The organism is Halorussus marinus (genome assembly GCF_004765795.1).
GTDB lineage: Archaea > Halobacteriota > Halobacteria > Halobacteriales > Haladaptataceae > Halorussus > Halorussus marinus.
Genome location: NZ_SBIV01000002.1, coordinates 323,302 through 436,179, shown reverse-complemented (window position 1 = coordinate 436,179; position 112,878 = coordinate 323,302). Strand labels below are relative to the sequence as shown.

At 69.1% G+C, this 112,878-nt stretch carries 105 protein-coding genes and 3 tRNA genes (1 of these 108 only partly in view); 76 read left to right on the top strand and 32 right to left on the bottom strand.

The window, feature by feature from the left end; genetic code table 11:
• The first annotated feature begins 32 nt into the window (after positions 1–32).
• Positions 33–236, top strand: a complete 204-nt coding sequence (locus tag EPY72_RS06140) for a DUF7470 family protein (RefSeq protein ID WP_134671060.1) — start codon at positions 33–35, stop codon at positions 234–236.
• A gap of 4 nt (positions 237–240) precedes the next feature.
• On the opposite strand, the gene EPY72_RS06135 is transcribed toward EPY72_RS06140, so the two are convergent.
• The 6 genes from EPY72_RS06135 to rnz all read right to left on the bottom strand — a co-directional run bounded on the left by EPY72_RS06135 (position 241) and on the right by rnz (position 7,361).
• Positions 241–1,668, bottom strand: coding sequence for an alpha/beta hydrolase (locus EPY72_RS06135; protein WP_135805865.1), 1,428 nt, complete (start codon positions 1,666–1,668; stop codon positions 241–243).
• Between the two features lie 149 nt (positions 1,669–1,817).
• Complete coding sequence (locus EPY72_RS06130; RefSeq protein WP_134671058.1) at positions 1,818–2,798, bottom strand: tyrosine--tRNA ligase; 981 nt, start codon at positions 2,796–2,798, stop codon at positions 1,818–1,820.
• A gap of 82 nt (positions 2,799–2,880) precedes the next feature.
• Complete coding sequence (locus EPY72_RS06125) at positions 2,881–4,878, bottom strand: DUF460 domain-containing protein (protein WP_134671057.1); 1,998 nt, start codon at positions 4,876–4,878, stop codon at positions 2,881–2,883.
• A gap of 72 nt (positions 4,879–4,950) precedes the next feature.
• Entirely contained in the window at positions 4,951–5,727 is a 777-nt protein-coding gene (locus tag EPY72_RS06120) for a nucleoside phosphorylase (protein WP_135805864.1), read from the bottom strand.
• 113 nt (positions 5,728–5,840) lie between these two features.
• Positions 5,841–6,398 carry a hypothetical protein gene (locus tag EPY72_RS06115; RefSeq protein ID WP_135805863.1) on the bottom strand — a complete coding sequence of 186 codons (558 nt, stop codon included), beginning with the start codon at positions 6,396–6,398 and terminating at the stop codon, positions 5,841–5,843.
• A gap of 36 nt (positions 6,399–6,434) precedes the next feature.
• Positions 6,435–7,361 carry a ribonuclease Z gene (rnz, locus tag EPY72_RS06110; protein WP_134671054.1) on the bottom strand — a complete coding sequence of 309 codons (927 nt, stop codon included), beginning with the start codon at positions 7,359–7,361 and terminating at the stop codon, positions 6,435–6,437.
• 330 nt (positions 7,362–7,691) lie between these two features.
• Here rnz and EPY72_RS06105 point away from each other — a divergent pair, with 330 nt between their 5' ends.
• The 4 genes from EPY72_RS06105 (at position 7,692) to EPY72_RS06090 (ending at position 12,438) form a co-directional block, all read left to right on the top strand.
• Positions 7,692–9,665 (top strand): DUF7282 domain-containing protein, encoded by a 1,974-nt coding sequence (locus tag EPY72_RS06105; RefSeq protein WP_135805862.1) that lies wholly within the window; start codon positions 7,692–7,694, stop codon positions 9,663–9,665.
• Between the two features lie 73 nt (positions 9,666–9,738).
• Positions 9,739–10,758 (top strand): AAA family ATPase, encoded by a 1,020-nt coding sequence (locus tag EPY72_RS06100; protein ID WP_134671052.1) that lies wholly within the window; start codon positions 9,739–9,741, stop codon positions 10,756–10,758.
• A gap of 133 nt (positions 10,759–10,891) precedes the next feature.
• The gene (locus tag EPY72_RS06095) at positions 10,892–11,788 is read left to right on the top strand and encodes a GAF domain-containing protein (RefSeq protein ID WP_134671051.1); all 897 of its coding nucleotides are present in this window, start codon (positions 10,892–10,894) and stop codon (positions 11,786–11,788) included.
• Positions 11,785–12,438: a DUF7504 family protein gene (locus EPY72_RS06090; RefSeq protein WP_134671050.1), complete on the top strand. Its 654-nt coding sequence runs from the start codon at positions 11,785–11,787 to the stop codon at positions 12,436–12,438. Before EPY72_RS06095 ends, EPY72_RS06090 begins: the two co-directional genes overlap by 4 nt.
• A 7-nt stretch (positions 12,439–12,445) precedes the next feature.
• Here EPY72_RS06090 and EPY72_RS06085 read toward each other — a convergent pair whose 3' ends face one another.
• Entirely contained in the window at positions 12,446–13,444 is a 999-nt protein-coding gene (locus EPY72_RS06085) for a methyltransferase domain-containing protein (RefSeq protein ID WP_134671049.1), read from the bottom strand.
• 133 nt (positions 13,445–13,577) lie between these two features.
• On the opposite strand from EPY72_RS06085, the gene EPY72_RS06080 reads away from it, so the two are divergent.
• Complete coding sequence (locus EPY72_RS06080; RefSeq protein ID WP_134671048.1) at positions 13,578–14,138, top strand: TATA-box-binding protein; 561 nt, start codon at positions 13,578–13,580, stop codon at positions 14,136–14,138.
• 116 nt (positions 14,139–14,254) lie between these two features.
• Entirely contained in the window at positions 14,255–14,602 is a 348-nt protein-coding gene (locus tag EPY72_RS06075; protein ID WP_134671047.1) for a DUF7473 family protein, read from the top strand.
• 15 nt (positions 14,603–14,617) lie between these two features.
• Here EPY72_RS06075 and hisG read toward each other — a convergent pair whose 3' ends face one another.
• The gene (gene hisG, locus EPY72_RS06070) at positions 14,618–15,478 is read right to left on the bottom strand and encodes an ATP phosphoribosyltransferase (protein WP_134671046.1); all 861 of its coding nucleotides are present in this window, start codon (positions 15,476–15,478) and stop codon (positions 14,618–14,620) included.
• A gap of 118 nt (positions 15,479–15,596) precedes the next feature.
• Here hisG and EPY72_RS06065 point away from each other — a divergent pair, with 118 nt between their 5' ends.
• The 5 genes from EPY72_RS06065 (at position 15,597) to hjc (ending at position 21,177) form a co-directional block, all read left to right on the top strand.
• Positions 15,597–16,742 (top strand): M48 family metalloprotease, encoded by a 1,146-nt coding sequence (locus EPY72_RS06065; protein ID WP_135805861.1) that lies wholly within the window; start codon positions 15,597–15,599, stop codon positions 16,740–16,742.
• Between the two features lie 57 nt (positions 16,743–16,799).
• Positions 16,800–18,098, top strand: a complete 1,299-nt coding sequence (locus EPY72_RS06060) for an amidohydrolase (protein WP_135805860.1) — start codon at positions 16,800–16,802, stop codon at positions 18,096–18,098.
• A 177-nt stretch (positions 18,099–18,275) separates the two neighbouring features.
• Positions 18,276–19,169, top strand: a complete 894-nt coding sequence (locus tag EPY72_RS06055; protein WP_135805859.1) for a hypothetical protein — start codon at positions 18,276–18,278, stop codon at positions 19,167–19,169.
• Between the two features lie 83 nt (positions 19,170–19,252).
• A complete protein-coding gene (locus tag EPY72_RS06050; protein WP_135805858.1) occupies positions 19,253–20,563 on the top strand; it encodes an adenosylhomocysteinase in 1,311 nt (436 codons plus the stop codon).
• Between the two features lie 98 nt (positions 20,564–20,661).
• On the top strand, positions 20,662–21,177 hold the full coding sequence (gene hjc / locus EPY72_RS06045) for a Holliday junction resolvase Hjc (protein WP_134671041.1): 516 nt from the start codon (positions 20,662–20,664) through the stop codon (positions 21,175–21,177).
• 31 nt (positions 21,178–21,208) lie between these two features.
• Here hjc and EPY72_RS06040 read toward each other — a convergent pair whose 3' ends face one another.
• Positions 21,209–21,910, bottom strand: coding sequence for an SWIM zinc finger family protein (locus EPY72_RS06040; RefSeq protein WP_210423497.1), 702 nt, complete (start codon positions 21,908–21,910; stop codon positions 21,209–21,211).
• A 460-nt stretch (positions 21,911–22,370) separates the two neighbouring features.
• Here EPY72_RS06040 and EPY72_RS06035 point away from each other — a divergent pair, with 460 nt between their 5' ends.
• Positions 22,371–22,574, top strand: a complete 204-nt coding sequence (locus EPY72_RS06035) for a DUF7472 family protein (RefSeq protein WP_134671040.1) — start codon at positions 22,371–22,373, stop codon at positions 22,572–22,574.
• 19 nt (positions 22,575–22,593) lie between these two features.
• On the opposite strand, the gene EPY72_RS06030 is transcribed toward EPY72_RS06035, so the two are convergent.
• The gene (locus EPY72_RS06030; RefSeq protein ID WP_134671039.1) at positions 22,594–23,688 is read right to left on the bottom strand and encodes a DNA primase large subunit PriL; all 1,095 of its coding nucleotides are present in this window, start codon (positions 23,686–23,688) and stop codon (positions 22,594–22,596) included.
• An 80-nt stretch (positions 23,689–23,768) separates the two neighbouring features.
• Between EPY72_RS06030 and EPY72_RS06025 the strand changes: the two genes are divergently transcribed.
• Entirely contained in the window at positions 23,769–24,122 is a 354-nt protein-coding gene (locus EPY72_RS06025; RefSeq protein ID WP_135805857.1) for a nuclear transport factor 2 family protein, read from the top strand.
• A 73-nt stretch (positions 24,123–24,195) separates the two neighbouring features.
• Positions 24,196–24,609 carry an EamA family transporter gene (locus EPY72_RS06020; RefSeq protein WP_134671037.1) on the top strand — a complete coding sequence of 138 codons (414 nt, stop codon included), beginning with the start codon at positions 24,196–24,198 and terminating at the stop codon, positions 24,607–24,609.
• 37 nt (positions 24,610–24,646) lie between these two features.
• Here EPY72_RS06020 and serS read toward each other — a convergent pair whose 3' ends face one another.
• Positions 24,647–26,005: a serine--tRNA ligase gene (gene serS / locus EPY72_RS06015; protein WP_135805945.1), complete on the bottom strand. Its 1,359-nt coding sequence runs from the start codon at positions 26,003–26,005 to the stop codon at positions 24,647–24,649.
• Positions 26,006–26,139: 134 nt separating this feature from the next.
• Here serS and EPY72_RS06010 point away from each other — a divergent pair, with 134 nt between their 5' ends.
• The 6 genes from EPY72_RS06010 to EPY72_RS05985 all read left to right on the top strand — a co-directional run bounded on the left by EPY72_RS06010 (position 26,140) and on the right by EPY72_RS05985 (position 33,796).
• Positions 26,140–27,054, top strand: a complete 915-nt coding sequence (locus EPY72_RS06010) for an MBL fold metallo-hydrolase (RefSeq protein WP_135805856.1) — start codon at positions 26,140–26,142, stop codon at positions 27,052–27,054.
• Positions 27,055–27,186: 132 nt separating this feature from the next.
• Complete coding sequence (locus tag EPY72_RS06005; RefSeq protein WP_135805855.1) at positions 27,187–29,196, top strand: AMP-dependent synthetase/ligase; 2,010 nt, start codon at positions 27,187–27,189, stop codon at positions 29,194–29,196.
• Between the two features lie 114 nt (positions 29,197–29,310).
• On the top strand, positions 29,311–31,194 hold the full coding sequence (locus tag EPY72_RS06000) for a cation:proton antiporter domain-containing protein (RefSeq protein WP_134671034.1): 1,884 nt from the start codon (positions 29,311–29,313) through the stop codon (positions 31,192–31,194).
• Positions 31,195–31,375: 181 nt separating this feature from the next.
• Positions 31,376–33,058, top strand: coding sequence for an aldehyde ferredoxin oxidoreductase family protein (locus EPY72_RS05995; protein WP_135805854.1), 1,683 nt, complete (start codon positions 31,376–31,378; stop codon positions 33,056–33,058).
• A gap of 148 nt (positions 33,059–33,206) precedes the next feature.
• Positions 33,207–33,605: a DUF2178 domain-containing protein gene (locus EPY72_RS05990; RefSeq protein WP_135805853.1), complete on the top strand. Its 399-nt coding sequence runs from the start codon at positions 33,207–33,209 to the stop codon at positions 33,603–33,605.
• A complete protein-coding gene (locus EPY72_RS05985; RefSeq protein ID WP_135805852.1) occupies positions 33,602–33,796 on the top strand; it encodes a helix-turn-helix transcriptional regulator in 195 nt (64 codons plus the stop codon). Before EPY72_RS05990 ends, EPY72_RS05985 begins: the two co-directional genes overlap by 4 nt.
• Positions 33,797–33,820: 24 nt before the next feature.
• On the opposite strand, the gene EPY72_RS05980 is transcribed toward EPY72_RS05985, so the two are convergent.
• Positions 33,821–34,963 carry a thiolase family protein gene (locus EPY72_RS05980; RefSeq protein WP_134671030.1) on the bottom strand — a complete coding sequence of 381 codons (1,143 nt, stop codon included), beginning with the start codon at positions 34,961–34,963 and terminating at the stop codon, positions 33,821–33,823.
• Positions 34,964–35,127: 164 nt separating this feature from the next.
• On the opposite strand from EPY72_RS05980, the gene EPY72_RS05975 reads away from it, so the two are divergent.
• The 3 genes from EPY72_RS05975 (at position 35,128) to EPY72_RS05965 (ending at position 39,320) form a co-directional block, all read left to right on the top strand.
• Positions 35,128–36,906, top strand: coding sequence for a flippase activity-associated protein Agl23 (locus tag EPY72_RS05975; protein WP_134671029.1), 1,779 nt, complete (start codon positions 35,128–35,130; stop codon positions 36,904–36,906).
• Positions 36,907–36,982: 76 nt separating this feature from the next.
• Positions 36,983–38,365 (top strand): ATP-binding protein, encoded by a 1,383-nt coding sequence (locus EPY72_RS05970; protein ID WP_134671028.1) that lies wholly within the window; start codon positions 36,983–36,985, stop codon positions 38,363–38,365.
• A gap of 79 nt (positions 38,366–38,444) precedes the next feature.
• Positions 38,445–39,320, top strand: a complete 876-nt coding sequence (locus tag EPY72_RS05965) for an MBL fold metallo-hydrolase (protein WP_135805851.1) — start codon at positions 38,445–38,447, stop codon at positions 39,318–39,320.
• A gap of 19 nt (positions 39,321–39,339) precedes the next feature.
• On the opposite strand, the gene EPY72_RS05960 is transcribed toward EPY72_RS05965, so the two are convergent.
• The 5 genes from EPY72_RS05960 to EPY72_RS05940 all read right to left on the bottom strand — a co-directional run bounded on the left by EPY72_RS05960 (position 39,340) and on the right by EPY72_RS05940 (position 44,145).
• Complete coding sequence (locus tag EPY72_RS05960; RefSeq protein ID WP_135805850.1) at positions 39,340–40,767, bottom strand: PGF-CTERM sorting domain-containing protein; 1,428 nt, start codon at positions 40,765–40,767, stop codon at positions 39,340–39,342.
• Between the two features lie 54 nt (positions 40,768–40,821).
• On the bottom strand, positions 40,822–41,427 hold the full coding sequence (gene mobA / locus EPY72_RS05955; RefSeq protein WP_135805849.1) for a molybdenum cofactor guanylyltransferase: 606 nt from the start codon (positions 41,425–41,427) through the stop codon (positions 40,822–40,824).
• Between the two features lie 55 nt (positions 41,428–41,482).
• The gene (locus EPY72_RS05950; protein WP_135805848.1) at positions 41,483–42,127 is read right to left on the bottom strand and encodes a universal stress protein; all 645 of its coding nucleotides are present in this window, start codon (positions 42,125–42,127) and stop codon (positions 41,483–41,485) included.
• Between the two features lie 44 nt (positions 42,128–42,171).
• Entirely contained in the window at positions 42,172–43,134 is a 963-nt protein-coding gene (locus EPY72_RS05945; RefSeq protein ID WP_135805847.1) for a DUF5787 family protein, read from the bottom strand.
• 84 nt (positions 43,135–43,218) lie between these two features.
• The gene (locus EPY72_RS05940; RefSeq protein WP_135805846.1) at positions 43,219–44,145 is read right to left on the bottom strand and encodes an ArsR/SmtB family transcription factor; all 927 of its coding nucleotides are present in this window, start codon (positions 44,143–44,145) and stop codon (positions 43,219–43,221) included.
• Between the two features lie 219 nt (positions 44,146–44,364).
• Between EPY72_RS05940 and EPY72_RS05935 the strand changes: the two genes are divergently transcribed.
• The 12 genes from EPY72_RS05935 (at position 44,365) to EPY72_RS05880 (ending at position 53,362) form a co-directional block, all read left to right on the top strand.
• Positions 44,365–45,597: a translation initiation factor IF-2 subunit gamma gene (locus EPY72_RS05935; protein ID WP_134671021.1), complete on the top strand. Its 1,233-nt coding sequence runs from the start codon at positions 44,365–44,367 to the stop codon at positions 45,595–45,597.
• The gene (locus EPY72_RS05930; protein ID WP_135805845.1) at positions 45,598–45,978 is read left to right on the top strand and encodes a type II toxin-antitoxin system VapC family toxin; all 381 of its coding nucleotides are present in this window, start codon (positions 45,598–45,600) and stop codon (positions 45,976–45,978) included.
• A 1-nt stretch (position 45,979) separates the two neighbouring features.
• On the top strand, positions 45,980–46,552 hold the full coding sequence (locus EPY72_RS05925) for a DNA-directed RNA polymerase (protein WP_134671019.1): 573 nt from the start codon (positions 45,980–45,982) through the stop codon (positions 46,550–46,552).
• A 2-nt stretch (positions 46,553–46,554) separates the two neighbouring features.
• Positions 46,555–46,752, top strand: coding sequence for a transcription elongation factor subunit Spt4 (gene spt4 / locus EPY72_RS05920; RefSeq protein ID WP_134671018.1), 198 nt, complete (start codon positions 46,555–46,557; stop codon positions 46,750–46,752).
• Positions 46,753–46,756: 4 nt separating this feature from the next.
• Positions 46,757–47,308, top strand: coding sequence for a GTP-dependent dephospho-CoA kinase family protein (locus EPY72_RS05915; protein WP_134671017.1), 552 nt, complete (start codon positions 46,757–46,759; stop codon positions 47,306–47,308).
• A gap of 333 nt (positions 47,309–47,641) precedes the next feature.
• Positions 47,642–47,959 carry a 30S ribosomal protein S24e gene (locus EPY72_RS05910; RefSeq protein WP_134671016.1) on the top strand — a complete coding sequence of 106 codons (318 nt, stop codon included), beginning with the start codon at positions 47,642–47,644 and terminating at the stop codon, positions 47,957–47,959.
• Positions 47,959–48,093 carry a 30S ribosomal protein S27ae gene (locus EPY72_RS05905; RefSeq protein WP_134671015.1) on the top strand — a complete coding sequence of 45 codons (135 nt, stop codon included), beginning with the start codon at positions 47,959–47,961 and terminating at the stop codon, positions 48,091–48,093. The genes EPY72_RS05910 and EPY72_RS05905 overlap by 1 nt, the downstream gene beginning before the upstream one ends.
• Positions 48,094–48,165: 72 nt before the next feature.
• Positions 48,166–49,788 (top strand): bifunctional N(6)-L-threonylcarbamoyladenine synthase/serine/threonine protein kinase, encoded by a 1,623-nt coding sequence (locus EPY72_RS05900; protein ID WP_135805944.1) that lies wholly within the window; start codon positions 48,166–48,168, stop codon positions 49,786–49,788.
• A gap of 62 nt (positions 49,789–49,850) precedes the next feature.
• Positions 49,851–50,636 carry a molybdopterin synthase gene (locus EPY72_RS05895; protein WP_134671013.1) on the top strand — a complete coding sequence of 262 codons (786 nt, stop codon included), beginning with the start codon at positions 49,851–49,853 and terminating at the stop codon, positions 50,634–50,636.
• 237 nt (positions 50,637–50,873) lie between these two features.
• On the top strand, positions 50,874–51,125 hold the full coding sequence (locus tag EPY72_RS05890) for a DUF7123 family protein (RefSeq protein WP_134671012.1): 252 nt from the start codon (positions 50,874–50,876) through the stop codon (positions 51,123–51,125).
• 114 nt (positions 51,126–51,239) lie between these two features.
• Positions 51,240–52,193 carry an AEC family transporter gene (locus EPY72_RS05885; protein WP_135805844.1) on the top strand — a complete coding sequence of 318 codons (954 nt, stop codon included), beginning with the start codon at positions 51,240–51,242 and terminating at the stop codon, positions 52,191–52,193.
• A gap of 50 nt (positions 52,194–52,243) precedes the next feature.
• The gene (locus EPY72_RS05880) at positions 52,244–53,362 is read left to right on the top strand and encodes a site-2 protease family protein (RefSeq protein ID WP_134671010.1); all 1,119 of its coding nucleotides are present in this window, start codon (positions 52,244–52,246) and stop codon (positions 53,360–53,362) included.
• A gap of 19 nt (positions 53,363–53,381) precedes the next feature.
• Here EPY72_RS05880 and thiL read toward each other — a convergent pair whose 3' ends face one another.
• Positions 53,382–54,257: a thiamine-phosphate kinase gene (gene thiL / locus EPY72_RS05875; protein ID WP_135805843.1), complete on the bottom strand. Its 876-nt coding sequence runs from the start codon at positions 54,255–54,257 to the stop codon at positions 53,382–53,384.
• A 92-nt stretch (positions 54,258–54,349) separates the two neighbouring features.
• Between thiL and EPY72_RS05870 the strand changes: the two genes are divergently transcribed.
• The 7 genes from EPY72_RS05870 to truA all read left to right on the top strand — a co-directional run bounded on the left by EPY72_RS05870 (position 54,350) and on the right by truA (position 59,784).
• A complete protein-coding gene (locus EPY72_RS05870) occupies positions 54,350–55,390 on the top strand; it encodes a lysylphosphatidylglycerol synthase transmembrane domain-containing protein (protein ID WP_135805842.1) in 1,041 nt (346 codons plus the stop codon).
• 48 nt (positions 55,391–55,438) lie between these two features.
• A complete protein-coding gene (locus tag EPY72_RS05865) occupies positions 55,439–55,894 on the top strand; it encodes a 30S ribosomal protein S19e (protein ID WP_134671007.1) in 456 nt (151 codons plus the stop codon).
• Positions 55,895–56,020: 126 nt separating this feature from the next.
• A complete protein-coding gene (locus EPY72_RS05860) occupies positions 56,021–56,362 on the top strand; it encodes a DNA-binding protein (protein ID WP_134671006.1) in 342 nt (113 codons plus the stop codon).
• Between the two features lies 1 nt (position 56,363).
• On the top strand, positions 56,364–56,990 hold the full coding sequence (locus tag EPY72_RS05855) for a DUF7411 family protein (protein WP_134671005.1): 627 nt from the start codon (positions 56,364–56,366) through the stop codon (positions 56,988–56,990).
• A 35-nt stretch (positions 56,991–57,025) separates the two neighbouring features.
• Positions 57,026–58,333: a histidine--tRNA ligase gene (gene hisS / locus EPY72_RS05850; RefSeq protein ID WP_135805841.1), complete on the top strand. Its 1,308-nt coding sequence runs from the start codon at positions 57,026–57,028 to the stop codon at positions 58,331–58,333.
• A gap of 43 nt (positions 58,334–58,376) precedes the next feature.
• On the top strand, positions 58,377–58,751 hold the full coding sequence (locus EPY72_RS05845; protein ID WP_134671003.1) for an SHOCT domain-containing protein: 375 nt from the start codon (positions 58,377–58,379) through the stop codon (positions 58,749–58,751).
• A gap of 235 nt (positions 58,752–58,986) precedes the next feature.
• Complete coding sequence (gene truA / locus EPY72_RS05840) at positions 58,987–59,784, top strand: tRNA pseudouridine(38-40) synthase TruA (RefSeq protein WP_135805840.1); 798 nt, start codon at positions 58,987–58,989, stop codon at positions 59,782–59,784.
• Between the two features lie 381 nt (positions 59,785–60,165).
• Here the strand turns inward: truA and EPY72_RS05835 are convergent, their stop codons facing one another.
• Positions 60,166–61,482, bottom strand: a complete 1,317-nt coding sequence (locus tag EPY72_RS05835; protein WP_135805839.1) for a M28 family peptidase — start codon at positions 61,480–61,482, stop codon at positions 60,166–60,168.
• A 143-nt stretch (positions 61,483–61,625) separates the two neighbouring features.
• On the opposite strand from EPY72_RS05835, the gene pepF reads away from it, so the two are divergent.
• From pepF to pan2, 3 genes are all read left to right on the top strand, one after another.
• On the top strand, positions 61,626–63,422 hold the full coding sequence (gene pepF, locus EPY72_RS05830; RefSeq protein ID WP_135805838.1) for an oligoendopeptidase F: 1,797 nt from the start codon (positions 61,626–61,628) through the stop codon (positions 63,420–63,422).
• 84 nt (positions 63,423–63,506) lie between these two features.
• Complete coding sequence (locus EPY72_RS05825; protein WP_210423496.1) at positions 63,507–65,201, top strand: methyl-accepting chemotaxis protein; 1,695 nt, start codon at positions 63,507–63,509, stop codon at positions 65,199–65,201.
• An 83-nt stretch (positions 65,202–65,284) separates the two neighbouring features.
• Entirely contained in the window at positions 65,285–66,520 is a 1,236-nt protein-coding gene (gene pan2 / locus EPY72_RS05820; protein WP_134670999.1) for a proteasome-activating nucleotidase Pan2, read from the top strand.
• A 131-nt stretch (positions 66,521–66,651) separates the two neighbouring features.
• Here the strand turns inward: pan2 and EPY72_RS05815 are convergent, their stop codons facing one another.
• Complete coding sequence (locus tag EPY72_RS05815) at positions 66,652–66,921, bottom strand: DUF5808 domain-containing protein (RefSeq protein ID WP_134670998.1); 270 nt, start codon at positions 66,919–66,921, stop codon at positions 66,652–66,654.
• Between the two features lie 173 nt (positions 66,922–67,094).
• Here EPY72_RS05815 and pyrH point away from each other — a divergent pair, with 173 nt between their 5' ends.
• The 4 genes from pyrH (at position 67,095) to EPY72_RS05795 (ending at position 71,865) form a co-directional block, all read left to right on the top strand.
• Complete coding sequence (pyrH, locus tag EPY72_RS05810) at positions 67,095–67,820, top strand: UMP kinase (protein ID WP_134670997.1); 726 nt, start codon at positions 67,095–67,097, stop codon at positions 67,818–67,820.
• Positions 67,817–69,595 (top strand): lysine--tRNA ligase, encoded by a 1,779-nt coding sequence (gene lysS, locus EPY72_RS05805; RefSeq protein ID WP_135805837.1) that lies wholly within the window; start codon positions 67,817–67,819, stop codon positions 69,593–69,595. The genes pyrH and lysS overlap by 4 nt, the downstream gene beginning before the upstream one ends.
• Before the next feature lie 111 nt (positions 69,596–69,706).
• Entirely contained in the window at positions 69,707–70,006 is a 300-nt protein-coding gene (locus EPY72_RS05800) for a hypothetical protein (RefSeq protein ID WP_135805836.1), read from the top strand.
• 50 nt (positions 70,007–70,056) lie between these two features.
• The gene (locus EPY72_RS05795) at positions 70,057–71,865 is read left to right on the top strand and encodes a site-2 protease family protein (RefSeq protein ID WP_135805835.1); all 1,809 of its coding nucleotides are present in this window, start codon (positions 70,057–70,059) and stop codon (positions 71,863–71,865) included.
• Positions 71,866–71,889: 24 nt separating this feature from the next.
• Here EPY72_RS05795 and EPY72_RS05790 read toward each other — a convergent pair whose 3' ends face one another.
• On the bottom strand, positions 71,890–72,408 hold the full coding sequence (locus EPY72_RS05790) for a PadR family transcriptional regulator (protein ID WP_135805834.1): 519 nt from the start codon (positions 72,406–72,408) through the stop codon (positions 71,890–71,892).
• Positions 72,409–72,528: 120 nt separating this feature from the next.
• On the opposite strand from EPY72_RS05790, the gene EPY72_RS05785 reads away from it, so the two are divergent.
• The 3 genes from EPY72_RS05785 (at position 72,529) to EPY72_RS05775 (ending at position 76,299) form a co-directional block, all read left to right on the top strand.
• Entirely contained in the window at positions 72,529–74,052 is a 1,524-nt protein-coding gene (locus tag EPY72_RS05785) for a heme-binding protein (protein ID WP_135805833.1), read from the top strand.
• A 179-nt stretch (positions 74,053–74,231) separates the two neighbouring features.
• The gene (locus EPY72_RS05780; RefSeq protein WP_135805832.1) at positions 74,232–75,128 is read left to right on the top strand and encodes an acyltransferase; all 897 of its coding nucleotides are present in this window, start codon (positions 74,232–74,234) and stop codon (positions 75,126–75,128) included.
• A 76-nt stretch (positions 75,129–75,204) separates the two neighbouring features.
• Positions 75,205–76,299 carry a PQQ-dependent sugar dehydrogenase gene (locus EPY72_RS05775; protein WP_135805831.1) on the top strand — a complete coding sequence of 365 codons (1,095 nt, stop codon included), beginning with the start codon at positions 75,205–75,207 and terminating at the stop codon, positions 76,297–76,299.
• A 51-nt stretch (positions 76,300–76,350) separates the two neighbouring features.
• Here EPY72_RS05775 and EPY72_RS05770 read toward each other — a convergent pair whose 3' ends face one another.
• Complete coding sequence (locus EPY72_RS05770; protein ID WP_134670989.1) at positions 76,351–76,929, bottom strand: 2Fe-2S iron-sulfur cluster-binding protein; 579 nt, start codon at positions 76,927–76,929, stop codon at positions 76,351–76,353.
• A gap of 149 nt (positions 76,930–77,078) precedes the next feature.
• Here EPY72_RS05770 and EPY72_RS05765 point away from each other — a divergent pair, with 149 nt between their 5' ends.
• The 3 genes from EPY72_RS05765 (at position 77,079) to EPY72_RS05755 (ending at position 79,453) form a co-directional block, all read left to right on the top strand.
• Positions 77,079–77,690: a DJ-1/PfpI family protein gene (locus tag EPY72_RS05765; RefSeq protein WP_134670988.1), complete on the top strand. Its 612-nt coding sequence runs from the start codon at positions 77,079–77,081 to the stop codon at positions 77,688–77,690.
• A gap of 118 nt (positions 77,691–77,808) precedes the next feature.
• Positions 77,809–78,384 (top strand): DoxX family membrane protein, encoded by a 576-nt coding sequence (locus tag EPY72_RS05760; protein WP_135805830.1) that lies wholly within the window; start codon positions 77,809–77,811, stop codon positions 78,382–78,384.
• 298 nt (positions 78,385–78,682) lie between these two features.
• Positions 78,683–79,453, top strand: coding sequence for a class I SAM-dependent methyltransferase (locus EPY72_RS05755; RefSeq protein WP_135805829.1), 771 nt, complete (start codon positions 78,683–78,685; stop codon positions 79,451–79,453).
• A gap of 186 nt (positions 79,454–79,639) precedes the next feature.
• Here the strand turns inward: EPY72_RS05755 and gnd are convergent, their stop codons facing one another.
• Positions 79,640–80,545 carry a phosphogluconate dehydrogenase (NAD(+)-dependent, decarboxylating) gene (gene gnd, locus EPY72_RS05750; protein WP_135805828.1) on the bottom strand — a complete coding sequence of 302 codons (906 nt, stop codon included), beginning with the start codon at positions 80,543–80,545 and terminating at the stop codon, positions 79,640–79,642.
• Positions 80,546–80,772: 227 nt separating this feature from the next.
• Here gnd and EPY72_RS05745 point away from each other — a divergent pair, with 227 nt between their 5' ends.
• From EPY72_RS05745 to EPY72_RS05735, 3 genes are all read left to right on the top strand, one after another.
• Complete coding sequence (locus EPY72_RS05745; RefSeq protein WP_135805827.1) at positions 80,773–83,400, top strand: valine--tRNA ligase; 2,628 nt, start codon at positions 80,773–80,775, stop codon at positions 83,398–83,400.
• A 118-nt stretch (positions 83,401–83,518) separates the two neighbouring features.
• Positions 83,519–84,610 carry an aminopeptidase gene (locus EPY72_RS05740; protein ID WP_135805826.1) on the top strand — a complete coding sequence of 364 codons (1,092 nt, stop codon included), beginning with the start codon at positions 83,519–83,521 and terminating at the stop codon, positions 84,608–84,610.
• Between the two features lie 63 nt (positions 84,611–84,673).
• Positions 84,674–85,219, top strand: coding sequence for a hypothetical protein (locus EPY72_RS05735; protein ID WP_135805825.1), 546 nt, complete (start codon positions 84,674–84,676; stop codon positions 85,217–85,219).
• Position 85,220: 1 nt separating this feature from the next.
• Here the strand turns inward: EPY72_RS05735 and EPY72_RS05730 are convergent, their stop codons facing one another.
• The 3 genes from EPY72_RS05730 to cca all read right to left on the bottom strand — a co-directional run bounded on the left by EPY72_RS05730 (position 85,221) and on the right by cca (position 88,271).
• Positions 85,221–86,222 (bottom strand): matrixin family metalloprotease, encoded by a 1,002-nt coding sequence (locus EPY72_RS05730; RefSeq protein ID WP_135805824.1) that lies wholly within the window; start codon positions 86,220–86,222, stop codon positions 85,221–85,223.
• 137 nt (positions 86,223–86,359) lie between these two features.
• A complete protein-coding gene (locus tag EPY72_RS05725) occupies positions 86,360–86,725 on the bottom strand; it encodes a hypothetical protein (protein WP_135805823.1) in 366 nt (121 codons plus the stop codon).
• A 148-nt stretch (positions 86,726–86,873) separates the two neighbouring features.
• Positions 86,874–88,271 (bottom strand): CCA tRNA nucleotidyltransferase, encoded by a 1,398-nt coding sequence (gene cca / locus EPY72_RS05720; RefSeq protein ID WP_135805822.1) that lies wholly within the window; start codon positions 88,269–88,271, stop codon positions 86,874–86,876.
• A gap of 108 nt (positions 88,272–88,379) precedes the next feature.
• Between cca and EPY72_RS05715 the strand changes: the two genes are divergently transcribed.
• Positions 88,380–88,452: transfer RNA gene (locus EPY72_RS05715), tRNA-Asn, on the top strand.
• 32 nt (positions 88,453–88,484) lie between these two features.
• Here EPY72_RS05715 and EPY72_RS05710 read toward each other — a convergent pair.
• The gene (locus EPY72_RS05710) at positions 88,485–89,834 is read right to left on the bottom strand and encodes a hemolysin family protein (protein WP_135805821.1); all 1,350 of its coding nucleotides are present in this window, start codon (positions 89,832–89,834) and stop codon (positions 88,485–88,487) included.
• A 129-nt stretch (positions 89,835–89,963) separates the two neighbouring features.
• Here EPY72_RS05710 and EPY72_RS05705 point away from each other — a divergent pair.
• From EPY72_RS05705 to EPY72_RS05670, 8 genes are all read left to right on the top strand, one after another.
• A tRNA-Ile gene (locus EPY72_RS05705) sits at positions 89,964–90,067 on the top strand.
• 315 nt (positions 90,068–90,382) lie between these two features.
• Positions 90,383–92,398 carry a hydantoinase/oxoprolinase family protein gene (locus EPY72_RS05700; RefSeq protein ID WP_135805820.1) on the top strand — a complete coding sequence of 672 codons (2,016 nt, stop codon included), beginning with the start codon at positions 90,383–90,385 and terminating at the stop codon, positions 92,396–92,398.
• Positions 92,395–94,011, top strand: coding sequence for a hydantoinase B/oxoprolinase family protein (locus EPY72_RS05695; protein ID WP_134670976.1), 1,617 nt, complete (start codon positions 92,395–92,397; stop codon positions 94,009–94,011). Before EPY72_RS05700 ends, EPY72_RS05695 begins: the two co-directional genes overlap by 4 nt.
• A gap of 250 nt (positions 94,012–94,261) precedes the next feature.
• A tRNA-Phe gene (locus EPY72_RS05690) sits at positions 94,262–94,335 on the top strand.
• A 171-nt stretch (positions 94,336–94,506) separates the two neighbouring features.
• Positions 94,507–95,016, top strand: coding sequence for a hypothetical protein (locus EPY72_RS19670; protein ID WP_210423495.1), 510 nt, complete (start codon positions 94,507–94,509; stop codon positions 95,014–95,016).
• Positions 95,016–95,720, top strand: a complete 705-nt coding sequence (gene fer / locus EPY72_RS05680; RefSeq protein WP_135805819.1) for a ferredoxin Fer — start codon at positions 95,016–95,018, stop codon at positions 95,718–95,720. The genes EPY72_RS19670 and fer overlap by 1 nt, the downstream gene beginning before the upstream one ends.
• A gap of 115 nt (positions 95,721–95,835) precedes the next feature.
• A complete protein-coding gene (locus EPY72_RS05675) occupies positions 95,836–97,281 on the top strand; it encodes an MATE family efflux transporter (protein WP_135805818.1) in 1,446 nt (481 codons plus the stop codon).
• Positions 97,282–97,488: 207 nt separating this feature from the next.
• The gene (locus EPY72_RS05670) at positions 97,489–97,683 is read left to right on the top strand and encodes a cold-shock protein (RefSeq protein WP_134670972.1); all 195 of its coding nucleotides are present in this window, start codon (positions 97,489–97,491) and stop codon (positions 97,681–97,683) included.
• Positions 97,684–97,802: 119 nt separating this feature from the next.
• On the opposite strand, the gene EPY72_RS05665 is transcribed toward EPY72_RS05670, so the two are convergent.
• Positions 97,803–98,633 carry an aldo/keto reductase gene (locus tag EPY72_RS05665; protein WP_135805817.1) on the bottom strand — a complete coding sequence of 277 codons (831 nt, stop codon included), beginning with the start codon at positions 98,631–98,633 and terminating at the stop codon, positions 97,803–97,805.
• A 99-nt stretch (positions 98,634–98,732) separates the two neighbouring features.
• On the opposite strand from EPY72_RS05665, the gene EPY72_RS05660 reads away from it, so the two are divergent.
• The 4 genes from EPY72_RS05660 (at position 98,733) to ygfZ (ending at position 102,407) form a co-directional block, all read left to right on the top strand.
• A complete protein-coding gene (locus tag EPY72_RS05660; RefSeq protein ID WP_135805816.1) occupies positions 98,733–99,578 on the top strand; it encodes a hypothetical protein in 846 nt (281 codons plus the stop codon).
• 101 nt (positions 99,579–99,679) lie between these two features.
• A complete protein-coding gene (locus EPY72_RS05655; RefSeq protein ID WP_134669668.1) occupies positions 99,680–100,210 on the top strand; it encodes a 50S ribosomal protein L16 in 531 nt (176 codons plus the stop codon).
• Positions 100,211–100,304: 94 nt separating this feature from the next.
• Positions 100,305–101,171 (top strand): ATP-grasp domain-containing protein, encoded by an 867-nt coding sequence (locus EPY72_RS05650; protein WP_135805815.1) that lies wholly within the window; start codon positions 100,305–100,307, stop codon positions 101,169–101,171.
• A gap of 111 nt (positions 101,172–101,282) precedes the next feature.
• Positions 101,283–102,407, top strand: coding sequence for a CAF17-like 4Fe-4S cluster assembly/insertion protein YgfZ (ygfZ, locus tag EPY72_RS05645; RefSeq protein ID WP_134669664.1), 1,125 nt, complete (start codon positions 101,283–101,285; stop codon positions 102,405–102,407).
• Here the strand turns inward: ygfZ and EPY72_RS05640 are convergent.
• Positions 102,404–103,402, bottom strand: coding sequence for an AI-2E family transporter (locus EPY72_RS05640; RefSeq protein WP_134669662.1), 999 nt, complete (start codon positions 103,400–103,402; stop codon positions 102,404–102,406). The genes ygfZ and EPY72_RS05640 overlap by 4 nt on opposite strands.
• A gap of 391 nt (positions 103,403–103,793) precedes the next feature.
• Here EPY72_RS05640 and uvrA point away from each other — a divergent pair, with 391 nt between their 5' ends.
• The 3 genes from uvrA to EPY72_RS05625 all read left to right on the top strand — a co-directional run bounded on the left by uvrA (position 103,794) and on the right by EPY72_RS05625 (position 108,671).
• Positions 103,794–106,784, top strand: coding sequence for an excinuclease ABC subunit UvrA (gene uvrA, locus EPY72_RS05635; protein ID WP_135805814.1), 2,991 nt, complete (start codon positions 103,794–103,796; stop codon positions 106,782–106,784).
• A 207-nt stretch (positions 106,785–106,991) separates the two neighbouring features.
• A complete protein-coding gene (locus tag EPY72_RS05630; RefSeq protein ID WP_134669657.1) occupies positions 106,992–107,546 on the top strand; it encodes a DUF7344 domain-containing protein in 555 nt (184 codons plus the stop codon).
• Between the two features lie 33 nt (positions 107,547–107,579).
• Positions 107,580–108,671: a geranylgeranyl reductase family protein gene (locus tag EPY72_RS05625; protein ID WP_134669655.1), complete on the top strand. Its 1,092-nt coding sequence runs from the start codon at positions 107,580–107,582 to the stop codon at positions 108,669–108,671.
• An 87-nt stretch (positions 108,672–108,758) separates the two neighbouring features.
• On the opposite strand, the gene EPY72_RS05620 is transcribed toward EPY72_RS05625, so the two are convergent.
• Positions 108,759–109,148 carry a UPF0146 family protein gene (locus EPY72_RS05620; protein ID WP_209019556.1) on the bottom strand — a complete coding sequence of 130 codons (390 nt, stop codon included), beginning with the start codon at positions 109,146–109,148 and terminating at the stop codon, positions 108,759–108,761.
• A 39-nt stretch (positions 109,149–109,187) separates the two neighbouring features.
• On the opposite strand from EPY72_RS05620, the gene EPY72_RS05615 reads away from it, so the two are divergent.
• On the top strand, positions 109,188–109,709 hold the full coding sequence (locus EPY72_RS05615) for an archaemetzincin family Zn-dependent metalloprotease (protein ID WP_134669653.1): 522 nt from the start codon (positions 109,188–109,190) through the stop codon (positions 109,707–109,709).
• Here the strand turns inward: EPY72_RS05615 and EPY72_RS05610 are convergent.
• Together EPY72_RS05610 and EPY72_RS05605 are read right to left on the bottom strand one after the other, a co-directional pair.
• A complete protein-coding gene (locus EPY72_RS05610; protein ID WP_135805813.1) occupies positions 109,691–111,013 on the bottom strand; it encodes a hypothetical protein in 1,323 nt (440 codons plus the stop codon). The two genes, EPY72_RS05615 and EPY72_RS05610, sit on opposite strands and share 19 nt — an antisense overlap.
• 73 nt (positions 111,014–111,086) lie before the next feature.
• Positions 111,087–112,878, bottom strand: partial view of a ribosome biogenesis/translation initiation ATPase RLI gene (locus tag EPY72_RS05605; protein WP_134669649.1) — the 3' portion only. Its footprint extends 23 nt past the window's final position; the window shows 1,792 of its 1,815 coding nt (coding positions 24–1,815); the start codon falls outside the window, past its right edge; it ends in the stop codon at positions 111,087–111,089.

Below are 112,878 nucleotides of genomic sequence, written 5' to 3'. Positions count from 1 at the left end.
CTTTTAAGTCGCCGCCCGGCGCAGGCCACGGTATGTTGGACAAACTCGGCGCGAAAGGCATCGTCGGGGTGCTCCTGTTGGTCGCTGGGGTCGGCGTCATCGCCCTTCAGAACCTGATCATCGCGGCCGGCATCGGGCTGGTCGTGCTCGGCTTCGTGTTGACCGCGTGGGGGCTCGTTTCGGGACTGCTGGCGAGTTTCGGGATGGGCGGGATGATGGGCGGGGGCTTCGAGTAGTCGGCTACTCGACGGTCGTCGTCCCCTCGGCGGTGACTTCGGCCGCGAACGACGCGACGTCGGTCACGACCGCTTTGGCGACGTGGTTCTCCCGGAAGTACTCTCCCCGTCCGGGCTTTCCCTCGCCCGGCATGAACAGGTGGTTGAGCCGGGGGTACGTCCGGAAGCTGACGCCCGGGTCCTCGCCGAGCGCCTCGCGCCACTCCGCGAGGTCCTCCTCGACGGTGACCTGATAGTCGCGCTCGCCCTGCAACACCAGCCGGGGGGCGTCTATCTCCGCGGCGGCCGCCACGGCGTCGTACTCCCGAAGGCTCCGCCAGTACTCGTCGCCGCCGAGGTAGACGACCTCCTCGTCCGTGATGTTCCCCGACCGAATCTGCTCGACGATGCGTTCGGCTTGGTCGAGTTGGTCGCGCTCGGCGTCGGTCACCGTGCCGTCGCGCTCGGCGAGGTACTCGCTCTGGTCGGTGATCGCCTCGGTCACGGTCCGGGCCAGCGGCGCGAGCATGACGACGCCGGCGAGGTCGCCGTCCCGGGCCGCGATCCGGGGCGCGAGCGTCGCGCCGATGCTGTGGCCCGCGACGACGACGTCGTCGGCGGCGACCGCGTCGGTCTCGCGGAGCCGTTCGATCGCGGTCAGTGCGTCGTCGGTCACCGCCTCGTCGATAGTCACGTCCGCGAAATCGACGTCGCAGGCCTGCGTGCGCTTGTCGTATCGGAGGACAGCCACCCCTCGGGAGGCCAGCCCCCACGCGAGGTCCTTGTAGGGCTTGTTCGGCCCGACGGTGCCGTCGCGGTCGCTCGGGCCCTGCCCGTGGACGAGCACGACCCCCGGCGCCTCCTCGACGCCTTCGGGCACCGTCAGGGTCCCGTCCAGCGTGCAGTCGTCGGTCGCTTCCAGCGAGACCGCACGCTCGGTGAACGCCGACTCGTCGGCGTACGACGGCGCCGACCACTCGCCCGTGACTCGCCGGATCCAGAACCCCGCGATCCCCTCCGGGCCGAACGAGATTTCGACCTCGCGGCGACCGTTCTCGAACGTCGCGATCCCGGTCACCACGTCGACGCCGTCCTGGTCGACGGTCTCGAGCTCCGACAGCGACAGAAAGTCGCCGAGTTGGTCTTCGAGCCCGGTCCAGAGCTGTGCTAACTGGTCGGGGCTGATCTGCTCGGCGGCAGTCTGGTTGAATCGGTCGTGGGCGCGCTCGTAGGCCCCCTCGTCGATCAGGCCGACGAACTCCCGGGCGCGGCGCTTCGGGTCGGCCGCGTCCGCGGTGGTCGTCGCGTCCGCGTCTCCGGCGGTCTCGGTCGGCGTCTCCGCGGTCGTCGCGGTCGTCGACCGGTCGGCGCCCCCGCCCTGACAGCCGGCGAGCACGGCGGCCAGCGTCGATCCGGCGGCGGCCAGAACCTCTCGGCGGTCGATGCGACTCATCCCCCGTCGACGGGAGCTAACTGGCGTCGAACGCCAGCTCCCGCGCGCGTCTCGGCGTGCATGGCTATCGGACCGAACGACTGACGGAAACTTGAGTGCTTGGTGAAGCGAGCTTCTATACGCGAGCTGTTAGGACCGGGACGCGGCGGCTACTCTTCGAGCTCCCGGAGTTTCTCGCGGCCGGGCGCGACGAGTTCGTTCAGGTACTCGGCCAGCGCGCCTTTCGCGTCCGCGGGGTGGAGCTCGCCGCCCTCGAGGTCCGCCGCGAGCGACTCGTAGTCGTCGTACTCTAAGTCCCCGCCGTACTCGTCGGGGCGCTCGACGACGACCGTCTCGAACCGCGGGAAGACGTGGTACCGGAAGATCTCCAGCACGGGGTTTTCGAGGTCGCCCTCCGGGTCGCGGGTCGGCGGACAGAACGCCGAGTTGACCTTCTCCGCTATGTCCTCGGGGCTGTCTTCCATCGAGATGGTGACCCCCGAACTGCTCGACATCTTCCCCTCGCCGGTCCCGAGGTCCGCGAGGATCGGCGTGTGGAGACACGGCCGGGCGTCGTAGCCGATCTCGGGCAACTCCTCGCGCATCAGCATGTGGACCTTCCGCTGGTCGAGACCGCCGACCGCGAGGTCGAGATCGAGGTACTCGATGTCGAGCGCCTGCATCAGGGGGTAGACGACGTGGCTGACCTTCGCGGTCTCGTCGCCCTGAATCTCGGCCATCGCGCGCTGGGCGCGGTTGAGCGTGGTGTCGAGTTCGAGCTTGTGGAGGTCGAGGGCGTACTCCTCGTCGAGTTGGTACTCCGAGCCGTAGACGAACTCGGTCCGCTCGGCGTCGAGGCCGTACGCGAGGAACTGCTGGCGCATCTTCTCTGCGGTCTCCTCTATCTCCTCGAAACTCCCCTTCCCGTTGAGGTAGGCGTGGACGTCGGCCAGCAGGACCACGACCTCCATGCCGGCCTCCTGGAGGTCGATGAGCTTGTTCGCGGTGAGCATGTGGCCGATGTGGAGCACGCCCGACGGCTCGTAGCCGACGTACACCCGCTTGCCCTCGGGGGCCTCGGCGAGCTCGCGCACCTCCTCGTCGGTGACGACCTCGTCGGTGTTGCGCGCGATGAGTTCGTAGGTATCCATACGCGAGGAGTGTCCCGCCCGCGGCTTTAGCGTTCCGGGACCGTGCCGCGGGCTCTCGTGGCCGGCGGTCTCGTCCGCCGGGCTACTCCGCACGCGCGCCCGACGAATCGTACTCGCGGTCGGCGCGGTGCTCGCTGATGAGCTGATCGAGCTGATCGGCCTTTCGTTCTTTCCGGCGCTGTTCGGCGCGGTCCTCCCAGTCGTCGATCACCGCCTCGATCTCGCTCTCGCGGGCGACCGCGAGCTCGTCGACCTCCTGTATCGTCACGTCGTCTGCGGGCCCGACCGGGATCTCGCGGTCGAACAGGATCTCGTCGGCGACGTCCGAGAGCCCGCCCCGTCCGATCAACACGACCTCCGGATCGACCTCCGCGAGCCGCTCGGCGGTCGATCGCCCCGCCCCGGAGGCATCACGGAGGTAGATCACGTCGTCGGTCGCCAGCCCGAAGCTCTCGTGGGCCGACTCGATCGCGCCTTTCGTGAACTTCGCGATGGGCTTGACCGGCGCGAGCCCGGCTTTCTTCTCGGAGACGTCGCTGAAGTTCGAGTGGTCGAGCTTCCAGAGCTGTTTGAGCCGGTCGAGCTTCCCCTCCAGTTGCTCGATCTCGGTCTCGCGCTCGTCGAGTTCGCGCTCCAGTCGCTCGTTCTCGCGTTCGAGTCTGGTGACGGTCCGGCGCTCGCGGGCCTCCCGGCGCTCCTCGCGTCTGGCCTCCGAGAGCTCTTGTTCTAACTCCTCGATCCGGTCGTCTTTCTCCGCGACGGTGTCGTCGAGCTCCTCGACGTGGGCTTCGAGGCGCTCGACCTGCGACTCCAGTTGCTTGATGCGCTTTTCCTCGGCGGTGAGCTCGCGGGGCGTGTGCTCGGTCGTCTCCTCCTCGGAGTCGTCGTCCTCGAGCAGGTCGGCCAGCGCGGTCTCGACGGTGTCCTCGCCCGCGACCACGCGTGCGGTCACCTCCCCGCGGTCGACGTTCGGCGGGATCTTCTCGACGATGCGGTCGAACTGGTCCTCGTGGTCGTCGAACGCGTACAGCGCCGCCGCCATCGCGTCGCGCTCGTGGTCGTTGTCGTAGTCGTGCTCGCGGGTCCGGTGTTGCTTCTCGTCGATCGGGAGGTCCGAGGTCGGCTCCCACCCGGCGGCGTCGAAGCTCCGGCGGATCTTCTCGACGGTCTCGGGCATCGGCTCGACGTCGGCGGCCACCACGATCGGCCGGCCGCGCTCGATGATCCACTCGATGACCGCGGCGGTGTCGGCGGTGCGGGTGCTGAGCACGTCCAGCACGTTCCCGTCGAGGTCGGTGATCGCGACCGCCGTGGTCGTGCCCGGGTCGATCCCGACGAGGACGTGGTCCCGGCGCTTCGCGAGGGGTTCGAACTCGATGCCGTCGCGCCGGACGCGCTCGACTTCGACCCGGACGTCGCCCGACCGGCGGTTCGAGACCGGGATGTCCTCCGGGCGGGCCTCGACGGTGAAGACCGCGTTCGAGAGCCCGCCGTACTTCTCGGTCGCGTCCCGCTCGTAGTCGAGGCCCGCGCCGTCGAGTTCGCTCTCGATCTCCCTCGCTCGTTTCCGGACCGCGCCGTGGATCCGGCGGGTGTAGCGGTCCTCGGACCACCCGCCCTTTCCGGTCGAACGCCCGCGCGAGACCTTGATCTCGGTCGTGTCGGCGAACGCCGACACCTCGTGGCCGACGTTGCCCGCCGCGAGTCGGGCGGCCGCCTCGGCCTCGGCCATCGGTTTCTTGTCGTAGGGGACCCCGTGGCGGGAGGCGACCCGCGAGAGGGGTTCGGGTCGCTCGGCGCCGGTGACCTGTACGAGCCGCGTCCCGTCGGGGAGCTCGCTCAGGAAGTGGACGAGCGCGTCCTTGTCGGGCGCGAGCTCGTACATGTTGTCGGTCGCCACGAGCGCGGGCTCCTCGCGCTCGATGAGCCGCCGGAGCTTCCGGTGGCTGACCACGTCGCGGTCGACGTTCTCGCCGTCGAACGCGACGACGGCGTACGACGGGGCGTCACCCCTCACGTCCCCGCTCTGAACGTCGACGCCGAAAACGAGCGTGTCGAGCGCACTCGTACGCGTGTTCACGCCGACGGGTAGGGTCCCGCCGAATATAAATCCGGCGCGGGGCCGGGGTTTCGACGGCGCGAACGCGGACCGTCACTCCGTGCGGTCCGCGAGTATCTCGGCGGCCGCGTCGCCGAGCCGCCGCATGTCGTCCTCGGTCAGGTGAAACTTCGGCTCCCACTCGGCGGTGCCGAGGTAGTCGCTCACGACGAACATCGCCGCGGCGTCGACCCCGCGGTGGGCGGCCACGGTGAACACCGCCGACGCCTCCATCTCCACGGTGAGGACGCCCTCGTTCGCGTACGATTCGACCTCCCGGACGGTCTCGCGGTAGATCGCGTCGGTGGTCCACGACGGGCCGACGCGGTACGGCTCGTCTCGGTCGGCCAGCGTTCGGGTGATCCGATCGAACAGCGGTTCGGTCGGGCGGGCGAACTTCGCGGACTCCGCGTAGTGATGCGAGGTGCCCTCGTCGCGGATCGCGCGATCGCAGACGATGAACTCGCCCATCTCGACGTCGTCCTGCAGACACCCCGCGAACCCGACTGAGAGGAACGCCTCGACGCCGTCGGCGGCGAGCTCCTCCACCATCATCGCCGCGGTGGGCGCGCCGATGCCGAAGTTCCCCATCACTCCGACGCGCCCGTCGAACTCGTCGAAGACGTAGAGATCGCCGTAGTAGGAGTCGACCTCGCGCCCGTCACGCGCGTCGGTCAGGTACTCCATCAACCCCCTGCTGTAGCAGAGGACGACCGCCTCGGGCACCGCCGGTGGGCCGGCGTCGGACTGGTCATCTCTGTACTCCACGCTCTTTTCGGGGGTGATGACGGCGTCCCCGCGGTGCTTGTCGGCGACGTTCGGGAAGGGCATTCTGTCAACCGACCGATTGTGCGGGCGCGATAAGTCCTTTACTCCGGTGTGAGGTGAGCTAACGTCCCGAAGCGAGGGCCCACGCTACGCCGCCAGAGAAACGACGCGGGGAGCTACGTCGCGGTCTGCCTCTCCGAGAGTCGTTCGGCGACGGCCGCCCCGACTGCGCCGCCGAGGCCGCCGAGAAGCCCGAGGACGGCGGGTGCGACCGCGCCCGCGATGGCGACGACGCCGCCGAGCGCGGGCCGAATCGTGAACGACTCGTAGATCGCGACGTAGAGCACGAGGAGCCCGCCGACGCCGCCGCCGTACGTCCCATGCCAGAGCCCGCTCGCCGGCGACGCCGTCGTCGCGCCGACGACCGCCCCGACGAGCGCACCGATACCGAGATACCCCGCGGGCGGGACGCGACCGGCAAGCGGCGGGGACGACGCGAGGACGAACAGGCCGGCGAACGCGCAGGCCGCGGCGGCGACCGGTCGGAACGCGGTGCGGTCGGGCTTCCCGACGACCGCGTCGATCGCCGAGAGGAGCGCGAGCACGACCGCACCGCCGAGGCCGAACGACAGCGCCGCGATGGCGCCGCCGTCGGGACCGACGGTCGCGTACCCCAGTCCGCCGGCGGCGAGCGCTCCGATCAGTCCGGCGCGGGCGACGGTGTCGGGGTTCACGGTCGGGTCGCTCACACCCCGTGGGCATAAAACCAGCTACGCGTCGGGGAACGGAACCTCGCGGACTTCGCCGTCCTCGGGGACGAACGCCTCGCCGTCGAACGCCTCGCGGGCCTCTCGGAGGTGGTCGGAGACGTCCCCGCCGTACCGCGAGGAGATGTGGGTGAGCGCGAGCCGGACGACGCCGGCCTCGGCGGCGAGTTCGGCGGCCTGGCGCGCGGTCGAGTGACCGGTCTTTCGCGCGCGCTCGATCCGGTCGTCGGCGAAGGTGGCCTCGTGGACCAGCATGTCGGCGCCCTCGGCGACCGCGGCGACGTCGTCGCTCGGTCGAGTGTCGCCGGTGTAGACGAACCGGCGGCCGGGCCGGGGGTCGCCGACGACCTGCTCGGGCCGAACGACGGTGCCGTCCTCGAGCTCGACCGGCTCGCCGTCGTGGAGCCGAGAGAACGCCGGGCCGACGGGGACCCCGAGCTCCTCGGCGCGCTCGCGATCGAACCGCCCCTTGCGATCGTCCTCGACGAGCGCGTAGCCGATCGAGTTGGCGTCGTGGTCGGTGCGGAACGCCCGGACCTCGTAGTCGTCGCGTCGGACCGCGACCTCCCCGGGTTCGACGCCGTAGACGTGGACCGGATACGACGGCTGGTTGCCCGCGGCGTGGACGAGCGACTCGATCTCGGCCTCGGTCCCCGCGGGCGCGTAGACGGTGAGCGGGGCCTCCCGGTCGTTGAAGTCCCACGTCTGGACGAGCCCCGGGAGCCCGAGTACGTGGTCGCCGTGGAGGTGGGTGACGAACACGTCCGAGACCGTGAACCCGGTCCCGAACCGCATCATCTGTCGCTGGGTCCCCTCGCCGGCGTCGAACAGCAACCGGTCGCCCTCCCGGTTTACCATGACGGCGCTCAGATTCCGCTCTGTCGTCGGCACTGCCCCGCCGGTTCCGAGAAAGGTCACTCGCATCGACATCCTCGGCGAAGGTACGGTGACGACGCGGAAAGCGCCTTCGAAACGGCCCCCGCATCGGACAGATTGAATCGGTGGAAACAACGCGTTACGACCGCGCGCACGCTCGCGGAACTCTCGAATACTCCCTGCCTACCCGGTCGTATCTCGCTGTTACGCGTGTGAACAGTCGTTTCCGTTTATTCGCGGTCTCGTCGTTCGCTTTCGTGCGGACTGGGGGTTACAATGACACGCGACACAAAGACTATTAGCGCTGTGTTCATGGCCGTCCTTCTCGTCCTCGCGAGCGGGACAGCGGTATCACTCGCGGCGACGGATACCGGAAGTACGGCTGTGGGGGCAACAGACGCGTTACAGGAGACGACAGAGGAACCGACGACCGAAGCAGTCGACGAAGAGACGACTGAGTCGGCCGGCGAAGAGACCACCGCGGCGGCGGAAGCCGCGGCGAGCGTCACGATCAACGATCAGGAGTCCGACGGCGAGCAGATCGTTATCGACTCCGTGACGATGGACGAGGGCGGCTTCGTCGCGATTCACGACGAGACGCTCCTTGAGGGCGACGCTCTCGGTAGCGTCGTCGGCAACTCCGTCTACCTCGAACCGGGAACCCACGAGAACGTGACCGTCACGCTCGCCCGGCCCATCGAGGAGACTCAGACGCTCATCGCCATGCCGCACTACGACACGAACGAGAACGAGGTCTACGACTTCGTGATCGCCAGCGGTGGGGCCGACGGCCCGTACGTCGCTGACGACGAGCCCGTGGTCGCGCAGGCGACGGTGAGCGTCGGTGCGGAAGAGCCCGCCGAGACCGAGACTGAGACAGAGGAGCCGGTGGAGACTGAGACAGAGGAGCCGGTGGAGACTGAGACAGAGGAGCCGGTGGAGACTGAGACAGAGGAGCCGGTGGAGACTGAGACAGAGGAGCCGGTGGAGACTGAGACTGAAGAGCCGGCCGAAACAGAGACTGAAGAGCCCGCCGAGGAGCCGAGCGAACAGCAGCAGCTCGTGTTCAAAATCGAGCAGATGAACATCGACCGCTGGTCGTTCGTCGCCGGCGACGAGGAGACTCCCGACCGGACCGAGACCGTCAGCGACATAACGATCGTCGACCGCCGCGTCGAGATCAACCTCTCCGAGCTGATGCAACAGCAGGCTCAGATGACCGACCAGCAGCAACTCACGACTCAGGACCCCGAAGAGGTCCAAGAGCAACTGCAGGAGAACCTCTCGCAGGATCTCGAAACGGTCCGGTTCGTCATCGAGGACGTGACCGTCGAGAACGTCACGTTCGTGATCACGGCGCCCGAGGACATGGAGATGCCCGCGCCGCCCGCCGAGATGGAGACCGAGACCACGACCGAAGAGGAAATCGAGGAGACAACCGAGGCAGAGGAGACGACTGAGGAAGAAGTCGAAGAGACGACCGAAGAGGAAGTCGAGGAAACGACCGAGGCAGAGGAGACGACTGAGGAAGAAGTCGAAGAGACGACCGAGGCAGAAGAGACGACTGAAGAGGAAGCTGAGGAGACAACCGAAGAGGAAGCCGAGGAGACGACTGAAGAGGAAGCAGAAGAGACAACTGAAGAGGAAGCCGAGGAAACGACCGAGGCAGAGGAGACGACTGAAGAGGAAGCCGAGGAAACGACCGAGGCAGAAGAGACGACTGAGGAAGAAGTCGAAGAGACGACCGAGGCAGAAGAGACGACTGAGGAAGAAGTCGAAGAGACGACCGAGGCAGAAGAGACGACTGAGGAAGAAGTCGAAGAGACGACCGAGGCAGAAGAGACGACTGAGGAAGAAGCTGAGGAGACGACCGAGGCAGAGGAGATGACCGAAGAGACGACCGAGGCCGATCTCGAATCGTTCGACGTCTCGGAACTCGACGCGCCAGAGAGCGCTGAGGTCGGCGACACCATCACCGTGAGCGCCGTCGTGACCAACCCGAACGACGTCGAAGCCAGTCAGGACGTGGCCTTCCGCCTCGAAGGCGACGTCGTCGAGAGTAAGGCCGTCACGATCGCGGCCGACGACGAGACGACCGTGACCTTCGAGATCGACACGTCCGAACTCGCGGCCGGCGAGTACATCCACGGCGTCTACACCGACGAGTTCGGTGAACTGGGGATCATCGCGCTGAACGAACCGACCGCCGAGGAGACGACCGAGGTCGCAGAGACCGAGACGCCGACCGAACACGAGGAGACGACCGAAGTCGTCGAGACCGAGACGCCGACTGAAACCGAGGAGACCTCTACCATCGTCGTCGAGACGATGACCGAGACGACCGAATCCGAGGCCTGACGACCGGCGCCTCTCTTTTCGCCGCCGCGAGCAACCGACCGATTCTTACCTGCTGGCTCCCTACTCGCGGGTAATGGACGCGCCGCTGTGGACCGAGACGTACGCGCCCGACCTCGCCGACCTGCCGCAGGCCGAGGTCAGGGAGTACCTCCAGAAGGCCGTCGAGGAGCCGATCAACCTCGTGCTGTACGGGCCCTCCGGCGCGGGCAAGACCGCCGCGGTCCGGGCGCTGGCCCGCGAGGCCCACGAGGACCCCGACAACGACCTCGTCGAGATCAACGTCGCGGACTTCTTCGGGATGACGAAAAAGGAGATCGCGTCGGACCCGCGGTTCGCGTCGTTCATCGACAGCAAGCGCCGGCGAAACTCCTCGAAAGCCGACCTCATCAACCACGTTCTCAAGGAGTCGGCGAGCTACTCGCCGGTCTCGGGGGCGTACAAGACCGTCGTGCTCGACAACGCCGAGGCCATCCGCGAGGACTTCCAGCAGGCGCTCCGGCGGGTGATGGAGCGCCACCACGAGGCGACCCAGTTCGTCATCACCACTCGCCAGCCCACGAAGCTCATCCCGCCGATCAAGTCCCGGTGTTTCCCGGTCGCGGTTCGGGCCCCGACTCCCGACGAGATCGTGGCGGTCCTCGAACGCATCGTCGAGGCCGAGGGCGTCGAGTACGACCGCAAGGGCCTGGAGTTCGTCGCCGGCTACGCCGAGGGCGACCTCCGGGAGGCCATCCTCGGCGCCCAGACCACCGTCGAGACAGAGGGCGAACTCACCCGGACGGCCGCCTTCGAGGTCCTCCGGGACGTCGGCGTCGAGAGCGACGTCGAGGAGATGCTCGACGCCGCGGAGGCCGGGGAGTTTCAGGACGCCCGCAAGACGCTCGACGACCTGCTGGTCGACGAGGGGTACAGCGGCGAGGAGGTGCTCCACGAGATCCTCGATCTGGCTCACTCGGGGCGATACGCCGGCGACGACCTCGCGGAGTTGACGGTGCTCGCCGGCGAGATCGACGCCGATCTCGCCGACGGGACCAGCGACCGGGTCCACGTCGGCCACCTGCTCGCGGAACTCGGGGCGGCCACCGAGGCGTGAGCGCGGCGGCGCCCGCGTTCCCTAAGTGAACGCCGGTCGTCCTACGGCTACTCTTCGGCCAACCGGCGGTTGAATCTTACTTCTGATAATTGGGAACGAAGAATTATACTAGCGGAGTCGAAGGCCTGGTTAAATGGTAGACCAGACCGTTCTCTGCATCGGCGCGGACGACGATGTCGAGGATATGGCGGCGGCGCTCGACGAAGAGGCTGATCTCGCTCCGATCGCCCGGACCTCGGTGGCCGAGGCCACCGCGTTTCTCGACACCGAGTCGGTCGCGGCGGTCGTGACCGAGTACGAACTGTCGGACGGCACGGGTCTCGACGTCGTCGACGCGATCCGCGATCACGCACCGCAGACGCCCTGCGTCCTCTACACAGACGTCTCTCCGAGCGACATCGACACCGCGTCGTTCGAGGACGCCATCGTCGAGTACCTCAACCGGGACCTCCCCGACGCGGCCGACCGACTCGGGTTCGTGGTGGACGACGTCATCGCTCACAGCGCACAGGTCGGGTTCCTCGTCCCCGACGACGAGGACTCCCGGCTCGCGGCGCTCGACTCCTACGACGTCGACGACCTCCCCATCGAGGAGAGCTTCGACCGCCTGACGGACCTCATTTCGAGCCACTTCGACACCGCGGTCGCGTTCATCGGTCTCATCGACGAGCAGGAAGAAGACATCCTCGCCTGTACGGGCGGCGACTGGGATTCGATCACCCGCGAGGAGACGATCTGCACCCACAGCATGCTCCAGGAGGACGTGATGGTCGTCGAGGACATCAGCGAGGACAAGCGCTTCGCCCAGAACCAACAGCTCCACGACCTCGGAATCGTCTCTTACGCCGGCGCGAACATGACGACCCCGGAGGGCCAGACCATCGGGCAGGTGTGTCTCATCGACCACGAGCGCCGGTCGTACTCCCCCGAACAGCGGGCACAACTCCAGCAGTTCGCCGAGACCGCGATGGAGATCCTCGAACTCCGTCAGTCGCTTCTGGAGGCCTCCGACGCGGAGGTGGCGCCATGAGCCTCACCGAGACGGCCCAGTTCGAGATCCCGAATCTCCCGCTGGCCGCGTTCGAGGACGGGACGAGCGTCCTGTTGACCGGCGACGACACCGACCTCCTCGAATCGGTCTTCTACCGGCTCGTCGCCGCCCGGGAGGACGAGCGCTCGCTCGTGCTGGCGACCGAGGCCTCCGGTCGAGCGGTCAACCGCGGTCTCGACGGCGCGGCCGACGGCGCCAGCGATCGGTCGGCGGTCCTCACCTGCGCCGGCCCCGACGCGGCCGAGAACGTCACCGGCGTCGACGATATCGCCGACCTGACGGGGCTCGGGATGCAGTTCTCGACGCTGGTGGCCGACTCTCAGGCGACGACCGGTCGGCTCCGCGCGGGTATCCTGCTGTGTTCGAGCATCTGCGCCGCGGTCGACGACACGCGGTCGGTCTACCGGTTTCTCAACTCGAATCTGCTCAGCCAACTCCGGCGCAACGAGGCGGTCGGCGTCTGCGCGCTCGACACCAGCGCCGACATCGGGACCAACGTCGACAGCTTCCTCGCCGGCATGAAAGCCTCGTTCACGGGCCGCATCGACGTCGAGGCGGACGGCCCCGGGCGGGCGATCCTCCACGTCTCGGGCCTCGGAGACGACCGATCGGTCGAGGTCTCGCTGTAACCGTCGATCACGGGGGCCCCGACTCGCCGTCGAGCACGACGACGTGTCGGTCCAGCGATCGGTGGACTCGGCGCTCGAATTCGGCTTCGACGGTCCAGCCGACGTCGCGGGCCTCGCTCGCCCACGACCGGTCGCCGACCACGACCGCGCGGTCTGCCACCCGGCGAGCCTCCGCGAGCGCGCCCGCAACGAGGTCGTCGAGGTCGAGGTTAGCGATCTTCGACTGGCGGCCGTACGGGGCGTCGAACACGACGGCGTCGATCGCGCCGTCGGGGAACGGGAGGTGGGTCGCGTCGCCCTGCACGGTCGCCCACTCGCCCGTCGCCCGGTCGTCGGCGCCGAGATACCGATCGAGGTTCCGGGCCGCGCCCCGGGCCATCTTGCGCTGGGCGTCGGCGCCGTAGGCGCTCGCGCCCGCGAGCCCGGCCTCGATGAGCACGCCGCCGGTGCCACACATCGGATCGAGCACCGTCGCGCCGGGCCGCGCGCCGGCGACGTTGACCAGTGCGCGCGCCAACAACGGGTCCATCCCGCCGGGCTGGAAGAAGGGCCGGTCGGTCGGTTTGCGGGTCCCGTAGTCGCGCACGCTCTCGGCTTCGAGCCACCCCACGACGCACGTCTCCCCGGCGAACACCGCCCGGAGCTCGTGGTCCGGGTCGTCGAGGTCGACCGCGTAGCCCCGATCGACGAGCGCCTGTCCGAGCGCGCGCTCGGCGCGCTGGGTGTCGACTTCGGCGGTGTCGCGGACGGTCCGGGCTCGGACCGCGACGGTGCCCTCGCGGTCGAGGCCGGCGGCGTCCACGAGCGTCCGGGCCGACGCCACACTGGCGTCGGTCCGCCCGACCACCTCGATCGCGCGGCGGGTGTAGGCGAGGTTCCGAACCCGGTCGGTGACCGTCGTCGCGGTCGCCACCCCCGGCGCGATCACCTCGACGCCGGTCGCTGCGCTGGCGGCCTCGGCGGCGGCGAACCGATCGTCCTCTCCGGCGAACTCCAGGGCGTACACGGGCTATCGGAGTCGGTCTCCCGACTTGGGGGTTTCGGCTTTCGTCCTCCGCGGGAGCATAAAAACCGGCAATCGACGTGTCAGCGGGGAGTACCAACCTTTATAAGCCTTAAATACGACATTTAAGTCGCATATGACCGACCCAAAGGAGACCATCAACATTGAAAACGTGGTCGCCTCCACCGGAATCGGGCAGGAACTCGACCTCCAGAGCGTGGCCATGGACCTGGAAGGCGCCGACTACGACCCGGAGCAGTTCCCCGGTCTCGTCTATCGGACCCAGAACCCCAAGTCCGCGGCGCTCATCTTCCGGTCGGGCAAGATCGTCTGTACCGGCGCCAAGAGCACCGCCGACGTCCACGAGAGCCTCGAGATCGTCTTCGACAAGCTCCGAGAGCTCCAGATCGACGTGAACGAGGACCCCGAGATCGTCGTCCAGAACATCGTGACCTCCGCGGACCTCGGTCGCAACCTCAACCTCAACGCCATCGCGATCGGCCTCGGCCTGGAGAACATCGAGTACGAGCCCGAGCAGTTCCCCGGTCTCGTCTACCGGCTCGACGAACCGGAAGTCGTCGCGCTCCTGTTCGGGTCGGGCAAGCTCGTGATCACCGGCGGCAAGAAGCCCGAGGACGCCGAGCAGGCGGTCGACAAGATCGTCTCGCGACTCGAAGACCTCGGCCTGCTCGAATAGCGCGCCCGACCGAGCGGTTCACGACTCCTTTCTGTGGCGTCGCGCTCCCCCGACGGTCGGCCGGCGCGACCGCGCCGAACCGGCAGTCACAAACCGTCCGCGTCCAAGGTCCGAACATGGCAGTCCCGGTCGTCGCACTGGTCGGTACGTTCCTGTTGACCGTGCTGTTTTACGCCGTAACCGCCCACCTCGCCGCCCGATACGTGCTCGGGGGCGTCCCGTTCGTCCGGGCGCTCGCGGTCGGAGTCGTCCCGGCGGTGATCTCGTTCGCCCTCCAGGCCTACCAGAACCCGGGCGTCATCATCGTCCTCGCGCTCGCCGCGGACTTTTTCGCCATCCGGGCGATCTACCGGCTCCGGTACCGGACTGCGGGGCTGGTCGCGGTCGCCCACTACACCCTGAGCGCGATCCTCGGCATCACGATCTTCAATCTCGTGCGACTGCTCTCGACCGCCCCGACGTGACCTCCCGACTCGGCGTCACTCCACCAGTCGCTCGATCTCGGTGACGAGGATCCCGCTCGCGCCGACCGACTTGAGATCGTTGATGGTCTCGAACACGTCGCGCTCGTCGACGACCGCGTGGACCGCGACCGTCTCGTCGCCGTCGGTCTCGCCCTCGACGTTCATCACGGTCGGGCCGCCCAGTCCCGGGATCACGTCCCGGACCTCGTCGAGGCGGTCCTCGGGCGCGTTCATCATCAGGTAGCGCTTGCCGTCGGCCGACAGCACCGACCGGAGCGCCATCACGACCTGTTCGACCTTCGGGTCGTCGACCGCGTCCTCGCGGGCGAACAGGTAGACCGAACTCGACAGCACCTCGTCGACGACCGCGAGCCGATTGACCTTGAGGGTAGTTCCCGTGGAAGTGATGTCGATGATGGCGTCGGCCATCTCGACGTGGGGCGTGAGTTCGGTCGCGCCGCTGACCTCCACGATGTCGGGGTCGACCCCCTGCTCGTCGAAGTACCGCCGGGCGACGTTGGGGAACTCGGTGGCGACGGTCTTGCCCGCCAGATCGACGACGGCCTCGATGTCGCCGTCCTCCGGGGCGGCGAGCACGAGCCGACACCGGCCGAACTCCAGGTCGAGTAGCTCCTCGACGTTGCCGGGGTCGGCCTCCCGGACCTGATCGAGCCCCGTGATCCCGGCGTCGGCCGCGCCGTCGCTGACGTACTCGGGGATGTCGGCCGCCCGGGCGAACAGCAGGCTCACCTCGGGGTCGACCGTGTCTGCGTAGAGCTTGCGGTCCGCGCCGTCGACGGCGTGGAGCCCGGCGCGTTCGAGCAGTTCCATCGACGGCTCGTGGAGTCGGCCCTTGTTCGGGACGGCGATTCGCATACGAGCACTGTCGGACTCCGGGGGCAACTACCTTTTCATCCGCGCCGTTCGGGACCGCGAGACGGGCCGAACGCGAGCGATGGAAACGAATTTGGCGGCGGGCTGACGAGACCGGCGTATGGCTTCGCTCCTCCCGTCCGTCGGTCCGCTGGCGGCGGTCGCGGCCGTCTCTGTCGCCTCGTTCGCGGCGCTCCGACTCGTCGCGTGGTGGGCGACGAAGGCCCCGCCCAAGCGCGCGATGGCCCGCATCCGCCGGGCGCTGGCCGTCGGGCTCCCGGCGACCGGACTCGCCGCGCTGTTCGCGGCGCTCGCGACCGACGCGCTCGAACTGACCGATACCGTGATCCGCGCCGCGAGCCCGTTTCTCGCGGCGTCGCCGATCGGAGCCGTGCTGACGTGGGTGCCGACGCTCGCCGGCGTCGTCGTCGCCGTGGTCGCGGGCTACCTCGGCGCGTTCCCGTCCGTCCGAGCGCTCAGGGACGCAGAGCTGTCGGCGGCCGCCGCCGCGCTCGGGCTCGGGCGGTGGCTCGCGGTCTTTCTGGGTCTCGTGGTGGCGGCCGTCGGCTCGCTGAGCCTCCTCCCGCCGGGGCTCCTGCGCGCGACCGGTCCCCTGTTGGGCGTTCTCGTCGCGGCGATCGCGGTTCTGCTCGCGGCCCAGCCGCGGCTCGTCGGCCTGTTTCGCTCGACCCGGGCCCCGACCGACGCCGAGCGCGACCGGCTCGACCGGCTCGCAGATCGCGTCGGCCTCTCGCCGCGGTCGGTCGCGATCATGGAACTCGACGGCGATCCGACCGCGACGGCGATGCTCGCGGGACTGCCCGGCCGCCGCCACCTGTTGGTCACCGACTACCTGCTCGACCGGTTCGACGACGACGTCGTCGCGGCCGTGCTCGCGAGCCGAGCCGGCCGCGCCCGGCGGTACTACCGCGAGTACAAACTCCTCGTGGTCCTGATCGGTGCCGGGGTGGCGATCGGCGCCCTCTCGGGCGACGTGAGCGCGCTGGCCGACCTCGGAACGCTCCCGTTCGTCGGGCTGTACGTCGGCCTGCTGGTCGCGCTCGCGGCCGTCGGCAAGCGACTCGTCTTCGCGGCCGACGACGACGCGGTCGACCGCGTCGGCGCCGAGACCTACGCCGAGGCGCTCGAAGCGATCGCGGACGAACACCGGCTGAGCTACGAGTCGGGCCGGCTCGCCGCGCTCGTCGCGATGCGGCCCCCGCTTGGCGACCGGCTCGATCGGCTCTGGGGACGATTCGAGGACTGACCGCCGCGCGCGACCGAACCCGATGGATTGACACGCCGCCCGCGCGAACCCCGAGCCATGACGACGCTCCGAATCGCGGGCGGACGGGTCCTCCGACCCGATCTGACCGTCGAGCGAGCCGACGTGGTGGTCGATCAGGACGACGGGACGATCGCGGCGGTCGGCGATCCCGAGTCGGTGCCGGCGGGCGACGAGCGCCTCGACGCCGGCGACTCGCTGGTGATTCCCGGCCTCGTGAACGCCCACACGCACGTCGCGATGACGCTCCTGCGGGGGTACGCAGACGACAAGGAACTCGACGCGTGGCTCCGGGAGGACATCTGGCCCGTCGAGGCCGCGCTCACCGGAGACGACGTCCGGGCCGGCACCGAACTCGGGCTCGTCGAGATGATCCGGTCGGGCACGACCGCGTTCGCGGACATGTACTTCCACGTCCCCGAGATCGCCGCGGCCGTCGAGGAGGCTGGACTGCGCGCCCGCCTCGGCCACGGCGTGGTCACGGTCGGCAAAGACGAGGCCGACGCCCGCGAGGACCTCGAAACGAGCCTCGACGTCGCGCGGGAGTTCGACGGGGCGGCCGACGGTCGGGTTCGGACCGCGTTCATGCCACACAGCCTCACCACCGTCGGCGAGGCGTTCCTCCGTGAGTACACCGCCGAGGCTCGGGCGGCCAACGTGCCGGTCCACTACCACGCCAACGAAACCGCCGACGAGGTCGAGCCGATCGTCGACGAGCGCGGCGAGCGCCCGCTCGAATACGCCCGCGACTGTGAGATGACCGGCGACTCGGCGTTCGTGGCCCACGGCGTCCACGTCGACGAGGCGGAGATCGAACTGCTCGCCGAGACCGGGACGGGCGTCGTCCACTGTCCGGCCTCGAACATGAAGCTCGCGAGCGGGATGGCGCCGGTCCAGCGGTTGCTCGACGCGGGCGTGGGCGTCGGGCTCGGGACGGACGGGGCGGCCTCGAACAACGACCTCGACCTGTTCGACGAGATGCGCGACGCCGCGATGGTCGGCAAGCTCGCCGCGAACGACGCCAGCGCGGTGCCGGCCGAGCGCGTCGTGGAGATGGCGACGCTCGGCGGCGCCGACCTGCTCGGGTTCGACGGCGGTCGGATCGAGGCGGGCGCGAACGCCGACCTCGCGGTCGTGGATCTGGCGGCCGCCCACCTCACGCCCCGCCACGACCTCGTGAGCCACCTCGTCTACGCGGCCCGCGGGTCGGACGTGCGCCACACCGTCTGTGACGGCGAGGTGCTGATGCGCGACCGGGAAGTCCTGCCCCTCGACGCCAACGCGGTTCGGGCCCGGGCCGAGGAGCGAGCGGCCGCGGCGGTCGAGCGCGCCGAGTGATCTCGCGGCACTGTCAGGTCGACGGAAACGCGCCGTTGAACGATCAAAGATAAACGATCAGAACTATTTTTAAACCGTCTCAGCGGATTTGTGGCTCTCTCGTCGTCGCGGTGAACGGTCCGAACCAATTGTACGGCAATCGGGGTTTAATCGGACGTTTCCCGTAGCACCGAGCGCATGAGATCGAAGAAACGACTGCTTTCGGTCGCGATGGCCGGCGTACTGATCCTGTCGGCGTTCGCCGCCGCGGGCGTCGTCAACGCCGCGGCCGCGAACGACGCGACGGCGAACGAGTCGCTCGTCGTCGGGATCGAGCAGGACGACGACGGCGAGGCGACCGTGAGCGTGACGCAGAACGATTCGGCTGTCGAGAACGCGAGCGTAATCGTCGACGCGACGACGGCGAACGTCACGTACGACGGCGCGGGGAACTACACCACCGACGACGACGGCGAAGTCGAACTCCCCGCGCCCGGACAGAACGTGACCGTGGCGATCACCGCCACCGCCGACGGCGCGACCGGTTCGGCGACGGCCGACCTGACCGTCGGAGAGTCCGACGACGAGGCGGGGAGCTTCGGACAGCTCGTCTCCTCGTTCGTGACCGAGATGCTCGACGCCGGGAGCAACGACGGCGGCCTCGGACAGGCGGTCTCGGAGTTCGTCACGAACAACAACCCGGGCAACGCCGGGAACGCGCCCGACGACGCGGGCCGACCCGACGACGCCGGGAAGCCCGACGATGTCGGGAACGCGTCCGAGGACGCCGGGAAGCCCGACGACGTCGGCCCCGACGGTGACGACGAGGACGACGAGCGCGGACCGCCCGAGCACGCCGGTCCCGACAGCGACGACGAGAGCAACGAGACCGCGGACGGGGACGCCGACGAAGAACGGCCTGAGGCCGCGGACGCCGACGACGAAGAAGAGACCGACGACGAGGCCGCGGACACCGACAAAGAAGAGACTGACGCCGACGAAGAAGAGACCGACGACGAGGACGAAGACGGCGACGACAATCCCGGTAACGGAAACGCGGCCGGGAACAACGGAAACGGCAACGGTAACTGATCCGACCGCCGACGCCCAGAGACCGACGATCGGTCGCGTCCGGCTTCGGTAGCGTTTTGGGCGCGGTAGCCCTCTGTTCGCGCATGGTAGACTACCCGGCGATCAGCGAGCAGTTAGACGACATCGAGTCTGCTCGCGAAGATGGCCACCGGAAGATAGACTGGGCGCGCGAACACATGCCGATCCTGACCGCGCTCCAGGCTGAGTTCGACGCCGAGAAGCCCTTCGAGGGCCAGCGCATCGGGATGGCGATGCACGTCGAGGCCAAGACCGCGGTGCTGGTCGAGACCCTCGCGGAGGCGGGTGCGGACGTCGCGGTCACGGGGTGCAACCCCCTCTCGACCCACGACGACGTGAGCGCCGCGCTCGACGAGCATCCCAAGATCACCTCCTATGCCAAGCGCGGGGTCGACGACGAGGAGTACTACGAGGCCATCGAGGCGGTCATCGCCCACGAGCCGACCGTCACGGTCGACGACGGGATGGACCTCGTCGCGGCCATCCACGAGGACTACCCCGAGCTGATCGACTCCATCATCGGCGGCTGTGAAGAGACCACCACGGGCGTCCACCGCCTGCGCGCGATGGACGACGACGGCGCGCTCGAGTACCCCGTGTTCGCGGTGAACGACACCCCGATGAAGCGACTGTTCGACAACGTTCACGGGACGGGCGAGTCCTCGCTGGCGAACATCGCGATGACCACGAACCTCTCGTGGGCGGGCAAAGACGTCGTGGTCGCGGGCTACGGCTACTGCGGGAAGGGCGTCGCGAAGAAGGCCGCGGGCCAGAACGCCAACGTCATCGTGACCGAGGTCGAGCCCCGCCGCGCGCTCGAAGCCCACATGGAGGGCTACGACGTGATGCCGATGGACGAGGCCGCCGCGGTCGGCGACGTGTTCCTGACGACCACCGGCAACCGCGACGTGATCACCGCCGACCACTTCGAGCAGATGAACGACGGCGTCCTGCTCGCGAACGCGGGCCACTTCGACATCGAGATCAACCTCGACGAGCTCGCCGAGATGGCGGTCGACGAGCGCGAGGCCCGCGAGGGCGTCCGAGAGTACGAGCTACAGGACGGCCGCCGGCTCAACGTCCTCGCGGAGGGGCGGCTGGTGAACCTCGCCAGCCCGATCGCGCTCGGCCACCCGGTCGAGGTGATGGACCAGAGCTTCGGCGTACAGGCCGTCTGCGTCCGGGAACTGGTCGAGAACGGCGCCTCGGACAGTTCGAGCGAGGAGGGCGACCAGTACGAGGCCGGCGTCCACGAGGTTCCCGACGACCTCGATCGGGAGATCGCCGAGATCAAGCTCGACGCCGAGGGCGTCGCGTACGACGATCTGTCCGACGAGCAAGAAGAGTACATGGGGAGCTGGCAGCACGGGACGTAAGGCCGCCCGATCGTCCGCCCCGGTCCCGGCGGACTTAACACCCCGAAGGAACGACGATTCGATATGACCGACGCGACCGAGCTCTCGGGGGGTGTCTGATGTCGAACGCCAAGGGGGATCGCCGCGAGCGCGAACTCGTCAACCGGCTCGACGAGGCGGGGTTCGCGGTGATGCGCGCGCCCGCGTCCGGGTCGGCGACCGAGCGCGAGCTCCCGGACGTGCTGGCCGGCGACAGCGAGGTGTTCTACGCCATCGAGGCCAAATCGAGCGCGGGCGATCCCATCTACCTCACCGGCGAGGAGGTCGAGGCGCTTGTGTACTTCAGCCGGAACTTCGGCGCCAAGCCCCGGATCGGCGTGCGGTTCGACCGGGAGGACTGGTACTTTTTCCACCCCGGCGAGCTCTACACCACCGACGGCGGCAACTACCGGGTCAAGCTCGAAACCGCGCTCGCCGACGGCACCGACTTCCCGGAGCTCGTGGGCCACTCTGAGCAGGCGACGCTCGGCGAGGCGGGCGAGGACGACCACGACGCCGCGGTGCTCGATCTCCTGTCGGCGGTGAAACGCGGCGACATCTCCGTCGAGGAGGCGGCCGCGGCGCTCGACGGGTAGCGAGAAAATCCGACCCGCACAGGTCGCCGTGCTACGCGGCCGGCTCGAAGTCCCCGAGCGCAGACTGGTCTTCGGCGTCCGAGCCGCCCCCTTCGGTGGACTCGCCCCGACGGGCGAGCCGCCCGCGCGGGAACGAGTAGTGACGGAGGTGGTGGGGCCGAAAGTCGTCGGCGTCGAGCCCGGCCGGCACCGGGTACATCGCCTCGACGACCACGTCGTCGGCCCGGTAGCCCTCGTTTGTCGAGTAGTCGGCGACGGTCACATCCCGGCCGGTCACGTCCACCTCGTCGGCCCGGCGGTCGGTCGTCTCGACGACGACGAGCAGGTCGTCGGTCTCCCGGTCGACGACGAGTTCGCCCGGGCCGAGCCGACACTCCTCACAGAGGTAGGGCCCGCGCTCGCCCTCGGGGACGAACAGCTCGTCGCCACAGTGCTCGCAGGCGACCGCCCGCTCGCCGGGCGGCGGGACCAGCCCCTCGGTGACCTCCATCGCGACCCGCCGGAGGTGCTTGCACCGGACCTGCCGGAAGGTGTGATCGGGGCAGGTACACCGGCCGCCCCGGAGGTCGACCGAGTAGGCGTTTCCCGTCTGGCTCTCGACTTCGTAGACGCCGCCGCCGAGCGGCGTGACGTTCATTCGCTCCGTGCGGGCCCGCTGGGACCTGACGTCGGTCACCTCGGGCGCGGGAGCGAGCGGTGCGCGCGTTCGTTCGGAAGCTGTTGTGTTTTCCATGGGCTTCCCACCTTGTGTGCGGCGACCGCGATCGACAGAATCGGCGTTTCGACCCCCACTCGTCGCGTCTGCGGTCGATTCCGCGTACGAATACGTAGGGTCCGAGCGCCCCTAAGTCTTACACCTATCGGAAACACTATATTGGACTTAGAGGGCTCTTTGACGCCACAGAACGCGGGGTGAGATGCACCACGTTCCGCAAGCGAGGGGCAAGCGAGCGACCCCGCGATTCCCCCGCGAACGAGGAGCGTAGTCGTTCGAAAGGCACTGCCTTTCGTGATGACGAGAGAGCGTCGCTCTCTCGGATCACGACGAGCGAGCGCCCCGAGGAACCCCCGAAGGAGGTGATGGCGGGTTTTAGTCGAGGTTTTCCCAGCCGAGAGGCGGCCGTAGCCCGCCTCGGAGCGCAGTAAAAGGTCGTTTCGAAGCGCTTTTGCGGGTGCCCCCGGAAGCCCCCGCCATGAACATCGAGCAGGAGACGCTCCGGGACATCGCCGTCTCCGTCGGGGCGGTCGGGCTGTTCGTCGCGCTGTTGGCGTTCGTCGGGACGACCTTCGGCGAGAACGGACTCACAGAGACCGGCGCGCTCGCGGTCATCGGCGTCATCGTCTTCTTCGTCCTTCTCATGACCGGGATCGGCGTCTGGATGGCGTATCAGGAGTAGCGGCCCCGTCTCTTCTGTATCAGCGCTCGCGCCAGTCTTCGACGTCGTCGACCGCCTCTAGGGCCTGCTCGTAGTACGCCAGCGGGTGGCGGATCGTCTCACACCGGGCGTCCGCGGTCGGGTCGCTCTCGTCGGCCACCGGGCAGTCGCCGTAGGCGGCCATCGTCTCGCACGACGGCGGGGCGTACTGCGCGCCGGCGTCGTCCCCGACGCGGGCCGCCCGGTAGCGGAGTCGGGTCGCGACCGTCGGGTCGTCGACCTCCCAGAGCGCCAGCATCTCGTCGGGGTCGGCCCCCGCGCTGGCGAGAAACGCGACGAGCGCGAACCGCGAATGTGCCGAGAGCTCCTCGTCGGCCCGCGCCCGATCGAGGAGACTCCGCATGCACGGCGGGAACTGGCCGGGTGCGAGCACGTCGATGTCGCGGGCCACGTCCACCTCCGAGAAGGCGTCTTCGAGTTCGGCCACCTCCTCGGTCAGTCCCTCCCGGATCTCGTCGGGAACCTCGGTCGGGAGTCCGTCGGCGACTCGCGCGCGGACCGCCTCCCGGAGCAGGTCGTGGAGCTCCGACTCGTCGATCGTGACCGCGCCGTCGGCCACCTCGCGGGTGGCGAGCCGCCACGAGTCGCCGTCGAACCCGCCCGCGAGCCGGAGGTAGGCGGGGACCGCGACCGCGAACCCGGGGTCGGCGACCTCGACGTCGCGAGCGAGATCGAACTCCCGCAGGAGGTACGCCCGGGGGACCTTCCCGTCGGTCGGGGTCCGCTGGCCCTCTCCGAGCGCCGCGAAGTCGTCGGTGAACCGCTCGTAAGCGGTCCGGGCCTCGGCGTCGGCGTACTTCTCGACCGCGCCGGGGGCGTCCAGAAGCGAGACTAACACTCGGGCGACCGGGTACGAGAGGAGTTCGGCCTGCACGCCGGGGTGGCGCTCGCCGTCGGGCACGTCGACGGTCCCGTCGAGCAGGGCGCGTTCGACCCGCTGGACCCCGCGGTCGACCGCGGGGTGGCGCCCGTCGGCGCTCGCCGAGACGATCATCTCGGCGAGGCCGACGTCCGCCTCTCGGACCGCCTCGCGCGAGGCGTCGAGAAACGGGTAGTCGGCGTGGAACGGGTCCATACTCCCCTCATTTGGACCGACCCCGATAAACGCGACGAAGACCGCCGGGGTTGATGGGCGCGGGGCCCGTCGGACCGATCATGAGCGAAGCGACCGCGCTGGCCTACTACGACGCCGTCGACGCGGGCGACTACGCGGCGCTGGCGGACCTGCTCGCGCCCGAGGCGGTCCACGATCGGCCCGACCGACGGATCGAGGGCCGCGAGGCGCTGGTGACGTTCATGCGCGACGGCCGACCGAATCGGGACACGTCCCACGAGGTGGCGACGGTGCTGACCGCGTCCGGCGACGGCGGCGATCGCGGTCGCGACGCCGGGAGCGTCGCGGTCGAGGGTCGGCTGTTCGACGCCGAGGGCAATCCCATGTTCGGGTTCGTCGACGTGTTCTCGTTCGAGGCAGGACGCATCGCGGAGATCAGAACGTACACGCGCTGACACACGGATCGCGGTTCCGGCAGTCGCCGACCGCTTTCCAAACCCATAGGTGCGCGACGGCCGAACCGACGGCATGAACTACCTCGCGTGGGCGGTCCTCGCGCTCGTCGGCTACTCCGTGTTCACGCCGCTGGCGAGCCTCGCGACCAACGAGATTCCGAGCACAGTCGTCGCGCTCGTGGCCAACAGCATGCTCGCGCTGTCGGCGGCGGCGGTCATCGCCGTCCGCGACGAGTCGGTGACCCCGTACCTGACCGGCGGGAACGCGGTGTACATGTACGCCGCCGGAGTGTTCCTCAGCGTCGGCATCCTCGCGTACTATCAGGCGCTCGGGAAGGGCCCGGTCAGCGTCGTGGTGCCGGTGTTCGGGATGTTTCTGGTCGGGAGCGCGCTGCTCGGCGTCGTCTTCCTCGGCGACCCCCTGACCGTCCGGAAAGCGGCGGGCATCGCGCTCGCGGCGACCGGCGTCTACCTCACGACGACCTGATCGGCGCGCCGGGCCGACGGTCGGCCGAACCGACCGGCTACTCCTTCTCGCCCGCGCCGACCGCGCTCTCGCCGATCGGCTCGTGGCCCTCGATGACCTCGGTGGCGCCCATGTACGGCCGGAGGGGCTCGGGCACGGTGACGGTGCCGTCGTCGTTCTGGTAGTACTCGAGGATCGCGACCATCACGCGGGGCAGGGCCAGCCCCGAACCGTTGAGCGTGTGGAGGTACTCGGTCGACTCGTGGCGCTCGGGCCGGTACCGAAGGCCCGCCCGCCGGGCCTGAAAGTCCTCGAAGTTCGACACCGACGACACTTCGAGCCACCGGCCGCCCTCCTCGGGGCCGTCGCCCATGTCGTCGCCGGGCGCCCACACCTCGATGTCGTACTTCTTGGCCTGCGTGAACCCGAGGTCGGCGGTACACATCTCCAGGATCCGGTAGGGGAGATCGAGCCGGCGGAGGACTTCTTCGGCCTCGTCGACCAGCCGGTCGAACGCCTCGTAGCTGGTCTCGGGCTCGACGAAGTTGACCATCTCGACCTTGTTGAACTGGTGGACCCGGACGATCCCCCGCGTCTCGGTGCCGTGCTCGCCCGCCTCGCGCCGGAAGTTGGGGGTGTAGGCCTGATGTTTGACCGGCAGGTCGTCCTTCAGGAGGATGTCGTCGCGGTACATGTTGGTGACCGGCACCTCCGCGGTCGGGCAGAGCCAGAGGTCCTCGCCCTCCAGCTTGTAGGCGTCCCCGGCGAACTTCGGGAGCTGGCCGGTGCCGGTCATCGACTCGCTGTTGACCGGAATCGGCGGGAACAGGTCGACGTACCCCTGCTCGCGGTGGAGATCGAGCATGAACTGGAGCAGTGCGTACTCCAACTGGGCGCCCTCGCCCTTCAGGAAGTAGAAGCCGCTCCCGGTCGTCTTGGCCGCCCGGGCCTCGTCGATGATGTCGAGGTCCTCGCCGAGTTCGTAGTGGGGCGTTATCGTCTCGGGGAGGTCGCGCAGGTCCTCGAACCCCTCACGGCGGCGCTCGACGTTGTCGTCCTCGCTGTCGCCGACCGGCACCTCCTCGTGGGGAATCTGTGGGAGTCGGAGCAGTTCGTCTTCTAGGGTCTCGGCGAGGTCGGCCGCCCGCTCCTCGACGGTTTCGATCTCGCCTTTGAGTTCCTGGGAGCGCTCGATGGCCGCCTCGGCCTGCTCGTGGTCGCCGGCCTGCTTGAGCTCGCCGATCTCGGTGCTGACCTCGTTGCGCTCGTGGCGCAGATCGTCGCCGCGGGCCTTGAGTTCGCGCCACTCCTCGTCGAGTTCGAGAATCCGGTCGAAGTCCACGTCGGCCACGCCCTTCTGTTCGAGCGCGGTCCGGACCTCGTCGGGGTTCTCGCGGATGTAGTTCCGGTCGAGCATTCCTACTCGTTTCATCCCCCTCCCGGCAAAAAACCGTATCGTTCGTGAGACACCGAGTGACGAGGCGGGCCGGGAACTCCCACTGACTGTCGGCGGGCGAACCGCTTTTGTCCCGTCCGGACCCACTCACGGCCATGGCACGAGGCGACCTCCGCGAGGTGACGACGGGTAGCTGTTCGGATCTCTACTACCTCGACACCGGCATGTACGACACCGACGAGTACGGCGCGGTCTACATCTACGACGCCGCCCGGCCCGCGATCGTGGAGACGGGGATCGGCACGCACCACGAGGTGATCCTCGACGCGCTCGACGAGCTGTCGATCGCCCGCGAGGAGGTGGCGGTCATCGCCCCGACTCACGTCCACCTCGACCACGCCGGCGGGGCGGGGTTTCTCGCGGAGGCGTGTCCGAACGCCGAGGTGTACGTCCACGAGATCGGCGCGTCCCACCTCGCCGACCCCGGGCGACTCGTCGAGGGGACCAAGGCCGCGGTCGGCGACCAGTGGGAGTTTTACGTCGAACCCGAGCCCGTGCCCGAGGACCGCCTCGTAGCGCTTCAGGCGGGCGACGAGATCCACCTCGGCGACCACCGCCTCGACGTCTATCACGCGCCGGGCCACGCGCCCCATCAGGTGATCTTCCACGATCCGGGCGACGACGCCGTCTTCACCGCCGACGCCGCCGGCATCTGGGTGCCCGAACTGGGCGAGATCCGCGAGACGTCGCCGCCGCCGAACTTCGATCTCGACGCCTGCCTCGCGGACCTCGAAACCGTCCGGGACCTCGACCCCGAGACCCTGCTGTACACTCACTTCGGTCCCCGCGAGTACCGCGAGGGCGCGATGGACGAGTACGAGGCGGTGCTGACCGAGTGGGTCGAGTCGGTCGAGCAGAAATACGACGAACTCGGCGACGGCGAGGCGACCGAGGCGTTTTTCGCCGACCGCACCGAGATGGACGCGGTGTGGGGCGAGCGCAAAGCCCGGGGCGAGACCGCGATGAACGTCCGAGGCGTGCTGACGTACCTCCGCGGTCGCGAGGACTGAGTCGGCGACGCGTCGGGGCTCGCGACGCCGGGGGTCGCCGTCGCGTCGACTCTCACGGGCGGCGAATAAACCCGAATGAACGTTCGGGACGTTCGGAGGTAGCTTAATGTCCCGGGCGTCTGAGAGGACGGTATGGAGTGGCGTGACGCGGAACGGGCGTACGAGGACGAGGTGGTCGGTCGGTCGACGCTCCCCCGGATGTTCGAGGAGAGCGCCGCCAGAAATTCGAACCGGCCGGCCCAGCAGTACAAGGGCGGCGTCTACGACCGATCGCTGGTCGGGACGGCGCTCCCCGCGGCGCCCGACGGCGAGTTCCGGGCGATCTCCTACGCGGAGATGCGGGAGATCGTCCGGTCGCTCGCGGCGGGCTTTCGCGACCTCGGCGTCGGCGCCGACGACCGGGTCGGCATCTTCTCGGCGACCCGGATGGAGTGGGCCCAGTGTGACTTCGGACTGCTCGCCGCCGGCGCGGTCGTGACCACGGTGTATCGGGGGTCGTCGCCGAGGCAGGTCGCACACCTCCTCGGGGACCCCGACGCGTCGGGCGTCGTCGTCGAGAACCCGGACCTGCTCGATCGCGTCGTCTCGGTCCAGGACGACCTCGATCTGGAGTTCGCGGTCCTGCTCGACGGCGCGGCCGGCGACGCCCCCGACGACGCGGCGTTCGACGTGCTGACGCTCGGCGACGTGTACGAGCGCGGCGAGGCGGCGTTCGACGAGGCCGACTACGAGTCGTGGCTCGACGCCCGCGACCCGGCGGACCTCGCGACGCTCATCTACACCTCCGGGACCACCGGCACCCCGAAGGGAGTCCGGCTCACTCACTGGAACTTCCGGTCGAACGTCAATCAGTGCTACAAGCGGTTCGGTCCCCGCCCCGACAAGGACGACGACGTGCCGGTCCTCGACGAGACGGCGAGCACCGTCTCGTTTCTCCCGCTGGCCCACGTCCTCGAACGGCTCGCGGGCCATTTCATGATGTTCGCGGCGGGCGCGACGGTCGCCTACGCCGAGAGCCCCGACACCCTCCGGGAGGACTTTCAGGCGGTCGGACCGACCACCGGCACCAGCGTCCCGCGGGTGTACGAGCGCATCTACGACGCCATCCGCGAGCAGGCCGAGTCCTCGCCGATCAGCGAGCGACTCTTCGAGTGGGCGACCGACGTCGGCCGGGAGTACTTCGAGACCGAGTCGCCGGGGCCGGTGTTGCGCGCGAAGCGGGCGGTCGCCGACCGGCTCGTCTTCCGGAAAGTCCGTGCGGGGCTCGGCGGGAACGTCGACTTTCTCATCAGCGGCGGGGGGAGCCTCTCGCCCGAGCTGTGTGCGCTGTATCACGGGATGGGGCTTCCGATCCTCGAAGGGTACGGGCTGACCGAGACCTCCCCGGTCATCGCGGTCAACCCGCCCGAGGAGCCGAAGGTCGGCACCATCGGCCCGCCGGTCGTCGACGCCGAGGTCCGAGTCGACGAGTCGGTGGTATCGGGCGAGACCTTCGAGGACGCCGAGGGCGAGGTCGGCGAACTCCTCGTGCGAGGACCGAACGTCACCGACGGCTACTGGCAACTCCCCGAGGAAACCGAACGGGCGTTCACGGACGGCCCGTCCGCGGGCGACGAGAGCGGCGAGTCGTCCGACCAACAGTGGTTGCGCACCGGCGACGTGGTGGAACTGCGCCCCGACGACTACATCGCGTTCCGTGAGCGCGCCAAGGAGCTGTTGGTGCTTTCGACCGGCAAGAACGTCGCGCCGGGGCCCATCGAGGACGCGTTCGCCGCGAGCGACGTCGTCGAGCAGTGCATGGTGGTCGGCGACGGCCAGAAGTTCGTCTCGGCCATCCTGGTGCCGAACGTCGAGACCCTGCGGGCCCGCGCCGACGGGGAGGGGATCGAACTCCCCGAGGAGCGCCGGGCGTTCTGTCGGGACGACCGCGTCCGGGCGTGGATCGACGAGGCGGTCGAGGAGGTCAACGAGCGGTTCGAGCCCTACGAGCAGATCAAGCAGTACCGGATCGTCCCCGAGGAGTTCACCGAGGACAACGACCTGCTCACCCCGACGATGAAGAAAAAGCGTCGGAACATCTTGGAGCGCTTCGCCGACGAGATCGACGAAATCTACGCCAGAGACTACGAGGACGCATCGTGACCCGCCCCGACCGCCGGCGGAGACGCGAGTACTCACAATCTCTGCCGGATCCATCGCAACCGACCGTTTTTAAGCCCCTCAGGACATTGGACACGGACACGGAGGTTATACAAGGTGTCAGCTGGCGGTAGCGGCGTCGGGCTCGTCCCCCTCGTGGCCGGTATTCTCGGCCTCGGAGTGGCGGCACAGGTACTGTCCGACCGATTTCAGGTGCCGAGCGTGCTGTTTCTCATCCTCGCGGGCATCTCGGTCGGTCCGACCGGATTCGGCATCGTCACCGCCGAGACGTTCGGCGAGAGCCTCTCGGCCATCGTCGGTCTGAGCGTGGCGATCATCGTCTTCGAGGGCGCGTTCCACCTCAAGCTCGACCGGCTTCGAGAGGCCCCGTCGGCGACCATCAGGCTGGTCACGCTCGGGGCTATGATCTCGCTGGTCGGGACCGCCGCCGTCATTCGGTTCGCGCTCGGCGAGACGTGGGAGCTGTCGCTGCTCATCGGCTCGCTGCTGGTCGCGACCGGCCCGACGGTCATCACGCCGATTCTGGAGGTCGTTCCGGTCCGAGACCGCGTGGCGACGGCCCTCGAAACCGAGGGCGTCGTCAACGACGTGACCGCCGCGATCCTCGCAATCGTCATCTTCCAGTTGGTCGTTCAGGAGGACCCGACCGCGACCGCGGTGCTCGCGGACTTCGCGCGACGGCTCGGCATCGGGATCGTGGTCGGCATGGTCGTCGCCGGGGTCATCTGGTACCTGCTTCGGTACGTCGACCTCTCGCCGGACAACGCCCCGCAGAACGCCCGGCTGGTCACGCTCGCCGGCGCGCTGGTCGCCTACGGTGGCGCCAACACGCTGGCGACCGAGGCGGGCATCGCGGCGGTCGCGACCGCCGGCATACTGCTCGGCAACGCCGATCTCCCCTACGAGGAGAACATCGAGTCGTTCAAGGGCGACGTGACCCTGCTGGTCCTGTCGTTCGTCTTCATCGCGCTGGCGGCGCTCCTCCAGCTCGGCGACCTCGTGTCGCTCGGGCTGGGCGGGATCGTCGTGGTGTTGGTGGTCGCGCTCGTCGTGCGGCCGCTACTCGTGTTCCTCTCGACGACGGGCGATCGGTACACGACCGCCGAGAAGCTGTTCATGAGCGTGGTCGGCCCTCGGGGTATCATCCCGGCGTCGGTCGCGACGCTGTTCGCCGTCGAGCTGAGCAACCCCGCGAACGCCTACTACGATCCGCAGGCAGCGAGCGTCCTCGTCGGGACCGTCTTTCTGGTGATCCTGACGACGGTCGTCTTCGAGGGCGGCTTCGCCCGCCACATCGCCGAATATCTGGACGTGATACCAATGCGTGTACTCATCATCGGAGGAGGCAAGGTGGGCCGTGCGCTCGCCGAACGCCTCGAAGAGCGCGGAGAGAACGTCGTCATCATCGAGCGCGAGCAAGAGATGGTGGAGATGACCCGCGAAGCGGGCTTTACCGCCCACCACGGCGACGGCACCGACACCGAGATACTCAGGAAGGCGGGCGCCGGCAACGCCAAGATCGTCGTGGCCGCGACCGGCGACGACGACGCCAACCTCCTGGTCGCACAGCTCGCCGACTCGAAGTTCGACGTCGAGACCGTCATCGCGCGGGCCAACAACCCCGACAACGTCGACGCCTTCGAGGACCTCGGCGTCCGGACGATCGACGCCTCGTCGGCGACAGCGTGGGCCATCGACAACGTGATCGAACGGCCCGCGCTGTCGAACTGGATGACCGAGATCGGTCGGTCCGGCGACGTTCAGGAGATCGAGGTCACCGCCGAGGACCTCGTTGGCAAGACCATCTCGGAGCTCGACGATCAGCTCCCCAACGGCGTCCTCATCGCCATGGTCGGCCGGGGCGGCGACAGCGAGGTCCCCACCGAGGACTTCACCCTCCAGCAGGGCGACCACATCACCTTCCTCGGCCGGAAGGAGTCGGTCCACGAGGCGATCGATCGCTGTCATCCCCACGAGTAGCGCGGCGCAGACTCGCGGGTCTCCGGTCGCGGGCGACGACGACTTCAGACCCGGCGTCCCCGCGCCGGCGTCGGCTCGCCGCCGACTACCGAACTGATTCGCCGAGGGCGCTCGAACTGACGCCGAGTCTGGCGTGTGGCCATCTTTATCACCTCCGAAGCGATACACGATACCTGAGACCATGATACACAGCAAGGGCCCGCTGCTCACGGTCGATCTGGGCGAGCGCGAAACCCGCACGGAGGACATCGACGACGTGCTCGAATCGTTCATCGGCGGTCGGGGCGTCGGGACCAAACTCGGCCACGATCGGATCCCGTTCGACGCCGACCCGCTCGGCCCCGACAACCGGCTGGTCTTTACCACCGGCCCCATGCAGATGTCGACGATGAGCTTCACGGGCCGGATGAACGCCACCGGGCTGTCGCCGCTCACCGACGGCCTGCTGTCGTCGAACGCCGGCGGGTTCATGTCGCGGAACTTCGCCGACACCGGCTACAGCGCGGTCGAGATCGTCGGCGAGAGCGACGAGACGCTCGCGATCCACGTCACCGACGAGGGCGTCGAGTTCGAACCGGTGGCCGATCTGGCGGGCGCCACGGTCCCCGAGACCTGCGAGTACATCGAGGAGACCCACGGACTCAGCAGCGAACACGTCGCCTGCATCGGGCCGGCGGGCGAGAACGAGGTCCGGTTCGCCTCCATCATGACGACCGAAGAGCGGGCGTTCGGTCGGGGCGGACTCGGCGCGGTGCTCGGCGCGAAAGGCGTCAAGGCGATCACGTTCGAGGGCGACGCCGCCCCCGAGATCGAGATCCCGGCGACCCAGATGGAGATCCACCGCGAGGCCGCGACCGAAGACCACATCATGAAACGACAGGGCACGGTCTCGGTGATGGACCTCGCCAACGAGATCGACGGCCTGCCCTCCTACTACTTCTCCGAGCAGTCGTTCGAGGGCGCCGAGGGGATCAACGGCGACGCGGTCGAGCAGAAAAAGTACAAGAAAGGGACCTGCTCGGCGTGCGCGTTCGCGTGCAAACTCCCGACCAGAGACGAGGCGGCCGGCGTCGAGACCGAGGGCCCGGAGTTCGAGACGGCGATGGCGTTCGGGTCGAACGCCGGCATCGACGACATCGTCGACGTGATGAAGTCCAACGAGCTCTGTGACCGCTACGGTCTCGACACCATCTCGACGGGCAACACCGTCTCGGCGTACCTCGCGAGCGAGGACGAGTTCGGCGACGAGGAGCTCATCCTCGACCTCGTCGAGAAGATCGCCAACCGCGAGGGCGTCGGCGACACGCTCGCGGAGGGGATCGACCGGATCCACGACGACCTCGGGGTCGGCAACTGGACCGTGAAGGGCATGGACTTTGCGGCCCACGAGGGCCGAGTCCTCCACGGGCAGGGGCTCTCGTACGCGGTCGCCAACCGCGGCGGCGATCACATGTACGCGACCTTCTACTCGGTCGAGTACCCCCTCGTGCCCAAAGAGGAGGGCATGGCGCCGAGAGGTCTGGAGGGCAAGCCCGAGCGCCTCGTGAAACGCGAGAACCTGATGGCGCTCAACGACGCCGGCGTGGTCTGTAAGTTCTCGCGGGACTTCATGAGCCCCGAGCGCTACGAGTCGCTGTTCGGCGCGGACTTCGAGGACCTGCTCGCGGTCGGCGATCGGATCGTCGAACTCGAACGCCACTTCAACAACAAGCGGGGGATCGACCGCGAGGCCGACCGACTGCCCTACGACCTGCCGGGCTTCGAGGACGCCCTCGACGAGTACTACGCGGTCCGGGGCTGGAACGACGACGGCACCGTCCCCGACGGCCACGTCTCGCCCGGCGCGGCGAGCGCCGACGACTGAGCCGGCCGGCTCTTCGAGCTCCCTTTCGTCGACGGCCGATCGCGGTTTTCTGCTCTCGGATCGCTCGATCACCCCTAGATTTATTGTCGAGTGTAAAAGAGACTTTACTGTAAAGCGAGCTTTACGACAAGCGCGCTTGACACCACCCATGACACGAACCGAAACCTTCGGAGCGACCTCGTATCGCCGGGCCTACGTCGGCCTGTGGACGCTCGCCGGCCTGCTGTTCGCCGCCCTCATCGGGTTCGGATACCGGCTGTGGGCGGTCGGGGCGTTCGCCCTGCTCGCGGGCGCGACCGTCGCCATCGAGTGGCGCGCCGACGCGACGCTGTTCGACGAGCGCGACGAGTCGATCCACCGCGTCGCGAGCGCGAAGACGGTGGGGTTCTACGGCGTGCTCTCGGCGATCGTCTTCCCCGCGCTGGTCGCGCTCGACGCGCTGGGCCGCTTCGAGTGGGGGCCGATGGCCGCCGGCGTCGCGTGGACGGTCGCGGCCCTGTACGTCACGTACGGAGCGATGGCGCTCGCGGTCGGCGCCCGCCGATGAAAAACTCGTTGCCGGACCTCCGCGAGCGACGCGGCCTGAGTCAGGCCGACCTCGCCGACGACGTCGGGGTCACGCGCCAGACCATCAACTCGATCGAGCGGGGCCGCTACGACCCGTCGCTCGAACTCGCGTTCGCGCTCGCCGATCGGTTCGAGTGCCGGATCGAGGACATCTTCGACCCCGACGGGTGAGCGGTCGCCGAGATCGCCTCCGTACTACTTGCGCTCGAAGGTGATCGCCGCGCCCTGCCCGAAGCCGACACAGAGCGTCGCGAGCCCCTTGTCGGCGTCGCGCTTCTCCATCTCGTGGACGAGGGTCACGGGCAGTCGCGCGCCCGAGGCGCCGAGCGGGTGACCGAGGGCGATCGCGCCGCCGTTGACGTTGAACTTCTCGGGGTCGATCCCGAGCTCGTCGCGCGAGTAGACACACTGGCTCGCGAACGCCTCGTTGAGCTCCACGAGGTCGAACTCTTCGATGTCCTCGCCGGTACGTTCGAGCAGGCCGCGAGTCGCGGGCACCGGACCGATCCCCATCACGGTGGGGTCGACGCCCGCGACGTTGTTGTCGCCGACGTGGGCCAGCACGTCGAGGCCGTGTTCGTCGGCGAACGCCTTGCTGGTGACCAGCGTCGCGGCCGCGCCGTCGCTGATCTGGGAGGCGTTGCCCGGCGTGACCGTGCCGTCGCCCTTGAACACCGTCGGAAGCTGGCCGAGCGCCTCCATGCTGGTGTCCCGGCGGATGCCCTCGTCTTCCTCGACGACCCCGTCGTCAGTTTCGATCGGGACGATCTCGTCGTCGAACCGCCCGGAGTCGGTGGCGTCGGCGGCGCGCTGTTGGCTCTGGAGGGCGTACTCGTCTTGGGTCTCTCGGGAGATGTCGTACTCCTCGGCGACCTTCTCGGCGGTCATCCCCATCTGGAGCTCGCCGACGTTGTAGTGCTCGGCGAGCGCCGGGTGGACGCTGCTGTACCCGTTGCTCATCGGGACGCGGCTCATGTTCTCGACCCCGCCGGCGATGATGGCGGTCCGCTGGCCCGCCCGGATCGCGTCGCTCGCGCTGATGATCGCCTGCATCGAGGAGGCACACCACCGGTTGATGGTGGTGGCCGGTACCCCCTCGCCGAGCTCCGACAGCAGGGCGATCACGCGGGCGACGTTGTTGTCCTGCTCGTCGCGCTGCTGTGCGACGCCCCACATCAGGTCGTCGATCTCCTCGCCGGTGAGGCCGGTCTCCGAGAGGATCGTGTCCACGAGCGGGACCGAGAGGTCCTCGCTTCGGGTGTCTGCGTACACGCCGTCCTCTTTGCCCTGGGGCGTTCGAACCGCCTTCGCGATGACTGGAGTGGTGTCGTCTCCCATACTACTCGTTGCGTCCCGGACGTTCATAAATGACCGTAGAACTCCGCCCGCGTCGAGAGGAGTTGGTCCAGAAACTATTTGTCCGAACCCCCGGCATTAGCGTGTAATGAGACTCCCCGCTCGCGGCGCGCGTCGACCGATCTCTCTGTCTCGCTCGCTGATCCATGGCTTCAGAGACTGAATCGCGCCCGTCGACCGCGACCGCCCGCGAGACGCTGACCGGCTACGCCTCCCGGACCGAACTCGCTGTCGTCGCGGTCGCCCTGTTCGCGGTGGCGATCCGACTCGTTGGTCTGGGCACCCGGGTCGCCCACCAGGACGAGGCCCGGGTCGCCTACTGGGCGTACCGCTACATGGAGACGGGCGTCTACTGGTATCGGCCCATCGTCCACGGGCCGTTCCTGACCATCGTCGACGCGCAGGTGTTCGAACTCCTCGGCGCCTCGGACTTCACGATGCGGCTCCCGGTCGCGCTCATCAGCGGGCTCCTGCCCCTGACCGCCCTCCTGTTTCGGGACCGACTCCGGAGCGCCGAGATGATCGCGTACGCGCTGGTGCTTGCGGCCAACCCGCTCGTGCTCTACTACTCGCGGTTCTACCGCAACGACGTGCTGCTCGCGGGGTTCATGCTCGCGGCGTTCGCCTTCTACGTCCGGGCCTACGACACCCGGAAGGCCCGCCACCTCTATCTGGGGACCGCGGCGTTCGCGCTGGCGGTCACCACCAAGGAGAACGCGCTGGTCTACCCCGTCTGCTGGCTCGGCGCGACCGCCCTGCTGTGGGACCACCGGCTGTTCACCCGGCGGGCCGGCGAGGCCGGCCTCCTCGGGACCGTCTGGGCGCAGGTCCGGACGACCGCGCGGAGCCTCGCCGACTGGTGGCACCACTTCGCGCTCGCGGCCGTGGAGTTTCTGGCCGTCGTCGTGTTCTTCTACGCGCCCCGCGGCGAAGCGGCGGTCCCGAGCCCGACGCTGGGCGAGACGCTCCGGGATCCGACGCTGGTGCCCGCGCTGGTCGAGGAGGCCACCCTCGGGTCGTGGGACGCGTTCACCGGCCAGTGGGGAAGCGGGAACACCGACTCGTACCTCGCGGCGATCCGTGACTTCATCCCGGTGCTCGAAACGGGCGCGCTCGTGCTCGTGGGGTTCGCGGTGGTCGGCTTCCTCGTCGACCGCTACTCGGGCGAGCGCCCCCGCGACGCGGTCGCGTTCGCGTCCTACTGGGGGATATTCAGCTTCCTCGGCTACCCCGTCATCGTCTCGAACCACTTCCCGTGGGAGATGGTCCACGTCGTCGTCCCGCTGGTGATTCCGGCCGCGGTCGGGCTCGCGCTGGTCGCCCGCGTCGGGTTCGAGAGCGTGACCGACGGGGACGCCGTCTCGGCCACCGCCGCCGGGCTAGTGGTGTTGCTGGTCGTCGCGCAGGTCGGCGCGACCGCCTACGGCACCTCGTTCGCCGACGCCCAGAGCGGGGACAACGAGCTGGTCCAGTACGCCCAGTCGTCGAGCGAGATGAAGCCGTTGCTCGGCGAGCTACGCCGGGTGGTCGAGGCCAACGACGGTATCGACGCGCTGTACTACGGCGACGACACCGACTTCGACGGCGACGAGTTTTACGCCCCCGATCCCGAGTCCCACGAGACGCCGCCGGCGGGCGACGGCTGGTTCGAGCGACTGCCGTTCGCGTGGTACATGGAGACATACGGCGCCGAGACCGACAGCACCGACCGCGCCGAACTGATCGCGGGGATGGACGACAAGCCCCCGATCGTCTTCGCGTTCGGCGAGTCGGCCACCTGCACCGACGAGTACGACAACGCGGGCGACATCGACCAGTACATGGACGGCTACGAGCGCCACGAGGTCCAGCGGTTCGCCCACGACAGCGGCTGTATCGTCAGTAGCGTGGTGGTGTACGTCGACGAGGACGCGCCGCGGGCCTGACGCGCCCGCGGCCGTCTCCCCCGCGTTCGGGCGGCTTCGACGCGCTTAAGCACCCGTGGCATCAAAACTCCGGGGAATGAGCGACGCGGCTCTGGACGTCGTCGAGTTCCTGCTTACCACGCGCGTCTACAACGACGACCGGGAGTTGGACGAAAACGACCTTCCCCCACGCTACCGACAGGTGTTCTGGCCAGACGGCGAGACCGACCGGGACCGGCCCGGAACCGACGGCGACTCGCCGTTGGGCATCGAGCGCCCGCTCCGGGCGACGATCGACACGGCCCGCCGGGCGACGGGCGTCGACAACCCCTGGAGCGCGATCTCCGAGCTGATGTTCACCGACCGCGACGAGTTCTCGGGATCGCTCGAACTCACCCAGCCCGAGATGGCCGAGGAGTGGTTCCTCGGGCGGGCCGACGAGCGCGTGCTCCACAACCCCGCGTTGGCGGCCGCCTTCGAGGACGAAGTCGACGGCGCCGACTACGAGGCCGCCCGCGACGCCAACCGCCCGGTCCAGGCCGACCGGGCGTGGATCGACGGCCTGCTCGCGGAGTACTTCGCCGACGAGGAAGAAGAGGAGATGCTCGATCTCGTGGACATCCGGGCGCCCGAGGAGATCGAGACCACCCTCGACGACCTCGTGCTCACCACCGATCAGGAGGCCGAGATCCACAAGATCGTCAAGGCCATCGAGCACCGCGAGTACCTCGCCCACATCGGGCTCCGGGAGATCGGCAAGCTCCTGTTCGTCGGCCCGCCGGGCACCGGCAAGACCTCGACCGCCCGCGCGCTGGCCTACGACCTCGATCTCCCCTTCGTGGAGGTCAAGCTCTCGATGATCACGAGCCAGTACCTCGGCGAGACCGCAAAGAACGTCGAGAAGGTGTTCGAGGTCGCAAAGCGGCTCTCGCCCTGTATCCTGTTCATGGACGAGTTCGACTTCGTCGCCAAGACCCGGTCGTCCGACGAGCACGCCGCGATCAAGCGCGCGGTCAACACCCTGCTCAAGTCCATCGACGACATCAGCCTGATCCAGGACGACGTGTTGCTGATCGGCGCGACCAACCACCCCGACCAGCTCGACGCCGCGGCGTGGCGGCGCTTCGACGAGATCGTCAACTTCCCCAAGCCCGACGTGGAGATGCGCGCCGACATCCTCCGGCTCATCACCCGGCCGATGGAGATCGCGGACTTCGACCCCGCGGCGCTGGCCGAGGAGACTGAGGGGCTGACCGGTAGCGACCTCCGGATGGTGCTCCGGGAGGCCGTCCTCGACGCGCTGACCGAGGAGCGGACCGAGCTCACCCAAGAGGACTTTCTCGACGCCGTCATCGACTTCGAGGAGCGAGACAACCTCAAGGACCTCGACATGATCGAGGGCGACCACGACGCGCTGGTCGCTGGCGGGGACATCTCCGGCGGCGCGAGCGCCGACGGCGGGCACAGCCACGACCACTGAACGGCCCGCCGCCGACGGACCGGACCGACGCGGCCCCGTCCCGGGAAGCTTTGTATTCGACGCTCATACCCCCGGGCAGATGGAAGTCACGCTACTCGGCACCGGCGACACGACCGGCACCCCAACGCCGGGGTGTGACTGCGACACCTGCGAGGCGGCCCGCGATCCGGGCGACGACACGCGTCGCCGACTTCGCGAGCGCGGAATCGACGCCAGCGGCGGCGTCGAGCGCTCGCGCTTCTCGGTCCACGTCCGCAACGAGCGCACCGACGAGTGCCTACTGATCGATCTGAGTCCCGACTTTCGCCACCAGTTTCTCCACCGCGACGTCGCGCTCCCCGACGAGGCGCTGATCACCCACATCCACTTCGACCACCTCGACGGGCTGGGCAACGCCTACCGGCTGTTCGAGGACCTGCCGGTCCACGCCGCCAGCGAGGTCGACCCCGTCACCGGCGAGAGCGTCGCCGACACGATCCGAGACAAGTACGACTACCTCGACCGGGTGACGGTGTCGGATCACGCGCCCCACGAGGTCTTCGCGGCCTGCGGTTTCGAGGTCCGACTGGTGCCGGTCGACCACCCGCCGCTGGTCTGCTACGGCGTCGTCGTCGAGGACCCCGAAACGGGTGCGACGCTCTCGCTGACCGGCGACACGAGCTACGGGATCCCCGAACGGTCCCGGGAGGCGCTGGCGGGCGCCGACCTCCTGCTCGCCGACGCCATCGTGCCCGCCGACCTCTGCGAGCACCACCCCGCCGGCGGCGACCACCACGGCCCCGACGGCGTCCCCCGAACGTTCGGCACCAAACACATGACCCGCGAGGGAGCGCTCGCGCTGGCCGACGAACTCGACGCCGCGGAGACGCGGCTGGTCCACCTCGCCCACTACTACCCGGTCGAGGAGGCGTTCGAGGAGCCCCTGGCGGTCGACGGCGAGCGCTATCGGCTCTGAGGGCTCGGGCCTGCGAGCGCTACCGGCCTCGACGCCGCCCGACGGCGAGCGCGAGCGCGGTCGCGACGCCCGAAAGCGCGGCGACCGGACCGAACCCGGGGACCGAGCTCGTCGCGCCCTCGGTCTCGCTCTCGGCGGTCCGGGCGTCGGCGTCGGCCTCGTCGAGCGCGCTCTCGGTGGTCCGAGCGTCGGTTTCGGTCGGCGTCTGGTCCTCGGCCCACCCGGTCACGTTTTCGAGCCGCCGGTGGCAGGCTTCGAGCGCGCTGGCGTTCTCGTGGCGCCCCTCGCCGCCGTCGATCTCGCGGGCGCCCGTCGCGTTCAGATCGGCCATCGTCGGGCCGCCGCTCTCGTTGGTCTGGCTCAGGCGCGCGGCGTCGTAGATCAGCCACGGCGCGTAGAACTCCCAGACGACCTCGCCCTCGGGGGTCACCTCCGCGACCCGGTGGCTCGCCGAGTCGGTCACGAGCGTGTCGCCGTCGGCGAGCCGGTCGGCGTCCCGCGGCCAGTTCAGGTCGCCGGTCAGGCTCCACGTCCGGGTCCAGCCGTCGCCGTCGGTCGGGTCCCGACCGCGGTTGGCGTACTCGACGATCCGGTCGTTCTCGCTGTCGCCGACCAGTAGCGTGGGCGTCCCGTTCTCGCTTTCGAGGTAGTCGGGGTTGTGCTGTTCGTCGAGCACGTCGTGGTTCTGGTCGGCGCCCAGCTTCAGCTCGATCTCGCCGGTCGAGCGGTTCACGACGATCGCCTGATCGAAGTTCCGCGGCGAGGCCAGATACAGCCCCTCGCCGACCTCGTCGACGTCGTTTACGTGGGTCCAGTCGTCGGTGTAGTTCTCCGCGACGTCGTCCCGATCGTAGTGGTCGTCGAAGTGCCACTCCCACTCGATCTCCTCGGTCGTGCGGTTGTAGACGAAGATGCGGTCCTCGTTCTCGTCGGTCGTCTCGTTGTAATTGCGCATGTTGGCGACCAGAATCTCCTCGCCGCCCTCGATCAGGTCGGCGTCGTGGGTGTCGGCGAGGTCGAATCGCTCGGTCCAGACTCGCTGTTGGGCGGCGGGGTCGAACTCGTAGACGACGGTCTCGTGGCCCCGGACGGTGGCGGTCACGAAGACGTGTCCGTTCGCCATCGGGTCGACGTCGTAGCCCCACACCGCGTCGAGCTCCTCGGCGCTCTGGTGGACCCACCGGATCTCGCCCCGCGGTCCGACGCCGACGAGCTTGGCGGGCCGCTTGCCGCCCTCGGAGCCAAAGCGCATCCCCTGGACGCTGACGACGGTCGTACCGTTCGCGGGCTCGGTGACGGTGCCGACGCAGGGGTCGTCGGGCGCGGGCTGGCCGGCCCGGGTTCCGATCTCGGCCCCGCTCCCCCCGGCGACCGCGGGCGGAATCGCGGTCGAGAGACAACACAGCACCGTGACGGTGAGGACCCACCGCCGCGAGAACGTGTGCATGGGTTCCCGTATCGACGGTGTCGCTTTTGAAGCTTCGCCCTCCGGCTCGGTCGATCACTCGACCCGTTCGGCGGCGTCGGCGAGCGCTTCTCGTGTGTTGACGTTCTCGAAGGAGTCGCCGGCGAACCGTGCGAGCTCCTCGCCCTCGACCGCGGCGATCTCGAGGTCCTCGAACGGCGCGACGATCCGGCGGTCCCCGCGTTCGAGCGCCCGATCGCAGGCGGCCGCCATCGCGTCGGCCCGGTAGACCGCGTGGATCGGCTCGAAGTAGCCGTCGAGACGCGGTACCGCCCCGTCGCGGCCCGCCGCCCGCTCGAAGAGGTGGGCGACGAGCGCGGGGTCGACGAACGGCATGTCGCAGGCGACCACCGCGGCGTACTCCGACTCGGCGGCCCGGAGCCCCGTCCGAATCCCCGCCATCGGCCCCCGATCGGGCTCCGGGTCGACCGCGAACGACACCGGGTGGTCGTAGCCCGCCAGCGCGTCGGCCAGCCCCTCGCGCTGGTCGGCCCGGCAGTTGAGCACGAGCGCGTCGATCGCGGGCGCGATGCGGTCGGCGACTCGGCGCACCATCGGGACGCCCGCGAGGTCGGCAAGCGCCTTGTCGGGCTCGCCGAATCGGGTCGAGCGCCCCCCGGCGACGACGACTCCGGCGGCCATGGTCGGCCGTTTTCGGGCCAGCGTCAAGTAGTTCGTGCTCTCTCGGTCGCGACGGTCAGTCCCGCCCGATGCTGGCGACGCGCGCCTCGCCCGAGGCGGCGTCGATGTGGACGTTGAACGTCTCGTCGTCTTCGGTTCGGGCCCGCACGATCCAGGTGTTGCTCTCCCGGTAGGGATCCTCGGGGATCTCGGCGACCTCGTGGCCCTCGTCGGCGAGCACGTCGCCGGCGCGCTCGACGGCGGCATCGGCGTCCCCGATCGCCCGGCCCTGACGCGCGAGATTGACCGTCAGCACCGGCACCTCGCTGGCCCGGACGACCTCCTCGGTCACGCTCCCGAGGACGTACCGGTCGACGCCCGACCGCCCGCGGGTCCCCATCACGATCATGTCGGCGTCGCGGTCCTCGGCGTACGCGCCGATGACGGTCTTCGGATTCCCCTCCTCGATCGCTGTGACGACGTCGACGCCGCGCTCCTCGGCCTCCTCGGCGATTCGCGCGGTCGCCTCCTCGCCCTCCTCGCGTCGGGCCTCGCGGGTCTCGGCCCGGCCCGCCTCGGAGGGCTGGTAGTTCAGCGCCTTCTCGTCGACAACGTAGAGGGCGTGGACCTCGGCGTCCGCGAGCTCGGCGACGTTGAGCGCGTGGGTCGTCACCGGGCGCTGTTCGGTACCGTCGGTCGGAACGAGGATCCTGTCGTACATGTCCGAGCGTTCGGCCCGGCGGTTGAAGTATTTCGGGTCTCCGGTCAGCAGAACCGGTCGAGTCCCGACTGTCGGCGCGCCCGCCCTTCGGGATCGGCGACCCACGGCGTCCGACCGTCGCGGGCGGCGTCGAGGTCGACGTCCGGCGGGTCGGCGGCCTCGTGGCCGGGACACGACGGTCCGCACTCGGCGGGGTTGACCACGCCGCCTTTCCACTCGCAGAACGGCAGGCCGTCGGCGCCCTCGCGGGCCGCGATCTCGGCCCGCGCGCAGGCGGGAAACTCGTAGGTCCGCCACCCCTTCCCGTAGGCCCGCTCGGCCATCCGCCGGCGCCGACGGGCCTTCTCGTCGGCCGAGACGGGCGCGACGTCGGTCCGGAGCGGGTGTTCGTCGAGCACCTCGACGCCGCCCTCCGAGGCGGGCAGGGGCTCGGGCTCGCGGACGACCTCCCGGTCGCCGGTTTCGGGGTCGAACCGCCAGACGCCGACCGGGTCGGGGAGCCGGTTGAGGTGGGCGCCGGTGACGTAGCTCTCGGTCGCGAGCACCGCTTTGTCGACCACCGCGAGGCTCGCGTCCTTCCGGAGCTGTGTCAACAGGTCGCCGGGCGCGTCGAGGTCGGGCTTGTTCTCGACGCCGACGAGCCGCCCGAACCAGTCGTCGGGGTAGCGCGCGACCTGCCGGACGCCGCCGCCGAGCGCGCGCTCGAAGAACCCGATCTCGACCGCCCGGTCGGCGACCCGTCTGGCGTGCTCGGGCGAGCAGTCGAACGCCTCGACGGGGTCGCGGGCCCGCCCGACGCTCGCGTCGCTCTCGACGGCGGCGTCGGGGATCGCCTCGGGAGTCAGCGCCGCGCGGGCGTCCATCTCCGGGCCGGGCTCGACGCAGACCACGTCGAGGATGCGGTTGCCCGGCGCGCGGACCCCGCCGCCGATCTGGCGGCCGACGACCCACTCCTCGGTCGCTTCGAGGTGAGCGCACAGCGCCAACTCGAAGGGGAACTCTCGCACACTCTCGCTCCGGACGCCGGAAACAAAAGCTAATCGCCGGTCGGGATCGGCTCGTCGCGTCCGGGCTCGGTCGCGTGCGGTCCGTCAGGTCGCCGTCGCGTCCTCGGCGGCCGACGGCGCGGTCTCGCGCTCCATCTCGAGCACGTCGAGTTCGCCGTCGAGAGTCACCGCCAGCACCTCGTCGTCGAGCGGGATCTCGATCCGGATCCGCCACGGATCCTCCGAGCGGACGGTGGTGTACTCGTCGCTGACACACCACGGCAGGTCCCAGTAGGGCTTCGTACAGAGGTCGACGCCGTGGTCGCGGTGGAACGTTACCACGTCCGACTGGTCGAGTAGCGAGAGGCCCACCGCCGAGTAGAGCCGGTGGCGACACTGCTCGCACTCGTGGTCGACCCGGACCTCCAGCCCGAGGTAGTCCTCGTCGTCGTGGGTGACTGCGGTCCGCATCCGGCCGTTACACTCGGGGCAGACCCCGTCGGCCGCCAGACAGTGGAGGTGGCGGACGCGCTGATTGAACGCGTCGAGGATCTCCTCGCGGGTCCGGTCGTTGAGTCCGCCGGGCGGGAACGGATACTCTCCGTGGTTCTTCTCGCACTCGCTACACGCGATGGCCAGCATCTCGTCGGCGTAGTAGGCGTGGAGGGCGGCCCCGCAGGCCGCGCAGGTGCTGTCGGTCTCGAACGGCCCCATCTCGGGGTGCTCGTTGAAGGTCCCGGCGAGCACCGCGCGGACGACCTTCTTGCCCGCCTGCCGGAACTCGTAGCCGTCGTCGGTGCTCGCGACGAAGTGGTCGGTGAGCTGTTTGAGGTGGTAGTTGAACTGCGCGCTGTCGCGCATGTCGACCTCCCGGCGCAACTCCGAGAAGCTCACCGGGCGCTCGGGGGCCTTCCAGAGCGCCTCCAGGATCGAGAGCCGCGTTTCGTTGGCGATGACCGAGAACGCCTCGGCGGGGGCCACGCAGTCCTCGCAGTCGTTGATGGTCGCGTTCGGCCCGCTCGTCTCGCTCATACGTCGGCCAACGACCGCTTGGGGCTAAAACGTTCGCTTTAGCTCTCTTTTGTAAAATATATTATGGGTATGGCCGCTCGATCGGGAGCGACCCCGACCGACGACGCGCGCACTTCGGTACCACTGGTCTCGCCCCGACGCGACCGGGCGAACCAGAACAGTAGGTTTATCAGTCGTTCGGGGCGAATCTTCCAGTAGAATTACTTCAGGAGGTCAACGTTGACAGGAACATACGCCCAACCGGAGGTGAATATCGGGCTGGTCGGCCACGTAGACCACGGAAAGACGACGCTCGTGCAGGCGCTTTCCGGCGAGTGGACGGACCAGCATTCCGAGGAGATGAAACGTGGTATCTCCATCCGGCTCGGGTACGCAGACGCCACGTTCCGGCAGTGTCCCGGCATGGACGCTCCGGAGTGCTACACGGTCGATGAGACCTGCCCGGATGGCAGCGAGAGCGAACCGGTCCGAACGGTGTCGTTCGTCGACGCGCCGGGCCACGAGACGCTAATGGCGACGATGCTCTCTGGCGCGGCCATCATGGACGGCGCGGTGCTCGTGGTGAGCGCGAGCGAGCCGGTCCCGCAGGCCCAGACCGAAGAACACCTGATGGCGCTCGACATCATCGGGATCGACAACATCGTCATCGCCCAGAACAAGGTCGACCTCGTCGACCGCGAGCAGGCCGAGCAGAACTACCGGGAGATCCAGGAGTTCGTCGAGGGCACCGTCGCCGAGGACGCGCCGGTCGTGCCTATCTCGGCCCAACAGGAGGTCAACATCGACCTCCTCATCGACGCCGTCGAGGAGGAGATCCCGACGCCCGACCGCGATCCGGATCGGGACGCCCGGATGTACGTCGCCCGGAGCTTCGACATCAACCGTCCCGGCACGTCGTGGGACGGGCTGGTCGGCGGCGTGCTCGGCGGCAGTCTGGTCGAAGGCCGGCTGTCGAACGGCGACGAGATCGAACTCCGGCCCGGCAGGGAAGTCGAGGAGGGCGGCCAGACCGAGTGGCAGCCCATCCAGACAGAGGTGCGCTCGCTTCAGGCGGGCGGCGACACCGTCGACGAAGTGACGCCCGGCGGCCTGCTCGGCGTCGGCACCGGCCTCGACCCCAGCCTCACCAAGGGCGACGCGCTGGCGGGCCAGCTCGCCGGCCCGCCGGGGTCGCTCCCGCCGACGTGGCGCCAGTTCACGATGGAGGTCGATCTGCTCGAACGCCTCGTTGGCGTCGACGACGAGGACGTCGAGGAGATCTCGACGGGCGAGCCGCTGATGCTCACCGTCGGCACCGCGACCACGGTCGGCTCTGTGACCAGCGCCCGCGAGGGCGAGTGCGAGGTCGCGCTGAAGCGCCCCGTCTGCGCGCCCGAGGGGGCCAAGATCGCCATCAACCGCCGGATCGGCGCACGCTGGCGGCTCATCGGCGTCGGCACCCTGCGCGGATAGATGGCCGACGCGGTCGCCTTCGACACGAGCGCACTCATGATGCCGATCGAGTGCGACGTGCGGGTCTTCGACGAACTCGACCGCCTGCTGGGCGAGTTCGAGTGCGTCGTCCCCCGCGCCGTCCGCGACGAGCTGTCGAAGCTCGCGGACGGCGCCGGACAGGAAGCCGTCGCCGCGAGCGTCGGCGCGGACCTGGCGGCCGACCGCTGTCGGACCGTCGATCACGACGAATCGTACGCCGACGACGCGCTGGTCGAACTCGCAGACGAGGTCGACTACGTCGTCACGAACGACGCCCCGTTGAAACGGCGCGTGCTCGACGCGGGCACACCGGTAATTCATATAAGGGGCCGGAACAAACTCGAAATCAGCAAACTTTAGCATGTACAAACGGGTCAGACTCAAAGATACGGTCGAGGTGCCCCCAAAGCACCTCGCGGAGGTCACGCCGAAGCTAGTGAAGCGACTGCTCCAGGACAAACTCGAAGGTCGGATGGACGAGGACGCGGGTAGCGTCGTCAGCGTCACCGAGGTCCACGACATCGGCGACGGCGCGGTGTTGCCAAACCGCCCCGGCGTCTACTACGAGGCGGAGTTCGACGCCGTCACCTACGACCCGAAGATGCAGGAGGTCGTCGACGGCGAGATCGTCGAGGTCGTCAACTTCGGCGCGTTCGTCGGCATCGGTCCGGTCGACGGACTGCTCCACGTCTCTCAGATCTCCGACGAGTACCTCGCGTACGACGAGGAGGGCCAGATGCTCGCCTCCCGCGAGTCGAACCGCACGCTCGGGGTCGGCGACTCGGTCCGGGCGCGCATCGTCACCAAGAGCATCGACGAGCGCAACCCCCGCGAGAGCAAGATCGGCCTCACCGCAAAGCAGGTCGGACTGGGCAAACACGGCTGGCTGAAAGAGGACCGCGAGAAGCGCCAGGCGACCACCGAGAGTGAGTAACGATGGCCAGTGACCGACTCGCCTGCCGCGAATGTCACGCCGTCGCCGAGCCCGATCAGGACACCTGCCCGATCTGCGGGTCGACCAGCCTCACCGAGGACTGGGCCGGATACGTCATCGTCGCCCATCCCGACGAGAGCGAGATCGCCGTCGAGATGGAAGTCACCCAGCCGGGCAAGTACGCGCTGAAAGTCCGGTAGAGCCGTGAGCGACGCCCTCCTCGTCTTGCCCGACGAGCTCCGCGGCGAGCTCAAAGCGCCGCTTGGGCGGATCTTCACCGACGCCGAGCCGCTGGTGGCCGCGGCGGGCGGCCCCCTCATCGCGGTCGGCGACGTGGTGACCGCCCACCTCGCGGCGGCCGGAGCCGCCCCGGACGTCGCGGTCGTGGACGGACTGACCGAGCGTGAGGCTGTCTCCGAGTCGGTCGGCGAGGAGGTCGCCCGCCTCCGCGAGACCGCCCGCGAAGTCCGCGTCGAGAATCCCGCGGCGACCCTGACCCGCGAGTTGCTCGTCGCGCTCCGGGACGCGCTCGCCGACTCCGAGCCGACGATCGTCGTCGTCGACGGCGAAGAAGACCTCGCGACGCTGCCCGCGATCGCCCTCGCGCCGGCCGGCGCGAGCGTGGTCTACGGCCAGCCGGGCGAGGGAATGGTCCACGCGACCGTGACCGACGAGCGCAAGGCAGAGATGCGCGACCTGTTGAGACGGATGGACGGCGACGCCGCGGCGGCGCTCGGTATCCTGGACGGCGAGTAGCGAACGCTGGACGCGGATTTCCGGCGGGTGTACGCGATGCTCGACAATTCAGTCGTCGCACCAGTTGCCGTACCGCGAGCGAGGAGCGTAGTCGTTCGAAAGGCACTGCCTTTCGTGATGACGAGAGAGCGTCGCTCTCTCGGATCACGACGAGCGAGCGGGCCGAGGAACCGTCGAACGAGCGCCTCCGGCGCTCGTGAGGCGGTGACGAAGTGCTTTTCATCGACGTTTTGCAAGGGCGGCGCGTTCAGGCGCCGCCCGCAGCAAAAGGTCGTTGGTCGTTCGAAATCCTTTTACACGCTACGAGGAGTATAAGTGAGTAACTGAGTACACATGGAAGTCGAAATCCTCTCCGAGGAGCAGAACCCGATGCTCCACCGGTCCGAAGTGCGGTTCCAGATCGTCCACGACGAAGCGACCCCCTCGCGGCTGTCGGTCCGCGACAGCCTCGCCGCGAAGCTCGACAAGGATTCGAGCGAGGTCGTGGTCCACGAGATGAACACCAAGTTCGGGATGCGCAAGACGGTCGGCTACGCCAAAGTCTACGAGAGCCCCGAGCACGCCCGCGACGTCGAGCAGGACCACATGCTCGAACGCAACAAGATCACCGCCGAAGCCGACGGCGAGGCCGACCCCGAGGAGGCCGAATAATGGCGCGACACGAACTCTACAACGACGACGGCACCACGGACCGCGAGCAGTGTACCCGGTGTGGCGACTCGTTCCTCGCCGACCACGGCGACCGCCTCCACTGCGGTCGGTGCGGGTACACCGAGTGGAAGTAAGGCGATGCTCCGGTTCGGGGCGCGGCGCACCGTGACCGACCGAGCGGTGAGCGGGGAGCCGTGAGCGAGCGACTGCGCGTCCTCGGTATCGAGGGAACCGCGTGGGCGGCCAGCGCGGCCGTCTGCGTGAGCGACCCGACCGACGGCGCGTCGGCGGTCGATCCCGACTCGGTTTTTATCGAGACCGACGCGTACCAGCCAGACAGCGGCGGCATTCACCCCCGCGAGGCGGCCGAGCACATGAGCGACGCCGTCCCGGCGGTCGTCGAGACCGCGCTCGAGGCGGCCGACGGCCCGATCGACGCGGTCGCGTTCTCGCGCGGGCCCGGGCTCGGCCCGTGTCTGCGAACCGTCGGCACGGCCGCCCGCGCGCTGGCCGGCGCCCTCGACGTGCCGCTGGTCGGGGTCAACCACATGGTGGCCCACCTCGAGATCGGCCGCCAGCAGTCCGGGTTCGACTCGCCGGTCTGTCTGAACGCCTCGGGCGCGAACGCACACGTTCTGGGCTACCGCAACGGCCGATACCGCGTCCTCGGCGAGACGATGGACACCGGCGTCGGCAACGCCCTCGATAAGTTCACCCGCCACGTCGGGTGGTCCCACCCCGGCGGCCCGAAGGTCGAGGCGGCGGCCAAAGACGGCGAGTACGTCGACCTCCCGTACGTCGTCAAGGGAATGGACTTCTCGTTTTCGGGGATCATGAGCGCCGCGAAAGACGCCTACAAACAGGGCGTCCCGGTCGAGGACGTCTGTTTCTCGCTCCAGGAGAACGTCTTCGCCATGCTGACTGAGGTCGCCGAGCGCGCGCTGTCGCTGACCGGGAGCGACGAGCTCGTCCTCGGGGGCGGCGTCGGACAGAACGACCGCCTTCGGGCGATGCTCGCGTCGATGTGCGACCAGCGCGGGGCCGACTTCTACGCGCCCGAGCCCCGATTCCTCCGGGACAACGCCGGGATGATCGCGGTGCTCGGCGCCGAGATGGCGCGGGCCGGCGACACGATCGGCGTCGAGGCGTCGGCGGTCGACCCGAATTTCCGGCCGGATCAGGTCGAGGTCTCGTGGCGCTCGGCCGACGAGTCGGTCGCGCGCCGACGCCCGGGTCGCGACGAGCGACAGGGCGCCGAGGCGACCGTCGAGATCGGTCCCGAACGGGTCACCAAGCGCCGCCTGCCCAAACGCTACCGCCATCCCGATCTCGACGCGCGGCTCCGGCGCGACCGGACGGTCCTCGAAGCCCGACTCACCAGCGAGGCGCGCAGTCACGGCGTCCCCACGCCGGTCGTCTACGACGTCGACCCCGTCGAGGGGACGATCGTCTTCGAGCGCGTGGGCGCGACCGACCTCCGAGACGATCTAACGCCCGATCGAGTCCGGGCGGTCGCCCGTCACCTCGCCGCGATCCACCGCGCGGGGTTCGTCCACGGCGATCCGACGACCCGGAACGTCCGGGTCGGGCGGCCGACCGGCGGCCCGGACGCCGGCCGGACGTATCTCATCGATTTCGGGCTCGGCTACTACACCGACGACGTCGAGGACTACGCGATGGACCTCCACGTCTTCGGCCAGAGCCTCGACGGGACGGCCGACGACGCCCCAACGCTCCGCGAGACGTTCGCGGACGCGTACGCCGAGGCCGGGGACCCGGACGTGCTCGCGCAGTTAGCGGCGATCGAGGGCCGGGGCCGCTACCAGTAGCGGTCCATCGGCGGTCCTCGATCACCGAAGGCTACAAGCGCGCCCCGGCCCATGGTGCGTCTATGTACGTGCTGGGCGTCGTCGGCGAGTCGGCGCGCGCGATCGCCGACGACTTGGCGGAGCAGTTCGGCGGGGACGAACGGGTCGCGGTCGTGACGCGCGAGCATCCCGACATCGAGGACGGAGCGCCGGGAGACACGAGAGTCCAGTTCGGCGAGGACGGGTGGCGGGCGTCGGGTCGGGACCGATCGCTCTCGGACCTCCTCGAGGACCTCGCCCCGGAGTACGACTACGCCGTCCTCGCGGGATTCCCCGAAGCCGACGTCCCGCAGGTGATCGTCGGCGACGCGTCTGCCCGCGGGACGGCGCTGGTGGAGGCGGCCGAACCCGCGGACCTCGACCCCGCCGAGGTCCGGGCGCGCCTCGATGCGACCGAGCCCTACGAGACCCTCGAATCGCTGGTCGCCGAAGCGAAGCGCTCGGCCGACGCCCCCTTTTCGGGCGCCATCGCCACCTTCACCGGCCGGGTTCGCGCGAAGGACGACGACGACGACGAGCCGACCGAGTACCTCGAGTTCGAGAAGTACGAGGGCGTCGCCGAGGAGCGGATGACCGCCATCGAGTCGGAACTCGAAGACCGCGACGGCGTGTTCGACGTGTTGCTGTACCACCGGACCGGCGTCATCGAGTACGGCGAGGACATCGTCTTCGTCGTGGTGCTGGCCGGTCACCGCGAGGAGGCGTTCCGCACGGTCGAGGACGGGATCAACCGCCTCAAAGACGAGGTACCGATCTTCAAGAAGGAGGTCACGACCGACGAGCAGTTCTGGGTCCACGAGCGGTCGTGACTCCGGTCGCGCCGCCGAACGTCAGACGTTAGCACGACTTTACGACAAGAAAATAGTCTGTAGAAAGAAAGTGTGAGAAGATCTTTTGAACTTTTTGCGGGACTCAGAAAACGTCGTAAAACGAGCGTTTCACCCCATTTTCCCCTGTCGTGTCGGATTCAAAATGCGAACGCTCGGAAAACTACGCTAACCGTCTCCTCTTTATAACACCCCCTGGTGTCAAAGGAGAAACGAGGCATGAGCGCAACCACGAAGCCCTCCGAAACCCCCGAACCGCAGTCGAAGGAACAGCGGCTCAAGCAGTTCCTCCAGCGCAAGGCCGACGACGGGGAGATGTACTTCAAGAGCAAGTTCATCGCCGACGAAGTCGACCTCTCCGCCAAGGAGATCGGCGCGCTGATGGTGAAGCTCAAAGACTCGGCGACCGACCTCGAGATCGAGAAGTGGTCGTACACGAGCGCGACGACCTGGCGCATCGCCCCCGCCTGACTCCCCGGGGTCGCGTCGCACCGCCGCCCGACTGGTCCCTTCTTCCCCGCTTTCGAGCCGGTAGCGATCGCTGGCTTCGATAGGTTTGTAACCGCCCGCCGAGACGCTTCTGGCGTGTCACTCGTCTCGGCGCTCACGACCGCCATCCTGCCGGTGTTGTCGGTGGCGGCCGTCGGATTCGTGCTCGGCAAGACCCGCGACGTCGACGTCGACGCGCTCGGGACGATCACCATCTACGTCCTCACCCCGTCGCTGGTGTTTTACAGCCTCGCGACCTCGTCGCTGTCGGGCGAAGTCGCCGCGCGGGTCGTCGGGGGCGTCGTCGCGTTCACCTTCGTGATGGTTCTGCTCGCGGAGGGCGTCGGTCGCCTGCTCGGGGAGTCCGAACCCGTACTGGGCGCGATAGTCCTCTCGTCGTCGTTCCCCAATGCGGGCAACTACGGTATCCCGCTCGCGGCGTTCGCGTTCGGCGCGGTCGGGCGCTCGACCGCGGTGCTCTTTATCGCGGGCCAGTCGGTGCTGATGTACACCGTCGGGGTCTACGTCGCGTCCCGGAGCGGAACCACGACCGCTGGCGGCGCCGTCGCGGAGGTGTTCAGGCTCCCGCTTGTGTACGCGGTCGCGATCGCGGGGCTCGCGCGGTGGTTCGACGCCGTCCCGCCGACCGACACCGCCGCGATGGAGACCCTGCGGCTCGTCGGCGATTCTGCGATCCCCGTCATGTTGCTCATCCTCGGGATCCAGCTCGCCAACACCCGCCACGGCGCCGCGCTCTCGCGGGTCGCCGTCTCGAACGGCCTGAAGCTCGTGGTCGCGCCGGCGGTCGGCGTCGCGGTCGCGTTCGCGGTCGGTCTCGGGGCGGACTCGACGGTCGCGCGGGTGTTCGTGCTCGAAGCCGCGATGCCCGCGGCCATCACGCCGCTCATCCTCTCGATCGAGTACGACGAGGGCGCGGTCGGCGTCTCCGGCCCGGAGTATCTCAGCACCGCCATCTTCGCCAGCACGCTCGCCAGCGTGGGCACGCTGACCGTCCTCATCGCGGTGTTGCAGTCGGGTGCGGTGATTTAGTCGGCGCTGTCAGGGGGTTTATCAACGCCCGCGCCGTACCTCGTAACCGAATGGGTTCGAACGCCCCGCCCGCCGACGGTCCGTCGCCGGAGCGATTGCGCGGCGTGTTCCGGGTGTACGAGGCCCGCCGCGAGGGCGACCAACTGGTGTACTTCGGGGAACCGCTCGTCGCGCAGGACCAGCTCATGGACGCCGTGTGGCCGCTGTTTCGCGAACACGGCTACGAGGTCCAGCTCTCGACGCGCACCGGCGAGTACGTCCTCGTGGCCGAACCCTCGGACACGAGCATCGACGGGATCCCGTGGACGAACGTACTCTTGTTCGTGTTGACCGCGCTCTCGACGCTGTACGCCGGGGCCGCGTGGTACCACATCGACGTCGCGGCCGACCCCCTCGCGCTCCTCGAAGCGTGGCCGTTCGCCGCCGCGGTCATCGGCGTCTTGCTCACCCACGAGCTCGGCCACTACGTGATGACTCGGTACCACGGCGTCGAGGCGAGCCTGCCGTACTTCATCCCGATGCCGACGCTCATCGGCACGATGGGCGCGGTCATCCGGATGAAAGGCCACATGCCCGACCGCGAGGCGCTGTTCGACATCGGGGTCGCCGGGCCGATCGCGGGGCTGGTCGCGACCGTCGCCGTCACCGCGATCGGGCTCGCCATGGGGCCGATCGACGTCCCGCCGGGGCTCGTCGACAACCCCAACACGATCCAGATCGAGTTCGGCTACCCGCCGCTCCTGACGCTCATCGCCTCGATCATGGGCGAGCAAGTGAGCTACGCCGACCCCACGAAGGCGATCAACCCCGTCGTCATCGGCGGCTGGGTCGGGATGTTCGTCACCTTCCTCAACCTCATCCCGGTCGGCCAACTCGACGGGGGCCACATCGTCCGCGCGATCCTCGGCGAGCACCAAGAGCGCATCGCCGCGCTCGTCCCGGTCGCGCTGTTCGGGCTCGCGGCGTACGTCTTCTACGTCAAACAGGTCTCCAACGCCTCGGTGCTGTGGGTGTTCTGGGGACTGCTCGCGACGTGGGTCGCCTACGTCGGGCCCGCGACGCCGATCGACGACGACGGGCTCGATACGCGCCGGAAGCTGGTCGGTCTCCTGACGCTCGTGTTCGGCGTGCTGTGTTTCACGCCGGTCCCGATCGAGATCATCACGTAACCCCTCGGTCGGTTCTCGGCTACGTTCCGTGCGTGTACCCGCGATCGGCCAGCGGCTCGCCGTCGAGTTCGACGCCCGCGGCGGTCGCCTCGCCGATCACCGAGATCGGGGTCGGTGAGGCCTCTCTGAGCGCCGGAACTTCGGCCTCGGGCGCCGTGAACACCAGTTCGAAGTCCTCGCCAAAGAAGATCGAGAGCTCGCGGCGCTCGGCTCTCCCGTCGGCCACCGTCCGGACCGACTCGTCGACCGGTAGCGACTCCGAGTCGACCGAGAATCCGCAGTCGCTCGCCGCCGCGAGCTGGTGGAGCGAGCGCGCGAGCCCGTCGCTCGAATCCATCATCGCGGTCGCGCGCGGCGCGACCGCCCGGCCCGCCGCGACCCGTGGCTCGAACCGGAACAGCCCGTTGGCGCGTTCGTACTCGCCGCGGTCGAACAGCGCGAGTGCGGCTCCGCTCCGGCCGAGCGTGCCGGTGACACAGACGACCTCGCCCGGGCTCGCGCCCGACCGGAAGACGGGGGCGTCGGTCCGGCCCAGCGCGGTGGTCGCGGTCGTGAACTCCCGGCTCTCGTCCAGATCGCCGCCGACGTACTCTGCGCCGACCGCTTCGCAGACGTCGCTCGCGCCCGCGACGAACGCCTCTAGCTCCTCGGGGTCGAACGCTGGCGCGGCGTACACCGCGACCGCGGCGGTCGCCGCCGCGCCCATCGCGGCCACGTCCGACAGCGACGCGCCGACCGCCCGCCAGCCCGCGGTGTACCGGTCGGTCCCGTCGGGGAAGTCGGTCGTCTCGTGGAGCATGTCGGTCGTCAGCACCTGTTCGCCCACGACCGCGGCGTCGTCGCCCGCGGCCGAAAGTCGATCGGCGAGCGCCGACAGTGCCGCCCGTTCGTCCATGGGTCGCCAATCGCGCGCTCGCCGGGAAAGTGCTCCGGTCTCGACGGTTTCGTTCGGTGGCTTCAAGCCGCGACCCGCCGTCTGTCGGGGCGATGGAGGTCAACCTCGGCGACGTGCGGTCGGCCGGCGTCGGCTTCGTCGCGGGCGCGATCGTGCTGGTGGCGGTGTACTCGTTCGTCGGCCTCGACGAGGTGGCGGCGGCGCTGGGCCGTGCCGATCCCGCGATCGTCGCGGCGGTCGTCGCGGTCGCGCTCGCGTGGCTGGTGGCCTGGAGCCTCGCGCTCCGGACCGTGCTCGCGGTCATCGCGACCGAGATATCGGTCCCGCGGGCGTTCATGCTGTTCGCGGGCGCGACGTTCGCCAACAACGTGACCCCGTTCGGACAGGCCGGCGGCGAGCCGTTCAGCGCGCTGCTGGTCTCGCGCACCACCGGCATCGAGTACGAGAACGGGCTGGCGGCGGTCGCGAGCGTCGACACCCTCAACTTCGTCCCGTCGGTCTCGTTCGCGCTGGTCGGGGTCGGCTACTACGCGACCCGGTTCACCGTCGGCGGCCGGATCGAACTCGCGGCGCTCGCGCTCGGCGCGCTCGCGCTCGCGGTCCCGCTCGGGGCGTTTCTCGGGTGGCGAGCGCGCGACCGCCTCGCCGCGGTCGCGGTCTCGGTCATCGTCCCGGCGGGCCGGCTCGTCGGTCGGGTCGTCCCGATCGTCGGGACGCCCGACCGGGCCGACGTGCGACGCCGGATCGAGGGGTTTTTCGCCGCGCTCGAACGGGTCGCGGGCGACCGCCACCAGCTCGGGGTCGCGCTCGGGTTCTCCGCGCTCGGCTGGCTCCTGCTGTCGGTGTCGCTGTGGCTCTCGCTGGTCGCGCTCGGTCACGCGGTGCCGTTCGCGGCGGCGCTTTTCATCGTCCCGCTCGCGAGCGTCGCCAGCGTGACGCCCCTGCCCGGCGGGCTCGGCGGCGTCGAGGCGACGCTGGTCGTGCTCATCGTGCCGATCACGGGGGTCGACGCCGCCACCGCCGGCGCGGCCGCGGTCGTCCACCGCGGGGCGACCTACTGGCTCCCGGTCTTGATCGGGGGCGCCGCGACCGCGGTGCTCGAAGCGAACAACGCACACGGCGTGGGCGAATGACGACCCGCTAACGATGCCTTTAAACGCCGCGGAACGGAATTCGTGGGTATGACGACGCTCTACGACGTTCCCGCGGACGACCTCATCGACGCGGTCGCCGCGACGCTCGAGGATCGACTCGACGAACCCGACTGGGCAGAGTACGCCAAGACCGGCGAGAGCCGCGAGCTCCCGCCCGAGCAGGAGGACTTCTGGGCGACCCGCGCCGCGAGCATCCTCCGGAAGGTCGCCACCGACGGTCCCATCGGCGTCGAGCGCCTCTCGACCCACTACGGCGACAAGAAGGGCGGGTCGAACCGCTATCAGGTCGCCCCCGAACACCGCACCGACGGCAGTCGGAACATCATCCGGACGATCCTCCAGCAGCTCGAAGACGAGGACCTCGTCGACACCGAGGGCAACGCGGGCCGCATCGTGACCGGCGACGGTCGCAGTCTCCTCGACGACGCCGCGGGCGAGGTCATGCAGGACCTCGACCGGCCGGAGCTCGAACGCTACGCGTAATCCGTTCTCGCCGGGGCGTTCGCCCCGCCGCAGTTTTCCGCTCCCGGGAGCCGCGCGTCGGGCCCGCCCGACGGGCCGCCCCGTCCGTAATGGTTTTTGGCCGTGCGCGATAACGAACACGTAGTCATGAGCGACCAGCCCGACGACGAGCGCCTCGAAGAACTCCGCAAGAAGAAGATGCAGGAGATGCAAGAGCAGGGCGGCCAGGAGGAGGCCCAACAGCAGGCCCAACAGCAGGCCGACGCCCAGAAGCAGGCGATGTTGCGCAAGCACCTCACCGACGGCGCGCGCAAGCGGCTCAACTCCGTCCGGATGAGCAAGCCCGACTTCGCCGAGCAGGTCGAGCGACAGGTCCTCGCGCTGGCCCAGAGCGGTCGAGTCAACGGCAAGATCGACGAGGACAAGATGAAAGAGCTCCTCCGCGAGCTCAAGCCCGACTCCAAGAGCTTCAACATCCGCCGGCGCTGAGATGGAGCTCGGTCTGCTCTACAGCGGCGGGAAAGACTCGACGCTCGCGGCGCTCTTGCTCGAAGACTTCTACGACGTCACGCTCGTCACCGCGAGCTTCGGCATCACCGACGCGTGGGAACACGCGCGTGCGACCGCCGAGCGGACCGGCTTCGCGTTCGAGACAGTCGAGCTCGACGCCGAGGTGGCCGACGACGCGGTCGAGACGATGGTCGCCGACGGCTACCCCCGGAACGGGATCCAGCGGGTTCACCTCCACGCCCTCGAAGCCGTCGCCGAACTGGGCTTCGACGCGGTGGCCGACGGCACCCGCCGGGACGACAGAGTGCCGTCGGTCTCGCGGGCGCAGGCCCAGAGCCTCGAGGACCGCCACGGCGTCGACTACATCGTCCCGCTGGCCGGGTTCGGACGGGGCGCGGTCGACGCGCTCGTCGAGGAGACCCTCGACGTCCGGACGGGCCCGAGCGACCAGATCCCGAAGGCCGACTACGAGGACGAACTCCGGGCGTTGCTGGCCCGCGAACACGGCGAGGCGGCGGTCGCCGAGGTGTTCCCCGACCACACCCAGACGTACGTCGAGGGGTTCGCGCGCGCCGACGCCGAGTCGGGGGCGCCGGACGCGAAGTAAAAGGTTTCAAGCGCGCGCTCGCCCAACGTCTCCCCATGTACGACCGAATCAAGGGCTTCCGGGACTTCTACCCCGCGGAGATGGGCGCGCGCCGCGAGACGTTCGACGCCGTCGAGGACACCGCCCGACGCTACGGCTTTCGGGAGATCGACACGCCCGCGCTGGAGCGGACCGAAATGTACGTCGACAAGAGCGGCGAGGAGATCGTCGACGAACTCTACAGCTTCGAGGATCAGGGCGGCCGCGACGTGGCGCTGACGCCCGAGCTCACTCCGACGGTCGCCCGGATGGTCGTGGCGAAACAGCAAGAGCTCAGCAAGCCGATCAAGTGGTTCTCGACGCGACCGTTCTGGCGGTACGAGGAGCCCCAGAGCGGCCGCAAACGGGAGTTCTACCAGACCAACGTCGACATCTTCGGCTCCTCGGCGCCCGAGGCAGACGCGGAGTTGCTGGCCTGCGCGGCCGACGCGCTGACCGGGCTGGGACTCACCGCCGAGGACTTCGAGTTCCGGGTCAGTCACCGCGACATCCTCGGCGGGCTCCTCGACGCGTTCGACGCCGACGTCGACGTCGACGCCGCGATCCGGGCGGTCGACAAGAGCCAGAAAGTCGACCGGGCGGAGTTCTACGGCCTGTTGACCGACGCGGGGCTCTCCTACGAGCAGGCCGAGACGTTCGACGACCTGCTCGATACCCCCGAAGACGACCTCGACGAGCTGGTCGCGTTCGCCGAGACCGACCGAGTCGAACACGCCGTCGACAACCTCACCGAGGTGCTCGAAGCGACCGCCGACTTCGGCGCGCGCGAGTACTGCGCGCTCTCGCTGGAGACCGCCCGCGGCCTCGACTACTACACCGGCGTCGTCTTCGAGTGTTTCGACGCGACCGGCGACGTGAACCGCTCGATCTTCGGCGGCGGCCGGTACGACGACCTCATCGAGGGGTTCGGCGGCCAGCCTACGCCCGCGGTCGGATTCGCGGTCGGCGACGCGACGCTGACGCTGTTGCTCCAGCGGGCGGGCGTCTGGCCCGACGAGGCGCTCGCGACCGACTACTACGTGTTGCAGGTCGGCGACACCCGCGCGGTGGCCGCCGACATCACCCGTGAGCTCCGCGAGGCCGGTCACGTCGTCGAGACCGACGTGGCGGGCCGGAGCTTCGGCGCCCAGCTCGACTACGCCGACTCGATCAACGCCGAGACGGTCGTCATCGTCGGCGAGCAGGACCTCGCCGACGGGAACGTGACGGTCAAGGACATGGCGTCGGGCGACCAGACCCAGACGCCCGTCGAGGCGTTCCCGCCCGAAGGCGTCTCGCGGCCGACCTACGAGGACTTCGAGTAGCGCACAGTCAACTTTTTTGACACCCCCTCCCGTACCCGCAGATATGAACGACCGCGGGACGACGTTCGAGCGAAAGCGGCTCCTTGGCGTGCTGGCGGTGCTGACGTTCGGCCTGACCGCGCTGACCGCGGTGCTGGGGCTGGTGGGACTGACGCCGGTTATCTTCGTGTTCGGGTTCTTCATCGTGGTGCCGCTGGTCGCGATCCTCGGGGACTCGCTGCCGTTCGTGGCGAGCGCTGGCGAGGCTGGCGATCGAGCGCCCGACGCGGACGCGGTCGATCCCGTCGAACGCCTCCGGGACAGATACGCCCGCGGCGATATCTCCGACGAGGAGTTCGAGCGACGGCTCGAACGGCTCATCGAGACCGAGGGCGTCGAGGCGGGCGAGACGCGCGAGCGAGTGTTCGAGCGGGAGTGAGGTTCCGGCGCCGACCGCGACGAGCGCCGTCGCTCCGGGGGTGCGAGTGGCGAGCTGACGGCACGACCGAACCGAGACTGCCCGCGGCGGGGTGTGCCCCGCGACCGCGAGGCCCCGCCGCGGCGACGCTCAGATCACGCCCGGGGTTGGCCCCGGCTTCCGATTTAAGCGCTCGCACCGACGCCGCCGCGTCCGTTCCCCCGACTTAAGTTCCTCGGCGACCGATCCCGATTCGATGCGCGCGTTCCGCGTCGCCTACGACGGCCGGCCGTTCCACGGCTTCCAGCGCCAGCCCGACGTTCCCACGGTGGAGGACAGACTGTTCGACGCCCTCCGGGATCTCGGGGTCGCCGACCGCAAGCCCGACGGGTACGCCGCGGCGGGCCGGACCGACGCCGGGGTCTCGGCGGTGGCCCAGACCGTCGCGTTCGAGTGCCCCGACTGGCTGACGCCGGCGGCGTTCAACAGCGAACTCCCGGGGTCGATCCGTGCGTGGGCGAGCGCCGACGCCCCGCCGGACTTCCACGCGACCCACCACGCGGCGTCCCGGGCGTACGAGTATCACTGTTACGCCCCCGACGCCGACCTCGACCGGGCGCGGGCCGCGCTCGACGATCTCCGCGGCGAGCACGACTTCCACAACCTCACGTCCGACGAGGCGAACACCGTCCGGGAGCTACGTGGCGAGGTTCGTCGCGACGGCGCGTATCTGGTCTTCGCGCTCCGGGCGGGCGGGTTCGTCCGCGAGATGGTCCGGCGCGTGGTCTCGCTGGTGCGGGCCGTCGCGACCGGCGACGCCCCGGCGTCGAAAGTCGAGCGCGTGCTCGGCGCCGAGCCGATTCAGGGGCCCGACGGCGTCGCGCCCGCGCCGGCGTTCCCGCTCGTGTTGACCGACGCGTCGTACCCGTCGCTGTCGTTTCGGCCCGACGCAACCGCCGCCGCGAGCGCCCGCGAGGTCTTCGAGGACTTGCGCGAGGAGCGGTCGACGGCCGCGCGGGTCGCGGCCGCGGTCGCCCGACGAATCGACGGTTGAACCCCGTTTTTCGGCCCCGGGACAGTGGCCGGTGTGGTCTCCGATCGAACGTTCTGGGAGGCCACCAAGCGAGTCGTCGCCGGAATCGTCGCCGCGGAGTTCGATCGCCGGCCGGAGTGACGTCTGAACCCCCGAACTCGTTCGCCGTCAGACCTACCGATTTTCGGACCCTACTCGCACCGATAGTCGACTGCGAGATGGCCGCCGACTGCGAGCGGACGACGACCCGCCGACTCCGCATCGCGTACCCCCGCGGGCAGACCTGCGAGGAGTACTACTGCGACGGCCACGCCCGGACGGTCCGCGAGGAGTTCGACCTCGAGGAGGCCGAAGTCGTCGAGACCGAGCCCCTCCGGGGAGGGTGTCGCCCCTCGGGACCGCTCAATCCCACCCGTCGGGCCAGATACCGGCGGCTCGCATCCCCTCCTCGTAGTCGTCCTCGCGGAGGCGGTTCGCGACCGCCTCGGCGGGCTGGCGGGGCAGGTCGTCGGTCGCGGCGAGTTCACGGATCACGAGCGCGGCGAGCATGGCGTGTTCCCGGAGGTTCCGGTCGTCGACCTTGTCGCGGGTGTCGGCGTGGGTGTGGCCCCACCCGCGGCCGCGCTCGCCGGACTTGCTGTGGAGCTGGAGCGCCGGGACGCCGCGCTTCAGGAACGGCCAGTGGTCGCTGAACGGGTGAACCCGATCGGTGGTGTCGATCGGCCGATCGGTCGCCTCGGCGACCCGCGCGGCCACCTCGCCCGTCGCCTCGGAGCCGTGGGTGTACGCCAGCAGGTCGCGGAACCGCCCCGCGCCGTCGACGTTCACCACCGCGCGGACGGTTTCGAGATCGAGGGCGTCGGCCAGCGCCTCCGCGCCCAGCAGTCCGGTCTCCTCGCAGCCGACGCCGGCGACGCGAACCCGGGCGTCGAGGTCCATCTCCGCGAGGAGGTTGGCGGCGGCGACGACCACGGTGATGCCACAGCCGTTGTCGAGCGCGCCCTCGGCGATGTCGTGGGCGTCGTGGTGGCCGACCACGACGATCTCCTCGTCGGTTTCGGGTCCGAGCACGGCCTGCGCGTTGTGGCTGGTCCCGCGCTCGGTGATCGCCTCGACCCGGAGCGCCGCGGTCGCGCCCCGCTCGGCGTAGTCGGTCAGCCACGCGCCGGTCTCCTTGCTCACGCCGACGCCGGGGATCGCGGCCTCGGCGTCGAACGTCAACGACCCGGTCGGCGGAAGCTGGCCGGGCTTGTGATTGTGGAAGACGAACGCCTTCGCGCCCGCGGCCGCCGCGTGGCCGAACGTCTCCATCCGGTGGACGAACCGCGATCCCTCCGGCGTGGTGGTCGAGGCGACCGCGATCTTCCCCTCGACGTCGCAGTCGTCTATCTCCGCGGGCGTGCCGTGGCCCACGTCGACGAGTTCGCCCCGGACCTCCCCGGCCGGCGAGTACGGCAGTGCGACGGTCTCGAACGAGCGCTCGACCGGGTCGGTGACCGCGAGCTCGGCGTCCCCGCGGGTCCACCGGTGCATCTCGAAGGCGTCGACCGAGACGTCGCGCGCGCCGGCGCGCTCGAACCCCTCGGCCACCAGGTCGGCGGCCCGCCGCTCGCCGGGGTGGCCCCCCATTCGGTTCTCGATCTCGGTCAGTCGAGTCAGAAACTCCCACGGGTAGGGGTCGCGCCACGCCTCGCCGAGCAGGCGGTCGGTGTCGCTCATGGACGCGTGGTTGCTCCGACGGCCCAAAAAGGTGGCCCGGGGTCGGCGCGTGCACGCTCGGCCGACCCGATCGCGGCGAGTCGTCGCCCGGTTGCGGTTCGAAATGACAAGAGCTTACATTCCGCGTTTCCCTATCGGGTGGTATGAGTTCGGTTCCCGAACGGTCGGAGATCGACGCCGAGTACAAGTGGGACTTGGAGAGCATCTACGCGACCGACGACGAGTGGGAGGACGCCTACGAGGCCGTCTCCGAGCGCCTCGACGACCTCCGGGACTACGAGGGGCGGGCCACCGAGGACGGCGAGACCCTGCTGGCCGTGCTGGAACTCCGCGACGAGATCATGCGCGAGGTGAGCCAGATCGTCTCCTACGCCCGGATGCGAAAGGACGAGAACACCGCCGACCAACACTACCAGGGGCTCGCGACCCGCGGGATGTCGCTGTCGTCTGACGCCTCCAGCGCCGCGAGCTTCATCGAGCCCGAGATCCAGTCGCTCGACCGCGAGGAACTCGACGCGATGGTCGAGTCGACCGACGGGCTCGGCGAGTACGACCACTACCTCGACGACGTGATCCGGATGTCCGACCACACCCGGTCGGCCGAGGTCGAGAACGTGCTGGCCGAACTCGGCGAGGTGACCGGCGCGGCCGGCGACATCTACGGCATGCTGCTGAACGCAGACATGGAGTTTCCCACCGTCGAGAAGCCCGACGGCGAGGCGGTCGAGATCACGCAGGACAACCTCACGACCCTGTTGAAAAACCCCGACCGGGAGTTCCGCGAGACCGTCTACGAGGGCTTTTTCGACCGGCTGGGCGAGATGCACAACACCATCGGCACCGCCTACGAGAACAGCGTGAAAGCCGACGTGAAGCTCGCGCGCATCCGCGGGTACGACACCGCCCGCGAGGCCGCCATGGACGGTCCCAACGTCCCCGCGGCGGTGTACGACAACCTCGTCGACACGGTCCGGGACAACCTCGACAAGCTCCACCGCCACGCCGAACTCAAGCGCGCGAGCCTCGGCGTCGACGAGCTCCGGATGTGGGACGTCTACATGCCGATGACCGAGACCGAGACTCCCGAGGTCTCCTACGAGGAGGCGACCGACCACGTCGTCACCGCGCTCGACGCGCTCGGCGACGACTACCAGAGCCGGGTCGCCGACGGCCTCGACTCTCGGTGGGTCGACGTCTACGAGACCCAGAACAAGCGCTCGGGGGCGTACAGCGCGGGCACGTACGACACCCAGCCGTTCATCCTGATGAACTGGCAGGACGACATCTCCTCGATGTTCACGCTGGCCCACGAACTCGGCCACTCGCTACACTCCCAGCTCACCAGCGAGGCCCAGCCGTACGTCTACGGCGACTACGAGATCTTCGTGGCCGAGGTCGCGAGCACGGTCAACGAGACCCTGCTGACCCACCACCTGCTCGAAACCGTCGAGGACCCGACGTTCCGGCGCCACGTCCTCAACGAGTATCTCGAACGCTTCCGGTCGACGCTGTACCGCCAGACCATGTTCGCGGACTTCGAGCACCAGGCCCACCAGGTCGTCGAGGAGGGCGGCGCCCTCACGCCCCAGAAGGCCGACGAGATCTACGGCGACCTCAAGGCCGAGTTCTACGAGCCGGCGGTCGTCGACGACCGGATCGCCCGCGAGTGGTCCCGGATCCCGCACTTCTACCGGGCGTACTACGTCTACCAGTACAGCACGGGGATCAGCGCGGCGGTCGCGCTCGCCGACCGGATCCTCGAAGAGGGCGAGCCCGCGGTCGAGGACTACCGCCGATTCCTCGAGAGCGGCTCGCGGGAGTACCCCCTCGATCTCCTCGACATCGCTGGCGTCGACATGTCCTCGCCCGAACCGATCCAGCGCGCGCTCGACGTGTACGACGAGTACCTCGACGAGATGGAGACGCTCGTTCGGGAGTGAGCGGTTCACGGCGGGCCCGGCGCGGTTTTCAGCCCGTAAGAAGCCGGAGTGTATTTTAAGTACCGTCGCTGACTTGTTCGGGCCATGGAACGGTCAGTTCGGTCGCGATACGAGGACGCGCTGTGGTGGTCGATGGACAGGCTCGGGGTGAGCGAGTCGGTCGAGCGCAAGGTCGTCGCGGCGATCGCCCTCCAGTTCGCCGTCTCGGCGGCGCTCGCGGTGCTCCCGTTTTTCGCGGCCGGAATCGGTCGGATCGCGGTCACGCTCGTGTTGCTCGGGCTGTCGGTCGTCGCGTTCGTGAACACCGTGCTCATCGCGCGCCGGGACCTCGTCGAACCCATTCTGGCGCTCGAACGGAGCGCCGACGCCATCGCCGCGGGCGACCTCGACGCGTCGCCGCCCGAGACCGACCAGACCGACGAACTGGGCAACCTCGTCGCGTCGTTCGGGGACATGCGGGCGTACCTCGGCGTGGTCGCCGATCAGGCCGACGCCCTCTCGCGCCAGGAGTTCGACGACCCCGCGCTCGATCGCGAGGTCCCCGGCGAGTTCGGCGACTCGCTCGATCGGATGGCCCGGAGCCTCCGGGAGTACACCGACGAGCTCGAGGCCACGACCGCCGACCTCGAACGCCGGTCGGAGAACCTCCGGCGGCTCGTGACCACGTTCGCCGACTCGGCCGACCGCGCCAAGGAGGGCGATCTGAGCGCGGCCATCGACGGGTCGGTCGCCGAGACCGATCTCCACGAGGAGGTCGTGGACAACTACAACGCCCTGCTCGGGACGCTCGGCGAGACCGTGAGCGAACTCGCGGCGTTCGCCGACGAGGTCGCGTCCGCGAGCGAGCGCGCCGAGGGCGACGTCCGGGAGGTCAGTCAGGCGAGCGACGACGTCGCGGACGCCGTCGGCGAGATCTCGGACGGCGCGGCCGAGCAGACCGAGCGCCTCGACGAGGTGGTCGCGGAGATGAGCACCCTCTCGGCCACCGTCGAGGAGATCGCGGCCTCGGCCGACGAGGTCGCCGAGACCGCCGGCACCGCGACCGATCGGACCGACTCGGGCCGGGAGGCCGCCCGCGAGGCGGTCGCCGAGCTCGATCGGGTCGAAGACGGCATCGAGCGCGCCGCCGAGGCGGTCGAGGAGCTCGCGGCCGACATCCACGAGATCGACGAGGTGGCGTCGTTCATCGACGAGGTGGCGAGCGAGACCAACCTCCTCGCGCTCAACGCGTCGGTCGAGGCCGCCCGCGCGGGCGAGGCCGGCGAGGGGTTCGGCGTGGTCGCCGACGAGGTCAAGAACCTCGCGGAGGACACCGGCGAGGCCGCCGACGAGATCACCGGCCGGATCGAGGCGATACAGGAGCGCTCCGAGCGCACGCTCGCGGACGTCCGCGAGACCAGCGAGCAGGTCTCTCGGAGCGTCGAGACCGTCGAGGACGCGCTCCGGGACTTCGAGGACATCGCCGACGTCGTCGGCGACGTGGACGCGAGCGTCCGGGAGATCAGCGAGGCGACCGACCAGCAGGCCGAGTCGACCACCGACGTGGTGGCGATGGTCGAGGAGGTCGCCTCGATCAGCGAGCAGACCGCCGCCGAGTCCGAGACCGCCGCGGCCGCGAGCGACCAGCAGGCCAAGTCGCTGTCTGACGTCTCCGGGCAACTGGGCTCGCTGTCGACGAAGGCAGACGAGCTCGACGCCTTGCTCGGGACGTTCACGCTCCCCGACGACGCCCGGGAGGGCCCGACCGCCAGCGCCCGGACGCCGACCGGCGCGGACTGACCCGAGCGAAACGCTTTTTTGCGGTCAAACGACCGAGACCCAAAGGCACTTTTAAGCGGGTGGCCTAGGAGGGGATAGCAATCATGTCGCGAAGCCCACCCGTCCCGGACCAACCGACACTCGAACTCGACCCCGAAATGAGCGACAGGGAACGGCTCGCGGCGCTCCGCGACCACTTCGCCGAGATCGTGGACGTCAACGACACGCTTGAGGAGCGTCTGGCGGCCGCCCGCGAGCGCCGCGAGAGCCTCCGCGAAGACGTCGACCACCTCGAACGCGAGAACGAGACCCTGAAAACCACCTCGCTGTACGTCGCGACCGCCGAGGAGCTCACCGACGACGGCATCATCATCAAACAGCACGGCAACAACCAGGAGGTGCTGACCGAGGTCTCCCCGCGGCTCCGCGAGCGGATCGAGTCGGGCGACCGCGTCGCGGTCAACGACTCGTTCACGGTCCAGACCATCCTCGAATCCGAGAAGGACGCCCGCGCGCAGGCGATGGAGATCGACGAGTCGCCCGACGTCCACTACGAGGACATCGGCGGGCTCGAAGACCAACTGCAGGAGGTCCGGGAGGCGGTCGAACAGCCCCTCGAGAACCCCCAGCAGTTCGAGTCGGTCGGGGTCGAGCCGCCGAGCGGGGTGTTGCTCCACGGCCCGCCCGGCACGGGCAAGACGATGCTGGCGAAGGCGGTCGCGAACCAGACCGACGCCACGTTCATCAAGATGGCCGGCTCCGAACTGGTCCAGAAGTTCATCGGCGAGGGCGCAAAGCTCGTCCGGGACCTCTTCGAACTCGCGAGCGAGCGCGAGCCCGCTATCGTCTTCATCGACGAGATCGACGCGGTGGCCTCGAAGCGGACCGACTCGAAGACCTCGGGCGACGCGGAGGTCCAGCGGACGATGATGCAACTTCTCTCGGAGATGGACGGCTTCGAGGACCGCGGGGAGATCCGGATCATCGCCGCCACGAACCGCTACGACATGCTCGATCGGGCCATCCTCCGGCCCGGTCGGTTCGATCGGCTCATCGAGGTGGGACTGCCCGACGCCGAGGCCCGCCGGAAGATACTCGACGTCCACACCCGCGGCATGAACGTCGCCGCCGACGTCGACTTCGAGGCGCTGGCCGACGACACCGACGGGTACAGCGGGGCTCACATCGAGAGTCTCACGACCGAGGCGGGGATGTTCGCCATCCGCGACGGCCGGACGGAGGTCGTCTACGAGGACTTCGCGGAGGCGATCGAGAAGCTCGACACCGACGACGAAACTGGCATCGTCACCGAGGGCTCGCTCCCGAGCTACGCCTACTGAGCGGGTCGGCGGCTGTTTTAGCGGATCGGCGCTCGGGCGCGACGCGACTTCCGACGCGTCGCCCCGTCGCTGACGGCGTTACGCGTCGCTTTTGGGGGGTCGCGATCGGCGCAGAAGTCGAGCGGAATCGCTCAGTCGTCGTCGACGATTACCTCGACCGGCTCGTCCTGGCGGGGTTCGGCCTCGCCCGACTGCTCGTGCCAGAGGAGCGCGCCCGCGACCGCCAGCACGATCCACGACCGCCAGTTGGCGAGGTTGAGCGTGTAGCCGATGCCGAACGGCTTCTCGACGAGCATCCCCTCGTCGGGCTTCCAGTACGACGAGAGCATCCGGCCGATGCTCGGCCGCTCGAAGTTGTAGGGCATACCGAAGAGGGTTCCGCTACTGGGTTTGTCTGCCATGTGCGGACCGTACGGTCGACGGGAATAAAGTGCTTTGGCTGGCGCCGGCGTCCGCGGGCGAGCTCTACCGACGACGCCGGCGAAGCGACCCGCTACCCGGCGAAAACAGCGTCGACCGCCGGTCCCCGGAGTTGGCAATCCTTAAGGCCGCGTCCGGGCTATTCCGCGACAGAATGAAAGTAGTCGTCTCCATCGGCGGGAGCGTGCTCGCCCCGGACCTCGGCTCCGAACGAGTGCGCGCCCACGCCGACGTCATCGAAGACCTCGCCGCGGAGGGCTGTACGGTCGGGACGGTCGTCGGCGGCGGCGGCGTCGCCCGCGAGTACATCGGCGCGGCCCGCGAACTCGGCGCCAACGAGATCGAGCTCGACGACATCGGGATCGACGTGACCCGACTCAACGCCCGGCTGCTCATCGCCGCGCTCGGCGAGCAGGCCGCCCCGAGCCCGCCCGAGGACTACGAGGCCGCGGGGGCCGCGATGCACCGCGGGGACATCGCGGTGATGGGCGGGGTCACGCCCGGCCAGACCACCGACGCCGTGAGCGCGGCGCTGGCCGAGTACGTCAACGCCGACCTGCTGGTGTACGCCACCAGCGTCCCGGGCGTGTTCAGCGACGATCCGAACGAGGTCGCCGACGCCCGGCGGTACGACGAGCTCACCGCGGGCGAACTCGTCGACGTCATCGCGGGCCTGGAGATGAACGCCGGCAGTTCCGCGCCGGTCGACCTCCTCGCCGCCAAGCTCATCGAGCGGTCGGGGGTCCGCACCATCGTGCTCGACGGCACCGAGCCCGAGCGCATCGCCGACGCGGTCCGGTACGGCGACCACGACGGGACCGACATCATCCCCGAGGGCGCCGACGATCAGATGACCTACTGGGCGAGCGACGAGCGATGAGCGACGACCCACCCGAGCTCCACCCCGACGACGACCCCTACGTGCTACAGGGCGCCCAGCCCCACCCGTTCTGGGCCGAGTCGGTCGCCGAACTGATCCTCGACCGCGAGCCCGAGGACCCGATCGTGATCAAGGGCGGCATCTCGCCGTCCGGGGTGCCACACCTCGGCAACATGAACGAGATCGTGCGGGGCTACTTCGTCGCCGAGGCCCTACGCGAGCGCGGCCGGGAGGTCCGGCAGGTGTTCACCGCCGACGACCGGGACCCCCTCCGGAAGCTCCCCCGGAAGCTCGCGGACCTCGACGGCAACGTGGTCGACCTCGGCGAGGTCGACGCCGGCGCGCTGGGCCGGAACCTCGGCAAGCCCTACACCGCGATTCCCGACCCGTTCGGTTGCTGTGACTCGTACGGCGAGCACTTCTCGAACCTCATCGAGCGAAGCGCCGACCAGCTGGGCATCCCGGTCGAGACGGTCTCGAACACGGAGCTCTACGAGTCCGGCGAGTTCGAGGACATCACTCGCTACCTGCTCGAACACCGCGAGCAGGCCCGAGCGGTGCTCTCGAAGTATCAGGACAAGGCCGACGAGGAGTACGTCCCGTTCAACCCGATCTGCGGGGAGTGTGGGACGGTGACCGAGACCGTGACCGCCGTCGACCTCGAGGCCGGCACCGTCGAGTACGTCTGCACCGACATGGAGGCCGGCGATCGGACGATCGAGGGCTGTGGCCACGAGGGGACCGCGACCCTCCGGGAGGGCAAGCTCCCGTGGCGCTTCGAGTGGCCCGCCCAGTGGCGCGCCCTCGGCGTCGACCACGAGCCGTTCGGCAAGGACCACGCCGAGGGCTCGTGGCCGAGCGGCTCCGACGTGGCTCGCAACGTCCTCGGGGACACGCCGCCGGTCCCGATGGCCTACGAGTGGTTCACCCTCGACGGCGAACCGTTCTCGTCGTCGGCCGGCCACGTCGTCATGGTTCAGGACGTGCTCGAACTCCTCGAACCCGAGGTGCTCCGGTACTTTTTCACCAAGGACCCGAGCAAGGGCCGGGACTTCAGCGTCGAGCACCTCGACCAGCTCGTCGACGAGTTCGACGCCTTCGAGCGCACCTTCTACGGCGAGGACGACGGGGGCGAGGCCGACCCCGAAATCGCGGCGGCCGCCTACCCGCCGGTGATCCGACCGACGCTGGCCGCCCGGTTCGACGCCGACGGCGATCCGGTCTCCGAGCCCGAGCGCCCCAGCCTCCCGGTCGCCGACGACGCCCGTCGGGCTCGGACCGACGAACTCGCCGACGGGTCGTTCGCCGACCGCGTCCGATTGCCCTACACGTTCGCGGCGGTGCTCGGGATGACCGACGACCCCGCGCTCCGCGAGGAGATCGCGCGCCGGGAGGGCCACGTCCCCGACGACGCGCCCGAGTGGGTCGTCGAGTTCGCGCTCTCGCGGGTCGCCCGCGCCCGCGAGTGGGCCCGCCGGACGGGCAACGAGTTCGACTACGATCTCAAGCGCACCGAACTGCCAGACGTCGACCTCGATCCCGAGACCGAAGCGGCGCTCGACGAACTCGCGGAGTTCGTGGCGTCCCACGACGACCCCGAGGCGATCCAGGGCGAGATCTACGAGACCGCAAAGCGCCACGACATCGACGTCGGGGAGTTCTTCGCGGTCGGGTACCGGCTGTTCTTCGACGAAGAGCAGGGGCCCAAGCTCGGGCCGTTCCTCGCGAAGCTCGACCGGGAGTTCGTGCTCGCTCGACTTCGCCGCGAGGGGTAAACGCCGCCTACTCCTCGCGCAACGACAGCATAACAAAGTGCGGCGTGGTCGTTTTTCGAACTGCCACGTCGGCCGACGAGCTTATCGTCGGCGCGACCCAATGGAATTACTATGGCCCTAATCGAACTCAACCTCGAGAAACCCGCGCTCAAGCGGGTCGAAGCAGGAGAACAGCGAGCCGACGACGGCGAGAACGTCGAACTACAGGCGGAGATCGAAGCCGACGAGACGGCCGCCTCAGAGTCGGTCGACGAAGATTCGTCGGGCGGCGGTCGCGTCCGCCGGTACGGCCGCAGGCTCGCGATCCTCGGCGGCACCGCCGCGGGGATCGCGGCCGCCCGGAAGCTCCGCCAGCGCCGCAAGGGCTCGGAGCAACAGGAGCTCGAAGAGGACTGGCAGACCGCCGAGTAACCGTCGGCCTTTCCAAACGCCTTTGACCGCGGCGTCCTTTCTTTCACCCGATGAATACGCTCGCGTGGGTGCTCGTCGGACTCGCGCTCTACTGGTTGGCGGTTCTCGCGCTCGACTCGAAGGGACTGTTGCCCTCCTACGTCGGCACCCAGGGACCGATCCTGACTATCCACACCCAGCGCGGCAAGCAACTGCTCGACCGGCTCGCGGCGCCCAAGCGGCTCTGGCGCGCGTGGGGGAACTTCGGGCTCGGCATCGCGCTGGTCGTGATGGTCGGGACCTTCCTGTTGTTGGTGTTGCAGGCGATCGCGGTCGTCCGGAACCCGCCGCCGGCGACCGCGGCGACCCAGCCGCGCAACGTCCTCGTGATCCCCGGTGTCAATCAGTTCCTCCCGCTGTCGGTCGCACCCGAGATCCTGTTCGGCCTGCTCGTGGGGCTCGTCGTCCACGAGGGCGGCCACGGCCTGATGTGTCGGGTCGAGGACATCGAGATCAAGTCGATGGGGCTGGCGGCGCTCGCGTTCCTGCCGGTCGGGGCGTTCGTCGAACCCGACGAGGACAACCGCCGGGACGCCGACCGGGGCAGTCAGAGTCGGATGTTCGCGGCGGGGGTCACCAACAACTTCGCGGTCACTCTCGTCGCCTTCCTCCTGCTGTTCGGGCCGGTCGTCGGCTCGATCGGAGTCGCCTCTGGCGCGGCGGTCGGCGGCGTCATGCCCGGTTCGGCCGCCGAGAGCGCCGACATCGCGCCCGGCGACCGGATCGTGGCGGTCGGCGACGCGCCGATCGAGACCAACGACGACCTCGACGCCGCGCTCGCCCGGATCGACGACCGGACGGTCGAGGTGACGCTCGCGGGCGGGGACACCCGGACGCTGGAGCGATCGTTGCTGGTGACTGACTTCCACCCCGATTCGCCGTTCGCGTCGGTGCTCTCGGTCGAGTCCGAGGACCCGACCACGATCGCGTCGATCAACGGCACCGAGGTTCGGACCGAAGACGACCTCCGGCGCGCGCTCGCCGACCGGACGGTGGCGAGGCTGACGACCGCCGCGGGCGAGTCCGCCACCGGTGCGGTCGGCGCGCTCTCGATCGTGCAGGCCGACGGCCCGAGCGACGACGCCGGGATGCCGGCCGACGAGACCGTCGTCATCACCGAGATCGACGGCGCGCGGATCGTGAACGCCTCGGACCTGAGTACGACCCTCGATCGGTACGAGCCCGGCCAGAGGGTCCCGGTCGAGGCGTACGTCAACGGCTCGGCCGAGCGCTACGAGGTGACCCTCGGCGAGGGCGGCGACGGCGGCGCGATCGTCGGCATCGGTCTCGCGCGCGGCACCAGCGGCGTGACGACCAACAGCTTCGGCGTCCAGCTCTACGACGCCGAGCAGTATCTGAGCCTGCTCGGCGGCGAGTTCGGTAGTCTCGGCGGCGGCATCTCGGATCCGATCGTGTCGTTCCTCTCGGGGGTGTTCGGCGTGCTGTTGCTCCCGTTCGCCAGCGTCTCGCTCGGGGCGATCGGCGTCACGAACAACTTCGCGGGCTTCGTCGCGTGGAACAGCGGCTTCTTCGTGGCCGAGGGCGGCGCGCTCTCGGCGCTCGGGAGCACCGGCCTGTTCTTGCTTGCGAACGTCCTCTTTTGGACCGGCTGGATAAACCTCAACCTCGGCTTCTTCAACTGCATCCCGGCGTTCCCGCTCGACGGGGGCCACATTTTGCGGATGAGCGCCGAGGCGGTCGTCTCCCGGCTTCCGACCGACCAGGGCCGCCAGCTGACGACGATGGTCACGACGACCGTCGGACTGGTGATGTTGGTGAGCCTGCTGGTGATGGTGTTTGGCCCCCAGTTGCTGGTGTAGCGTCCCGGCGGTCGCGACCCCGGGTCACTCCTCGTCGAGGCCCATCCGCTCGGCGAACTCCTCGGGGGTGTCGGGGATCCGCTCGAACTCCTCGAAGTCGCGCTCGTGGTGGCGAATTATCTGTTCGATCATCCACTCGCTGAACTGCTCGTCGAACTGCCACCCGCCCGGCGTGCGCTCGACCGCGAAGCGGTCGTCGGTGGCGAACGCCACGAAGACGTGGTAGAACCCCAGGATGATGTCGGCGAACTCCCGGGCTTTGCTCGCGCTCTCGGCGCGCTTGCGTTCGAGTTCCTCGCGGCCGGCGTCGGTGAGTTCGAAGTACTTGCGGTCGGGCTCGTCGGCGCGCTCGATGCGTTCGGCCCACCCTTTCTCCTCGAACTTGTAGAGGATGGGGTAGACCGATCCGTAGGACGGCTCCCAGTGGCCGCCGCTGATCGACTCGATCTCCTTGAGAATCTCGTAGCCGTATCGGGGTTTCTCGTCGAGAAGCTCGAGCACGAGATGCGAGATGAGCCCCTTCGGCGGGCCGCTTTTCCGCATTGACCAACCGTACCGACCACGTTTTTGAAAGGCTTTCGGTCACCGAAACGCCGGCGTCCGTCCCTGAAGCGCTCGGACGGACTCAAAAGCTCCTTACCTCCGCGACCCCGAGTCCGACGTATGACCCGAGAACCCCCGGCGACGAACGAAGGCTGGTACGCGCTGCACGACTTCCGGACGGTCGACTGGGACGCGTGGCGGGCCGCGCCCGAGCGCGACCGCGAGGCCGCCCTCGAAGACGGCGTCGACTTCCTCGGCGACCACGCCGCGGTCGCCGACGCCGAGGACGGCTCCTCGGCGGTCTTCTCGATGCTCGGCCACAAGGCCGACCTGCTGGTGTTGCACTTCCGGCCGACGATGGCCGACCTCGACACCGCCGAGCGGTCGTTCGAGGAGACCGGCTTCGCGGCGTACACCGAGCGGTCGACCTCCTACGTCTCGGTGACGGAGGTCGGGGGCTACACCAACGAGGAGATGACAAACGACCCGTCCGAGATCGAGGACACCGGGCTCGCACGCTACGCCGAGAGCAAGCTCTACCCCGAGATCCCGGACAGCGAGTTCGTCTGTTTCTACCCGATGGACAAGCGCCGCCAGCCCGGCCAGAACTGGTACGACCTGCCGTTCGACGAGCGCGCCGAGATGATGGACACCCACGGCGAGATCGGCAAGACCTACGCCGGACAGGTCAAACAGATCATCACGGGCTCGATCGGCTTCGACGACTTCGAGTGGGGCGTCGACCTGTTCGGCAACGACCCGACCGCGATCAAGGACCTGCTGTACGAGCTTCGGTTCGACGAGAGCAGTTCGAAGTACGCCGAGTTCGGCCCGTTCTACTTCGGCCGGCAGTTCCCGCCCGAGGACCTCCCTGCGTTCATGGCTGGCGAGGCCATCCCGACCGAGGGCGCCGACGAGAGCGAGGCCCACCACGGCTCCGGCGAGGGCCACCACGCGGAGGGCGGCGACAGTCATCCCCACAGCGGTGGCGACGACCATCCCCACGGCGGTGGCGACGGCGATAGCGGCCACCACGACGGCGACGGCGACGACGCCGACGAGGAGTCCATCCGGGGCGAACTCGAAGACCTCGACATCTACGCGGGCCAGCCCCACGGCGAGGACGTGTACGCGATGGTGCTGTACTCGGAGGCCGACCCCGACGAACTGTTCGAGGAGGTCGACGGGCTCCGGAGCAACTTCGACCACTACGACACCCACGTCAAGACCGCCGTCTACGAGAACCCCCACGGCGGGCGCTCGGCGGTCGTGAGCATCTGGGACACCCAGAGCGCGGCCGACACCGCGGGCGGGTTCCTCGCGGACCTCCCCGACATCGTGGGCCGGGCCGGCGAGGAGAGCGGGTTCGGCACGATGGGGATGTTCTACACGGTCAAACCCGAGCACCGCGAGGACTTCGTCGAGAAGTTCGAGACGGTCGGCGGCCTGCTCGAGGAGATGGCGGGCCACCTCGACACCGACCTGCTGGCCAACCGCGAGGACGAAAACGACATGTTCATCGCCAGCCAGTGGGAGTCAAAGGAGGACGCGATGGCGTTCTTCCGGAGCGAGGAGTTCTCGAGCACGGTCGACTGGGGCCGGGACGTGCTCGCCGACCGACCGCGTCACGTCTTTCTCGCCTGAAGCGCGCGAATCGACCCCGCGGCGGAAGTGAAATTTCGGGAGACGAACGCCACGCCTGACCGTGGTTTCCGAACGAAACGGAGGGGTCCGCGATCGGTCGAAACTGACCCGTACCGCCGGAACCAAAACCCCCATCAACGCAGGCGCCAAACTCCCCGCTAACAGAGACGAGTCCCTACATGACAAAACGACACGTCGAGCTCCCCGACGAGATGGAGGCCTCGTTAGCGGAGTTCATCGCGACGGTCGACGAGCGGCTCGCGGGCGAGGAAGACACCTGCGAGGTTGTCGAGGAGGTGCTGGTGGATCTCCACGGCGACCGACCGGCCTACGACCGCTGGCAGGACGGCGAGGCGGTCTCGCCCGCCGAGCGGGTCCGCCTCCAGAGCTACGACCCCTGTAACGCCACCTTAGAGAGCGAGTACTACGCCGAGAAAGACGAAGAGCGCTTCCGGGAGTCGAAACACCTCCAGTGGCTCTGGCGCCAGTTCGACGCCACCCCGATGGCCGACAACGTCGCGTTCGCGCTCCGATTCCGCCGGATGCTCGCCGACCACCTGTTCGACGAGTGTGGCGACGACTGTCGGTTCTTCAAGGGCATCACGTTCACCTACGGCCACAACATCACCGTCGGCGACAACGTCGTCGTCCACGACGACGTCCACCTCGACGATCGGGGCGAACTCGAGATCGGCGACCAGGTGTCGATCTCCGACGGCGCCCACGTCTACTCCCACGACCACGACGTGGTCGACCAGACCGAGATCAGCAACTACCGCACCGTCGTCGAGGACGACGCCCGGATCACCTACGACTCGATGGTCCGGGCGGGCGTGCGGGTCGGCGAGAACGCGATCGTCGGCGCCAAGTCGGTGGTCCAGCGCGACGTCCCCGCCCACCACATCGCGGTCGGCCAGCCCGCACAGAGCGTCAAGATCAAGCCCGGCTGGGAGGACGTCGCCGACCCCCTCGACGCCGAGGGCGGCGACACCGAGGCCCGGCGCATCGAGTACGACCTGCCCGAGGACCTCGAAGTGTTCGACGAGTTCCAGCGCGATCTCAGCCCGCCCGAGTGAGCCGGCGCCGCCGGTCGCCGGCGCTGTTCGGCGCCAACCACCGGTCTTTTCTTCGGCGGCCCCGTGGCTTCGAGCCATGGACCGACGCGCGTACCTGGGGTCGCTGACCGCGGGGCTGGTCGGCCTCGGCGGGTGTCTCCGGACCGGCGGGACCGAGCCCGACGAGACCACCACCGAGCGCGTCCGCTTTCGCACCGAGACCGTGACGATGGAGCTGACGGTGCCGTGGGGCGCCGGCTTCGACCCCGAGGGGTACCTCTACGTCACCGAGCGTCCCGGCCGGATCCAGCGGGTCACCCCCGACGGCGACGAGCGCGAACTGATCGCGGACTTCACCGACCGCATCGCCCACCGGGGCGAGGGCGGCCTGCTCGGGCTGGCGTTCCACCCCGAGAACCCCGACCTCGCGTACACCTACGGCACCTACCGGGTCGACGGGGACCTCCTCAACCGCGTGGTCCGCCACCGGGTCGCCGAGGGCTTTGCCCCCGACGGCGTCGTCGTCGACGCCATTCCCGCGGGGACGGTCCACGACGGCGGTCGGATCGCCTTCGGCCCCGAGGGGTACCTCTACGTCACCACGGGCGACGCCGGCGACCGCGAGCGCGCTCGGGACCGCGAGTCGCTCGCGGGCAAGGTACTCCGGGTGGCTCCCGACGGCGACGCCCACCCGGACAACCCCGCGGAGGGCGACCCGCGGGTGTTCACCTACGGCCATCGCAACCCGCAGGGGCTGGCGTGGGCCGACGGGACGCTCTTTGGGACCGAACACGGCCCGGACCGCGACGACGAGATCAACGTCCTCCGGGCGGGCCGAAACTACGGGTGGCCCGACGCGATGGGCCCCAGCGACGACGAGTCGTACGTAGACCCCGTGACCTCGTACACGCCGACGATCGCGCCCGGGAGCGCGGCGGTGTACGACGGCCCGATCGACGACTGGCGCGGGGACCTCTTCGTCGGGACGCTCGCCGGCCGCCACCTCAGGCGGGTTCGCATCGAAGACGGCTCGGTGGTCGACGAGGAGCGACTGCTCGACGAGGAGTACGGCCGGCTCCGGACGGCGTTCACCGGTCCGGACGACCACCTCTACGTCACTACCAGCAATCAGGACGGACGGGGGACGCCGGCCCCCCAGGACGATCGAGTCCTCCGGCTCCAGCCGGTCTGAGAAACGGGCGCTCGGTCGGGAAAAGAGCGACTCTGCGACGGCGCGGTCGACTCAGGGCGTCTCGTTGGTTTCGAGGCTGAAGTCGTCGGTCGGGTGGGCGGTACAGGTGAGGACGTACCCCTTTTCGACCTCGTCGGCGGCGAGCGTCTCGTTGTTGGTGTGACGGACGTACTCGTGGGCGTCGCCGTCCGCGACCTTCCCGCCACAGGAGAGACACTGGCCCTGCCGACACGCGTAGGGCAGGTCCCAGCCCTCGTCTTCGCCCGCGTCGAGGAGGCTCTCGTTGTTGGCGACCTCGATGGTCTCGCCCTCGTTGACGAACTCGATCTCGTAGTACTCGACCTCGTCGTCGGCGATGGCGTCGGGGTCGAATCCTTCGTCTTCGTCCTCCTCGTCGCCCGCGAGTTCGCCCTCGGCGCCGCCGCCGACCGCGACTGCGCCGCCACCGCCGCCGATCGAGCGGTTCATCGGCTCGGGGAAGTCGGTCTCCGGCACGGTCGAAGCGCGGCGTTCGAGCACCTCTTTGGAGATGTCTTCGCCGGGCGTCCACTCGGTTCCCCTCGAGAAGTGAAGGGCCACCACGATGAGGAGCATCGTGACTCCGAGACCCAGACCCAGTGCGTCTACCATGCGCGGGGCTACGGAACACTGGTTTAACAGCATTGTGATTGCTCGCCGGCCGGCGACCTGCCCCTCGACAGCTCGGGGCGGGGCGTCGGTGCCGGCATCGAGTTTCCGTAAACCACACGCTTTTGCCCGCAGCGGCCCAGCGATCCGCCATGCCAACCGAAATCGCGGTCGTCGTTTACGACGGCTTCGACGAACTCGACGCCGTGGGTCCCTACGAGGTGCTGTCGGCCGCCGCCGACGCCGGGTGTGACCTCGCGGTGTCGCTGGTCGCGCTCGACCCGACCGACGACGTGACTGCGGCCCACGGCCTCCGGATCGGGGTCGACGGGACGCTCGCCGACGCCGACCCCGACGTCGTCGTGGTGCCGGGCGGCGGGTGGAACGACCGCTCGGACGCGAGCGCGCGGGCCGAGGCCGAAAAGGGCGACCTCCCCGACGCGCTCGCGGACCTCCACGCCTCGGGCGTCGAACTCGCGGCGGTCTGCACCGGCGGCATGCTGTTGGCCGAGGCGGGGATCCTCGACGGCCGGCCGGCGGTCACCCACGCCAGCGCGATCGACGACCTCCGGGAGACAGACGCCGAGGTCGCGGACGCCCGCGTGGTCGACGACGGCGACGTGCTGACCGCGGGCGGGGTCACCTCCGGGCTCGATCTGGCGCTCCACCTCGTCGAACGGCTCTGCGGGCCGGAGACGGCCGAGGAGATGGCGACCCGGATCGAGTACGAGCGCCGTGGCGGGGTGCGACGGACGGCTCGGTGATCGGCGCCGATCCGCGGCCTCGAAACCAGCGTCTACGGAATGCGTACGCGTGATAGCAGGTATCTCAGTAATTTGATATAGGTGTCGCGCGTCTCCAAGCGTACGGAGATTCTCTCTCATGACTACCAGTACACTCAACCCCGACTCCAGCAACACGTTCACCAGCACTATCGGCGGATACACCGTCAGCGGGCGGGCTCACAGCCTGAGCGCGTGGTTCGTCCTCTCGCTCCGACTCATGATGGGCTGGGCCTTCGCGTACTCGGGGTTCACGAAGCTCGCCGCCGCCGAGCCGTTCAGCGCCGGCGGCTACCTCACGAACGTCGCGGCGGCAAACGCCAACCCCCTCGCGGGACTGTTCGCGTGGATGGGCTCGACGCCGTGGTTCGTGGAGTTCGCGAACGTCGCGGTGCCGTGGGGCGAGCTCCTCATCGGGCTCGGGCTCCTCGTCGGCGCGTTCGTCCGGCTCGCGGCGTTCTTCGGGGCCTTCATGATGCTGATGTTTTACTTCGGCAACTGGGAGATGGCCCACGGGTTCATCAACGGCGACTTCGCGTACATGCTCGTGTTCCTCGCGGTCGCGGCGTTCGGCGCCGGCCGCATCCTCGGCGCCGACGCGTTCATCGAGCGCTACGCGGTCGACGGCGAGCCGCTCGTCGAGCGCCACCCCGTGTTAGCCTACGTCCTCGGGTGAGGAATCGCGACCGGGTTCACGTCCGGGCGTGAACTCGGAAACGCTTTGGCGAGCGGGCCCTCGGGTCCGACGCGTGAAACGACTCTGGGTGGCGGGCGGGCTCGCTTCGCTCGTTCTGGCGATCGCTTTCGGGATCGCGGCGCCCACTACTCGGTCTCTGTCGTCACCTGTTGACCGTCGCGTGGCCTCCCACCGGCGGTCCGGCGTCGCGACCCGCCGATCGGCCGCGACCCAGTTTTGTGGGACACGATACCAAACCGGCGGGAGCTTGATACGGCGCTGGACTGAACAGTCGCCGATGGCCGACCACCGACGGGAGAACCGACGGCTCTGGAACGAATGGAGCGACGACTTTCAGGCCCTGTGGAACGCCGAGACCGCCGAGGGAGGGCTCCCGCCGGCCCCGTCGCCGTTCGGGCCCGACGCCCCGGGCGGTCCCCAGCCCGACCTCCTCGATTCGATCGAGGGGAAAGCGTACGTCGAACTGGGGTGTGGCGGCGGGCAGGGAAGCGTCGGCACCGCCCGACTCGGCGCCGAGCCCGTCGTCGGCGTCGATCTCTCGGGTGAGCAACTCGAACACGCGAAGCGACTGCGGGACCTGTACGGGGTCGACGCTCGGTTCGTCGCCGGCGACGTGACCGCGCTTCCGTTCGCCGACGACAGCTTCGACGCGGCGTCCTCGGAGGCGGCGTTCCAGATGGTCGAGCGGATCGACAGGGCGCTCGGCGAGGCCCACCGCGTTCTGCGACCCGGCGGCGTCTTCGTGCTCAGCGTGCCACACCCGCTCTCGGAGGCCCTCGACCCGGAGACCGAGACGTTCGAACGCGGATACTTCGACACCGGTCGCCGGGAGATCGCGATCGACGAGGCGTACGACTCCTCGCTGATCGTGTTCGACCGAACGGTCGGGGACCTCCACGACGCGCTGGTCGAGGCCGGCTTCGAGGTCCGACGGCTGATCGAGCACAGGCGCCACGAGGTCGTCGAAAACGACCCGGCCGACAGCGACCTGCCCGATCTGCTGTGGCAGGTGCCCCAGAGCGTTCGGTTCTGGGCGGTCGCGCGGTGATCGCTCGCCGCGCTCGGCTCGCGGATCTATTCGTCGCGTCGCGCGACCTCGTGGCGACCGAAGCCGACGACCGTTTACTGCGCTCGTGGCCCGCGAGCCACTCGCTTGCAAACCGTCGATGAAAACCGTCCTCGCTCCCGTCGGTCGCTCGTCGGGCCGCTCGCTCGCCGCGCTCGGCTCGCGGATCTATTCGTCGCGTCGCGCGACCTCGTGGCGACCGAATCCGTACCGGAGCCGGTTCGCCAGTCTGCGCGAGAACCGACCCTCGTCGGGCGCTCGCGAGCCGAACCGCTCGGCGAGCGCCTGATAGATCAGCGGGAGCGGGACCTCCTGTTCGAGCGCCTCCTGGACGGTCCACGTCCCGGTCGAGCCGCCGGCCACGTAGTCGTCGACCGTGCCGAGGTGGGTGCCCTCCTCGCGGAACGCCTCCTCGCAGAGTTCGAGGAGCCACGACCGGATGACAGCGCCGTTGTTCCACGTCCGGGCGACCGCTTCGAGGTCGAGGTCGTACCGGCCCTCCGCCAGCAGTTCGAAGCCCTCGCCGTACGCCTGCATCAGCGCGTACTCGACGCCGTTGTGGACCATCTTGACGTAGTGGCCCGACCCGGCCGGCCCCATCCGGTCGTGGCCCGCCGGCCCGGTCGCGACCGCGTCGAAGACCGGGGTCAGCTCCCCGTAGGCCCACTCCGGGCCGCCGATCATCAGCGAGAAGCCGAGTTCGGCCCCGGCGGGACCGCCCGAGGTGCCACAGTCGAGGTACGCGGCGTCGGTCGAGTCGGCTCGGCGCGTCGAGTCCTCGAAGTGGGAGTTGCCGCCGTCGACCACGACGTCGTCGGCGCCGAGGTGCGGTTCGAGGTCGTCGAGAGCGGCGTCGACCGGCTCGCCCGCCGGCACCATGAGCCAGATGCGCTTCTCGTCGCCGAGGCGTTCGGCGAGGTCGACCACCGAGTCGGCGGGGGTCGCGCCCGCGTCGGCGGCGTCCGCGACCGCCTGCTCGTCGAGGTCGAACGCGACCACGTCGTGGCCCGCGTCGAGTACCCTGTCCACGACGATCCGGCCCATCCGGCCCAGTCCGATGACGCCCAGTTGCATGGGCGGTCGTGGTTCGGGAGCGAAGGTAGTGGTTGCGGTTCGACTCGGGCGTGCGCGTTCGATCACGATGGGGACGCGAGGCGTCCCACGCAACGAGAACCTTTATCAGTACCCGACTGTTTCGGTTTCGTATGAGGCTGACCGCGTCGGTAGTACGTTGAACCGTCCAGCGCAACGGCGCGTCTTTCTCGCCGGATGACCTCTCCGACAGAGTCAGCTATTCCACTATGACAGACGTTCCCGACAGCTACGACCCCGAGACAGTCGAACCGAAGTGGCAGGAAGCATGGCGCGGCTCGGAGGTGTACAACCCCGACGGCGAGCCCGACTACGTGGTCGACACCCCGCCGCCGTACCCCACCGGCCAGCTCCACATCGGCCACGCGCTGGGCTGGAGCTACATGGACTTTGCCGCCCGATTCCACCGGATGCTCGGCGAGAACGTGTTGTTCCCGCAGGGGTGGGACTGTCACGGCCTCCCAACCGAGGTGAAAGTCGAGGAAGAACAGGACATCCACCGCACCGACGTCCCGCGCGAGGAGTTCCGAGAGCTCTGTGTCGAACTCTCCGAACGCCGGATCGACGGGATGAAAGAGACGATGCACGCGATGGGGTTCTCGCAGGACTGGTCGGCAGAGTACCGCACCATGGACCCCGAGTACTGGGAGAAGACCCAGCGGTCGTTCGTCGAGATGGCGGAGGGCGACGAGGAGGAGAGCTACGTCTACCGCGACGAACACCCCGTCAACTGGTGTCCGCGCTGTGAGACCGCGATCGCCGACGCCGAGGTCGAGAACGTCGACCGCGAAGGGCGACTCCACTACGTCACCTTCGACGGGGTCGACAACGACGACATCGAGATCGCGACCACTCGCCCGGAACTGCTGGCGGCCTGCGTCGGGATGGCGGTCGACCCCGACGACGAGCGCTACGCCGACCGGGTCGGCGACACCTTCGAGGTGCCGCTGTTCGGCCAGGAGGTCGAACTGCTGGCCGACGACGACGTCGACGGCGACTTCGGCACCGGCGCGGTGATGATCTGTACGTTCGGCGACAAGCAGGACGTCGACTGGTGGGCCGAACACGACCTCGACCTGCGGCCGGTGTTCACCGAGGACGGTCGGCTCGGCGAACTCGCCGGCGAGTACGAGGGCCTGACCGTCGAAGCGGCCAAGACCACCATCGCCGAGGACCTCGAGGAGGCGGGCTACCTCAACGACACCGAGCCCACCGACCAGTCGGTCGGGGCGTGCTGGCGGTGTGACACTCCGATCGAGATCCTCTCGAAAGAGCAGTGGTTCGTGGAGGTCCGACAGGACGAGATCCTCGAGAAGGCCGCCGAGGTCGAGTGGATTCCCGACCACATGTACGACCGCCTCGAAGACTGGACCGAGGGGATGGAGTGGGACTGGGTGATCTCGCGCCAGCGCGTGTTCGCCACCCCGATCCCGGCGTGGTTCTGCAACGACTGTGGCCACGTCCACGTCGCCGACGTCGAAGCGCTCCCGGTCGAGCCCACCGAGTCCGACCCGGCGATCGAGGCGTGCCCCGAGTGCGGGGCCGACGACTGGGAGGGCGAGACCGACGTGATGGACACCTGGATGGACTCGTCGATCTCCCCGATGCACGTTCAGGGGTGGCCCGACGCCGACTTCGAGCCGACGACGCTCCGCCAGCAGGGCCACGACATCATCCGGACGTGGGCGTTCTACACCCTGCTCCGCGTGACGGCGCTCGAAGACGAGGTGCCTTGGGAGGAGGCGCTGATCAACGGGATGGTGTTTGGCGACGACGGCCACAAGATGAGCAAGTCCCGGGGCAACGCGGTCGGCCCCGAGGAGGCCGTCGAGGAGCACAGCGCCGACGCGGTCCGGCAGGCGCTCGCGCTCGGCGGCCAGCCCGGTAGCGACATCCAGTTCCAGTGGAAGGAGGTCACCTCCGCCTCGCGATTTCTCACCAAGTGCTGGAACATCTTCCAGTTCGCAAGCGAGCACCTCGACGAGGAGACTCCCGAGATCGGCGCGCCGGCCTACCGCGACGCCGACCAGTGGATCCTCACGAAGCTCGCCGACACCGCCGAGACGGTCGAGGCCGACATGCGCGAGTACCGCTTCGACAGCGCGCTCCGCGAACTCCGGGAGTTCGTCTGGGAGGATCTGGCCGACGACTACCTCGAACTCGTGAAGGGCCGCCTCTACGAGGGCCGGCCCGGCGAGCGCGACGCCGCCCGCCACGCGCTGTACACCGCGGTGTCGGCGTCGGTCCGGATGCTCGCGCCGTTCGCGCCCCACTTCGCCGAGGAGGTGTACGACCACCTGCCCGGCACCGAGGGGAGCGTCCACGCCGCCTCGTGGCCCGACGCGGCCTTCGAGGGCGACGAGGACGCCGAGGCGAAAGGCGACCTCATCGCCGAGGTCGCCAGTACGGTCCGGGCGTGGAAGTCCGACGAGGGGATGGCGCTCAACGCCGACCTCGACCGGATCGAGGTGTACTCCGATCAGGGCCGGGGCTACGACACCTACGACCTGAGCGAGGCGGTCAACGCGCCCGTCTACCTCGAAACCGGCTCGCCGAACGTCGAACTCGTCCCGGTCGGCGTCGACCCCGACCACAGCGTCATCGGCCCGCAGTTCCGCGACGAGGCGGGACAGGTGGTCGGGGCACTGGAGTCGGCCGACCTCACCCAGCTCAAAAACGAGAAGGAGATCGAGGGCGAGATCTCCCTGGAGGTCGACGGCGAGAGCGTCTCCATCGACGGCGACGCGGTCGAGATCGAGGAGGAGTACCGCGCCGAGAGCGGCGAGGAGGTCGAGGTTCTGGAGACCGAGCGCGCGACCGTGCTGGTGTTCCCCTGACTCGGGGTCCGACCCACCGATCGCGCCGTCGCGCCGCGCCACGCCGGCGCTTCTGACCGAGCGTCGGGCGTGTGCCCCGAACCGTCGCCGTTTTCACCGACCGCTCCGACTCCGAGGTATGGATCAGCGAGTACACGACCACGCCGAGGTTCTGGTCGACTGGAGCGCGCGGATCGAGGCCGGCGACGACGTCGTCCTGCGGGTCGACGACGGCGCCCACGAGCTGGCGGTCGCGGTCGCCGAGGTCCTCGGCGAGCGGGGCGCGAACCTGCTGGCGACCTACGCGTCCGACGAGATCGAGGCCGCGTACCTCCGGGGCCACGACGGCGACTTCGAGGAGAACCCGGGCTTCGAGGCCGCGATGCTCGAACGCGCCGACGCGGTGCTGTCACTGCGTGGCGCGTCGAACACCGCCGAGCGCGCGGCCGTCGCGGGCGAGACCCGCGCGGCCTACCGGAAATCACGGGCGGCGATCCGGGAGCTTCGGATGGACACCGATTGGGTGTCGACCCAGCATCCGACCCGAGCTCACGCCCAGCAGGCCGGGATGGGAATCGCCGAGTACCGCGAGTTCGTCTACGACGCCGTCCTGCGCGACTGGGAGAGTCTGGCCGAGGAGATGGCCCGACTCAAGGACCTGCTCGATTCGGGGAGCGAGGTCCGCCTCGTCGCGGACGACACCGATCTCACGATGTCTATCGAGGGTCGGACCGCGGTCAACAGCGCGGCCTCGGTCGCCTACGACTCGCACAACCTCCCGAGCGGGGAGGTGTTCACCGCGCCCGCCGACCCCGAGGGCGAAGTCTCCTTCGACGTCCCGATGACCCACGACGGCGCGCGCATCCGCGACGTCCACCTGACCTTCGAGGACGGGGCGGTCGTCGACTGGTCGGCCGAGGTCGGCGAGCAGGCGCTCGAGTCCATCCTGACGACCGACGAGGGCGCCCGCCGGCTCGGCGAACTCGGCGTCGGGATGAACCGCGGCATCGACCGGTTCACCGACAGCATCCTCTTCGACGAGAAGATGGGCGACACCGTCCACCTCGCGGTGGGTCGGGCGTACGACGCCTGTCTCCCCGAGGGCGAGTCGGGCAACGAGTCGGCGGTCCACGTCGACATGATCACCGACGTGAGCGAGGACTCGCGGCTGGAGATCGACGGCGAGGTGGTCCAGCGCGACGGGCGGTTCCGCTGGGAAGACGGCTTTTGACCCGAATCCGGCTCCGAGCGTCGGGCGTGTGATATTTCAGGTCGCGGCGACGACGCCTCTTCTATGGTCCGACGGCGCTTGGCCGATCTGCCCGCCCGCGAACTCGTCGCTCTCGGCCTCGTCTCGCTCCTGTTGGTCGGACTCGCGGCGCGGAACGTGATCGAGGCCGACTCGGTCGAGCAGGCGATCCGGGCGGTCGCGATCGTCGCCGCCCTCGGGGGCGTGTTCGGCTACCGGCTCGCGAGCCGCCACCTCTCGTCGGGTCGCGACGGGGCGCTGGCCCTGCTCGCGGTCGCTTTCGTCGCGGGCGTGCTCGGGGTCTTCGCCCCCGAGGCCTTCGACGCGGAACTGGTGGTCGGGCTCGCGGCGCTCGGACTGCTCGGTCTCGCGCTCCTCGTCGAGCCCCACGTCGACCTCTCGACGCGGGCGTTCGGCGGCCTGCTGGTCGCGGTCGGGTTCGCGATCGTCGCGGCCGAACTCACCGTCTTCGACGGCGGCCGCGGAATCGTCCTCGGCGCGCTGATCGCCGTTCTCGGCGCCGCCACGGTGGTGAATCCCGAGGGGCTCGAAGCGATCGACGAGCGGGTCGGGCGCGACGACGGCGAATGAGCTACGTCCACCACTCGGTGCGCCGGTCCTCGTAGGTCGCGTTCCGGAAGGGGTCGGGCCACTCGGACTCGGCCTCGAACCCGAAGCCGTAGCCGACCCAGTAGCCGACGTGCCACCCCACGGCGTCGGTCTCGACCCGCGAGAGAGTCACCCGGAGTTCGTCGTAGCGTTCGAGCGCGCCGTCGCCGTCCGGATCGACCCCGTGAACCCGGCCACACGAGCCGGTGCCGTCCCGACACGGCAGGTCGTCGCTGACGTTCACGACCACGTCGGCGTCGGTGCGGTTCTCGACGAACTCGTAGGTCACGTTCGCGGGGACGGTGCCGTTCGCGCCGTCGGCGTAGTAGTCGAGTGCGCGCCGGACCTGCTCGCGAACCGCGGGCTCGCCCCCGTCGTCGACGTACACGCTGAAGTTCGAGTCGGTCCACGGGAGCCGGCGCTCGGTCGCGTTCGCCCGCGGGAGGGTCGCGAGCTCGGAGGTCGGCGACATCACCGCCTGCGGTCGCGCGGAGTGGTTCAGCCCGAGGACGTGCCCGAGTTCGTGTTTCAGGATGAGCCGCGTCGAGGCGTTGGCGTACGAGCCGACGACGTCGACGGTGACCGGCGGGGAGACCTGACTCGACCCGGTGACGAACGGCGCACACCCCGCGGCCCCGGTGACGTTCGCACACGAGTCGATGCGGTCGACGAACCGGACCACGACGTCGGGGTCGTCGGCGTCGCGGTCGAGTTCGAACTCGACGGGGTAGCCGACGTATCGGCTGGAGTTGTTCGACCAGAACGCGAGCGACGACCGGACCAGCGGTTCGAACTCCCGAGAGGCGTTCGTCGTGTCGTTGACCGCGACGGTCAGCGTGGTCCGGCCCCACGGGTTCGTCCGGTCGGGGGCCGCGTCGGTTAGCGCGCGCTCCGGGGCAGTCGTGGCCGCGTCGTCGATTCCGGGCGTGGCGGTCACGCATCCGGCGAGCACGAGGAAGACCGCGACGAGCAGTGTGCGCCACATCGAGTCCCACGACAACGCTATCGCTCATCAATGTTTAGTGCTTATTTGAAAAAGGGACCGCCTGTGGCGAGGTAAGCAACGGGGTCCTCGCGCGAGTTGGCCCGGCTTATCCGGGCCGTTCGGACCCACCGGGTCGGCTACTCGGTCGTCCACTCCAGCGCCGCCTCGTAGTCCGAGAACGTCTCGGTCTCGATGTCCGGGATGTCCCCGACCGAACTCGCGACCGCCATGCTCTTGATGCCGTCCGAGACCATCGCCCACTTCGTGATGCCGTAGGACTTGCCGACGCGGGCGGCCTCGGCCGCCTTCTCGTAGACGCCCTCGTGGAGCGCCTCCTCCATCTCGACGAACGAGATGTGGGCCGTCACTTCCTCGTCGGTGGCGAGCTCTTCGAACCGCTCGTTTACCTTCGCGAACTCGGCCTCGTCGGCGGGCATCCCCGCGGTGAAGTGCGCGACGAGCGTGTTGCCTTCGACGTACAGCTCCCATTCGGACTCTGTCATCGAACGGTAGACGGCGGCGGTATCGGATTAACGTTCGTATTCGTGCCGAAAACCATAGTATCGCCGACAAACGGGGCGAGCGCGTCCGTCTCGGCGCTCGGCGCCGAATCCGCACGAGGGAGGCCCGACGAGGCCCACCGCGGACCGGTTACGGCCCGGGATCGAAGTACCGAGCCAGCTCCCGGCCGAACTCCTCGGCGAGGTCGGCGACCGCCTCGCCGACCAGCACGTCGTAGTCGGTCCGGAGTTCGCGCTCGACGCGCACGCCGAGCGCAACGTCGAGGATGGCGTCGCTCTCGAGGAACGTCGCGGCGGTGGAGAACTCCCGGTCGCGCTCGACGACGTACCGGTCGCCGTCGACGAACGGGCCGTAGTCGTCGCCGTCGGCATACTTGGTGTAGAACCCCTCGGCGTGGTCTCGGACGTGGACCGGCGGGCCCTCGTGGCGCTCGATCGCGGGGCGCTCGGCGACTTCGAGCTCCGCGAACAGCGCCGCCGACTCGTCGGCGAACGCCGCCGTCCGGAGCACGTCGAACCCGCGACGGTCGAGCTCCTCGCGGAGGCCGTCGAGGGACTTCCGGAGCTGGGGGTAGAGCTGGTCGTCGACCACGTCGGGCGCGTCGAACCGCACCGCGACCGGCGCGGTCGCCCGCCGCCGGACGTGCTCGCGGACCGCATCCGCGGTGAGGGGCTCGACCCGCTCGGCGACGAACAGCGACTCCCGGGGCGAGTCGAGCAGTTCGCGAGCGTAGTGCTGGAGGCGCGCGACGTTCTCGGGCGCACAGACCGCCGCGACGTTGCGCTCGGGATCGGTCGGGTCGATCACGACGAGGGGGTCGTCGAACTGCTCGCCGGCGTCGCCCGGCGTCGAGTCCGCCCCGTCGGCTCGGCCGTGGTCCTCGGGGTCGAACCGGACCGGCGGGTGCCACTCGGCGGCGGCTTCGATCGTCGCCCGGAAGCTCCCGTGTTCGAGGACGAGCAGTTCGGTGAGATACCCCGAGAACCCCCGGGTCCGGAGGTCGCTCCCGTACGCACCGATCCCCTTGAGGAACTGCTTGAACAGCCGGACCTCGCCGGCGAGCTCGGGGTCGAGGCGCTTGGCGACGTAGTCGTTGTGAAACGGTGTGCGGTCGACCGCCGACTGGATCTCGGTCGCCGAATCGAGCCGGTAACACGGCACGAGGTCGACGTCGAAGCCGTCGAACTCGCCGACGACGTAGGGATGCTCGGCGTACTCCTCGCGGCCCTCCGGGAGCACGGCGTGGCCGACTTCGAGGCCGTACTCCTCTAAGTCCTCGCGGGGCAGATCCGGGGGAAACCGGACGAACAGGTCGATGTCCCGATCGCCGCTGATCCACGTCCCGCGGGCGGTGCTCCCGACCTGCCGGAGGTCGGCCTCGACGGGGAGGTCGGCGACGGCGTCGGTCGCCCGCTCGCGGAGGACCGCGACCGCCTCGGCCAACCGCTCGCGCTCGCGCTCGTCGGGAGCGATCCGCTCGCCGACGGCCTCGACCACCGCCTCGAATGCCGACTCGTCGCCCGTCATTACGCCACGGTTACCGCGCCGGCGCCGAAAGCGTATCGCCTCGCCGCCCGCGGGCGAAAACGAAAGCCCTATCAAAGGACTCCCGCATACGATAGAATGCGTTCGGAAGCCGTCGTAGCTCAGCTGGTAGAGCGCCACGCTGTTAACGTGGTGGTCCCAGGTTCGAGTCCTGGCGACGGCGCTTCTCTCGGCGACTATCACGACGAGTCCCGGCTACGTCCCGTCGTCCGCCACGAGCGTCTCGGGGCCCGGCAGTTCGATTCGGACCTCCAGCACCCGGTTGTTCTCGGCGGTCTCGACGACGAGGCCCACCCCGTCCTCGGTCACCGACTCGCCCTCCTCGGCGAGCCGACCCGTCCGGTCGAACATCAGACCGGCGACGGTCTCGAACCCGCCGTCCTCGGGGAGCGCGGTGCCGAGCGCCTCGTTGACTTCGTGGACGTTGAGCTCCCCCCGGACGACGGCGGTGTCGTCGTCGAGCCACCGGACGGGCACCGTCTCGGACTCGGTGAGTATCTCGCCGATGATCTCCTCGACGATGTCCTCGATGGTGACGACGCCCGCGGTGGTGCCGAACTCGTCGACGACGACCGCGAGCCGGCGCCGTTCGGTTCGCAGTTCGGTCAGCAGTTCGTCGACGTCTTTGGTCTCCGGAACGACGAACGGCGCGCTCGCGACCTCCCGGACCGACCGCGAGCCCCCGCGCTCGCGGGCCGCAAGCAAGTCCTGTACGTCGACGATCCCGACCACTTCGTCGAGGGTGTCCTCGTACACCGGCAGTTGGGTGAACCCGGTCTCGACGCAGACGTCGATCGCCGCCGAGAGGTCGGTGTCGGCGGGCACGCCGACCACGTCGAGCCGCGGGACCATCGTCTCTTTGACGATGCGGTTCCGGAACCGGAGGAGTCGCTGGAGCATGCGGTGTTCGTCCTCGCTGAACACGCCGTCGCGTTGCCCGGCCTCGATCATCTCCCGGATCTCCGAGCGCGTGACGTAGGCGGCCTCGACGTTCCCCTCGCTTCCGGTGGCTCTGTTGATGACTCTGGTCAGGAAGTCGAAGACCTCGACGAGGGGGTACAGCGCGTACTGTGCGGCCCGGAGGGGTCGAGCGATGCGGAGGGCCCACGACTCGCTGTGCTCGACCGCGAACGACTTGGGCGCGCTCTCGCCGAACAGCAACACGACCGAGGTGATACCGAACGTCGCGATCAGCACCGACTCGGTCGCGCCGAAGTGGAGTCCGAGCACGCCGGTCGCGATGCTCGACATCGCGATGTTGGCGACGTTGTTCCCGACGAGGATCGTCACCAGCAACCGCCGCGGATTCGATTTCAGGTCGGCGAGGGTCCCGGCTCCCGGCGCGCCGCTCTCGACCAGCGCGCCGATTCGGTGGTCTCCGAGCGAGAAGATCGCGATCTCCGAGGACGCGAAAAACGCCGACAGCAGTATCAAAACCCCGATCGCGGCGACGCCTACCGCGGTGATGGTCCCGCGCGACGCCTCGGCGGCGACGAACGCGACGGCCGGGTCGGCGAGGCCCCGCGACGGATCGAGTGCGTGCATACGGCCCGCTACGGTCTCGACACCTAAAGGCCCGAGATTCGACGCCCGCGCCGCCGCCTCGCCGCGACCGGGGTCGCGGTCGCGCCGAACCGAAGTCATTTAAAGAATCGGCGCTTTACGTGGATCTGCGGGCCCGTAGCTAAGTCTGGTAAAGCCCCCGGCTCATATTGGGACTGGAAATCCAGTGCCATGGGACACCGGGTGACTCCTTGGTTCGAATCCGAGCGGGCCCACGTTCCTCTCCTCGGTAGTGTCGCGTCCGGCGTGGGACGTCCGATCGGGTCAGCGACCGAAGGTCGGATTCGAACCCCGCGAGTCGCAGGCGCGCGAGGGAGCGAACGCGACCGAGCGGAACCGTCTCGCACCGGTTCGAATCCGAGCGGGCCCACGTTCCTCTCCTCGATAGCGTCGCGTCCGTCCCGTCGCCCGCCGGGGCTCGTCGCTTGCTCCGACCGCTACGATGATTAGCCTGTGGTCGGTAGGACCGCTCGAATGTCTGTACTCACACCGACCCCGCGTCGACCCGCGGCTCCGACGGGAGGGCGCCCGTGACGGGACCGCGCATCGGCGTCGACGTCGGTGGCACGTTCACCGACGTGACGCTCGTGACCGGCGACGGCGAGCTCGTGACCGCCAAGGTACCGACCACCGCCGACCAGAGCGAGGGCGTGATCGCCGGGATCCGGAAGGCCTGCGACGACGCCGGCGTCGATCCGAGCGCGGTCTCGGAGTTCACCCACGCGATGACCGTCTCGGTCAATGCACTGCTCGAACGCGGCGGCGCTCGGACGGCGCTGGTGACCACCGAGGGGTTCGGCGACGTGCTCGAAATCGGTCGCCAGACCCGCCCCGACCTCTACGATCTCGACGCCGAGAAGCCCGCTCCGCTGGTGCCCCGACGCCGGCGCTACGAAGTCGCGGAGCGTGCGACCCTCGACGGGATCGAGACGCCCGTCGACCCCGACGACGTGCGGGCGATCGCGGCCGACCTCCGCGAGTCGGGCGTCGAGAGCGTCGCGGTCGCCTTCCTCCACGCCTACGCCCACCCCGAGAACGAGCGCCGGGCGGCCGAACTGCTCCGCGAGGAACTCGACGTGCCGGTCTCGGCCTCCCACGAGGTGCTCGCGGAGTTCCGGGAGTACGAGCGCACCGCGACGACCGCGGTCGACGCCTACGTCACCCCGGCCATCGACGCCTACGTGGGCCGGCTCGAAGCCCGCGCCGCCGAACTCGGCGTCCCCGCGCCCCGGATCATGCAGTCGAACGGGGGCATCGCCGACGCCCGGACGGTCCGGGACAAGGCGGTCACGACCGTGCTCTCGGGCCCCGCGGCGGGCGTCGTCGGCGCGAACCGGGCGGCCGAACGCGTCCGGGCCGACCGCGACCTCGCCGGGCTGGTCACCTTCGACATGGGCGGGACGTCGAGCGACGTGAGCCTCGTCCGGGACGGCCGAGCCGAGCGGACCACCGACGCCAGCGTCGGCGGCGTCCCGGTCCGGGTGCCGATGGTCGACGTCCACACCATCGGCTCGGGCGGCGGGAGCCTCGCGTGGGTCGACTCGGGCGGCGCGCTCCGGGTCGGCCCCGAGTCGGCCGGCGCGGAGCCGGGGCCGGCGTGTTACGGCAAGGGCGGCGAGCGCGCGACCATCACCGACGCGAACGTGGTCCTCGGATACGTCGGCGCGAGCACTGCGCTCGGCGGCGAACTCGAACTCGACGAGGCCGCGGCCCGCGACGCGCTCGCGGCCCTCGCCGACGAGGCGGGGCTCGACTCGCCGCTGGCGGCGGCCCGGGGCGTCTACGAGGTGGCGAACGCGAAGATGATCCGGGCCATCCGGTCGGTCACGGTCGAGCGGGGCTACGACCCCCGGGCGTTCGGGCTGGTGGCGTTCGGCGGCGCGGGGCCGATGCACGCCGCGCCGCTCGCCGACGCCCTCGGGGTCGACACGGTCGTCGTTCCGGTCGCGGGCGGCGTCCTCTCGGCGTACGGCCTGCTCGACGCCGACGAGAAACACGACGCGGTCCGGACCCGGCTGACGCCGCTCGCGGAGGCCGACCCCGACGAGGTCGACGCCGACCTCGCGGCGCTCCGCGCGGCGGCGCTCGCGGACGTGGCCGACGGGGCCGACGCCGCGGTCCGGCTCTCGGCGGACTGCCGGTACGCCGGCCAGAGCTTCGAACTCGAGGTGTCGATCCCCGAGTCGTTCGACCCCGACGCGGTGCGCGAGCGCTTCCACGACGCCCACGAGCGGGCGTACGGCTACCGAGTCGACGAGGCGGTCGAGCTGGTGACTCTCCGGGCCACCGCCCGCGTCGAACGCGGCGTCGACGACACCGCCTACGAGGCCGGCGGCGACAGTCTCCTCGGAACGCGGGAGGCCGCATTCGGCGATGCGGTGTACGAGACCGAGATCCACGACCGGCTCGCGCTCGCCCCCGGGGACGCGGTCGACGGCCCGGCGGTCCTCGAACAGGCCGAGAGCACGACCGTGGTGGCGCCCGAGTGGCGAGCCACCGTGCAGGCCGACGGCACCGCGGTGCTCACGCGGGGGGCGGACCGATGAGCGCCGACTCCGAGATCGACCCGGTCACGCTCGAAATCCTGCGCAACCAACTGGAGGGGATCGCCGAGGAGATGGGACAGGTCCTGATCCGCGGGGCATACTCCCCGAACATCAAAGAGCGCCAAGACTGCTCGGCCGCGCTGTTCGACGCCGACGGCCGGATGGTCGCGCAGGCCGAGCACATCCCCGTCCACCTCGGCGCGATGCCCGAGGCGGTCGCGGCGATCCGGGACGAGGACCCAGAGCCGGGCGACGCCTTCCTGCTCAACGACCCGTTCGCGGGCGGGACCCACCTGCCCGACGTGACCATCGTCTCGCCGGTCGCGCCCGACGGCGAGATCGTCGGCTACGCGGTGACCCGCGCCCACCACGCCGACGTCGGCGGCATCTCGCCGGGGAGCATGCCCGCCGGCGCGACCGAGATCTACCAGGAGGGCGTCCGGATCCCGGGGGTTCGGCTCGCGACCGCCGACGGTCGGAACGACGACGTGCTTGAACTCCTGCTCGCCAACGTCCGCAACCCCGACGAGCGCCGGGCCGACCTCCGGGCCCAGCTCGCGGCCAACGAGCGCGCCGAGGACAGGGTCGGGGAACTGCTCGACGACCACGGTCCGGCGCGTCTGCGGGCGGCCTTCGACGCCGTCGTCGACTACTCCCGGGAGCGCGTCGAGGCCGAACTCGAAGCGATCCCCGACGGCACATATCGCGCGGCCGACGCGCTGGAGGGCGACGGCGTCACCGACGAGGACGTGCCGGTCGAGGTCGCCGTCACGATCGACGGGACGGGCGTCGACGTGGACTTCGCGGGCACCGCCCCGCAGGTCGACGGGAACCTGAACGCGCCGCTGGCGGTCGCCAAGAGCGCGGTCTACTTCGTGGTCCGGGCGGTGACCGATCCCGAGATCCCGCCGAACCACGGGTGCTACGATCCGGTCGACGTCCGCGCGCCCGAGGGGTGTCTGTTGAACCCCGAACCGCCGGCGGCGGTCGTGGGCGGGAACGTCGAGACCAGCCAGCGCGTGACCGACGTGGTGCTCGCGGCCTTCGGGCAGGCGATCCCGGGCGCGGTGCCCGCGGGGAGTCAGGGCACGATGAACAACCTCATCATCGGAAGCCGGGCGAGCGACGGCTACACCTACTACGAGACCATCGGCGGCGGGTTCGGCGGCCGGGCCGGCGCCGACGGGATGGACGGCGTGCAGGTCGGGATGACCAACACGCTCAACACCCCGGTCGAGTCCATCGAGACTGAGTACCCCCTCACCGTCGAGCGGTACGCGCTCCGACCCGACAGCGGCGGCGACGGCGAACACCGCGGCGGACTCGGAATCGAGCGGTCGGTGCGCGTCGAGACCGACTCGGTGGTGTCGCTGTTGACCGAACGCCGGCGCCACGCCCCCGAGGGCCGGGCCGGCGGCGACGACGGCGCGACCGGCCAGAACCGAATCGACGGCGAGTCGGTCCCGGCCAAGACCACTCGCGACGCCCCGGCGGGGACCACCGTCACGGTCCGGACGCCGGGCGGCGGCGGGTACGGCGACCCCGACGACAGGGACCCCGCGGCGCGCGACCGCGACCGCGCCGACGGCAAGGTCACCGACGACGCCGAGTGACCCCTCCTCGCTCGCGCCGGCGGATCGACCGTCGGAGGGCTACGCGAGGACGGTTCCGCAGTCCGGACACGCCTCGTCGACGACGGTGACCCGCGCGTCGCAGTCCGGACAGAACTCCAGGTAGCAGGCTCGATCGCCCATGCGTGACACACGGTCTCACTCGTCATAGGCGTTTGGCCGGCGTCGCCGACGCCGCGCTTTCGGCGTGTTTCGAAACCCTTTTCTTTTCGTTGGGCCTCGTATCGAGTGCGCCGCCTTAGCTCAGACTGGGAGAGCACTCGACTGAAGATCGAGCTGTCCCCGGTTCAAATCCGGGAGGCGGCATTTTCCTGCGAACGAAACTGCTCCGCGAATAGATTCGACCCGATCCGTCAGCTCTGCGCGTCTCGTCCACGATCCCACCCGTTCGATCTGCCGAACAGTATCGGTCGTGCAGTCCCCCTCTCTGGGGATGGATGCGAAAAGATAAGCATCCGTGACAGTTCATCTATCGCAATGATCGAGTGGCTCGGTGGAGAGGGATACGTCGTCGATATTGCCATCCCGCTGTTCGGCATTCTGCTGGTCGGAATCAGTTCGAGGGTAGCCGAGACGAACGGGAGCGAGCGTTACGTTTTCCCGGCGTTCTGCTGTTGGCTGGGATACGAGGTTCTGCTCGGACTCGAAGCGGGCACCCTCGTCGCACTGCCTCGACCGCTCGGCTCGATCGGTGCCGTGTTGCTGTTGGTCGGGTTTCTCGGATGCTCTTTCGCGGCCTCTACGCTTCGTGGAAAGCACGAGAACCGTCCGGGTCCTCGGCGTGAGGTCGCCGACAGGCGCGCCGAATCGGGTTCGCGGTGGCTCTTGGTCGCGGGGCTCACCGAAGCGTCCACGCGGGTCCGACGAACTGACCCCGTCTCCGCGAACGTCGCGAGCGAGCCGCCGGTCGCGAATCTGCCCCGAACTACCGGTCGACTCCACACCGAAGCCAAGACTTATGTCTGGGATTTCGCTAGCGTCAGGTGATGCAGTCCCCGTTCGACGTGTTACGCGTCGACACAGACGCCGAGGAGGCGGAGATAGAGCGGGCGTACCGCGAACGCGTGAAGGAAGCTCATCCGGATCAGGGCGGGTCGGTCGAGGAGTTTCAGGCGGTCCGGACCGCCTACGAGCGGATCAAGGCCGGCTACGTCGAGGACGGTCGGCCGCCCGATTCCTCGCCCGCACCCGACCCCGGCGCCGATCCTGACCCCGGCGCCGAGTCCGAACCCCCGGGCGACGCCCCCCGCGGAGAGCCCGAGCGTGCCTACTCGGAGGTCACCTACCTCAACTACGACGTCCTCGCGGACTTCGGGTGGGAGACCGACGACGAGGACCTCTTCGAGAAGGCGGGCGACGCGGGGCTCGACGACGACGATTACGGGCGCTTTGCGGTCGAACCCGGGGAGTCGCTCCTCGAAGCCGCCGAGGCGGACGGCTACGCCTGGCCGTTCGCCTGCCGGGGCGGGGCGTGCGCCAACTGCGCGATCAAGCTCGTCGACGGCGAACTCTCGATGCCCTCCAGTCACGTCCTCCCGTCCGATTTGATGGAGCGGGGCATCCGGCTGTCGTGCAACGGGATGCCCATCACCGACGAGCTGAAAGTGCTGTTCAACGTGAAACACATGCCCGAACTCGGCGACCTCCTGTTGCCCCCCGACCCGTTCGAGAAGGCATATCCGAACGACTGACCGGGCCGGACGCGACTCGCTCGGGCTCGCGTCCCTACTTTGGAATCGCGGCGAGACGCCGAAGACTCCTCACGGAAAGAAAACGTTTACCTTCGATTCGAAACACTGTTTGGTCGTGGTCCGCTTTCCGAACCCCGTCCGGCTGCTCATCCTCTACATCGGGCTCGCGCTCGCTCGCGCGGGCGTGGTAGACCCCGAGCACGTCCGGCACACGACCGACCTCGCGTGGCCCCGGATCGTGACCGGCCTCGCGCGGATGTCGAAAAACGCCGTCGACGTGGCGATGGTCGGGGTCGCGGTCGGCCCGGTCGCCATCGCGGGCGTCGGGTTCGCGTCGCCGTACTGGGGTATCGCGTTCTCGCTGGGCGGCGGGCTCGCGGGCGGCACCATCGCGCTGGTCTCCCAGCGCTACGGCGCCGAGGCGTTCGACGAGCTCGGGGTCGCGGTCCGGGCGAGCGCGGCGCTGGTGGTCGCGGTCACGGTGCCGGTGACCGCGGCGTTCTGGCTGTTCCCGGCCGAACTCATCTCGGTGATGACCGACGATGCGCGAGCCATCGAACTCGGCGCCGCCTACCTCCGGACGCTCGCGGTCGGCGTCCCGTTCGCGGGGCTCAACCTCATCGGGAGTCGGATCTACATCGGCGCCGACGACGCCTGGACCCCGATGCTGGTCCGGGCCGGCGGCGCCGTCGCCAACATCGCGCTGAACGCCGCGTTCATCTTCGGGCTGGAGATGGGCGTCACTGGCGCGGCGCTCGGGACCGTGCTCGCGAACGTGGTCGTGACCGCCGCGTTCGCCGCCGGCCTGATCGCGGGTCGACTCCCCGGCGCGGGCGAGCTCCCGGTGCGGGTCGACCCGTTCGGCTCGTACGTCCACGTCGAGACGATGCGCGATCTGGTCACCATCGGCCTGCCGGTCGTGGGTCGCAACCTCGTCTGGACGGTCGCGAAGTTCCCGATGCTCGCCATCGTCGGGCTGTTCGGCCCGAGCGTGGTCGCGGCCTACGTCATCGCCCGGCGCATCTGGGGGCTGATGAACACGCCCGGCTGGGGCTTCGGGCTGGCGTCGAGCAGTCTCGTCGGACAGGCGCTCGGGGAGGGCGACGAGCTCGGGGCCGAGTCGTACGCCCGGGACGTGATCGCGTTCGCGGTCGCGACCTACGCGGTCGCCGCGGTGCTGGTCGCGGCGTTCGCCGAACCGATCGTCGGGCTGTTCGTGGGCGACGCGACCGACCCCTCGATCCCGGTCGCGGTCGGGCTCGTCTACGCCGCCTGCCTCGCGGTGCTGGCCCAAGGGGTCAAGGGCGCGGCCGCCGGCCCGCTCGACGCCAGCGGCGACACCCGCTGGCCCTTCTACAGCCAACTCGTCGGGATGTTCGGCTGTGCCATCCCGATCGCGTATTTGGGCGCGACCACGTCGCTGGGGATCGCGGGGCTCTACCTCTCGTTTCTCGGGGAGACGATCGTGCCGGCCGCGATCAACTACTACCGCTTCTCGACCGGCAAGTGGAAGGCGATCAGCCGGGACTTCCGGCCCGACGCGCCCGTCGCGGACGACTGATACTGGCGGCTGTACTTACGCGAAAAGCTCGTTCGGAGACGCCAGTGTGTCAATCCATAACGACTCTCCGGCGACTGGAGAGTAAAGTAGCTACAGCCGCCAGTACGAGCCGGGACCCGCGGTCGCTCCTCGCCCATCGTCGTCGCGGCTCGTGGTAGCGCGTCTCTCGGAACCCTTATCAGTCCCCCGCGTCTCTCTTTAGAAGCAATGGCAACAGGTACGGTCGACTTCTTTAACGACACTGGCGGCTACGGTTTCATCGACACTGAGGATGCGGACGAGGACGTTTTCTTCCACATGGAAGACGTTGGCGGCCCGGACCTCGAAGAGGGAACTGAGATCGAGTTCGACATCGAACAGGCGGACAAGGGTCCGCGCGCGACCAACGTCGAGCGCCTCTAAGTCGGTTTTTACTGACTGCGCGAGACGATCAGACGGTTTTTCTTTCGACGCTACCCCGACAGCCCCGGCGCCGTCGGTTCGAGGGAGGGCGTGTCGTGATAGGTCGGAAAAGTCGCTCTCTACTCGCTGAGCCGTGCGAGTTCGTCCTCGGAGAGTTCGACGTCGGCGGCCCCGACGTTCTCTTCGAGGTGCTCGACGCTCGACGTCCCCGGGATCGGGATCGTCACGTCCGAATGGTGGAGGAGCCACGACAGCGCGACCTGCCGAGCGGTCGCCTCGCGGTCGCCGGCCACGTCCTCCAGCACGTCGGCCTTCTCGCCGAGGTCGCCCCCGCCGATAGGGAAGTACGGGATGAAGCCGATGTCGGCCTCCTCGCAGGCTTCGAGCACGTCCTCGTGTTCGCGGTTGCCGACGTTGTACTCGTTTTGGACGGTCGCGACGTCCACCACGTCGCGGGCGCGGTCCAGTTGCTCGACGTCGACGTTGCTCAGCCCGACGTGCTCGACCAGCCCGTCGTCTTTGAGCTCGGCGAACGTCTGGACCACGTCCTCGAACGGCCCGTCGACGTCGGGCGTGTGGAGCTGGTAGAGGTCGATGGTGTCGACGCCGAGCCGATCGAGGCTACACAGCACCTGATTCCGGACGAAGTCCGGCCCGCCGTGAGGGAGCCACTCGCCGTCCCGGTTCCGGAGCAGTCCGGCCTTGGTCGCCACCACCGCGTCGTCGGGCGAGAGCGTCTCGCCGATGATGCGCTCGCTGACCCCGGGGCCGTACGAGTCGGCGGTGTCGACGAAGTCGACGCCGAACTCGACCGCCCGCTCCAGCACCGCCCGGGCCTCGGCTTCGTCGTCGGGCCGACCGATGATGTCGTCGCCGGTCAGCCGCATCGCGCCGAAGCCGAGCCGGTTCACGGTGAGATCGCCGCCGATGTCGAACGTGTCTTCGACCATACGCGTCCTGCGGTCGCCGGCTCATTAGTCGTTCGGGGCGGAGCGGGACCTGCCGCTACCGGGCGAGCGCTTTTTGCCCGTCGCGTCGAAGCAACGCCGATGGTCGACGGCTCGGATCCGGGCGGCGCCTTCGCGTACCCGCGGTCGGCGATCGCCCTCGACCTCGCGGGAGTGGCGGCGGTCGCGCTCGCGCTCGTCGGCGTCCACGTCCTCGCTCCCGAGGCGGTCCACGACCGACTCGCGTTCGACCACGGCGCGTTCGCGCCCGAGACCCTGCTCACGTCGGCGTACGTCCACGCCGGCGACGCCCACCTGCTCAACAACCTCGGGGGGTTCGTCTCGCTTTCGGTCGTGACGTATCTGGCGTGTCTCACCGCAGGTCGTCGGGCGTGGTTCCGCCGGACGTTCCCGGTCTTGCTGGTCGCGCTCCCGGTGGCGGTCAACCTCACGAGCTACGTCGCCCTCGAGGCCCGCTATCCGGGCTCGACGCCGATCTCCCGGGGGTTCTCGGGCGTGGTCGCGGGGTTCGGGGGGTTCTTGCTGGTCGCGCTCGGGGTCCAGCTCCGGGCCAACTACTCGCGGGCGACCGCCTTCTTCGTCGGCCAGTTCACGGTCGTGTTGCTGGTGGCCGAACTGCTGTGGATCTACGCCGACCGCGTGAGTCCCTTCGAGGGCGGCGCGGTGGCGGTCGGGCTCGCGTCGGCGGTGTCGGGCATCCTCTCGCGCGGGCACGGCCGGCGGTTCGGCGACGACCACTTCCGGCAGGTCGGGCTCGACCTCGTCTACGTCGGGCTGGTGGTCGCGCTGTTGGTGTGGCTCGTCTACGGCCTCTTTCCGGCGCGACCGACCGCCGACGGCTCGTTCACCAACGTGTTCGCCCACGCCGCGGGGCTGGTGGAGGGCGGACTGCTCGCGGCGCTGGCGCTCGTGGCGGTCCGGCGCTGAACGGCGCCGGCGGGCGGCGTTCGCCCGGCTGGTGGCCCGAGCGTCCGACGTGCCTTCGAAGGGTTTATCCCCGCAGTGACCTTCAGAATCCAGTAATAACCATGTCGGACAAACCCGCCTCGATGTACCGGAAGATCGACAAGCCGTCGTACACTCGCCGCGAGTACATCACCGGCATCCCCGGGTCGAAGATCGCACAGCACAAGATGGGCAACGTCGACACCGACCCCGAGGACTACCCCGTCCAGATCAGCCTCATCACCGAGGAGGAGGTCCAGCTCCGCCACGGCTCGATGGAGGCCTCCCGGCTGTCGGCCAACCGCCACCTGCTGAAAGAGCTGGGCCAAGAGAACTACAAGATGATCCTCCGGAAGTTCCCCCACCAGGTCATCCGAGAGAACAAGCAGGCGACCGGCGCGGGCGCGGACCGCGTCTCCGACGGGATGCGCCAGTCGTTCGGGAAGATCGTTGGTACGGCCGCCCGGATGGGCGCCGGCGAGCGCATCTTCACCGCGTGGTGTCAGCCCGAGGACGCCGACGTCGTCAAGGACGCGATGCGGCGCGCGTACAACAAGATCTCCCCGCCCTGCCGCGTGAAGGTCGAGAAGGGCGAGGAACTGCTCGTCGCGTAACCCGATCCCGACCGCTCGCGCGACGCGGCCCGAACGCCGGGCCGCCGCGACCGGTCGATCAAACCTTTTCACCCGAGGCTCCCACCACTCTCGTATGCTGGATCTGGCGGTCGCGTACCGAGAGGAGACGTTCGAGCGGATCCGCGAACCCCTCGCAGAGCGCGGGATCCGGATCCACCACGTCCCCAGCGAGGGCCGGACGATCCCGCTCGGGGACCCGCCGTGGGATCCCGAGTCGTTCGACGCGGGGTTCGTCTACCCCTCGCGGACGATGGAGGGCGGCGTCCTCGACGCCATGCTCGCGGTCCCGTGGGTCAACGACCGCGAGGCGGTGCTCACCTCCCGGAACAAGGCCGGCGCGATCGCGGCGCTCGAACGGGCGGGCGTGGCGGTCCCAGAGAGCGTGGTCGTCTCGAACCCTGCCGACGAGTCGGACCTGCTGGCGGCGTTCGACCGCTTCGACCCGCCGGTCGTGATCAAGCCCAACTCCACGACTAGGGGCGTCGGCGTGGCGAAGATCGGCGACGCCGACTCCTTTCTGGGCGTGACCGACTACCTCGATCTGGTCCACGACTACCGGGCGACCGGCGACAAGTCGTTTCTGGTCCAGGAGTACCTCCCCGACGCCACCGACGTCAGGGCGATGGTGGTCGACGGCGAGTGCGTCGGCGGGGTCGAGCGCCGCCTGCCCGACGCGGCGGGCGCAGACCGCTGGAAGCACAACGTCCACCGCGGCGCGGCGGCGACCGGCGTCGACCTCTCGGCGGAGCTCCGGTCGCTCGCCGAGGCGGCCGCCGACGCGCTTGACGTCGACTTCCTCGGGGTCGACATCCTCGTCTCGGGCGACCGCGCGGTCGTCAACGAGACCAACGCCCGCCCGACCGTCGACGCCGAGACCAAGTACGACCCCGGCTTCTACGACCGACTGGCCGACCTGATCCGCGCGACCGCCGAGCGCTGAACCGCGGCCGCCGGGCGGGCCGCCGCCCCGCCGGCCCGCCGGTGGGAGTCGGCTCTCCGGTGCGCTTCCGAACCCGACCGTTTAATCCCGGTGCCCGCCCAATCGATGCCCATGACAGTCATCGAGGACCAGCAGTCGGACCTCGGCGCCGAGTTCACCGAGGTCGGGGGGCGATCGATCCCGGCCCACTACGGCCGGGCCGATCGGGCCCACCGAGCGGTCCGAAACGTGGTCGGGGTCACCGAGATGCCCTACGGCGTGGTGGTCGTCACCGGCGAGGATCGGGTCGAGTACGTCGACAACGTGGTCTCGAACCGCGTGCCGACCGCCGACGGCGAGGGCGCCTACGCGCTGTTGCTCGACCCGCAGGGCGGCGTCGAGTTTGACATGTACGTCTACAACGCCGGCGACCGGCTGTTGCTGTTCGTGCCGCCGGGCGAGGCCGGGGGGCTGGCCGAGGAGTGGCGCGAGAAGGTGTTCATACAGGATGTCGAGATCGAGACCGCGACCGACGGCTTCGGCGTGTTCGGCGTCCACGGCCCGCAGGCCACCGAGAAGATCGCGAGCGTGCTCAACGGCTCCGGGACGCCCGAGGGCCACCTCTCGTTCGTCCGCGGGCGGATGGCGGACGTGGGCGTGACGGTGATCCGGACCGACGCCCCGACCGGCGAGGAGGGCTACGAGGTGGTCTGTACGACCGGCACCGTCGAGACCGAGACCGGCGTCGAGCGCCCGAACGCCGAGGTCGTCTACGAGACCCTGCTCACCCGCGGGCTGAACGCGACCCCGTTCGGCCGCCGGACGTGGGAGTCGCTCACCCTCGAGGCCGGCACGCCGCTGTTCGAGTCCGAACTCGCGGGCCGGATTCCGAACGTCCTCGGGCTCCGGAACGCGGTCGACTTCGAGAAGGGCTGTTTCGTCGGTCAGGAGGTCGTCTCCCGGGTCGAGAACCGCGGCCAGCCGAGCCGGCGGCTGGTCGGCCTCCGGACGAACGACCGGCCCGAGCCGGGCGCGGCGGTGTTCGACGGCGACGAGGCGGTCGGCGAGGTCACCCGCGCGATCGAGAGCCCCTCCCGGGGCGAACCGCTGGCGTTCGCGGTGGTCGAGTTCGCGGTCGGCGGCGACGACGCGCCGGTCCTGACCGTCCGGGTCGACGGCGAGGAGTCGCTGGCGTCGGTCGAGCGCCTGCCGTTCGTCGACGGGAGCGATCGGTCGGCCCGGGTCCCGGAGTACTAGGCGTACTCGCGGGCCGCCACCGCGACCAGCGACTTCGCGAACCCGAGCACGATGGGACCGACGAAGATGCCCGCGAAGCCAAACACCGCGAGGCCCCCGAAGATCCCGACCACGAGGATGCTGGGATTGAGGTTCGCGCTCCGGCCGCCGACGACCGGCCGGAGGTAGTTGTCGGTGAGGTTCACGACGCCGAACCCGTAGACCAACAGCGCCGCCCCGCCCACGAGGTCGCCGGTCGCGAGCAGGAACGCCCCGGCCGGGATCCAGATGAACATCGAGCCGACGAACGGCAACAGCCCGAGCACCACCGCCAACACCGTCCAGAACAGGACGTTCGAGAACCCAAGCACCGCGAGCGCGATCCCGGTTAACACCGCCTGCACGACCGCGATGACCCCCTGAGTGATGAGCACCGCGTACGTGAGCCGGTCGAGTTCCGCGAACAGTTCCTCGCGAACGTCCGGGCCGAGCGGCACGACCTCTCGGACCCACGCGACCGCGTCGGCGCCGTCGACGAGCAGGTAGTAGAGGACGAACCCGAGCACCGTGACGCCGACTAGCGCGTTCGACGCCCCGCCGACGACGCCCGGCGTCTCCTGTAACACCCGTCCGAGCCCGGACTGCGCCATCGAGACGAGCTCCTGTCCGAGGTCGCTGTCGATGAACTCCCGGACGAACGCGACGTCGATCGCGCCCGACTGGACGCCCTCGACGACCGCGACCGCCTGCCGGACGACGACCCGAACCAGCAACAGAAAGGGGAGCACGAACAGCACGGTGGCCCCGAGCATGAGCGCGAGCGCCGCCGCCCGGGGTGCCAGACGCGGTCCCAACCGCTCCTCGAATCGGGGCGCGAGCCGTCGCTGGAGCGGCCAGAGGGTATAGGCCAGAAACACCGCGAGCGCGACGAACGTGAAGAACGGTCGGACCACCAGCCACGAGAGGTAGATCGAAATAGCGACGAGGGCGGCGACGAACGCCCGTTCTGCATCCATGCGGACCTGTACGCGAACTGCCGAGAAAAGCCCGATGGTCGCCCGCGGCGGCGGCCCAGCGCGGACCCCGGTGGCGAGGCCGTTCGGCACTCGTCGAAAGCGTGAAAAGGCGGGATGGGCCCGTCCCGCTGGCGTCTGTGGTTGGCTGGCTCAACCCCGTCTTTCGGGATGTCGGCCGTGGTTCGGGCCGGAGGAGGCGACGCCGTGATACGCCTCTGGGTAGCAAATCGTTCCGTCCGCGTCGCCTCCTCGGAGCCGAGTTCGTGCCGTGTGCTAATAAATGTCACGGCTATCGGAGCGCCGAACGCGCCCTCGAAACGCCGACCACTTTCACCGTGATACCGTCCGGAACCGACAGCGTTTCACGCCCCAAGTCCCTATCCGGAGCCAGATGAGCAAGGACTACATCGACGTTCGGGGGGCCGAGGAGCACAACCTCAAGGACCTCGACATCTCCATTCCGCGCGAGAAGTTCAACGTCGTCACGGGGCTGTCGGGGTCGGGGAAGTCCTCGCTCGCGTTCGAGACGGTGTACGCCGAGGGCCAGCGACGCTACATCGAGAGCCTGTCGGCGTACGCCCGTAACTTCCTCGGACAGATGGACAAACCGCAGGTCGAGAACGTCGAAGGGCTCTCGCCGGCGATCTCCATCGACCAGAAGAACGCGGCCAACAACCCCCGATCGACGGTCGGGACCGTGACCGAACTCCACGACTACCTCCGGTTGCTGTACGCCCGGATCGGGACGCCTCACTGCCCGGAGTGCGGTCGAGAGGTCGGCGAGCAGAGCGCCCAGAACATGGTCCGGCGCGTGCTCGATCTGCCCGACGGGACGCGGGCGAAGATCGCGGCGCCCGTGGTCCGCGACCAGAAGGGCGCCTTCGAGGACCTGTTCGACGAACTGGTCTCGGAGGGGTACGGCCGGGTCGAGGTCGACGGCGAGGAGTTCGACCTCACCGTCGAGACGCCCGACCTCGACAAGAACTACGACCACGACGTCGACGTCGTGGTCGACCGCGTGAAGGTCTCGGCCGAGGATCGGAGCCGGATCACCGACAGCGTCGAGACCGCCCTCGAGGAGGCAGACGGCTCGCTGAAGGTCATCCTGCCGGACCCGCCGGCGGGCGCGGCCGACGCCATCGGCGGAGCCGCGGCGCGCTCGACCGGCGACCTCGCGGGCGAGACGCAGGGCGACTCGCCCGAGGCCGACGCCGGCGGCGAGGCCGACGACCGCCTCGTCGTCGAACTCTCGGAGGATCTGGCCTGCACCCACTGTGGCATCGACTTCCGGGAGATCGAGACCCGGAGCTTCTCGTTCAACAGCCCCCACGGCGCCTGCCCGGAGTGTGAAGGCATCGGCGAGACCAAGGAGGTCGACGAGGACCTCGTGGTCCAAGACCCCTCGAAGCCGCTCAAGAACGTCTTCGAGCCGTGGAGCTACAACCGCACCTACTATCGGCGCCAGCTCGACAACGTCGCCGACCACTTCGGCGTGAGCGTCGAGACGCCGTTCGAGCAACTGCCCGAGGACGTCCGGGAGGCGTTCGTCTGGGGCACCGACGAGTCGGTCCACTTCGAGTGGACGACAAAGAACGGCGTCCGGGAGAAAGACGAGCCGTTCGAGGGGGTCATCCCGAATCTGGAACGGCGCCACGTCGAGACCGACTCCGACAGCACCCGCGAGCACATAGAGGAGTACATGGCGGTCACGACTTGCCCCGCCTGCGAGGGGACCCGCCTCAACGACCAGAGCCGGTCGGTGCTCGTCGACGGCACCTCGATCTCGGAGGTCAACGAGCTGTCGATCGGCGACGCCCTCGACCACTTCGAGGGGCTCGAAGCGTCGCTGGACGACCGGGAGACCAAGATCGCGGCCGAGATCCTCAAGGAGATCCGGGCTCGGCTCGGGTTCATGGAGGAGGTCGGGCTGGACTACCTCACGCTCGACCGGGAGGCCTCGACGCTGTCGGGCGGCGAGAGCCAGCGCATCCGGCTCGCGACCCAGATCGGCTCCGGGCTGGTGGGCGTCCTCTACGTCCTCGACGAGCCGTCGATCGGGCTCCACCAGCGGGACAACGACCGACTGCTCGACACCCTCGAAGAGCTCCGGGATCTGGGCAACACGTTGCTCGTCGTCGAGCACGACGAGGAGACGATGCGCCGCGCGGACAACGTCATCGACATGGGACCCGGCCCCGGCAAGCGCGGGGGCGAGGTGGTCGCTCAGGGTCCGACCGAGGAGATCGAGGCCTGCGAGGAGTCGGTCACCGGTGACTACCTCGCCGGTCGCAAGGAGATCCCGGTCCCCGACGAGCGCCGGGACACCGACGAGCGACTGACCGTCGCGGGGGCGCGCCAGCACAACCTCGCGGACTTAGACGTCGACATCCCGGTCGGGCAGTTCACCGCGATCACGGGCGTCTCGGGATCGGGTAAGTCGACCCTAATGCACGATATCCTGTACAAGGGACTGGCCCGCGAGATGAACGACAACACGAGCGTCGACCCCGGCGACCACGACGCCATCGAGGGGATCGAGCACGTCGAGAAGGTCAGGCTTATCGACCAGTCGCCGATCGGTCGGACCCCGCGATCGAACCCGGCGACCTACACCGGGGTCTTCGACTACATCCGCGAGCTGTTCGCCGAGACCAAACTCGCAAAACAGCGCGGCTACGAGAAGGGGCGGTTCTCGTTCAACGTGAAGGGCGGACGCTGTGAGGAGTGTGGCGGGCAGGGGACGGTCAAGATCGAGATGAACTTCCTCTCGGACGTGTACGTCCCCTGCGAGGAGTGCGACGGCGCCCGGTACAACGACGAGACCCTCGACGTCACCTACAAGGGCGCGACCATCGCCGACGTGCTCGAGATGTCGGTCGCGGAGGCGTACGACTTCTTCGAGCACGACCAGCGGATCGGCCGCCGGCTGAAGCTCCTGAAAGACGTCGGGCTCGACTACATGAACCTCGGCCAGCCCTCCACCACCCTCTCGGGCGGGGAGGCCCAGCGCGTGAAACTCGCCGAGGAACTCGGCAAGAAAGACACCGGCGACACCCTCTACCTGCTCGACGAACCCACGACCGGCCTCCACAAGGCCGACGAGCGAAAGCTCATCGAGGTGCTCCAGCGGCTGACCGACCACGGCAACACCGTGGCGGTCATCGAACACGAACTCGATCTGGTGAAAAACGCCGACCACGTCGTCGACCTCGGCCCCGAAGGCGGGGAGAACGGCGGCGAGATCGTCGCCACCGGAACCCCCGAGGAGGTCGCACGCACCGACGACTCGTACACCGGCCGATACCTCCGAGACCTCCTGCCCGACGTCGACCTCGACGGGCCGCGGGCCGACAGGGCGGTCGCTCCGGCGACCGACGACTAACGATCGACGCGTTTTGTCCGATATTTTCCCGTATTGCCGGATTAAATACGGGAATTTCTCCGTTACTTCGAACGTCTGGGTACTACCTGACAGTTACTCGGGGCTAAGTACTGGATAACAAAGTGCGGTCCGGGCGAATCTCGTCTACCGTGTTACGATGGGTGGCGGTGGCACCGGGGCAACAAGCGATTGAGCGACTTCGGGAGCATGAGCTCGGCTGACAACTCACCGGAACGAGAGGCGCTGTCGGAAGACCTGATCTTCGACGTGCTCAAGAACCGACGGCGGCGATACACGCTCCATTACCTCAAGCAACAGGAGCGTCCGGTGGAGCTGTCGGAGCTCGCCGAGCAGGTCGCGGCCTGGGAGAACGACACCACCGTCGAGGGGCTGTCGGCCAACGAGCGCAAGTCGGTGTACACCTCCCTCTATCAGACTCATCTCCCGAAGCTGGCGGACGCCGGTATCGTCGAGTACAACCAGAACCGCGGCGTGGTCGAGCTGTCGGGCAACGCGGCCCAGCTCGAGGGGTATCTCCGACCGCAGGACGAGTTCCCGTGGATCAGATACTACCTCGGACTGGCCGCGGTCAGCGCCGTGCTGGTGATCGGCGATCTGCTTGGGGTGGCGCCGTTCGAGGCGATCCCCGACGAGATCTGGGGCGTCCTCATCGTGGCGGCGTTCGCCGTCTCGGCGCTGGCCCACTACGTGCGACGCAGACAGCTCTCCCGCAAGGAAAAGCCCCCGAACGCCGAAGGGTAGGATACTTGAGCGCCAACGCCGTATCCGAAGCCGATGTACGATTTCGTCGTCGTCGGCGCCGGTCCCGCCGGCTCGCGGTTCTCGCGGCGCGCGGCCGAACGCGGGTACGACGTGCTGGCGCTCGAACGCGGCTCGGTCGGCGAGCCCCTCGCGTGCTCGGGCCACGTCAGCACCGACATCTGGGAGTTCACGCCCGAGGGTGCCCGCGAGGAACTCCTCCAGAACGAGGTGTTCGGCGCGCGGTTCCACGTCGGCGGGCCGGCCAGCGACGACTACCCCTTCTACAAGCGCGAGGTGATCTCGAACGTCATCGACCGGGTCGGCCTCGACCGGCGCCTCGCCGACGCCGCCCGCGAGGCGGGCGTCGACCTCCGGGAACACCACAGCGTCTCGACGGTCGAGGAGCGCCCGGACCGCGTCGCGGTGACCGCGACCGGCCCCGACGGCACCGAGACGTTCGAGGCCCGGATGGTCGCGGGCTGTGACGGCCCGGTCTCGCGGGTTCGGCGCGAACTCGGACTGCCCGAACCCGGCGAGAAGCTTCAGGGGGTGCTCGGGTTCTCGACCGACGAGGACCCCGGCGACTTCGTCGACGTCCACCTCACCGCGCCGCGCTTTTTCGCGTGGCGCATCCCGCGGGGCGAGGCGGGCGTCGAGTACGGCCTCGCGGCCCCGCCCGGCTCCGAGCCGCCCGCCAGAGAGCTGTTCGAGTCGTTCACCGACGAGTACGGGACCGAGACCGGGGACTTTTGCGCCGGGATGATCCCGGTCGGGCCGGCCGAGACGGTGACGAGTCGCCGGGGGTTGCTGATCGGCGACGCCGCGGCCCAGACCAAGCCGTTCACCGGCGGCGGCATCCTCTACGGGATGACCGCCGCCGACCACGCCGCCCGCGAGATCGACCCCGAGCGGCCGTCGACGCTCGCGGACTACGAGTCGGCGTGGCGCGAGGACCTCGCCACCGAGATCCGGCTCGGCCACTGGATACGCAGGGCGTACTCGCTTCCCGAGCCCGTCCAGCGAGTCGGGCTGTCGGCGTTCTCCGGCGAGATCGGGGTCCACATGGACAAGCCGACCTCCTTCTTCTCGACCGAGCACCTCTCGAAGCTTCTCTCGCGGTCGTGAGTCCGCCGACGGGGCGCCTCGCGACCGAGACGTCCGCGCCCGCGAGCGTCGACGGGATCGCGTCGAACGAACCTCGCCCACGAGTCGCTACTCTCGGGCGACGTACAGCGTCTCGCCCGGTAGCGTCTCGCGGGCGACCCGCACCGCGGGCTGGTCGCCGCCGAGCGTGGTGAAGAGGAACGCGGCGTCGGCGCGCTCGGCGGCGTCGAGGGTCGGCCGGTGGAGCTCCGGCGGGAGGTTCAGCGCGTACACCGCCTCGGCGTCCCGGTAGACCGCCGGCTCGGGGTTCCAGACGTCGTCCTCGACGAACCGGACGCCGTCGGGAACCTCGCGAGCGCGCACGTCGGTCGCGGTGACCGAGACGCCCGCGGTCGCCAGCGCCCGGGCGACGTCGGTCCGACGGCCGATCCCCACCTCGACGACCGCCTCGAACTCCGAGAGGCGGGCGGCGATGGCGTCGCGGGTGTGCGGTTCCACGGCGGGAAGTTTATGAGTTGCTCGCGCATAGTGTTTCCCATGCTCGTCGACGTCGTCCCGGTCGGGGACGTTTCCGCGCAGGTCAAACGACAGGCCTCGGCAGGCCTCCGGTCGGTCTACGACTGTGAGGTCACGATTCACGACTCCCAGTCTGTGCCCACCGGGGCACACGACGAGAAACGCGACCAGTACCGCGCCGAGGAGTTCATCGAGCTCGCGGGCCGGATCGGATCGGCCGACAAGAACATCGCCATCACGCCCAAGGACCTCTTCTACCGCCGGCGAAACTACGTGTTCGGGCTGGCGTACCTCGACGGCAAGGGGAGCGTCATCTCGACCTACCGGCTCCAGACGTCGAGCGACGGCGGGTTCTCGAACCGGAGCGCAAGCGAGATCTTCTCGGACAGGGTCCGCAAGGAGGTCGTCCACGAGATCGGCCACACCATGGGGCTCGAACACTGCGACAACAAGCGGTGCGTGATGAACTTCTCGCCGACCGTCCGGGAGGTCGACGTGAAAGAGGAGAACCTCTGTGGCTCCTGTCAGCGATCGGTTCTCTGAGCGAGCCACGCCCGGAGCCGCCCGTTCGACCGCCACCTGACGCCTTCTATCGCCGCGCCGAGCAGTGCGAGCGCGCCCCCGAGTAACGGGACGAACTGCTCGCCCACGCCGTTTGGCAACACGTACTTCGAGATAGCGGTCGCGTACCCCAGATACTTCTCGACGACGTTCCCGGGGTCGCCCGCGTCGGCGAGTCCGGCCTCGTCGGCGGTCGGGCGGTCGGCGCTCCCCTCGCCCGGCAGTCGGTCGGCCTCGTAGGGGAGCGTGCCGGTCGTCACCTCCCAGACCACGTCGCCGTTCTCGTCGATCTCGAGGACGCGCTCGTTGTACGAGTCGGTGATCAGCGTGTGGCCGTTCGACAGCCGGTCGGCGTCCCGGGGCCACTGGAGGGTGCCGCTCCCGCCGAACGTCCAGACGATCTCGCCGTCGGCGTTCAACTCGACGATGCGGTCCTGCTCGCTGTCGGCGATCAGCAGGTGGTCGTCTGCCAGCCTGTCGGGGTTGTGTTGCTCGTACAGCGGCCCCTCGCCGCCCTCGAAGCTGTTCGGCCCGACGACCGGCCGGAGGCTCACCGAGCCGTCGTCGGCGACGCGGAGCTCGGCCACGGTGTCGAAGTTCCGGAGGCTGATCTGGAACACGCCGGGCTCGATCCGATCGACGTCGTTGACGTGGGTCCAGTCGGCCTCCGGGCCCATCCCGTCGGGCATCTCGTAGTCGTCGGTGGCGTTCCACTCCCAGACGATCTCCTTGTCCCGATCGACCGCGAACACGCGGTCGTTGCCCATGTCGACCATCACCCAGCGGTCCTCGCCGTCCTCGGTCGTGTAGTGGTCGGCGTCGTGGAGCTCGTGCTCGTGGAGTTCGACGTCGTACCACGCGTACTCCCAGCGAGTCTCGTTGGTCGATTGCTCGACGATCTTGAGGCTGTTGCGCACGCAGTTGGCGTGCCCGTCGTTTCGGTACCGCTCGGGACACCGAGCGTCGGGAATCTCGTCGGCGGTCGAGATCTGGACCCGGCCGGGGCCGAGCTCTTCGAGGTCGAACACGTCGTCGGTCCCGTCGTACTCCCAGACGATCTCGCCGTCGGGCGCGACTTCGATCGCCCGCCCGTCGTCCTGGTACCCCTGGAGAGCGATGAGCGTGTTGTTCTCGGGGCGTTCGTGGTCGGTGGCGAGACGCGGATGGGACGGAGCGGCCAGCACGCCGACGGTCGCGATCGCGAGGCAGACGACCGCGAGACACGCGAACAGCTTCGCGCGGCGTTCGTGGCCGGTCCCGAACCACGCGGGGAGGAGCGGTGTCACTGCGTGGGCCTAAGCGTGCGCCGACGAAAATCATTCGGTTCTCCGGTCGGGGTCGGAATCGGTCGGCCGCCGTTCAGGGCGCGTAGTAGTACTCGCCCTGCTTTTTCTGCTCGCGGTCGAGCTGGCTCCCCGGCTTGTTGATGCGCGGGCGACCGACGTTCTCGTCGCGGCGGAACGTGACGTCGAGGTTCGAGAGGAAGTCGTTCATCCCCGCACGCATCCCGGTTGGCGCGCTCGCACGACCCCGGACCGCCGGCTCGCCGTCGAAGACCATCAGTCGGTCGGCGAGCAGGTCGATCATGTAGATGTCGTGGTCGACCACCAGCACGGTGGCGTCCTGCTGTTCGGCGAACCGCCGGATGGCGGTGGTCGCTCGCACCCGCTGTTCGACGTCGAGGTACGCCGAGGGCTCGTCGAGCAGGTAGAGGTCGGCCGACTTCGACAGGCAGGCCGCGATCGCGACCCGCTGGCGCTCGCCGCCCGAGAGGTCGGTGAGGTTCTGCTCCATGATGCGATCGAGCTGGAGCGGCTTGGCGATCTCGGTCTCCCAGTAGGAGGAGCCGACCCGGTCGGTGATCGAGCGCATGAACGCGTCGACCCGCATCGGCTGGTCGATCTCGATGTACTGGGGCTTGTAGGCGATGTCGAGGCTGAAATCGAGCGCGTCTCCGTCCGGTTCGAGCCGGCCCGCCAACAGCTTCGCGAACGTCGACTTGCCGATGCCGTTCGGGCCGACGATCCCCAGCACTTCGTTCTCTCGGATCGCCCCGCCCTCGACGTCGAGGCTGAACTCGCCGTCGCCGTAGGACTTGCGGAGGTCGGGGTACTCCACGAGGGTGTCGGCGCGACTCACCTGCCGGGGCGCGTGCTCCTCGAACTCGATGGGGTCGGGCCGGATGCGCATGTTCTCGTTGTCGAGATACCCCTTGAGGTACTCGTTGATGCCGTTCCGGACCGACTTGGGGTCGGTGATGACCCCGTACGCGCCGGGCTCACCGTACGCGACGTGGAGGTTGTCGGCGACCAGATCGAGGATGGCGAGGTCGTGTTCGACGACCAGCATCGACTTGCCGTGCTCGTTGGCCATCTCCTGAATCAGTCGGGCGGCCGCCACCCGCTGGCTGATGTCGAGGTACGGCGTGATCTCGTCGACGAAGTAGAAGTCGGCCTCGCGGGCCAGACACGCCACCAGCGCGACCCGCTGGAGCTCCCCGCCCGAGAGGCTGTCGATGTCCTGATCCATGACGTGCTCGATCTCGAGGCGTTCGAGCAGGTCGTCGAGCACGCCTCGCTCGTCGGTGTTCTCCAGTAGCTCCGCGGTGGGGCCGTCGAACTGATCGGGGATCTTGTCGACGTACTGGGGCTTTCGCGCGACGGTCACGTCGCCGTCCCGGACCGCGGTGAGGTAGTCCTGAAGCTCGGTCCCGCGGTAGGCATCGAGCACCGCCTCCCAGCCCGGCGGGTCGGCGTGGTCGCCGAGGTTGGGCGCGAGTTCGCCCGCCAGAATCCGGACCGCGGTCGTCTTCCCGATGCCGTTCGGCCCGAGGATGCCCGTGACCTGTCCCTCGATAGGGACCGGCAGGCCGTACAGCGAGAAGGCGTTCTCGCCGTAGCGGTGGACCGGCTCGTCCTGAAGCTCTTGGGGGAGGTTGATGATCTCGATGGCGTCGAACGGGCACTTCTCGACGCAGATGCCGCAGGTCTCGCCCAGACAGATCTCCTCGCTGATGTGGACCTGATCGGGCTGGCCCTCCTCGGCGTCCTCGCCCCGGAGCGTGATGCACTCCTTGCCCGTCCGGTTCGGCGGACAGTAGTTCTTGCACTCGTAGCTACAGCGATCGGGTTGACACCGTTCGAGGTCTACG

What these genes read in the sequence shown, in the direction of transcription:
- EPY72_RS06140 (WP_134671060.1), top strand. Translation starts at nt 33, where the DNA reads ATGTTGGACAAACTCGGCGCGAAAGGCATCGTCGGGGTGCTCCTGTTG.
- EPY72_RS06135 (WP_135805865.1), bottom strand. Translation starts at nt 1,668, where the DNA reads ATGAGTCGCATCGACCGCCGAGAGGTTCTGGCCGCCGCCGGATCGACG.
- EPY72_RS06130 (WP_134671058.1), bottom strand. Translation starts at nt 2,798, where the DNA reads ATGGATACCTACGAACTCATCGCGCGCAACACCGACGAGGTCGTCACC.
- EPY72_RS06120 (WP_135805864.1), bottom strand. Translation starts at nt 5,727, where the DNA reads ATGCCCTTCCCGAACGTCGCCGACAAGCACCGCGGGGACGCCGTCATC.
- rnz (WP_134671054.1), bottom strand. Translation starts at nt 7,361, where the DNA reads ATGTCGATGCGAGTGACCTTTCTCGGAACCGGCGGGGCAGTGCCGACG.
- EPY72_RS06100 (WP_134671052.1), top strand. Translation starts at nt 9,739, where the DNA reads ATGGACGCGCCGCTGTGGACCGAGACGTACGCGCCCGACCTCGCCGAC.
- EPY72_RS06095 (WP_134671051.1), top strand. Translation starts at nt 10,892, where the DNA reads ATGGTAGACCAGACCGTTCTCTGCATCGGCGCGGACGACGATGTCGAG.
- EPY72_RS06090 (WP_134671050.1), top strand. Translation starts at nt 11,785, where the DNA reads ATGAGCCTCACCGAGACGGCCCAGTTCGAGATCCCGAATCTCCCGCTG.
- EPY72_RS06080 (WP_134671048.1), top strand. Translation starts at nt 13,578, where the DNA reads ATGACCGACCCAAAGGAGACCATCAACATTGAAAACGTGGTCGCCTCC.
- EPY72_RS06075 (WP_134671047.1), top strand. Translation starts at nt 14,255, where the DNA reads ATGGCAGTCCCGGTCGTCGCACTGGTCGGTACGTTCCTGTTGACCGTG.
- hisG (WP_134671046.1), bottom strand. Translation starts at nt 15,478, where the DNA reads ATGCGAATCGCCGTCCCGAACAAGGGCCGACTCCACGAGCCGTCGATG.
- EPY72_RS06065 (WP_135805861.1), top strand. Translation starts at nt 15,597, where the DNA reads ATGGCTTCGCTCCTCCCGTCCGTCGGTCCGCTGGCGGCGGTCGCGGCC.
- EPY72_RS06060 (WP_135805860.1), top strand. Translation starts at nt 16,800, where the DNA reads ATGACGACGCTCCGAATCGCGGGCGGACGGGTCCTCCGACCCGATCTG.
- EPY72_RS06055 (WP_135805859.1), top strand. Translation starts at nt 18,276, where the DNA reads ATGAGATCGAAGAAACGACTGCTTTCGGTCGCGATGGCCGGCGTACTG.
- EPY72_RS06050 (WP_135805858.1), top strand. Translation starts at nt 19,253, where the DNA reads ATGGTAGACTACCCGGCGATCAGCGAGCAGTTAGACGACATCGAGTCT.
- hjc (WP_134671041.1), top strand. Translation starts at nt 20,662, where the DNA reads ATGTCGAACGCCAAGGGGGATCGCCGCGAGCGCGAACTCGTCAACCGG.
- EPY72_RS06040 (WP_210423497.1), bottom strand. Translation starts at nt 21,910, where the DNA reads ATGGAAAACACAACAGCTTCCGAACGAACGCGCGCACCGCTCGCTCCC.
- EPY72_RS06035 (WP_134671040.1), top strand. Translation starts at nt 22,371, where the DNA reads ATGAACATCGAGCAGGAGACGCTCCGGGACATCGCCGTCTCCGTCGGG.
- EPY72_RS06030 (WP_134671039.1), bottom strand. Translation starts at nt 23,688, where the DNA reads ATGGACCCGTTCCACGCCGACTACCCGTTTCTCGACGCCTCGCGCGAG.
- EPY72_RS06025 (WP_135805857.1), top strand. Translation starts at nt 23,769, where the DNA reads ATGAGCGAAGCGACCGCGCTGGCCTACTACGACGCCGTCGACGCGGGC.
- EPY72_RS06020 (WP_134671037.1), top strand. Translation starts at nt 24,196, where the DNA reads ATGAACTACCTCGCGTGGGCGGTCCTCGCGCTCGTCGGCTACTCCGTG.
- serS (WP_135805945.1), bottom strand. Translation starts at nt 26,005, where the DNA reads ATGCTCGACCGGAACTACATCCGCGAGAACCCCGACGAGGTCCGGACC.
- EPY72_RS06010 (WP_135805856.1), top strand. Translation starts at nt 26,140, where the DNA reads ATGGCACGAGGCGACCTCCGCGAGGTGACGACGGGTAGCTGTTCGGAT.
- EPY72_RS06005 (WP_135805855.1), top strand. Translation starts at nt 27,187, where the DNA reads ATGGAGTGGCGTGACGCGGAACGGGCGTACGAGGACGAGGTGGTCGGT.
- EPY72_RS05995 (WP_135805854.1), top strand. Translation starts at nt 31,376, where the DNA reads ATGATACACAGCAAGGGCCCGCTGCTCACGGTCGATCTGGGCGAGCGC.
- EPY72_RS05990 (WP_135805853.1), top strand. Translation starts at nt 33,207, where the DNA reads ATGACACGAACCGAAACCTTCGGAGCGACCTCGTATCGCCGGGCCTAC.
- EPY72_RS05985 (WP_135805852.1), top strand. Translation starts at nt 33,602, where the DNA reads ATGAAAAACTCGTTGCCGGACCTCCGCGAGCGACGCGGCCTGAGTCAG.
- EPY72_RS05980 (WP_134671030.1), bottom strand. Translation starts at nt 34,963, where the DNA reads ATGGGAGACGACACCACTCCAGTCATCGCGAAGGCGGTTCGAACGCCC.
- EPY72_RS05975 (WP_134671029.1), top strand. Translation starts at nt 35,128, where the DNA reads ATGGCTTCAGAGACTGAATCGCGCCCGTCGACCGCGACCGCCCGCGAG.
- EPY72_RS05970 (WP_134671028.1), top strand. Translation starts at nt 36,983, where the DNA reads ATGAGCGACGCGGCTCTGGACGTCGTCGAGTTCCTGCTTACCACGCGC.
- EPY72_RS05965 (WP_135805851.1), top strand. Translation starts at nt 38,445, where the DNA reads ATGGAAGTCACGCTACTCGGCACCGGCGACACGACCGGCACCCCAACG.
- EPY72_RS05960 (WP_135805850.1), bottom strand. Translation starts at nt 40,767, where the DNA reads ATGCACACGTTCTCGCGGCGGTGGGTCCTCACCGTCACGGTGCTGTGT.
- mobA (WP_135805849.1), bottom strand. Translation starts at nt 41,427, where the DNA reads ATGGCCGCCGGAGTCGTCGTCGCCGGGGGGCGCTCGACCCGATTCGGC.
- EPY72_RS05950 (WP_135805848.1), bottom strand. Translation starts at nt 42,127, where the DNA reads ATGTACGACAGGATCCTCGTTCCGACCGACGGTACCGAACAGCGCCCG.
- EPY72_RS05940 (WP_135805846.1), bottom strand. Translation starts at nt 44,145, where the DNA reads ATGAGCGAGACGAGCGGGCCGAACGCGACCATCAACGACTGCGAGGAC.
- EPY72_RS05930 (WP_135805845.1), top strand. Translation starts at nt 45,598, where the DNA reads ATGGCCGACGCGGTCGCCTTCGACACGAGCGCACTCATGATGCCGATC.
- EPY72_RS05925 (WP_134671019.1), top strand. Translation starts at nt 45,980, where the DNA reads ATGTACAAACGGGTCAGACTCAAAGATACGGTCGAGGTGCCCCCAAAG.
- spt4 (WP_134671018.1), top strand. Translation starts at nt 46,555, where the DNA reads ATGGCCAGTGACCGACTCGCCTGCCGCGAATGTCACGCCGTCGCCGAG.
- EPY72_RS05910 (WP_134671016.1), top strand. Translation starts at nt 47,642, where the DNA reads ATGGAAGTCGAAATCCTCTCCGAGGAGCAGAACCCGATGCTCCACCGG.
- EPY72_RS05905 (WP_134671015.1), top strand. Translation starts at nt 47,959, where the DNA reads ATGGCGCGACACGAACTCTACAACGACGACGGCACCACGGACCGCGAG.
- EPY72_RS05895 (WP_134671013.1), top strand. Translation starts at nt 49,851, where the DNA reads ATGTACGTGCTGGGCGTCGTCGGCGAGTCGGCGCGCGCGATCGCCGAC.
- EPY72_RS05890 (WP_134671012.1), top strand. Translation starts at nt 50,874, where the DNA reads ATGAGCGCAACCACGAAGCCCTCCGAAACCCCCGAACCGCAGTCGAAG.
- EPY72_RS05880 (WP_134671010.1), top strand. Translation starts at nt 52,244, where the DNA reads ATGGGTTCGAACGCCCCGCCCGCCGACGGTCCGTCGCCGGAGCGATTG.
- thiL (WP_135805843.1), bottom strand. Translation starts at nt 54,257, where the DNA reads ATGGACGAACGGGCGGCACTGTCGGCGCTCGCCGATCGACTTTCGGCC.
- EPY72_RS05870 (WP_135805842.1), top strand. Translation starts at nt 54,350, where the DNA reads ATGGAGGTCAACCTCGGCGACGTGCGGTCGGCCGGCGTCGGCTTCGTC.
- EPY72_RS05865 (WP_134671007.1), top strand. Translation starts at nt 55,439, where the DNA reads ATGACGACGCTCTACGACGTTCCCGCGGACGACCTCATCGACGCGGTC.
- EPY72_RS05860 (WP_134671006.1), top strand. Translation starts at nt 56,021, where the DNA reads ATGAGCGACCAGCCCGACGACGAGCGCCTCGAAGAACTCCGCAAGAAG.
- EPY72_RS05855 (WP_134671005.1), top strand. Translation starts at nt 56,364, where the DNA reads ATGGAGCTCGGTCTGCTCTACAGCGGCGGGAAAGACTCGACGCTCGCG.
- hisS (WP_135805841.1), top strand. Translation starts at nt 57,026, where the DNA reads ATGTACGACCGAATCAAGGGCTTCCGGGACTTCTACCCCGCGGAGATG.
- EPY72_RS05845 (WP_134671003.1), top strand. Translation starts at nt 58,377, where the DNA reads ATGAACGACCGCGGGACGACGTTCGAGCGAAAGCGGCTCCTTGGCGTG.
- truA (WP_135805840.1), top strand. Translation starts at nt 58,987, where the DNA reads ATGCGCGCGTTCCGCGTCGCCTACGACGGCCGGCCGTTCCACGGCTTC.
- EPY72_RS05835 (WP_135805839.1), bottom strand. Translation starts at nt 61,482, where the DNA reads ATGAGCGACACCGACCGCCTGCTCGGCGAGGCGTGGCGCGACCCCTAC.
- pepF (WP_135805838.1), top strand. Translation starts at nt 61,626, where the DNA reads ATGAGTTCGGTTCCCGAACGGTCGGAGATCGACGCCGAGTACAAGTGG.
- EPY72_RS05825 (WP_210423496.1), top strand. Translation starts at nt 63,507, where the DNA reads ATGGAACGGTCAGTTCGGTCGCGATACGAGGACGCGCTGTGGTGGTCG.
- pan2 (WP_134670999.1), top strand. Translation starts at nt 65,285, where the DNA reads ATGTCGCGAAGCCCACCCGTCCCGGACCAACCGACACTCGAACTCGAC.
- EPY72_RS05815 (WP_134670998.1), bottom strand. Translation starts at nt 66,921, where the DNA reads ATGGCAGACAAACCCAGTAGCGGAACCCTCTTCGGTATGCCCTACAAC.
- pyrH (WP_134670997.1), top strand. Translation starts at nt 67,095, where the DNA reads ATGAAAGTAGTCGTCTCCATCGGCGGGAGCGTGCTCGCCCCGGACCTC.
- lysS (WP_135805837.1), top strand. Translation starts at nt 67,817, where the DNA reads ATGAGCGACGACCCACCCGAGCTCCACCCCGACGACGACCCCTACGTG.
- EPY72_RS05800 (WP_135805836.1), top strand. Translation starts at nt 69,707, where the DNA reads ATGGCCCTAATCGAACTCAACCTCGAGAAACCCGCGCTCAAGCGGGTC.
- EPY72_RS05795 (WP_135805835.1), top strand. Translation starts at nt 70,057, where the DNA reads ATGAATACGCTCGCGTGGGTGCTCGTCGGACTCGCGCTCTACTGGTTG.
- EPY72_RS05790 (WP_135805834.1), bottom strand. Translation starts at nt 72,408, where the DNA reads ATGCGGAAAAGCGGCCCGCCGAAGGGGCTCATCTCGCATCTCGTGCTC.
- EPY72_RS05785 (WP_135805833.1), top strand. Translation starts at nt 72,529, where the DNA reads ATGACCCGAGAACCCCCGGCGACGAACGAAGGCTGGTACGCGCTGCAC.
- EPY72_RS05780 (WP_135805832.1), top strand. Translation starts at nt 74,232, where the DNA reads ATGACAAAACGACACGTCGAGCTCCCCGACGAGATGGAGGCCTCGTTA.
- EPY72_RS05775 (WP_135805831.1), top strand. Translation starts at nt 75,205, where the DNA reads ATGGACCGACGCGCGTACCTGGGGTCGCTGACCGCGGGGCTGGTCGGC.
- EPY72_RS05770 (WP_134670989.1), bottom strand. Translation starts at nt 76,929, where the DNA reads ATGGTAGACGCACTGGGTCTGGGTCTCGGAGTCACGATGCTCCTCATC.
- EPY72_RS05765 (WP_134670988.1), top strand. Translation starts at nt 77,079, where the DNA reads ATGCCAACCGAAATCGCGGTCGTCGTTTACGACGGCTTCGACGAACTC.
- EPY72_RS05760 (WP_135805830.1), top strand. Translation starts at nt 77,809, where the DNA reads ATGACTACCAGTACACTCAACCCCGACTCCAGCAACACGTTCACCAGC.
- EPY72_RS05755 (WP_135805829.1), top strand. Translation starts at nt 78,683, where the DNA reads ATGGCCGACCACCGACGGGAGAACCGACGGCTCTGGAACGAATGGAGC.
- gnd (WP_135805828.1), bottom strand. Translation starts at nt 80,545, where the DNA reads ATGCAACTGGGCGTCATCGGACTGGGCCGGATGGGCCGGATCGTCGTG.
- EPY72_RS05745 (WP_135805827.1), top strand. Translation starts at nt 80,773, where the DNA reads ATGACAGACGTTCCCGACAGCTACGACCCCGAGACAGTCGAACCGAAG.
- EPY72_RS05740 (WP_135805826.1), top strand. Translation starts at nt 83,519, where the DNA reads ATGGATCAGCGAGTACACGACCACGCCGAGGTTCTGGTCGACTGGAGC.
- EPY72_RS05735 (WP_135805825.1), top strand. Translation starts at nt 84,674, where the DNA reads ATGGTCCGACGGCGCTTGGCCGATCTGCCCGCCCGCGAACTCGTCGCT.
- EPY72_RS05730 (WP_135805824.1), bottom strand. Translation starts at nt 86,222, where the DNA reads ATGTGGCGCACACTGCTCGTCGCGGTCTTCCTCGTGCTCGCCGGATGC.
- EPY72_RS05725 (WP_135805823.1), bottom strand. Translation starts at nt 86,725, where the DNA reads ATGACAGAGTCCGAATGGGAGCTGTACGTCGAAGGCAACACGCTCGTC.
- cca (WP_135805822.1), bottom strand. Translation starts at nt 88,271, where the DNA reads ATGACGGGCGACGAGTCGGCATTCGAGGCGGTGGTCGAGGCCGTCGGC.
- EPY72_RS05710 (WP_135805821.1), bottom strand. Translation starts at nt 89,834, where the DNA reads ATGCACGCACTCGATCCGTCGCGGGGCCTCGCCGACCCGGCCGTCGCG.
- EPY72_RS05695 (WP_134670976.1), top strand. Translation starts at nt 92,395, where the DNA reads ATGAGCGCCGACTCCGAGATCGACCCGGTCACGCTCGAAATCCTGCGC.
- EPY72_RS19670 (WP_210423495.1), top strand. Translation starts at nt 94,507, where the DNA reads ATGATCGAGTGGCTCGGTGGAGAGGGATACGTCGTCGATATTGCCATC.
- fer (WP_135805819.1), top strand. Translation starts at nt 95,016, where the DNA reads ATGCAGTCCCCGTTCGACGTGTTACGCGTCGACACAGACGCCGAGGAG.
- EPY72_RS05670 (WP_134670972.1), top strand. Translation starts at nt 97,489, where the DNA reads ATGGCAACAGGTACGGTCGACTTCTTTAACGACACTGGCGGCTACGGT.
- EPY72_RS05665 (WP_135805817.1), bottom strand. Translation starts at nt 98,633, where the DNA reads ATGGTCGAAGACACGTTCGACATCGGCGGCGATCTCACCGTGAACCGG.
- EPY72_RS05660 (WP_135805816.1), top strand. Translation starts at nt 98,733, where the DNA reads ATGGTCGACGGCTCGGATCCGGGCGGCGCCTTCGCGTACCCGCGGTCG.
- EPY72_RS05655 (WP_134669668.1), top strand. Translation starts at nt 99,680, where the DNA reads ATGTCGGACAAACCCGCCTCGATGTACCGGAAGATCGACAAGCCGTCG.
- EPY72_RS05650 (WP_135805815.1), top strand. Translation starts at nt 100,305, where the DNA reads ATGCTGGATCTGGCGGTCGCGTACCGAGAGGAGACGTTCGAGCGGATC.
- ygfZ (WP_134669664.1), top strand. Translation starts at nt 101,283, where the DNA reads ATGACAGTCATCGAGGACCAGCAGTCGGACCTCGGCGCCGAGTTCACC.
- EPY72_RS05640 (WP_134669662.1), bottom strand. Translation starts at nt 103,402, where the DNA reads ATGGATGCAGAACGGGCGTTCGTCGCCGCCCTCGTCGCTATTTCGATC.
- uvrA (WP_135805814.1), top strand. Translation starts at nt 103,794, where the DNA reads ATGAGCAAGGACTACATCGACGTTCGGGGGGCCGAGGAGCACAACCTC.
- EPY72_RS05630 (WP_134669657.1), top strand. Translation starts at nt 106,992, where the DNA reads ATGAGCTCGGCTGACAACTCACCGGAACGAGAGGCGCTGTCGGAAGAC.
- EPY72_RS05625 (WP_134669655.1), top strand. Translation starts at nt 107,580, where the DNA reads ATGTACGATTTCGTCGTCGTCGGCGCCGGTCCCGCCGGCTCGCGGTTC.
- EPY72_RS05615 (WP_134669653.1), top strand. Translation starts at nt 109,188, where the DNA reads ATGCTCGTCGACGTCGTCCCGGTCGGGGACGTTTCCGCGCAGGTCAAA.